The sequence below is a fragment of the Paenibacillus rigui genome, from assembly GCF_002234615.1.
Taxonomy (GTDB): Bacteria; Bacillota; Bacilli; order Paenibacillales; family NBRC-103111; genus Paenibacillus_S; species Paenibacillus_S rigui.
On record NZ_NMQW01000020.1, the window covers coordinates 57,672 to 151,887 of the forward strand.

The 94,216-nt window shown below is 47.3% G+C and carries 86 protein-coding genes and 4 pseudogenes (1 of these 90 running past the window's edge); 63 read left to right on the forward strand and 27 right to left on the reverse strand.

The genetic code is table 11. The annotated features are described in order from the left end of the window. Positions 1-82: the final stretch of an ABC transporter ATP-binding protein gene (locus CF651_RS14455; RefSeq protein ID WP_094015575.1), read on the forward strand. It extends 950 nt beyond the left edge of the window; only the last 82 of its 1,032 coding nucleotides appear in the window; the start codon falls outside the window, past its left edge; its stop codon occupies positions 80-82. Next, positions 79-879: an ABC transporter ATP-binding protein gene (locus CF651_RS14460; protein ID WP_094015576.1), complete on the forward strand. Its 801-nt coding sequence runs from the start codon at positions 79-81 to the stop codon at positions 877-879. Before CF651_RS14455 ends, CF651_RS14460 begins: the two co-directional genes overlap by 4 nt. Here CF651_RS14460 and CF651_RS14465 read toward each other — a convergent pair. From CF651_RS14465 to CF651_RS14480, 4 genes are all read right to left on the reverse strand, one after another. Further along, entirely contained in the window at positions 876-1,520 is a 645-nt protein-coding gene (locus CF651_RS14465; protein WP_094015577.1) for an SIMPL domain-containing protein, read from the reverse strand. The genes CF651_RS14460 and CF651_RS14465 overlap by 4 nt on opposite strands. A gap of 146 nt (positions 1,521-1,666) precedes the next feature. Beyond that, positions 1,667-2,083 carry a hypothetical protein gene (locus tag CF651_RS14470; RefSeq protein ID WP_094015578.1) on the reverse strand — a complete coding sequence of 139 codons (417 nt, stop codon included), beginning with the start codon at positions 2,081-2,083 and terminating at the stop codon, positions 1,667-1,669. Between the two features lie 546 nt (positions 2,084-2,629). Further along, positions 2,630-3,385, reverse strand: a complete 756-nt coding sequence (locus CF651_RS14475) for an SDR family NAD(P)-dependent oxidoreductase (RefSeq protein WP_094015579.1) — start codon at positions 3,383-3,385, stop codon at positions 2,630-2,632. 61 nt (positions 3,386-3,446) lie between these two features. Next, positions 3,447-4,190 (reverse strand): SDR family NAD(P)-dependent oxidoreductase, encoded by a 744-nt coding sequence (locus CF651_RS14480; protein ID WP_094015580.1) that lies wholly within the window; start codon positions 4,188-4,190, stop codon positions 3,447-3,449. Positions 4,191-4,317: 127 nt separating this feature from the next. Here CF651_RS14480 and CF651_RS33150 point away from each other — a divergent pair, with 127 nt between their 5' ends. From CF651_RS33150 to CF651_RS14510, 7 genes are all read left to right on the forward strand, one after another. Continuing rightward, positions 4,318-4,446 carry a hypothetical protein gene (locus CF651_RS33150; RefSeq protein ID WP_281254473.1) on the forward strand — a complete coding sequence of 43 codons (129 nt, stop codon included), beginning with the start codon at positions 4,318-4,320 and terminating at the stop codon, positions 4,444-4,446. A 298-nt stretch (positions 4,447-4,744) separates the two neighbouring features. After that, the gene (locus CF651_RS14485; protein WP_094015581.1) at positions 4,745-5,269 is read left to right on the forward strand and encodes a DUF4241 domain-containing protein; all 525 of its coding nucleotides are present in this window, start codon (positions 4,745-4,747) and stop codon (positions 5,267-5,269) included. A gap of 43 nt (positions 5,270-5,312) precedes the next feature. Further along, positions 5,313-5,930, forward strand: a complete 618-nt coding sequence (locus CF651_RS14490; RefSeq protein ID WP_094015582.1) for a nucleotidyltransferase family protein — start codon at positions 5,313-5,315, stop codon at positions 5,928-5,930. Positions 5,931-5,993: 63 nt separating this feature from the next. After that, positions 5,994-6,800, forward strand: coding sequence for a VanW family protein (locus tag CF651_RS14495; protein ID WP_094015583.1), 807 nt, complete (start codon positions 5,994-5,996; stop codon positions 6,798-6,800). 167 nt (positions 6,801-6,967) lie between these two features. Continuing rightward, entirely contained in the window at positions 6,968-7,273 is a 306-nt protein-coding gene (locus tag CF651_RS32845; protein WP_245855910.1) for a class I SAM-dependent methyltransferase, read from the forward strand. Positions 7,274-7,519: 246 nt separating this feature from the next. Continuing rightward, on the forward strand, positions 7,520-7,975 hold the full coding sequence (locus tag CF651_RS14505; RefSeq protein ID WP_094015584.1) for a RidA family protein: 456 nt from the start codon (positions 7,520-7,522) through the stop codon (positions 7,973-7,975). Positions 7,976-7,986: 11 nt separating this feature from the next. After that, positions 7,987-8,487, forward strand: a complete 501-nt coding sequence (locus CF651_RS14510) for an NUDIX domain-containing protein (RefSeq protein ID WP_245855911.1) — start codon at positions 7,987-7,989, stop codon at positions 8,485-8,487. Between the two features lie 353 nt (positions 8,488-8,840). Here CF651_RS14510 and CF651_RS14515 read toward each other — a convergent pair whose 3' ends face one another. Then, positions 8,841-9,866, reverse strand: a complete 1,026-nt coding sequence (locus CF651_RS14515; protein WP_094015585.1) for a cytochrome d ubiquinol oxidase subunit II — start codon at positions 9,864-9,866, stop codon at positions 8,841-8,843. Then, positions 9,859-11,220 carry a cytochrome ubiquinol oxidase subunit I gene (locus CF651_RS14520; RefSeq protein WP_094015586.1) on the reverse strand — a complete coding sequence of 454 codons (1,362 nt, stop codon included), beginning with the start codon at positions 11,218-11,220 and terminating at the stop codon, positions 9,859-9,861. Before CF651_RS14520 ends, CF651_RS14515 begins: the two co-directional genes overlap by 8 nt. Positions 11,221-11,410: 190 nt before the next feature. Between CF651_RS14520 and CF651_RS14525 the strand changes: the two genes are divergently transcribed. Beyond that, a complete protein-coding gene (locus tag CF651_RS14525) occupies positions 11,411-11,992 on the forward strand; it encodes a histidine phosphatase family protein (RefSeq protein WP_094015587.1) in 582 nt (193 codons plus the stop codon). Here the strand turns inward: CF651_RS14525 and CF651_RS14530 are convergent. Next, positions 11,989-12,489: a CBO0543 family protein gene (locus CF651_RS14530; protein WP_094015588.1), complete on the reverse strand. Its 501-nt coding sequence runs from the start codon at positions 12,487-12,489 to the stop codon at positions 11,989-11,991. The two genes, CF651_RS14525 and CF651_RS14530, sit on opposite strands and share 4 nt — an antisense overlap. 171 nt (positions 12,490-12,660) lie before the next feature. Here CF651_RS14530 and CF651_RS32275 point away from each other — a divergent pair, with 171 nt between their 5' ends. The 9 genes from CF651_RS32275 (at position 12,661) to CF651_RS14565 (ending at position 19,825) form a co-directional block, all read left to right on the forward strand. Beyond that, positions 12,661-12,819 carry a hypothetical protein gene (locus CF651_RS32275; RefSeq protein WP_179232816.1) on the forward strand — a complete coding sequence of 53 codons (159 nt, stop codon included), beginning with the start codon at positions 12,661-12,663 and terminating at the stop codon, positions 12,817-12,819. Between the two features lie 146 nt (positions 12,820-12,965). Continuing rightward, entirely contained in the window at positions 12,966-14,393 is a 1,428-nt protein-coding gene (locus CF651_RS14535; protein WP_094015589.1) for an SGNH/GDSL hydrolase family protein, read from the forward strand. Between the two features lie 169 nt (positions 14,394-14,562). Continuing rightward, positions 14,563-15,171, forward strand: coding sequence for a DUF1349 domain-containing protein (locus CF651_RS14540; protein WP_094015590.1), 609 nt, complete (start codon positions 14,563-14,565; stop codon positions 15,169-15,171). A gap of 44 nt (positions 15,172-15,215) precedes the next feature. Next, entirely contained in the window at positions 15,216-15,953 is a 738-nt protein-coding gene (locus CF651_RS14545; RefSeq protein WP_094015591.1) for a WecB/TagA/CpsF family glycosyltransferase, read from the forward strand. 155 nt (positions 15,954-16,108) lie between these two features. Beyond that, the gene (locus CF651_RS32280) at positions 16,109-16,276 is read left to right on the forward strand and encodes a hypothetical protein (protein WP_179232817.1); all 168 of its coding nucleotides are present in this window, start codon (positions 16,109-16,111) and stop codon (positions 16,274-16,276) included. A gap of 118 nt (positions 16,277-16,394) precedes the next feature. Next, entirely contained in the window at positions 16,395-17,966 is a 1,572-nt protein-coding gene (locus tag CF651_RS14550) for an FAD-dependent oxidoreductase (protein WP_094015592.1), read from the forward strand. A gap of 261 nt (positions 17,967-18,227) precedes the next feature. Further along, on the forward strand, positions 18,228-18,563 hold the full coding sequence (locus CF651_RS14555; RefSeq protein WP_094015593.1) for an ArsR/SmtB family transcription factor: 336 nt from the start codon (positions 18,228-18,230) through the stop codon (positions 18,561-18,563). A 21-nt stretch (positions 18,564-18,584) separates the two neighbouring features. Next, entirely contained in the window at positions 18,585-19,094 is a 510-nt protein-coding gene (locus tag CF651_RS14560; RefSeq protein ID WP_094015594.1) for an SRPBCC domain-containing protein, read from the forward strand. 206 nt (positions 19,095-19,300) lie between these two features. Next, the gene (locus CF651_RS14565) at positions 19,301-19,825 is read left to right on the forward strand and encodes a hypothetical protein (RefSeq protein WP_094015595.1); all 525 of its coding nucleotides are present in this window, start codon (positions 19,301-19,303) and stop codon (positions 19,823-19,825) included. 75 nt (positions 19,826-19,900) lie between these two features. Here the strand turns inward: CF651_RS14565 and CF651_RS14570 are convergent, their stop codons facing one another. Next, on the reverse strand, positions 19,901-20,815 hold the full coding sequence (locus CF651_RS14570; RefSeq protein WP_245855912.1) for an FAD:protein FMN transferase: 915 nt from the start codon (positions 20,813-20,815) through the stop codon (positions 19,901-19,903). Between the two features lie 93 nt (positions 20,816-20,908). On the opposite strand from CF651_RS14570, the gene CF651_RS14575 reads away from it, so the two are divergent. The 4 genes from CF651_RS14575 to CF651_RS14590 all read left to right on the forward strand — a co-directional run bounded on the left by CF651_RS14575 (position 20,909) and on the right by CF651_RS14590 (position 24,723). Beyond that, positions 20,909-21,601, forward strand: coding sequence for a response regulator transcription factor (locus CF651_RS14575; RefSeq protein ID WP_094015596.1), 693 nt, complete (start codon positions 20,909-20,911; stop codon positions 21,599-21,601). Next, entirely contained in the window at positions 21,594-22,901 is a 1,308-nt protein-coding gene (locus CF651_RS14580; protein ID WP_094015597.1) for a sensor histidine kinase, read from the forward strand. Before CF651_RS14575 ends, CF651_RS14580 begins: the two co-directional genes overlap by 8 nt. Positions 22,902-22,975: 74 nt before the next feature. After that, positions 22,976-23,857 carry an FMN-binding protein gene (locus CF651_RS14585; RefSeq protein ID WP_094015598.1) on the forward strand — a complete coding sequence of 294 codons (882 nt, stop codon included), beginning with the start codon at positions 22,976-22,978 and terminating at the stop codon, positions 23,855-23,857. A 17-nt stretch (positions 23,858-23,874) separates the two neighbouring features. Then, positions 23,875-24,723: an RnfABCDGE type electron transport complex subunit D gene (locus CF651_RS14590; protein WP_094015599.1), complete on the forward strand. Its 849-nt coding sequence runs from the start codon at positions 23,875-23,877 to the stop codon at positions 24,721-24,723. Positions 24,724-24,796: 73 nt separating this feature from the next. On the opposite strand, the gene CF651_RS14595 is transcribed toward CF651_RS14590, so the two are convergent. Next, on the reverse strand, positions 24,797-25,270 hold the full coding sequence (locus CF651_RS14595; protein ID WP_094015600.1) for a ferritin-like domain-containing protein: 474 nt from the start codon (positions 25,268-25,270) through the stop codon (positions 24,797-24,799). A 175-nt stretch (positions 25,271-25,445) separates the two neighbouring features. Here CF651_RS14595 and CF651_RS14600 point away from each other — a divergent pair, with 175 nt between their 5' ends. Together CF651_RS14600 and CF651_RS14605 are read left to right on the forward strand one after the other, a co-directional pair. Then, on the forward strand, positions 25,446-25,829 hold the full coding sequence (locus tag CF651_RS14600) for a DoxX family protein (RefSeq protein ID WP_094015601.1): 384 nt from the start codon (positions 25,446-25,448) through the stop codon (positions 25,827-25,829). A 199-nt stretch (positions 25,830-26,028) separates the two neighbouring features. After that, positions 26,029-26,346 (forward strand): NIPSNAP family protein, encoded by a 318-nt coding sequence (locus CF651_RS14605; protein ID WP_245855913.1) that lies wholly within the window; start codon positions 26,029-26,031, stop codon positions 26,344-26,346. A gap of 5 nt (positions 26,347-26,351) precedes the next feature. Here the strand turns inward: CF651_RS14605 and CF651_RS14610 are convergent, their stop codons facing one another. Continuing rightward, entirely contained in the window at positions 26,352-27,020 is a 669-nt protein-coding gene (locus CF651_RS14610; protein ID WP_094015603.1) for a Crp/Fnr family transcriptional regulator, read from the reverse strand. A 167-nt stretch (positions 27,021-27,187) separates the two neighbouring features. Here CF651_RS14610 and CF651_RS14615 point away from each other — a divergent pair, with 167 nt between their 5' ends. Further along, positions 27,188-27,907, forward strand: a complete 720-nt coding sequence (locus CF651_RS14615; protein WP_094015604.1) for a hypothetical protein — start codon at positions 27,188-27,190, stop codon at positions 27,905-27,907. Between the two features lie 152 nt (positions 27,908-28,059). Further along, positions 28,060-29,805 (forward strand): AAA family ATPase, encoded by a 1,746-nt coding sequence (locus CF651_RS14620; RefSeq protein WP_094015605.1) that lies wholly within the window; start codon positions 28,060-28,062, stop codon positions 29,803-29,805. Between the two features lie 122 nt (positions 29,806-29,927). Here CF651_RS14620 and CF651_RS14625 read toward each other — a convergent pair whose 3' ends face one another. Next, a complete protein-coding gene (locus CF651_RS14625; protein WP_094015606.1) occupies positions 29,928-30,311 on the reverse strand; it encodes an SET domain-containing protein in 384 nt (127 codons plus the stop codon). 175 nt (positions 30,312-30,486) lie between these two features. Between CF651_RS14625 and CF651_RS14630 the strand changes: the two genes are divergently transcribed. The 4 genes from CF651_RS14630 to CF651_RS14645 all read left to right on the forward strand — a co-directional run bounded on the left by CF651_RS14630 (position 30,487) and on the right by CF651_RS14645 (position 36,066). Next, on the forward strand, positions 30,487-32,424 hold the full coding sequence (locus CF651_RS14630; protein WP_094015607.1) for a PAS domain S-box protein: 1,938 nt from the start codon (positions 30,487-30,489) through the stop codon (positions 32,422-32,424). Positions 32,425-32,446: 22 nt separating this feature from the next. Next, positions 32,447-34,138, forward strand: a complete 1,692-nt coding sequence (locus tag CF651_RS14635; RefSeq protein WP_094015608.1) for a M3 family oligoendopeptidase — start codon at positions 32,447-32,449, stop codon at positions 34,136-34,138. A gap of 175 nt (positions 34,139-34,313) precedes the next feature. Beyond that, complete coding sequence (locus CF651_RS14640) at positions 34,314-34,859, forward strand: DUF1697 domain-containing protein (protein WP_094015609.1); 546 nt, start codon at positions 34,314-34,316, stop codon at positions 34,857-34,859. Between the two features lie 214 nt (positions 34,860-35,073). Beyond that, positions 35,074-36,066: a phosphotransferase family protein gene (locus CF651_RS14645; protein ID WP_094015610.1), complete on the forward strand. Its 993-nt coding sequence runs from the start codon at positions 35,074-35,076 to the stop codon at positions 36,064-36,066. 144 nt (positions 36,067-36,210) lie between these two features. Here CF651_RS14645 and CF651_RS14650 read toward each other — a convergent pair whose 3' ends face one another. Next, on the reverse strand, positions 36,211-37,029 hold the full coding sequence (locus tag CF651_RS14650) for a cupin domain-containing protein (protein ID WP_094015611.1): 819 nt from the start codon (positions 37,027-37,029) through the stop codon (positions 36,211-36,213). A 213-nt stretch (positions 37,030-37,242) separates the two neighbouring features. Between CF651_RS14650 and CF651_RS14655 the strand changes: the two genes are divergently transcribed. The 4 genes from CF651_RS14655 (at position 37,243) to CF651_RS14670 (ending at position 40,832) form a co-directional block, all read left to right on the forward strand. Then, positions 37,243-37,869 carry a GntR family transcriptional regulator gene (locus CF651_RS14655; protein ID WP_179232818.1) on the forward strand — a complete coding sequence of 209 codons (627 nt, stop codon included), beginning with the start codon at positions 37,243-37,245 and terminating at the stop codon, positions 37,867-37,869. 247 nt (positions 37,870-38,116) lie between these two features. Next, the gene (locus tag CF651_RS14660; RefSeq protein ID WP_094015613.1) at positions 38,117-39,241 is read left to right on the forward strand and encodes an ABC transporter ATP-binding protein; all 1,125 of its coding nucleotides are present in this window, start codon (positions 38,117-38,119) and stop codon (positions 39,239-39,241) included. A 4-nt stretch (positions 39,242-39,245) separates the two neighbouring features. Then, positions 39,246-39,899: an ABC transporter permease gene (locus tag CF651_RS14665; RefSeq protein ID WP_094015614.1), complete on the forward strand. Its 654-nt coding sequence runs from the start codon at positions 39,246-39,248 to the stop codon at positions 39,897-39,899. A 33-nt stretch (positions 39,900-39,932) separates the two neighbouring features. After that, complete coding sequence (locus tag CF651_RS14670) at positions 39,933-40,832, forward strand: glycine betaine ABC transporter substrate-binding protein (protein WP_094015615.1); 900 nt, start codon at positions 39,933-39,935, stop codon at positions 40,830-40,832. Between the two features lie 65 nt (positions 40,833-40,897). Here the strand turns inward: CF651_RS14670 and CF651_RS14675 are convergent, their stop codons facing one another. Beyond that, positions 40,898-41,485, reverse strand: coding sequence for a P-loop nucleotide/nucleoside kinase family protein (locus CF651_RS14675; protein ID WP_094015616.1), 588 nt, complete (start codon positions 41,483-41,485; stop codon positions 40,898-40,900). Positions 41,486-41,590: 105 nt separating this feature from the next. Further along, positions 41,591-42,478 carry a TetR/AcrR family transcriptional regulator gene (locus CF651_RS14680; RefSeq protein WP_094015617.1) on the reverse strand — a complete coding sequence of 296 codons (888 nt, stop codon included), beginning with the start codon at positions 42,476-42,478 and terminating at the stop codon, positions 41,591-41,593. Positions 42,479-42,604: 126 nt separating this feature from the next. On the opposite strand from CF651_RS14680, the gene CF651_RS14685 reads away from it, so the two are divergent. The 3 genes from CF651_RS14685 (at position 42,605) to CF651_RS14695 (ending at position 46,152) form a co-directional block, all read left to right on the forward strand. Beyond that, on the forward strand, positions 42,605-43,177 hold the full coding sequence (locus tag CF651_RS14685; RefSeq protein WP_094015618.1) for a hydrolase: 573 nt from the start codon (positions 42,605-42,607) through the stop codon (positions 43,175-43,177). Between the two features lie 316 nt (positions 43,178-43,493). Then, positions 43,494-44,930, forward strand: a complete 1,437-nt coding sequence (locus tag CF651_RS14690; protein WP_094015619.1) for an MFS transporter — start codon at positions 43,494-43,496, stop codon at positions 44,928-44,930. A gap of 574 nt (positions 44,931-45,504) precedes the next feature. Continuing rightward, entirely contained in the window at positions 45,505-46,152 is a 648-nt protein-coding gene (locus tag CF651_RS14695) for a peroxiredoxin-like family protein (protein WP_094015620.1), read from the forward strand. A 392-nt stretch (positions 46,153-46,544) separates the two neighbouring features. On the opposite strand, the gene CF651_RS14700 is transcribed toward CF651_RS14695, so the two are convergent. Then, complete coding sequence (locus CF651_RS14700) at positions 46,545-46,973, reverse strand: DUF2935 domain-containing protein (RefSeq protein ID WP_094015621.1); 429 nt, start codon at positions 46,971-46,973, stop codon at positions 46,545-46,547. 219 nt (positions 46,974-47,192) lie between these two features. Here CF651_RS14700 and CF651_RS14705 point away from each other — a divergent pair, with 219 nt between their 5' ends. Next, the gene (locus CF651_RS14705; protein ID WP_094015622.1) at positions 47,193-47,420 is read left to right on the forward strand and encodes a hypothetical protein; all 228 of its coding nucleotides are present in this window, start codon (positions 47,193-47,195) and stop codon (positions 47,418-47,420) included. A gap of 19 nt (positions 47,421-47,439) precedes the next feature. Then, positions 47,440-47,643: a hypothetical protein gene (locus CF651_RS14710; RefSeq protein ID WP_094015623.1), complete on the forward strand. Its 204-nt coding sequence runs from the start codon at positions 47,440-47,442 to the stop codon at positions 47,641-47,643. A gap of 19 nt (positions 47,644-47,662) precedes the next feature. Here CF651_RS14710 and CF651_RS14715 read toward each other — a convergent pair whose 3' ends face one another. Beyond that, on the reverse strand, positions 47,663-49,009 hold the full coding sequence (locus tag CF651_RS14715) for a glycosyltransferase family 2 protein (RefSeq protein ID WP_094015624.1): 1,347 nt from the start codon (positions 49,007-49,009) through the stop codon (positions 47,663-47,665). A gap of 141 nt (positions 49,010-49,150) precedes the next feature. Between CF651_RS14715 and CF651_RS14720 the strand changes: the two genes are divergently transcribed. Next, complete coding sequence (locus tag CF651_RS14720) at positions 49,151-50,212, forward strand: glycosyltransferase (RefSeq protein WP_094015625.1); 1,062 nt, start codon at positions 49,151-49,153, stop codon at positions 50,210-50,212. 94 nt (positions 50,213-50,306) lie between these two features. Here the strand turns inward: CF651_RS14720 and CF651_RS14725 are convergent, their stop codons facing one another. Continuing rightward, positions 50,307-51,323, reverse strand: coding sequence for a polysaccharide pyruvyl transferase family protein (locus CF651_RS14725; protein WP_094015626.1), 1,017 nt, complete (start codon positions 51,321-51,323; stop codon positions 50,307-50,309). A 6-nt stretch (positions 51,324-51,329) separates the two neighbouring features. Beyond that, positions 51,330-52,904: a glycosyltransferase gene (locus CF651_RS14730; protein ID WP_094015627.1), complete on the reverse strand. Its 1,575-nt coding sequence runs from the start codon at positions 52,902-52,904 to the stop codon at positions 51,330-51,332. Positions 52,905-53,058: 154 nt separating this feature from the next. Here CF651_RS14730 and CF651_RS14735 point away from each other — a divergent pair, with 154 nt between their 5' ends. Continuing rightward, positions 53,059-55,035 carry an ATP-dependent DNA helicase gene (locus CF651_RS14735; RefSeq protein ID WP_094015657.1) on the forward strand — a complete coding sequence of 659 codons (1,977 nt, stop codon included), beginning with the start codon at positions 53,059-53,061 and terminating at the stop codon, positions 55,033-55,035. An 80-nt stretch (positions 55,036-55,115) separates the two neighbouring features. On the opposite strand, the gene CF651_RS14740 is transcribed toward CF651_RS14735, so the two are convergent. Further along, the gene (locus CF651_RS14740; protein ID WP_094015628.1) at positions 55,116-55,409 is read right to left on the reverse strand and encodes a DUF3817 domain-containing protein; all 294 of its coding nucleotides are present in this window, start codon (positions 55,407-55,409) and stop codon (positions 55,116-55,118) included. A 218-nt stretch (positions 55,410-55,627) separates the two neighbouring features. Here CF651_RS14740 and CF651_RS14745 point away from each other — a divergent pair, with 218 nt between their 5' ends. The 21 genes and pseudogenes from CF651_RS14745 (at position 55,628) to CF651_RS14850 (ending at position 82,277) form a co-directional block, all read left to right on the forward strand. Continuing rightward, the gene (locus tag CF651_RS14745) at positions 55,628-56,575 is read left to right on the forward strand and encodes a tyrosine-type recombinase/integrase (protein WP_245855914.1); all 948 of its coding nucleotides are present in this window, start codon (positions 55,628-55,630) and stop codon (positions 56,573-56,575) included. A gap of 231 nt (positions 56,576-56,806) precedes the next feature. Further along, a complete protein-coding gene (locus CF651_RS14755) occupies positions 56,807-57,727 on the forward strand; it encodes an N-acetylmuramoyl-L-alanine amidase family protein (RefSeq protein ID WP_094015630.1) in 921 nt (306 codons plus the stop codon). Between the two features lie 255 nt (positions 57,728-57,982). Continuing rightward, entirely contained in the window at positions 57,983-58,609 is a 627-nt protein-coding gene (gene mobA / locus CF651_RS14760) for a molybdenum cofactor guanylyltransferase (RefSeq protein ID WP_094015631.1), read from the forward strand. Positions 58,610-58,705: 96 nt separating this feature from the next. Next, the gene (gene pflB / locus CF651_RS14765) at positions 58,706-60,976 is read left to right on the forward strand and encodes a formate C-acetyltransferase (protein WP_094015632.1); all 2,271 of its coding nucleotides are present in this window, start codon (positions 58,706-58,708) and stop codon (positions 60,974-60,976) included. A gap of 30 nt (positions 60,977-61,006) precedes the next feature. Beyond that, positions 61,007-61,768 carry a pyruvate formate-lyase-activating protein gene (gene pflA / locus CF651_RS14770; protein ID WP_094015633.1) on the forward strand — a complete coding sequence of 254 codons (762 nt, stop codon included), beginning with the start codon at positions 61,007-61,009 and terminating at the stop codon, positions 61,766-61,768. Positions 61,769-61,793: 25 nt separating this feature from the next. Beyond that, positions 61,794-62,324 (forward strand): hemerythrin domain-containing protein, encoded by a 531-nt coding sequence (locus tag CF651_RS14775; protein WP_094015634.1) that lies wholly within the window; start codon positions 61,794-61,796, stop codon positions 62,322-62,324. Positions 62,325-62,541: 217 nt separating this feature from the next. After that, positions 62,542-63,252 (forward strand): Crp/Fnr family transcriptional regulator, encoded by a 711-nt coding sequence (locus CF651_RS14780; RefSeq protein WP_094015635.1) that lies wholly within the window; start codon positions 62,542-62,544, stop codon positions 63,250-63,252. Between the two features lie 47 nt (positions 63,253-63,299). Further along, the gene (locus CF651_RS14785) at positions 63,300-64,571 is read left to right on the forward strand and encodes a methyl-accepting chemotaxis protein (RefSeq protein ID WP_094015636.1); all 1,272 of its coding nucleotides are present in this window, start codon (positions 63,300-63,302) and stop codon (positions 64,569-64,571) included. 49 nt (positions 64,572-64,620) lie between these two features. Further along, positions 64,621-65,898 (forward strand): class II aldolase/adducin family protein, encoded by a 1,278-nt coding sequence (locus tag CF651_RS14790; RefSeq protein ID WP_094015637.1) that lies wholly within the window; start codon positions 64,621-64,623, stop codon positions 65,896-65,898. A gap of 152 nt (positions 65,899-66,050) precedes the next feature. After that, complete coding sequence (locus tag CF651_RS14795; protein ID WP_245855915.1) at positions 66,051-66,569, forward strand: hemerythrin domain-containing protein; 519 nt, start codon at positions 66,051-66,053, stop codon at positions 66,567-66,569. A gap of 57 nt (positions 66,570-66,626) precedes the next feature. Further along, positions 66,627-67,400, forward strand: a complete 774-nt coding sequence (locus CF651_RS14800; RefSeq protein WP_094015638.1) for a formate/nitrite transporter family protein — start codon at positions 66,627-66,629, stop codon at positions 67,398-67,400. A gap of 157 nt (positions 67,401-67,557) precedes the next feature. Further along, entirely contained in the window at positions 67,558-70,173 is a 2,616-nt protein-coding gene (gene adhE, locus CF651_RS14805; protein ID WP_094015639.1) for a bifunctional acetaldehyde-CoA/alcohol dehydrogenase, read from the forward strand. A 478-nt stretch (positions 70,174-70,651) separates the two neighbouring features. Continuing rightward, complete coding sequence (locus CF651_RS14810) at positions 70,652-72,277, forward strand: sensor histidine kinase (RefSeq protein WP_094015640.1); 1,626 nt, start codon at positions 70,652-70,654, stop codon at positions 72,275-72,277. Next, the gene (locus tag CF651_RS14815) at positions 72,270-73,028 is read left to right on the forward strand and encodes a response regulator transcription factor (RefSeq protein WP_094015641.1); all 759 of its coding nucleotides are present in this window, start codon (positions 72,270-72,272) and stop codon (positions 73,026-73,028) included. The genes CF651_RS14810 and CF651_RS14815 overlap by 8 nt, the downstream gene beginning before the upstream one ends. A 175-nt stretch (positions 73,029-73,203) precedes the next feature. Beyond that, positions 73,204-74,061 (forward strand): annotated as a pseudogene (locus CF651_RS14820) (ABC transporter permease). Positions 74,062-74,078: 17 nt separating this feature from the next. Beyond that, entirely contained in the window at positions 74,079-74,936 is an 858-nt protein-coding gene (locus CF651_RS14825) for a carbohydrate ABC transporter permease (RefSeq protein WP_094015642.1), read from the forward strand. A 48-nt stretch (positions 74,937-74,984) separates the two neighbouring features. Further along, a complete protein-coding gene (locus CF651_RS14830) occupies positions 74,985-76,505 on the forward strand; it encodes a type 2 periplasmic-binding domain-containing protein (protein WP_094015643.1) in 1,521 nt (506 codons plus the stop codon). Positions 76,506-76,531: 26 nt separating this feature from the next. Beyond that, positions 76,532-78,916 (forward strand): glycoside hydrolase family 2 TIM barrel-domain containing protein, encoded by a 2,385-nt coding sequence (locus tag CF651_RS14835; RefSeq protein ID WP_245855917.1) that lies wholly within the window; start codon positions 76,532-76,534, stop codon positions 78,914-78,916. A 137-nt stretch (positions 78,917-79,053) separates the two neighbouring features. Further along, a complete protein-coding gene (locus CF651_RS14840) occupies positions 79,054-79,431 on the forward strand; it encodes a MerR family transcriptional regulator (RefSeq protein ID WP_094015644.1) in 378 nt (125 codons plus the stop codon). After that, positions 79,428-79,763, forward strand: a complete 336-nt coding sequence (locus tag CF651_RS14845) for a thioredoxin family protein (protein ID WP_094015645.1) — start codon at positions 79,428-79,430, stop codon at positions 79,761-79,763. Before CF651_RS14840 ends, CF651_RS14845 begins: the two co-directional genes overlap by 4 nt. Positions 79,764-79,905: 142 nt before the next feature. Continuing rightward, positions 79,906-82,277 (forward strand): annotated as a pseudogene (locus tag CF651_RS14850) (polyprenyl synthetase family protein). A 106-nt stretch (positions 82,278-82,383) separates the two neighbouring features. On the opposite strand, the gene hcp reads toward CF651_RS14850, so the two are convergent. The 8 genes and pseudogenes from hcp to CF651_RS33390 form a co-directional block, all read right to left on the reverse strand. After that, complete coding sequence (gene hcp / locus CF651_RS14855; RefSeq protein WP_094015646.1) at positions 82,384-83,673, reverse strand: hydroxylamine reductase; 1,290 nt, start codon at positions 83,671-83,673, stop codon at positions 82,384-82,386. An 888-nt stretch (positions 83,674-84,561) separates the two neighbouring features. Further along, the gene (locus CF651_RS14860) at positions 84,562-86,013 is read right to left on the reverse strand and encodes a hypothetical protein (protein ID WP_094015647.1); all 1,452 of its coding nucleotides are present in this window, start codon (positions 86,011-86,013) and stop codon (positions 84,562-84,564) included. Beyond that, a complete protein-coding gene (locus CF651_RS14865; RefSeq protein WP_094015648.1) occupies positions 86,006-90,388 on the reverse strand; it encodes a P-loop domain-containing protein in 4,383 nt (1,460 codons plus the stop codon). The genes CF651_RS14860 and CF651_RS14865 overlap by 8 nt, the downstream gene beginning before the upstream one ends. 397 nt (positions 90,389-90,785) lie before the next feature. Continuing rightward, positions 90,786-91,970: a hypothetical protein gene (locus CF651_RS14870; protein ID WP_094015649.1), complete on the reverse strand. Its 1,185-nt coding sequence runs from the start codon at positions 91,968-91,970 to the stop codon at positions 90,786-90,788. A gap of 330 nt (positions 91,971-92,300) precedes the next feature. Beyond that, positions 92,301-92,465, reverse strand: coding sequence for a hypothetical protein (locus CF651_RS32655; RefSeq protein ID WP_218827849.1), 165 nt, complete (start codon positions 92,463-92,465; stop codon positions 92,301-92,303). 66 nt (positions 92,466-92,531) lie between these two features. Next, positions 92,532-92,597, reverse strand: a pseudogene (locus tag CF651_RS33380) (ATP-binding protein); the annotation flags it as partial. Positions 92,598-92,643: 46 nt separating this feature from the next. Then, positions 92,644-92,772, reverse strand: a pseudogene (locus CF651_RS33385) (hypothetical protein); the annotation flags it as partial. A 22-nt stretch (positions 92,773-92,794) separates the two neighbouring features. Next, on the reverse strand, positions 92,795-93,001 hold the full coding sequence (locus CF651_RS33390) for an ATP-binding protein (RefSeq protein WP_425436272.1): 207 nt from the start codon (positions 92,999-93,001) through the stop codon (positions 92,795-92,797). Between the last annotated feature and the right edge of the window lie 1,215 nt (positions 93,002-94,216).

Below are 94,216 nucleotides of genomic sequence, written 5' to 3' on the forward strand. Positions count from 1 at the left end.
GTACCGGTGTATATTCGATACGCAAACCTTGAGGGAATGGTATCGCAAAGAGCAGGGGGACGGAGGGGTGGTCGCACAATGAATCGAGGTAAGGTGCTTATTAGCGGCAGACAGTTAACCAAGGTGTTCGGCTATGGGCTCAACAAAACGACGGCTGTGAATGAAGTGAGCTTTCAATTTCATGAGGGTGAAATTATTTCCATTGTCGGCGAAAGCGGCAGCGGCAAAACGACGTTGGCCAAAATCATCATGGGCCTGCTGAATGAAACCGGCGGTGCAATAGAATATAAAGGAAAGCCTCGGAAGCTGAGGAGCCATAAGGATAGAAAAGAATATTGGAAGGATATTCAGGCGATCTTCCAGGATCCCTTTTCATCCTTCAATATATTCCATAAAGTGGATAAGCTGCTGACCGATTGCATCAAGCTGCAGGGACTGAAGCTAACAAAGGAGCAGCAGCTTCAAAAAATGAAGGATGCTTGCTCCTTCGTGAATTTAAAATTCGAGGAGCTGTATAACAAGTACCCGTTTGAGCTGTCCGGCGGACAAATGCAGCGGTTGATGATCGCCCGTATTTTCATGCTGCATCCCAAAGTGCTTATTGCCGATGAGCCAACCTCGATGGTGGATGCATGCTCCCGGTCTACGATTCTTGATATGCTGCTCAAATTAAGGGAAGAGAACAACATGACAATTATTTTCATTACCCACGATGTCGGGCTGGCTTATTACGTTAGCGACACGATTTATATTATGGAGAAAGGCTGCATCGTTGAACATGGGCAGGCGGAGGAGGTCATCCTGCGACCGAAGCACCCTTATACCCGCCAGCTCATCTCGGATGTGCCCAAAATTCATGAGGCGTGGAATTTGGCTTAGGCGAATCCGTCTAATTTCCCGGTTGGTGAAGAATAGGCGAATTTCGCTTTAATGGCAGCTGTGATTTGTAAAGCTCCAGTCTGGATCGGAGCTGTCTTGCTTTCCGCAAACTGAGCAGCCGAATAGGGGATAGGGGTTTGGGAGCGAGTCTCCTCTTGAACGTTGAATGGATAAGGGCTTAGCTTTACTTGCAGGGTATTTGCTATAGTTGAAGCTTTCGTTTGAGCATTATGAATGGCTAAGGTAAGGGCATGATTATAATAAATTTCAGGGTGTGTATTCATAAATCGAATGGTTGAGATCGAGTTCGCTCCATGATTCACAGCCGTATCCACGACAAGTCCCGTCTTCTCGATGGGTTCAATCGTAACCTGCAGCAGATGGGTAACTTGATACCCTTTGAAATGCTGCTTGCCTTCATCGAAGGTATACTGCATATCAATCCTGTAATCGACGGTTTGAATATGGTCCTTGGGGATATTGAGCCTGGTAAGGGAGTCAATAATGCTAGTAACAATCGTATTATTTTCCAACTGGGCCGTGGTTAAAGTCGGATTTTCTGTAATCGCGCCAAGCGTTACCATCGATTGATTGGGAGACGCGGAGACGGTGCCCTCGCCTGTAACTTCGATCTGATTCATTCCTTTACACCCCTTGCCTGAAAGTATTTACACTTAATTGTATGGCTGTGCTTTGGGTTCAATGTCTGATCGAAAAGCAACGGCAGTAAAAAGGGAGGCTGCCGCGTGACAGCCTCCACCGTATTCAAGCATTACTGGGTTCTATATTAATTCGTTGTCTCGATATACGCGTCTCCCTGGCATCTTCCGCTTGTGCAGGTAAGAACCAGTCTCGCATCATTCTGATTGGAGCCATCCAACGGAAAATCAAGACTAATATTATGGTCGCCTGAGTTAGGATAGCCAAACACTGTCAAAGGATTGGTTACCGTACCGCTTGCAATTGTTTGGGAATAGCCGTCAATCAGCTCCCAGTTAATATCACCCCAATTTCCGGTAGGAGCGGAGTTGTTGACAGTTATATACACATGATTTCCATGATGATGGTACGATTCTACCGTGCTTGGACCATTCTCATACATCTCAAGATATTGGGAGGAGGCGGCTTGAACGGGAAGCGCGGTCAAAAAAACCGAAGCTGCAATTAGAAGTGTGGAAAACCATTTTTTGTTTTTCATTTTCATTTTTAAAATCATCCCTTCAACAATGGTTTGGTTTTAAATAAGAAAGACGGGTGTCGTTCCTCCTTTCTTCCCTGTGAAACGCAACTAAATGGTATCATGGCGTCACATGGAAAAATATAGGGGGAACAAACCGATGTATTAGACCGCATCTCATATTAAACCAATGTCTTATGGATAACATAGGGCTCCCTTACGAAATTCGGATAAGGCAAGTGCGCAGCGATTGGATATAGGAATTGGAGGCGTGTCATGGGTGGCGTTCCGCTACACATTGGGCCGTGTGAGGAAAAAGGGGAAAAAACGATTGCGAACAGCAAGGGAAGAATCCCTGTGCCGTTTGTTTTTTCGTGCAGACAAGGAAATTTGTACAAAAAAGAGCGGGCTATCTTTTCGATAACCTGCTCTTTTCGTAATTCTTGCCCAACGCCTAAACTTAATGACATTGCTGCGAATAGGTGTCTTTTGCGGTCATGATTCTTTAATCCAAATCGCCATTGTAATCAGTTTTTTGCAGTCTCCAGCCAAATGAGGAACACCCGGCACGCCTTATCTTGCCGTAGCGCCGCCGTCAATGACAAACTCCGCGCCAGTCGAGAAGGAGGCTTCGTCGGACGCGAGATACACCACCAAGCCGGCGACTTCCTCGACCGTGCCAAAGCGTCCGATCGGCGCTACAATCTTGGCGAGTTCGGCTTCCGGTATTTGGGCCGTGTCGACCGCATAGCTTCCCATCGCCGTATTGATGTAAGCCGGATGGATTGAGTTGACGCGGACATTATAATCCGCATATTCGACCGCAGCATCCTTAGTCATCGTGCGTACCGCGCCCTTGCTGGCGCCGTAAGCGAGATGCCCCGCCGCCCCTTTGATTCCCGCGATGGACGAAGCGTTGATGACCGACCCGCCCTTATTCCGGGCCATCAGCGGCATCACATGCTTCATCCCGAGGAAGACTCCCGTGACGTTGATGCTCATCAGGCGGTTCCATTCCTCAACGGAAATTTCCGCGAGAGGTTTAATGAAGTAAATCCCCGCATTGTTGAATAGAACGTCAATCCGTCCGTACGCAGATACGGACTCGCTTACAACCTGCTTCCAGTTATCCTCATTGCTTACATCGTGACGGAACGCAACGGCTTCGCCGCCGGCATGCTTGATCTCGGCAGCGGTCTGATTGGCATTGTCCAAGTTGATATCCGTCACGACGACCTTTGCCCCTTCCTTCGCGAACCGAAGAGAAGTCGTTTTCCCAATCCCTGCGCCTGCGCCCGTAATGAGCGCCATTTTGCCTTCAAGTCTCATGGTTTAAGCTCCCTGCCTGTTGTTGTATAGGTAACCCGACACGCCTCACCTGAACGTTCAATCAGACGGCCGTGTATCCGCCATCCACAAGCAGGCTCGCTCCCGTTACGAAGGAAGCGTCGTCGCTGGCCAGGAACAGCACGGCTTTGGCGACTTCCTCCGGCTTGCCCAGACGGCCCATCGGGTGCAGTCCGATAAGGTGCTGATTCAATTCCTCCGTCCTTCCTTCGATAAGCGGCGTGTCGATATATCCTGGACATACGGCGTTGACCCGAATCCCTCTGGCGGCATAATCCGCCGAGACCGATTGGGTCAGGAGCTTCACGCCACCTTTGGCCGAAGCGTATGCGGTGACTTGCGCTTTGCCAACATGGCTGTGAATGGAGCCGCAGTTTACGATAGAGCCACCGGTTCCTTGCTCCAGCATCTGTTTGATCGCATACTTATCGCAGAGAAATACGCCCGTCAAATTGATATCGATCGTTCTTTGCCAGGCATCCGAGCTTAGAACGTCCGCAGGCGCGTCTTTGGCGATTCCGGCGTTGGCGAAGAGGATATCCAGCTTGCCATACTTCTTCACGGTCTCCGTAACCATACGAATGACTTGATCCTCTTGGGTCACATCCGTCTTCACAAATAAAGTATCGAACCCCGCCTTGTTCAACTGATCCGAAACCTCTTGCCCCCGATCCGAAAAATCCGCAATAACCACCCTGGCCCCTTCTTCCGCAAACAAGCGAACGGTCGCTTCCCCGATTCCGCTGGCACCGCCTGTGACAATCGCAACTTTCGATTCGAATCTCATAGCTGAATGCTCCCTTACTCCGATTGTGTAATACTTTACAGAACTTTTGACATCCCAACTTTGCTAGGGTTCGCAAATTGCCTTGATTTCATTCTAGCACTGGTTTAAATAAGAGGCGGAATGGAATGTGGTTATTTTCAAACGCTCCCAGTCGGGTGCGGCTCCGACGGACGAAGGCATCGTCAAGAAAGCTTACGAGCTGCACGAAGAACTGAAGGAAGCGGCCCAAGGCTACTCCAACTCCATTTGCCGGTGAATGAATAGTTGAGGTCGATGGTACGGCTAATTGATCTGGAAGAGCTCGGGCGATGGAATCTCGGTTAGTGGTGTAAACAAAATATCGACGCTTCCGAATACTACTTGTCAAGTCTTTGTGCTCTTTTTTTGCACGAAAAAAGAGCGGGCTATCTTTTCGATAACCTGCTCTTTTCGAAATTCTGGCCCAACGCCTTAACTTAATGACATTGAGAGGCCGGATGGGCCTCATTTTCGTATTCCAATACTACCATTTGTTGGTATAATGGGAGGGAACATAAGTAGAGGAGATTTCATTCATGGTTATTAAATTAGGGCATTTTGAAGTAACTTCCGGCAGATTCGTTGTAGCGGATCCTTGTTACGAGCTTAATACGGAGACCATTATTATGGGCGTTCTAGATCATGTACTGAACGGTTCATGGATTGCGAATGTAGAGAGGCTTGAAGTAAATGACTGGGGCGAAGCATGCTCCAAGCTATATGCTTACCATCAATTATATGAAGATCAGGTGGAGGAACTGCACTGGGTGAAGTGCAGCTTTATAGTAGGAGTGGACAGCGGACAAGCAGGGATTTTTGACATGAATATGTTTAGAATTGCTGACTCGGTTGCAGAGGGGGATTCCGATCCTACAGATAGTGATTGGTATTTGACTTGCTGTGATATTACAGAGAGTGCAAATGAAGCAGGGGTTTTAGACGGGGGAGCTGTTTCACGAACAGGGTTTGGCGACGGTGCATATGGGGCTTACATGGCCATGAACGAGCAGAATCAAATTATAGCGGTGAAAATTGTTTTTATTAAAGGATCTGAGATTTGAGACGGGATTTTTGAGCTGTGAACATGGAAGGAAGGTGGACACGTTGAGCCACTGGAAGGAAGCGTTAAGCACATTTTGTAATCTATATTTCAATTCCGGTAAGCAAATAGATTGGATTCTTGTTGGATCCGCTGGATCTGCTTTGCAAGGGGCCGGCATGAGTCCTAATGATATTGATATTTATACTAAAAAGCTTGAGGGAGTGGGGGAGATTAGCGAACTCCTGAAATCTTTTCAGTTAGAAGAAAAGAGTCCATTTCCTTACCACGATTCAAACTGGCTTTCATCCAAGGAAGAACCCTATTTTACCCAATCATTCCCATCGGGTTTTACTTGGACCAAGGGCAGATGGAAAATGCACTCCTTCCCTCTCGAAGTCGTACATATCTCAGATTCTGCTGGAATTCCGGATTCTGAAGACGGTGAAGGGATCTGGGAAGGTGGCAAGTACATCTGGGACAAAAAGCAATATGTTGATTTTCAAAGCTTCGACATTCCATTGGTCCCCCTTGAAATTCAATTGGAGTCTAATTTGAGACGACAAAGACAGGATCGAATTCAAGAAATCATAAACGTACTTAAGGCAAGGGGTTATAATGAGAAGTTGTTAAGGACAGCCGTTTCAAGTTCGAACCATGAATATCTTAAGGGGTTGTTATAGATGGAAGCGGTTGCCATCTGAGTGAATTACCTGGTGCAGGCGTCTTAGTGGGGGGATTAAAGAATGAAAAAATTGGTATTGAGATGCTTCCCTTTTTTGTACAAATGGAGAGTCCAGCAGCTTATTCTCAAAAGGCACATAATCAATTTCAATCCCAAAATTGTTTATGCACGCGAAAGACAAACGAATCTTATCGGTAATATTTGTAAACGGCATAAATCGGTACTAAGAAGAGTCCTTCAAAATTCAGACCCTATCCTGCAAGAGAATAAAATAAAAAATCTTAACCTTGCGCTAGGCCACTTGGATGGAATCGTTATAAATCCGGGAGAAACCTTTTCATTCTGGCGCTTGGTTGGAAAAACAACAAGGGCTAAAGGATATATCGACGGATTAATGTTATCGAATGGTGAAGTCCGGACAGGTCCGGGGGGAGGCTTATGCCAATTAGCCAATATGCTTTTTTGGTTAGCTCTTCATACCCCTCTTGAAATTAAAGAACGACATCATCATAGCTTCGATCTATTTCCTGATGACAGAAGAGTAATCCCCTTCGGGACCGGGACGAGCATATTTTATAATTACATCGATTTACAATTTTATAATCCGACAAGCTGCAAGTTTCAATTTCATCTTTTTTTGTCAGACGATTTTTTGGAAGGCTCGATACAATGCAGTGATGATTTGGAGTTTATTTACAAAATCGAAGAGAGAAACCATCAGTTTTATGAAAAAGAAGGTCGTTGGTATCGAACCAATGAAATATGGCGATTGGAACTAAGCAAGGAAGATCATACCGTTGTTCATGAGAGGTTAATCATGGTAAATAATTCAGAAGTTAAGTATATGAAACCAGGAGTGTCGATGTAGAGAGTGGACCAAAATGTGATTAAAGTTTGGCAGAATACAGAAAGGAGAGGAAAGGTATAAACCAGATGAATCGGCTCCCCCTCATAAGACAATATGAGAAAGATTACCATGATGTATGCTATGAAACCCATGAGCTTTTCGAACCTGGCTCCTGGTTGCACAAGCCTGTGAAGACCATTATGGAGCTTATGAGTGCTTTTGAATCTAAATCTGAGGTGAATGTTTTGGATTTAGGCTGCGGGGTAGGCAGGAATAGTATTCCCGTCGCTCAACAAATTCTCAAAAAAGAGGGTAAAGTGGTCTGCATTGATTTATTAGAGTCCGCTATTTCCAAGTTGGAAGAGTATAGCAAACAATATCATATGATGAGTAAGATCGAAGGTGTGCTCTCCGATATTGCGGGTTACCGAATGGCTCCCAAAGGGAACCAAGGACCAAGGCGTCAATTGCATCATCATTGGTACTGGGATTAAAGAAACTTTCATGGATACCGGCGAATCACTTGAACCCATGTTTGAGCTGTTATTTGAGACGCCGTATTTGATTTCTAAATTCGAAGCCTTTTATCAAGATTGGACCTGGATTAAACAAACAATAAAACCGTATCGTGTAGAAATTACTAGAAACGGCAGGAGAGTTCTCCTTGAAAGCGATGTTGTAACTTGGGCGGTCCAGAAAAAATGATCAATGAGTAATTCATCGAAGGGTAGGGAATTTGTATGGAACATTCCATTGAGAATCGTTTGCACCAAAGGGGTATCATTTTACCGAAGGCCAGTCATCCTGCCGCAAGTTATACGAATTGTGTTATTGTCAATGGACTGATGTTTGTGTCTGGCAAAGGTCCGACAAGCAGCTGCAAGGGGAAGCTGGGAAGCGATTATACGACAGATGAGGGTTATCAATTTGCAAGAGAGGCAGGGATCGAGGTTCTCGCAGTTGTCAAGGATGCGCTGGGCACTTTGGATAAAGTGAAAAGAGTGGTGAAAGTTCAAGGGTTTGTGAACGCCGAGCCATCTTTTGAAGAGCATCATAAGGTTCTTAACGGTTTCTCCGATTTGATGGCTGAGGTATTTCAGGAAAAAGGGGTGCACGCGAGATCGGTATTCGGTGCGGTCTCGGTTCGGGATAATCTGCCGATTATTGTAGAATCCATTTTTGAAGTCAATGTATAGAGGTGGTATATATGGAAATAAGGCAAATGGCAACTGCATTTTTAACAAACCAAGATGACGTATTGATGATGAAAAAAGCTGGAAGCAAGCTGTTTCAATTTGAGTTTTGGGGTGGTATTGGAGGCCATCTGGAATATGAAGAACTGAATAATCCAATGCTGGCCAGCTATAGAGAGATTGAAGAGGAGACTGGTTTTAAGAGAAAGGAAATAAATAATTTCAAATTGAAATACATACTAATCGAAAATAACGATGGAGAAATTCGCCAGCAATACGTCTATTTTGGGGAAACGAAACATAGGAACTTTGCACCTTCTGATGAAGGGGAGCTATATTGGATACCCCGAAATGAAATTACAAGCCTACATACGTCTAAAATAATTAATTATACTTGGATACATTATTTGGAACATCCGTTTATTAAAGATATTGTAGTCGGAACTACGACACGAAATAAAGAACAATATTCACAAATTCAATGGAGCATAATGAAAGAGACGGTTGCCTTCTAGTTGACAAGATGAATGTCGTCAATGTGGGGCCCAAACAGGGCTCCGGAATTCTTTTATAAACTGTGGAAGAATTTGTTCTAACTCAAAATGGAAACGCATACAAATCCATGATTTTGTTCTATGGATTACTGGTTTTCGTTCCTTGTTGATCTATATGGCTAGCGGTATGATGGGAAACGGAAGGAGGACATTTGATGAATATGTGACATGAATAAAGGAGGCTGCGGTATTTAAGAAAAGCGTTCGCATAACTATAAATTAGGCCCACAAAAGTTATAAGCAGCCTAAGTCTTCTGATGGATGAAGATAGCTTAGGCTGTTCTTTTTTTCACAGCATGGGTGGCTTGTAGAGGCTAGTCCTGACGCAAATACCGTCTGTCCTTAAGAAAAAGCTTCCAGAACAAGTAGAAGGCTGGCCCCAGAATTAAAATGCCAATGGCATAGGCAACCAGCAGCGCGTGGAAGGTGACTGAATTGGTAAAGCCCTGCTCCACCGTGAGATGCGGCTGGATCATGTAGGGCAAATGGGCAAGCCCATAGCCGATGCTGGCAAAAACATATTGCAGGATAATGGCCGTAAAGGCTACGCGAGGCACGAGTGACGGCCCGCTCCCACGGAAGGACAGTAAGGCGCAATAACCGATGACAAAGGCGAGAATGGACAAGATGAACCAGATGATGTTCTGTTCGATCCCTGTTTTCAACCAGGCGGCTTCCGGATGCAGCGTATAGATAGTGATAATGGCAAAGCATAGCGTAAAAGGTCCCAGCCCGATCGCCGCTTTGCGGTAAAGAAGATAAGCCGATTCATCATTCGATTCCTTGGCGTAATCCGACAAAAACAAGGCCGACAGGAACAATTCCGTCGTTAGGCCAAAGCCAAGATGGGCCCACAATGTGGGGCTGAGCATCAGGCTGCCAAAATGCAGTGTAGGTACGCCGTTGGGAAAGTCAATAAATCCCCCAAGCGATATGGGAAGAATGGAGACGAGCAGGCCGGGGATTAACAGCCCGGTGATCCCGGAAACAACACGCAGCTGCTTGTCATATTTATCGGAGGAGTATGCATACACCATAAAGCTGCTGCGGATCAGCAGGAGGAACAGCACGAGACTGACAGGCAAAATTAAGGCTGTGCCCAGAATCGCAACCGCTTTGGGAAAAAAACCAACCAGGGCTACAACCAACAGCACCAGAAATGTGTTCGTAACCTCCCAAGTCGGAGATAAATACCGGTTGGCCAAATGACCCGCATTGGTTTGGCGGCCCCGGCCCAGCAGCATCCCCCAGAAGCCCGAGCCGAAATCAATGGATCCCAGAATGGAATAGATAAACACCAGAAACCACACCAGCACGATGGCAATTGTCGATTCAAGCATAATTAGGAACACGCTCCTCGTCTGTGGAAGAGAAAGTATCGGTCAGATCCTTTGCCACAGGATGACGCTTGAAGTAAAAACGCAGCACGAACATCGTTACAAACAGCAGCACCACATAGATGCTGACAAAGGTGACGAACAGGAAACCGAGATTTTCATTCTGCGTCGCTGCGTCCTTGGTCAGCTGAATATGATAAATCGTCCAAGGCTGACGTCCGGTGCAGCTGAAGATCCACCCTGTCTCTACGCCGATGATAGAAAGGGCTCCAGATGCGCTCAGCGCGAACAGCATCCAGCGGCTCAGACTGCGTTTGAACAAATAGCGCCAAAGCAGTGTTCCCGCGGAGAACACAATAAGCAGCATTCCGATGACGACCATCAGATTGAAGAGCGTATGGATGTATAAGGGAGGACGCAGCTCCTCGGGATATTCGTTCAAGCCCTTGACAACGGTATCGAAGCGGTTTCCCGCCAAAAAACTGAGCAGCCAAGGGATTTCAATTCCTCCTCGTACTTCCTGTGCTACAGGGTCGGCCACACCGAAGACCGCAAGCGGTGCGTGATCCATTGTCTTGAATAGCCCTTCTGCAGCGGCAAGCTTCTCCGGCTGATAGTTGTGCAGCATTTGTGCCGTAGCATGTCCATTCAGTGCGGTAAGCAGCGAAAGTCCGCCGCCGATCACCAGACCGAGCACCAGGCTGCGGGTGTGATAATTCCGCTCCTCCTGCGAAAGACTTCGTCTAAGCAATTTGGCAGCTGCTAAAGACACGATGATGAACGCGCCCGTCATGTAGGCGGAGAACAACACGTGAAGCGAAGTCGTTAGCAGACTCGGGCTGAATATAGCGGCGATCGGATCTACATTCGTCACCTCGCCGTTCACGAGATCAAAGCCCTTAGGCGTGTTCATCCAGGCATGGGCATCGGTAATGAGCACAGCCGAGGCACTGGCTCCGAGGGCTACGAAAAACACACTAACCATGCGCAAAAGTGGAGAGAGACGGTCTGCCGCATACACATAGATCGACATAAACAAGGCTTCTAGAAGGAACGCCCAGATTTCTACCTGAAAGGGCACGGCAATCACCTGTCCTACAATGGCCATAAATCCCGGGAACAGCAGGGAGAGCATGACACCGACGATGGTGCCCGATGGTATGGCTACCCCTAGAATGATAGCAAAGCCCTTCGTCCAGCGCTTGGCCATGATGGCGTAATGCTTTTCTTTCCTAAGATGATAGAGCAGCTCGGCAAATACGACCATAAACGGCAGTCCGACACCAAGGGTGGCGAAAATAATGTGAAAGGCCATCGAGGTTCCGAATAAGGCACGAGCTAATTCAACAGTCGTCATGATAAACGCATCCTTTCCTGTCCCTCCGGTTTGAGCGGAGGGCTGGAACTATTTTCATGCGTTAGTATAAACGGATCGTGCAGGAATTATTTGCAAATTTGTAGAAATTAGATTTCCGAATGCTGTGGGGCTTCTTCAGGAGCCGGTCGTTTATAAGGATTTAGGTTGAATCGATTGGAGGAGGCTTTTTATGAAAACGACGTTATATATGGTGAGGCACGCAGAATCGCCATTTGTTTTTGGCGAAGAGAGGACGAGAGGGTTATCTGAAGAAGGTACTGCCGACGCGGTAAAGGTTGCGGATGTACTCGAAGGGGTTGACATCAGTTACATTGCTTCAAGCCATTATGAAAGGGCTGTGCAAACGGTTCAATCTATTGCAGAGCGTAAAGGCTTACCTATAAACCGATTCGAAGCACTGAGGGAAAGAGCAATAAAAGGGTTAGATTATAAGGCGCCATGGGAGGATTTGTTAAAGGCGATAGAAGTGTCCTTCGTGGACCTGGACTATGCGCTCGAAGGGGGAGAATCGACGAGGGAGGCGCAGCAAAGGGCTATTCCGCTCATTGAACAATTGCTTCAGGACTATGCCGGAAAGCATGTTGTTATCGGAACCCATGGGAATATCATGACGATCATCATGCATTACTATAATAAAAGCTACGGCTTTGACTTCTGGAACCGTACCTCCAAGCCGGATATTTATAAAATGACATTTCACCATTCCCAATTGGAGCGGGTAGAAAGAATGTGGAAAGGGAAACCGTTCTAATCCCAAAGCGGGATTTTGAAAACAAGGATCAAGAATATAACAGACCCGAGTGAGAGGAGCAAAGCTTTCTTGAGATTCGTCTGATGGAGCTTGATGACATAGAACATGACTAAATAAAATCCGAAGGACCAAAGGATGCTCCATCCCCGATCGTAAGTGATACGGCCATACATAAACCAGATAGATTCCAGAAGGGTTAATCCGATGACCCAGCCGAAGTAATAGAAGAACTTCGTGAGCTTTCGGGACGGGTAATAATATAAGTATAGGATCGTTATAGAGGGAAGCAGTACGAAGGTATTGAGCAGGTCGGCTATTTTGTGATTTATCAATAGCTCCGGATGAAACGACCAGGTCAAGTGATTTTGACAGAGCAGGTTATATAGAAGGTTGCAAAGAGAGACAAATGTGTACGTTACATAATAGGTTTTCCATTGCCTGCCTGCTCCCGTTAGTAGAACAGCAGCTAAGAATGCAAAGTTCGTAAATAATATCATCCCATGCGCTCTCTCCCTGTATGTCGTTATGCAGTTCAGTGTAACCATTTGTTATTATTCTAAATGAGGCTGCGCCTGTGACAAGAATCACATATTTTCTGCCATCTCTTCCTCTATACTTGAGCTAACGCAAAAGAAACATGCAAATGAAAAAGTAAAGGGGAAGATCACATGGAAATGAAAATGGAAATCGCAACGAAACGGGCTAACCAAGCAAACAGCGGGCTGGGCTGGGTCATCGGTATTTTTAGTTTTATTATTTTGTGTCCTCTAGCGTACTTCTTGGTGAATTACTTGCTCGGCAATGAAAATCCGTATTACGGTTATTGAGAGACCCATCATATCATAAGCATTAAATGGGCAGGTGCCCTCGTGGCAACCTGTTTTTTTTGCTGCTAAAATGAAATCGGGAGGGTAGTTTTGGGTAATATGATGAAGTGAAGTCAAGTTCATGAGGAAGCGAGTGAATTCGTCAGATGAAGATGTGGTTCAGGAACATCCTTTGCTTTTCCGTTGCCGCTGCTATGGCGGCAGGGTTTCCATTCGCAAGTACAGCTGCTAGTATGACGACGAACACCGCTGCGGCGCCGCCTGTGAGTGCTTTCTATAAAGGAGCTAAGTCAGGTAAGGTTATTGATTTCGTGGGGGACAGTACAACGGAGGCAGCTGCAGCGATGTATGACCGGTTGCGCCAAGATTACGCAGGAAAAGGCGGGCCGCTGGAGGGAGCTGTTATGCAGAACCGTGGAGCGAGTGGGAACACGCTGCATCATTTTGTAAATAACATAGCTCCTAACGGAAATACACTGAATCAAGTCATTCAGGACCAGGCTGATTTATATATTGTTTCTTATGGAATTAATGATATTAGAGGGAGCGAGGCTGCCGGGGGAAGCCGCCCGGATCAGATCAAAGCCGATCTTAAGCTCACGGTGGATCGACTGTTGAAGGAAACGAACGGAGCTGTTCTACTGCGGATACCGAATCCTTTTCTTTCTAGAAATGACTCCAAGTCCATTGTCATGACTCCGATTGAAAACGCTCAGCTGTATTCGGATCAACTGTGGGAGGTGTACCAAAACTTTGAGGGTTACAGTGAACGCGTTGATCTACTGGATATTCCGAACCTGGTATTTGGGCGCAAGGCAATGCCGGTTCACCCGCTGATGAATGATATATTACACCCGAATGCCGATGGATACAGGGCTATTGCGGATGCTATTGCTGATCGAATAACCGGGTTAACGGTGTCCAATCATGAAGTACAAATACAATCATACACGCGGGAAAGCCGGGTGAATAAAACGATTGCCATTTTGCAGGAGGAAAAGCTGTTCGACGCCGTTCCTTCAAGCACGGACACGTACCGACCGGCGGCAATAGCGACCCTTTCCCCGCAAATGCTTCAGGTTGTTGCTCAGCAGGGTGGAATGTACCGGGTGAACACCTGGCTGGGTGAGAAATGGATCAACCCGATAGGCGGGGCGCTGGAAGTACAACCGAGCTCTCCGGGTGACAGCCTTCAACTAGAGACGCCTACATACGCATTTAACGATCCGTATTCCGCAAATACAGGCAAAGATCAGGGCTATATGCTTTCTCCGCAAAAAGTCAAAGTATTGGCACGCTGGCACGGTTATCCCTATTGGAAAAATGAGTGGTACTATCAAATTGAGACCGTAGTGGGACCCAAATGGGTACAGACGAGCTATGCTCTGCCTTCGGACCTGCATTCTGTGAGCGAATGGGTGGAAGTAAAGAAAGTGACTGACCTAAACAAATACCCCTGGAATGAAGCGTATAAGCTAGGTCAAATCACCCCACAAAAAGTAGCGGTATTCGAAAAAGGAAACGGATGGTTTCACATTCATTCCTGGGCGGGAGATGCTTGGATAAAAGTGTAACCTTCCGGTCATCTCCTGCGTCTAGTTCATGAAGCGGGAGAGGAGGGTAATAGTTGATCGTTATCTCCTCCTTCAACACAAGAGCAGAGCGCATCAACCTCCTAAATATGGTAAAGTAAGGTTGGGACTCTTACAGATGAAAAATATCCATGATATGGGAGTGAATGCAATGAATTTATTTGACCGATGTTCCGGAAATTCCTTAAGCGCTGAATTAAGCTGGATTCATGAACCGAATCGCTGGACATTCGATGAGGATAAGGGGCTGCTCGTCTCGGCACCGGAGAACGCGGATTATTTCATTGATCCGGCAGGAACGCAGGTGAAAGCTTCAGCGCCGTTCCTTTTTACAAAGGTACAAGGGGACTTTAATATATCGACAAGGGTCCATGTGGAGATGAAGCACCAGTATGATTCCGGGTGCTTAATGATCATGTCTGATTCTCAGAACTGGGCTAAATTGTGCTACGAGTTTTTTGAGGGAAGAAAATCAATTCTTAGCGTGGTCACGAAAAATACTTCGGATGATTGCATCGGCGGGGATTTGGACATCGTCAATCCGTTCTTGAGAATCGCAAGGTCCGGCAACAGCTTCGCATTTCATTATTCGTTGGACGGGCTGAGGTGGCACTTAATAAGGTACTTTGGCATGGAATGCGGCGCGGAGCTTAAGGTGGGTGTCGTTGCTCAATCCCCGATAGGCGAAGGGTGCCAGGTAAGCTTCGAGCATCTTAGGCTTAGCAACCATAATGAGGGAGATATCCGCAGCGTAAAATAATGCGGATTGTATAAGAACCAATTGGGCAAAGGCGGCTGCTGCTAATGGACAATTATTCGAGCATTATGGGAATTCCGGTTCCCAAAATAACGATGGATGCTACAGTAGATCGGATCAGCAGGATCATAGAAGAGAAGAGACCTGCCTTGTTCCACGTTGTGACACTCAACCCGGAAATCACGATGGCCAGCCAGCAGGACCCGCAGCTGCGTTCTATAATCGATGAGGCGGATCTCCTTACGGCTGATGGGATTGGAATCGTGATGGTATCCCGCTTAAAGGGAAACCCGCTTCCGGAGCGCGTGACAGGATGCGACCTGCTATTAAAGCTATTAGAGACAGGTCATCGTGAGCATTGGTCGTTCTATTTGCTCGGCGCAGATGAATTTACAAATAACAAGGCGGACGAAGTGATACGGAGTAAATATCCGAACGCCAGGATCGTTGGGAGGCATCATGGTTTTTTCAAACCGTCTGAAGAACCGGCAATTGTAGAGCATATTCAGGCATTAAATCCGGATGTTGTCGTCGTGGCTCTAGGGGCTCCCAAAGCAGAGCGTTTGATTTACAAATATAAACATCAGCTCAACGCCAGAGTCGCAGTAGGCGTGGGCGGAAGTCTGGATGTGATCGCGGGAAAAGTAAAAAGAGCACCGGCCGCTATCCGAAAATTAAATTTGGAGTGGCTTTTCCGGCTAATGAAACAACCCTCCAGATGGCGCAGACAGTTGATATTGCCTCGTTTTGCAATACGTGCGCTGTTATTCAAGGGGAAAAGCTAGCCCTCTAACCCAGATCTGTATTGATAATGCTCGCATCAAGCATACACGCGTATTTGTCTGTATGATTCGTGCGATTGACAAAAAGTAGTAATATCTCTGCAGTCTTTGGTCGATATACTATGTATACTATCAAATCAAAGGGCTGATTTTACATAATGATGAAATGTCCCAGATGCTACAAACTGATTGAGATTCATCAAAAAGAATGCGCCTACTGCGGAGCGGTCATAAAGCATACGATCGCCCAGAAGTTCGATATGCTCGCCGAATCCGTTGAGAACGCGCTGAAGCGGGAATTGGAAGCGAGAAGAAGAAGGCATTAATGTGAGTCATGGACATGTCCATGACTCTTTTTGTTGAATCTGCAACTTCATGATGAACGTTTACGTCTTGGGTATATGGGGTAATAACCATATATTGGATAAAGAGGTGACTGGTCACATGCATAAGGAGCTGAAAGCGGATATTGCCATTATCGGTGGCGGGATAGGCGGCTGTGCAGCAGCGATAGCTGCATGCAGCCTAGGGAAACAAGTCGTGATGAGTGACGAGTACGATTGGATCGGCGGTCAGCTCACGAGTCAGGCGGTGCCGCCGGATGAACATAAGTGGATTGAACAGTTCGGCTGCACGCGCAGCTACCGTGAGTTCCGGAATGAAGTCAGAAGCTATTATCGTCAAAATTATGCTCTATCTGACTATGGCAGGTCCGCATATTATTTCAACCCGGGCAACGGAGGCGTAAGCAGGCTTTGTGCGGAGCCGCGGGTCATGCATGCAGTGCTGCAGCAAATGTTGGCCCCCTATGTTAACAGTGGGAAGCTAACCATCCTTACACGCAGTAAAGCAATCTACGCTGAAAGGGAGCGGGATGAGATTCGCGCGGTTACGTTGAAACGAGAGCATGGGATGAAGCTGACGATACACGCAGACTATTTTCTTGATGCTACGGAATGCGGTGATCTGCTGCCATTGGCGGATGTGGCTTATGTGACCGGGGCGGAATCAAAGCTGGATACGGGTGAACCCCATGCCTTGGACGGGCCAGCCGATCCGCAGGATATTCAGGCATTTACGTATTGCTTTGCCATGGATTACTTCGAGAGAGAGAAGCATGTGATCGACAAGCCGAAGGATTATGATTTCTGGAGAGCCTTTCAAGCGCCTTTCTGGCCGAATCCTCAATTGAATTGGGTATCGCCTGATCCCAAAACGTTGGAGCCGACGGAAGAAACCCTTTTCCCGGGTACAGATAAATATCCCTTGTTTATTTACCGGAGGATCGTGGATAAAGCTAATTTTAGAGCTGGAACGTATCCGTCCGATATCTCGCTCGTGAACTGGGCGCAGAATGATTACTTTCTAGGTAATATATATGATGTACCCAATTCCACAGCAGAGAAACATCGCAGCCAAGCCAAGCAGCTGAGTTTTTCGCTGCTGTATTGGCTGCAAACGGAAGCGCCCAGGCCGGATGGGGGAACAGGCTACCCGGGATTGAGGTTGCGGCCGGATGTAGTGGGGACAGAGGATGGCATGGCCCAAGCGCCTTATATTCGGGAGTCGCGCCGAATCAAGGCTGTGTTCACTGTTCTTGAACAGCATGTAAGCGCGGCTGTGCGGGGAGAACAGGGATCGGAGGTGTTTCCGGATAGCGTTGGGATCGGATGCTACCGGATTGATCTGCATCCGAGCATGAGCGGGCGCAATTTTTTGGATATTTCTTCAGTTCCATTTCAAATTCCGCTCGGCAGTCTGATTCCAGAGCGGGTTACCAACCTGTTGGCGGCATGCAAAAACATTGGAACGACCCATATTACGAACGGATGCTACAGACTTCACCCGGTTGAATGGAATATCGGTGAATCAGCCGGTTACACCGCTGCATTTTGTCTGGATAAAGGAAGGAAGCCAATCGAGGTTCGCGAAGATGCAAACCTGCTCAAAGAGCTGCAGTCGGTGCTCACGACTCATGGTATTGAGCTGGCTTGGCCTCATATTGGACCTGTGTAAAATTATTGATGTCATTTCGGAAGCACCATAAAAAAATAGCCAATTCGCAAGGGGCAGATGCTGTGGCAGTTAGTCTGTCCTTGCGAATTGCAAATTATTTTTCAATATTCCTTGACAGGAATATTCCGTTAAGGGTATATTATGGATGTGGCTGCGGTAAGTCGAAAACGAAACGGAGGTGGCCTGATTTGAGCGGAATTGAAAGAAGCGCTTTTACCGTAACCTATGTAATCTTTCAATTCAATAACAATCATCTGAGATATGGACATAAATACATTTAGTGCGCTTTCTGAACCTAATCGGTTGCGAATCGTAGAATTGCTGCTTCACGGTCCGTTGACCGTCGGAGATATCGCTGACCGGCTGCAGCTTCGCCAGCCTCAAGCCTCGAAGCATTTGCGTGTCCTGCTGGAAGCCGGACTGGTAGAGGTTCAGGCAGATGCCAACCGCCGGCATTACAAGCTTCGCTTAGAGCCGTTTCAAGCTATGGATACTTGGCTGGACAGCTACCGCAGAATATGGAATGAACGCTTTGACGCACTGGAGCTTTACTTACAGAAGCTTCAAGCGAAAGATCATAATAAACCATCTGATTAATTTATGGGAGGAATAAGAACTATGGCGAATCCAATGCTGACAAGGGTAGAAGGAAATGAACTTATTTTGGAGCGTGTTTTTGATGCACCTCGCGAGCTTGTATTCCAAGCGTTCTCGGAGGCTGAGCATCTGAAACATTGGTGGGGACCCCGCGGTTGGACTCTAACGGTATGCAATGTTGATTTCCGCCCAGGTGGAATATGGCATTACTGTATGAAGTGCATCGACGAGAACCAAGGGAGCTTTTTTGGATTCGAGTCGTGGGGCAAAGCGGTTTATGAGGAAATTATTGAGGGAGAGAAGATCGTCTACGTTGACTTCTTCTCCGATGCCGAAGGCAACCAAGTCGAAGGCATGCCGTCATCTCACATAACCATGACTTTCATAGAGCAGGATGGGAAAACGAAGCTTGTTAGCCGGGCGCAATACGCATCAGCTGAAGCACTCAAATCCGTCATGGAAATGGGCATGGAGCAAGGCATTAAGGAAACTTGGGATCGTCTTGCCGAGCATCTGCAATCCATTCGTTAATCCAGAAAAACCATCTCAATTGGCCGTGGGTGCAACAAAGCCTGCGGCCTTGTTTTTGTGCCAAGAAACGTAATTGTATGAGGAAAACAAGCAGGCGGTCCTTCTGCTAAACTCATTTTTTCATTTAATTTTCAGAAAAAAAGGTTATATTATAACGTATCTAATGGAAAGGGGAAGTAGACATGCATTCACGGGAAGCTAGTCCAATGAAACAGACATGGATTCCTCCTAAAGAACGTATAGGGGTTGTCATTGCAATTATCATATCCGTGCTGCTCGTGGTGTGGGAATTATGGAGCTTATTCCATCTACCGTCTGAAACCGTGCACAACCGCCGTTTCGAGCATACGTTCAAGGACTTTGGCTCCAATGCAAGAATCGCTTTATTTTTCGTACTGGCGAACTATGTACTTGCTTATGTGCTTAAACGGCGTTTGGCTGATCGATTCGGCGGTCTGAAAAAATGGCTTGCTCAACTGCTCCGGTTCGTCCGCAGATGGCATACCCCGATTGCTCTTATCGCCATTGCCTTTATTGTCCTACATGCGGTCGCAGTCTTTATGTATGGCTTTAAATTGGATTTCAGCAATATTACCGGGCTGCTAGCTTTGTTGGTCTTGCTTCCTGTCCCTGTATCGGGATTATTCAGATACAAAAAACTGGACCGGAAATGGCACCTGCGTTCCGGACTTGCCTTCACGGTCTTGTTTTTGATCCATGCGTTCTTATGAGAGTAAAAAATGCAGGCTTGCTGATCGTACGGCAAGCTTGCATTTTTTACTTTCCCCATGATTTCATTATGCCACTCATGCTAAATGAAACTGAGGTGTCGACTGCAGCTGCAGGCCGGGAAGTATGAACAAGCCTTCCAGCCCGTTGTCGTGAAGAAGTCGATATCCCGCTTTGGGCCCAAGGATGAAAGCGGCGGTAGAGAAGGCATCCGCCAGCATCGCATGAGGAGCGATAGCCGTGCAGCTTAATAATTCATTGGGACTGTGCCCGGTTTGCGGTACAATTAAATGGTGCTGATCCGCAAGCTTGGCGTGGCGCCTCTCATAGCCACCGGAGGTGCAGATTGCCGCATGCGATAGCCTCACGGTTCCGATGATTTGATCGGAATATTGAGGGTGCTGGATGCCGACCTGCCAAGGCTCGTCTTCTTCATTGGACCCACCGGCATACAAATCTCCTCCCGCCTCGACAAGATAGCCCTCAAAGCCTTGAAGCTCCTTGGCAGCGAGGTCAATGGCGAAGCCTTTGGCGATCGCTCCCAGATCGAGAAGAAGCGGTTTAGTCAATTCAATCGATCTTGTGCGCTCATCAAGCAGAATGTTTTGATAGGTTGCATTTTGATCATATGCAAGTTCATTAGTCATTGTGGCCCCGGTCAGATAGTGAGATTTGAACCCCAGCGATGCCATCCGGCTGCCGACGGTCGGATCGAACATGCCATTCGTTAATGAGGAAAGCTCTAATGCAAATCGAACGAGCTCAAATAAAATGTCGCTTACCTGCACCGGAACTCCCGTTTGCCGGCATAATCGGCTTAATTCGCTATCCTCGTCAAAACGGCTGCATACGGCTTCCATATGATGAAATAAAGCGAGCACACGATCTATTTTTTGCGAAGCCAGTATTTCGGACTGTGCCGTAACGATTTGGATGGTAACGGAAGTTCCCATGGCAAGGGCTTGTCTTGATATGAGTTTCCTAACCGTCATGGATAAAACCTCCTTGAAAAGATTGTTGGCACTTTCCATGGTACGCAAATAATCTGAAAATAAAATGAAATAAAATGGCGAGGTGTGAGAAAGTTGCATATTTTACTTGTGGAAGATGACCAAAAGCTCGGTGAGCTGATCCAATATAAATTAAAAAAGCAGCTTTACCAGGTTGAGTGGGCATTGGAAGCGGACACGGCAATGGAATTTATGGCTAGATCCCCCTTCGACGTATATATTCTGGACTGGATGATTCCGCATAAGTCGGGGATTGAATTGTGCAAGGAGCTTCGTATGAAGAAGGACCAGACGCCGATTCTGATGCTAACCGCCCGTGACACCATAACGGACAGGGTTCAGGGACTGAATGCGGGAGCAGACGATTATTTGGTCAAGCCGTTTGATTTCGAGGAAATGATCGCACGATTGAATGCGTTGTACCGCAGGAAAGCGATGAATTGGGAGGGCGAGACGAAGTCGTTCGGGGAAACCCTGGTCATTAATCACACGACGTATGAGGTGTTCCGAAATGGGGTGCCCGTGTCGCTTTCCCGCCGCGAGTTCCAGGTGCTTGCTTTTCTGTCCAATCATCCCAAGCAAGTCATGAGCAGAGAGCAGTTGCTGGACCGGGTATGGGGATTGGATGCCGATATTACTCTGAATGCGGTGGATGCGACGATCAAATTGCTTCGGAAAAAGCTGGATGATCCGTTCCACGATAAAATCATCCAAAATGTACGCGGGCTTGGCTACCGGCTGGATGTAAAGGAGGAACAGCGTGTTTGAAAAAACAAGAAAACGGCTGACCTTCTTCTTTGGAACCATTCTTGCTGTCATCCTTATTCTCGTGACCGTGACGTATTATCTTATTCTTCAGCATTCGCTGCAAAAAAACGAAGTTCAAGAATTAGAGAACATGCAGGAAAAAATGAACCGTCAATGGGAGCATAGGCTGGAGGAAGTAAAGCGGGAGCGCAGGGAGCAGGACTCGGATCGTGATCAAAAGAACCTGGAGTGGACCTTTTTAGAATCCGATGAATTGGTCGTCTTGGTTAACTCTGCAGAGAGGATTTACGCATCTCCTTCACCTTATACACTCATGTCTAATCAATTAATGCAATGGGCGCAAAGCAAGGAAATGAAAATTTCCCCTAGCACCTATGAAATCAATATGGAGGGGAAACGAGAGACGTTCCTGGTAGGGACAGGTACATTGAGCCGCTCTGGCGGGACTTATTGGATGGCAGCCGATATTACAGAGGACATCAAATTGCTAAGAGAAATCAAGGTTGCCTTGTTTGCACTTACCGCCGTACTTATATCCATTGCCAGCGGATTAGGGTACTATTTTGCAGGGAAAGCCATGATTCCTGTCAAGAAGTCATATCAACAGCAGGTTGATTTTACAACGAATGCCTCCCACGAGCTTAGAACGCCATTAAGTGTGATTCATTCCTCGGTGGAACTGCTGGAAGAGTGCAAAGAGCTGCTGCCAAAGTTTGAACAGCATATTTTGGAAGGATTAAAGGATGAAGTGAAACGGATGGTTCGGCTGGTGGAGTCATTGTTAACTTTGGCTCGCGGCGATGCCAAGAAGCGGGGTGGCCACATGGAGCAGGTGGATTTAAGCGCACTTGCTTATCAGGTTGTCGGTTCCATGCAGCCATTGGCGGCCCAAAACGGAATTCAGCTTCTGTTGAATCGGCAAAGTAATGAGGCTTTGCCTCTTATACAAGGCAATTCAGACCAGTTACATCAACTGCTTACCATCTTGTTGGATAATGCGCTGAAATATACGCCGGCGGGGGGAGAAGTAACGGTGGTGTGCAAAGCAGTGAAGCCTTCGGGGGTTTCACTCCAGGTCATAGATACCGGAATCGGAATTCCAATGGAGGAGCTGCCGAATATTTTCGACCGGTTTTATCGGGTGGACAAGGCGCGCTCACGCGAGCTGGGGGGAGCAGGCCTGGGATTATCGATTGCCGCGGATATTGTTAAACAGCTGCAGGCCCATATTCATGTGACGAGTGAGGAAGGGAAGGGAAGCTGCTTCGAGGTGGTTTTTCATGCGGATTCAAAATCATAAGCGTATTTCAGTTTGTTTTCATGTACCTGCTGTATTGTAGGAATGGCCAAGACAAGATAGAGGAGTGTTGAGAGATGGCCCGCATGGGAAACAAATGGATTGCTTTATGTACAACGGCGATTAGCATTGTGTATGGAGCAGGATATGCCGTGAACAATCAGCCTGCATTGCTGCAGGAGGCTTCGGCTCATGAAAATTATTCTGCCCCTGCGCCGACAGGGGAAGCATCAACGTCGATGAAGATTACGCCACTGGAGTCGCAAGAAACGAAATCTGCCCTTGCACCAACGGATGGAGCATCTGCCCCATTGGCAAGCTTGCCGCAAGAAACGAAAGCTGCTCCTGTGCCGACGCAGGAAACGTCAACGTCATTAAAAAATGGGCAGCAAAAGCCGCAAGAAACCAAGTCTGCTCCTGTGCTTTCGCAGGAAGCATCAACGCAAACCGGGACGACAACGCAAAAGTCGCAAGAAACGAAATCTGCACCTGAACCGGCGCAGCAACCGTCAACGACCATCGACAATTCGCAGCAAACACAGCAAGCTCCGAAACCTGCTGCAGCGCCGGTGCAGGAGACTGCAACGCCAACGAAGAGCACGGCACCAGCTGTAAAAGATCCAGCTCCGGCAGCTTCTCCCGCTCCTTCCACGAATAGTACTCGCACCAATACTGTTGTTCCGAAGCCTGCATCAAAGTATAAAGACGGCACCTTTACCGGCTCAGGAACGAATAGCTTCGGTACGGTGGAGGTCAGTGTGTCCATTATGCAGGATAAAATTACGAATGTCCTGATTACGGCCAGCCATACGCGTTATCCGCAGCATTATATTGATTCGCTGCCTGCCCAAGTTGTCGAGAAACAAAGTGCTCGAATCAGCACGGTTAGCGGTGCTACCCGAAGCTCAGAAGATTTTATTGAGGCGGTCCGACAAGCCCTTCAGAAGGCACAAGCCTAAGAGAGGGGGAGACAAGCATGATCCAAACGGAGCGTCAAGCTAAACCAAAAACGACAGTCAAAAAGGTGAATGTATGGAAAACACCTAAAATGACCGTCATCCTTTTTCTAGTATTGCTTATGGGCATTGCTGCAGCTTATTCCGGGACGTACCGAGGCCTGCTGAGTACCACTGTATCCGTCGCTGCCGCTGTAATTGTTGACTTAGCTGCGGGACGGATACAGAGGATCAAATCAAGATTTCCCGACGGAGCCATCATTACCGGCCTGATCGTTGCGCTGGTGTTAAGCTATTCGGAGCCGTGGTACATTGAAGCAATCACTTCGGTATTCGCTATCGCTTCCAAGCATCTGCTGCGGGTAAGCCGCAAGCCTTTCTTTAATCCGGCAGCCTTCGGACTGCTGCTCACGATCCTCATATTCGGCAGCGGGGAAGACTGGTGGGGGAGTCTGGCAGACATGCCTCTGTGGTGTCTGGCTATCGTTGGTATCGGGGGATATTGGATCGCGCGCAAGACGAACAAATTTCCGCAGGTCTTTTCCTTCCTGGGCACTTATTTCGCGATATTGCTTGTGCTCGGTTTATTGCACACAGGCCAAATCATAGAGTTGTATCAAGCGCCGTTCGTCAATGCCATTCTCTTCCTGAGCTTTATTATGGTTACTGATCCGCCGACCTCTCCTCCCAAAGTGTCCGGCCAAATTTGGTTCGGTATGCTTGCGGCCCTCTTCAGTATTGCTTGGAATTTTTACTATGGAGGCACCTCCTTTCTTCTGGTTGGTCTGCTATGCACCAATTTGCTTCATATTCTGCTCTACGCAGCCGACAGAAATAAGAAGCCGAGCTCGAGCCGAATAACGGTCTGATGTTGGATGAAAAAAAACCTAGTCAGCTTTGCTTTTTAAAATAAAGCATGCTGCTTGGCTTTTTTTTGTCGAATTAAGATGAAGTACGATTCAGGGTAAACAAATAATTGTATTTGCTTGCATGCTTCAATTCATCCAAAATGATGCCGTATACAGTGTCACGATAAATGCCTGCTGGTAGCCCGAACCAGATCAAACGATATTTTTCGACCGCACCCAGTTCACCTAGCAGCGCGCGCTGCAGTCCCTCAGTATAAGAGGTTACCCGTTGGTATTGCTCGCTGCTGATTCCTGTTATTTCTTGACCGGTCAGCTCCCGGTACATGGCGCGATACATTTGATTGTGGCCGCGCTCATCATCACGAATCGAAGCAATCATTGAGGCTTGCTCTTGGTTCGGTGCAAGCTTGATCAATTCGTCATAAAATAATTCGTCGTTTCGTTCTCCCTGAACCGCTTCCTTCATTAAATTCAGCGCTTGCTGAGGCGATGTGGACCAGACGGGCTTGAACATGGCCCGGCTCCAATATGGATTTACCCAGTACATGAATGAATAACCTCCCAGTGACAGAAGATGGAATACACACAGTATATGTGCGGATGCCCAGGCGGGTTCCAGCGGTTTCCAATCAAGAAGCAGAATTAGCAATTCATAAGAAATGCGGCACCGCTGCTTATGCTATGATCGTATATATCATCCATTTGCGAAAGGTGTGTTCATTATGAGTTCAACTATTTCTAAGGGCAGGCTCTGGACAGCGAGAATCATGAGTGGACTAGTCACTCTGTTTATGCTGGTTGATAGCGTATCCAAGCTGTTCAAACCTGCAGCCGTTGTCGAAGGAACCGTCTCACTGGGGTATGCCGAGCACCACGTTATTGTCATCGGAATTCTGGGGCTGATTGCTACCGTTCTTTATGCTGTTCCACGAACTTCTGCTTTGGGCGCGGTGCTGCTGACGGGTTATTTTGGCGGTGTCATCGCTACCCATGTTCGCATGGATGCCCCGTTATTTACTCATATTTTATTTCCGGTATACATTGCGATTCTGGCCTGGGGCGGCATTTGGCTGCGAGACGCAAGAGTACGGCTGCTTTTCTCCTGAACTTGAGAGCATGTACAATGGACGGTCCGACAATTGCGGACGGTCTTTTTTTTCATGCAGCAGGCAATCGATGCAGAATAATAGGCATCCATTGACAAGCAGTAACCGTAGGAATACATTGGAAGTAATATAGGAAGAGAGCCGTTAGACTACCGGAACGGTTCACTTGCGACCAAGAGAAAGGGAGAAGGAAATGGATATGATATTCGAACTGCGTATTTATACGATACATGAAGGGAAAATGGAAGCGATACAGAAGCGATTTGAGCAGCACACACTTGGTATTTTTGAACGGCTGGGGATGCAAGTGTACGATTTCTGGGTGGATGAGACAGGTCTTCCGAAGCTGTATTACGTGATGCAATATAAGAACAGGGAAGAACGCGATCGCCAGTGGGATGCTTTCCGGCAAGACCCGGAATGGATCGAAGTCAAGCGCAAGTCGGAGCAAAGCGGCCCGATCGTGGCTAAGATCGAAGAAATGATGATGAAGCGGGCTCCTTTTTTTAGGTCATAGAGCCCTCATTCATTCTGTGTGATAAGCAGCAGCGGATCCTTATGAATAACCGTGATTTGGCCTCTCGATAAACGGATCCAGCCTTCCTGCTCCAGAGATTTCAATGTGCGGCTTATGACCTCACGAGCGGAACCGAGTTCAACGGCTAGCTGCTCATGGGTAATGACCACGCTATTGTGATGTACTGCTGTTTGGACAAGCAGGTATTCCGCGATTCTGGCCCGAATAGACTTAAAATGAATGCTGTCCAGCAGGTTGGACATGACGAGAAGTCGGCGGGCAAACACTTTGAATATGTATTGTCTGAAGCTTTTGTCTTTGTCAATCCAATCCCGGAAAACGGCGATAGGCAGTATTAAGACTGATGAAGGAACCTCGATACAGGCCGATGCTTCGTACTCTGTTTCTCCCAAAATACTGGAAATCATCAGCGGGCAGCATTCTCCGCCGCTTATCCGATACAAGGTGACTTCTCTGCCGGTTCCGCTTACTTTATATACCCGAACGGTGCCATCTAAAATGAGAGCGGCATGCTCGAGCAAATGTCCCTCATGCAGCACCTCATTGGGCGGCAGAGACAATACAGCTATGCCGTTTCCTTCCCAGTCCTCCCGCGATATCGAAGATAGGCTGGGAAATTTGGAGACAATATGTTCGATCTGTTGAGAGCGCAACGTCTTTACACCATCCGATCTTGGCAATGAGTTCAATTGGTAACCACATTATCAACGAAGATCCTTTTTCCATAGTATACCATGCACATCATCTTCAGTCTCCATTACCTAGAGCGCGAACACATCCTGTTAAAAATAAACCTAGGGACGGGGGGAGCAGATCCGATTTGAAACGAAGCAACGAGACCATAGCATTGTTCACATTAGCCGGCATTGCAACGGCTCCGGGATTTCTGGACACGATCCGAGATGAATTGTCCTTCCTGCTGCGAGCCCGGGGCTATACCGTAGAGGCGGATTCGCTCTATCCTTACGGGGATTGGTCCCGGCGGCTTGTTCCGCAGCTGTACGAAATATTCCGCGATCTGATTGATGTGCACGAACGGTTCTTGAATTCAATCGGCGTACGAGCAACCCGTGAGCGAATTTTCCATGCTGCGGCACAGTCAGATCATGTGCTGCTTGTCGGGCATAGCGGGGGAGGGCTTACAGCTGTGCAGCTAGCAGGACAAATGATCAAGGCGGGCTTTGCTCCGCCGCTGGTCATACAGATCGGTTCGCCAAGATGTCCTATTCGCAGAGAGCTGCAGGATCGGGTGTTGTTCCTGTCTGCAGAGGGGTTGGAAACCAAAAGGAAGGATCCTGTGGCCCGTTTGGGGCATTGGCGCGGCTGGAGGCGCGGTCCCTGGAAATTCCCTCAGTGGAAACGGAACGCGAATGCTCCGGGTACTCAAGTGGTGATTCCGCTTATTGGTGGACATCCTGACTATTTCCGGTCTTATGCTCCCTATGTCGATGAGGAAGGCGACTCGAATCTGCATCGAACGCTTCAACCTCTTGACTCTTGGTTGACGGACAAATTGCCGGAGCAGCAGGAGACTCCGTAAAAAATGTAACGCTGTTGCGAGGTGATGCCGAAACGTTGAATGTTTATCTGCCGGCAGGAATACTTATTAAAATAATAGGAGCATTGGAATAGCCTATGTTTCCCGCGTTACAACAAATCCACATTAAAAATCGAACCTAAGGGAGTGAATCCATGAGAAAATATCGATGGATCAAATGGCGTAAATTCCTCCTATGGTTCGCAGCTCTCGTCATCATCGGCGTGTTGTTGTGGGCAGGAGGCCCGGATGCATGGGCGGTTGCGTTAGGGATCGGCGGGCTTGTGCTTCAGCTGCTTTTCGGGATCCTGTTCGTCATCATTCAATTCGTAGCCCTGTTCTGGTTTCTGGCCCGGGGGCGCACCTACTGGATTTTGCCCGGTGAGACGGGGGCGACCTGGGAGGATTACCGGGGAAACCCCGAAATCGTAGAGAATGCGAAGCGAATCGTTACGCTGTTAAAAGGTGTCAAGGAGTTTAAAGAGATGGGCGGGGAAGCGATTCGGGGATTTCTGCTCTGCGGCCCGCCGGGCACCGGCAAATCGTATTTGGCCCAAGTCATTGCCAATGAAGCTGAGGTTCCCTTCGCTTATGCTTCGGCTCCGAGCTTTCAGAATATGTTTTTCGGTGTAGGCAATCTGAAGGTTATGAGCCTGTATAAGAAGGCCAGGAAGCTGGCCAAGGTTTATGGCGCTTGTATTATATTCATCGACGAGGTGGATGCGATAGGGATGAATCGGCAGGCAGGCGGCGGCGGTGCAGCCGGTATGTTCGGTATGGGCGGAGGCTCGGGCTTGCTTAATGAGCTGCTGCTGCAGATGGACCCGCCGAACCTTGACAATTCCCGGATCGGCAAGCTGCTTCGTTCACTAGGTCTTCGCCGCAAGAAGGCGGAAAGACCGGTCGTCCTTACGGTTGCTGCAACCAACCTGCCCGATGTTCTGGATCCGGCCCTCTTGCGTCCCGGACGCTTCGACCGGCAGCTGTGGGTCGATGTGCCTGACTATGATGGACGAGTCGACATATTTGAATATTATTTGCAAAAGGTGAAGCGAGATTCCACATTGACCCCTCATCGGGCATCGCTCGATACGATCGGCTACAGTCCAGCCCAGATTAAGCATATTGTGAACGAGTCCGTCATTATCGCCCATCAGCGTGACGCTCAATTGGCGAGCTACGAGGACTTCCGCGCAGCTATGGAGACGTACGAATGGGGACTTAAGCAGCCGCTTCGTTCCATGAGCGAGGACGAGAAACGCAATGTCGCTTACCATGAAGCCGGCCATGCGGTGGCACAATACCTGCTTAAGCCTCATGAGCGGGTATGGAAGGTAACGATCATCCGTCGGGGCGGTGCCCTTGGCCTTGCAGCCACCAAACCGACGCAGGAACGCTATAATCGCAGTGATAGTGAGATTCTGGGGGAAATTCAGGTTTGTCTGGCTGCGAGAGCCGTAGAAGAGGAGTTTCTGAACAAAAAATTAAACGGGGTGACCTCCGATTTTCAGCAAGCGACACAATTGGCTGGATTCTACCTCGGTATGGTAGGGATGGGCAATGAGTTGTTCAGTTGGCTGGCTACAGGCAACCGGACAGATGCACTCAAGGCGCTCCGGCCCCAAATTAACGAGCTGCTCCTGGATCAGATGGAGCAAGTGAAGAAGCTGGTCAACGAGCATGCAGACTTCGTCCATGCTATCGCTGAGGAATTGTTGAAGCGTGGGGATTTAACAGGTGAGGAAATCGAAGAAATTTATGTGCAATTATACGGTCATACCCGTCCTGAGCCGCCGGAGGTCAAATCGAGAGCTGCTTTTACCGTTTCCAAACGGGAAGCTGCCATCAGGGAAGATTTGATGTCGGATACGTCCACCCATTCTCCGTCTGAGGATGAATAAGCTCTTGCAAACTATAAAAGAACCGTGGTGTCCGGCTGATCCGGAGGCACCACGGTTCTTTATTTGCAGGCACTGCTGCAGGAATGTGAGTCCATCCGTACCTGGCTGGATGAAGCCAAAGTTTATTGGTTTTCCTCATAAAACCATAACGGATCGTCGCAATCGACTTCTCCATTATAATTGATAAGAATTTCTTCTCCGGCTGTGATGTCCTTATAAGCATAAAAGTCTACGGTAAGCTGCTCGAAATTGAGGTCATAAGTGGCATTGGGTTCATAGGAATGGTTAAATAAGCTCCCGAATCCCAAGAGGATGGCCGAATGGTTGGCGCCGAAATTGAAAACATAATCTGCAAGAATTGTTTTTTCGATGTGATCATGCTCTTCATTTGGGTAAGTAATGACAGGGGCCTCGTGGATCAGCTCACCTTTTGCTATATCACGTGTTGCGAATACGCCCCTGTTGAACTCTCCGTTGCTAAGGGGGGAAGTCTTAATTTCGATCATAGTTGTCTCCTACGCGGTTTTTAGTCTTCTACAGAATCTCTGCCTGTGCTTTGCCATTAAAATGTTAATTATAGCTTACTCCGCTGTATAAGGCAATTCAGGGGGGCGTGATTGAAAAGAATAGGTTCATCCTTGCTGCTGATGTATAATTAATAACAGAAGAGGAGGGCTAAGTATGCAGAAGCTTGATGTACACGATCACCAAGTATTATTCGAGCATGTTTATAAAAGTGCTCCGATCGGGATAGCCTTGGTCACCATGGAACGAAAATGGTTGCATGTAAACCCGGCGTTATGCAAAATTTTTGGTTACAATGAAGATGAGCTCATGCGGCTCAGGCCAGCGGAGCTGATACATGAGGATGATCTATACAATAGTGAGGCTTTCGTTCAGGATTTGTTGAATGGTGTCATTACATTTTACGAAGTGGAGAAAAGGTATACGCATAAAAACGGTACGATCATATGGGCCTCGCTGCATGTTTCACTGGTACGGGATGAGACAGCCGATACACCGCGTTACTTCGTTTGTCAAATCATTGACAATACGAAAAGCAAGCTAGTGGAGCAGAAGCTGCAAGAAAGTATTGAACGGTATACCTCGTTAAAAAAATATAACCACGACGCGATCATTTCTTTTAGCTTGGAAGGTCGTATTATGAACGGGAATCAAATGGCCGAGCAGCTGACAGGCTATAAAATTTCTGAGTTGGTGGATGTAAGCATTTCCAAATTGATCGGTACCCCCAATCTTAGAGATATTCTTACGGCTTCGCGTGATCGTTCCACGATCGAAAAAAATATTAATTATATTCATCATAAGGACGGAAAATGGATTGAAGTCCTGGCCACATTGGCCCCAATTATCATACATAACAAGAATACCGGGTTTTATCTCATTGCCAAAGATATGACGGAGTATAATAGACTCGTGATCGAGAAGGAAGCCGCGGAGAAGACAAGCCATGCCAAAAGCGAGTTTTTAGCCATGATGAGTCATGAGATTCGCACCCCGATGAATGGTGTCATTGGTATGACGGATCTGCTTATGGAAACGAATCTCGATTCCGAGCAGCGTGAATATATTCATATTATTAAAAAAAGCGGTACGACCCTTCTAAGTATTATTAACGATATATTGGACTTTTCCAAGATTGAATCGGGCATGACCGAGATGCTGGAAGAGCCGTTCAATGTAAGCTCTACTGTTGCGGAAACATTAAGTATTATAATGCCGAATGCGCTGGAGAAGAGTCTGGAGATTTCCACTGCGATCTGCCCTCAAGTGCCTGGAACCGTGATAGGCGATGATACGAAGTTACGGCAGGTGCTGCTCAATTTACTCAGCAATGCCGTGAAATTTACCCCGGAAGGAACGATTTCCGTTTCGGTCGACTGCATCGCGAAGGAGCAGGATCAGGTCCGGCTGCAATTTACAATCCGGGATACAGGCATCGGTGTCCCTCAGGAGAAAATATTCCGTCTGTTTGAACCGTTTTATCAGGTCGATCACTATATGACACGCAAGACGGAAGGAACCGGTCTGGGGCTGGCCATTTGTAAAAAGCTCGTACAGCTATTGGACGGCGAAATCTGGTACGAACCCCGCCAAGACCGGAGAGGCTCCGCCTTTATTTTCACGGCAAGCTTCGGAATCCAGCCTGAACGAAAAGCGATTCATGCCGATAGTACTGTGCCTGAGGACAACTCGAACGCCAATTCATTGAGAATATTGATTGCCGAGGATAATACCGTAAATCAAATCGTTTTAAAAAAGATGCTCGACAAGCTCGGTTATGCCTCGGCAATCGTTGAAAACGGCTTGGAAGTCTTGGAAACCGTTCAGCATCAGGCCTATGACATTATTTTCATGGATATTCAAATGCCTTTGATGGATGGGGTAGAAGCAACCAGACGGATCAAAAGCGATACATTATTGACGAAAAAGCCATTTATCGTGGCAGTTACCGCACATGCGATAAAGGGCGACCGCGAGAAATATTTGGCCTCCGGCATGGATGAATATGTAAGCAAGCCCGTCAGTATTCATATCATATCTCGGATTATCGAAAAATATCATGTACTTAAGGACGCTGCCCGGTCCGTTACATAAACCAATGGAGAGAAGGCTGCCGATGAAATTTCAAGATTATATATACAAGCGACCGGACATGGAATTATTCCGCAACGAATTTACAGCCCTGCTGAAGCGGTTTACTGCCGCCGGAACCGCGGAAGAGCAGGATGCCGTGATGGAAGCCATGAATGCGGCCCGGATCCAAGTCTCATCGATGTTTGCCATCGCACGAATCCGTTACTCTATCAACACGGGCAATGCCGCCTATAAGGAGGAGCAGGATTATATTGATGAGCAATCCCCTGTCTATCAGGGGCTCATTACTGACTTTTACAAGGCGCTTGCCGCCTCCCCATTCCGTCAACAGCTGGAAGCCAAATGGGGACGGCAATTATTTGCTGCAGCGGAGCTATCGGTCAAAACATTCTCACAAGAGATTGTTAATGACCTTAAGGAAGAGAATAAAAAAACAAGCGAATACATCAAGCTTGTCGCTTCCGCTAAAATTGAGTTCGATGGACAGGAAAGGACGTTGTCCCAGCTGGCCCCGTATATGCAATCGACAGACAGGGACGTACGAAAGCGGGCGGCGGATGCCAGATATTCTTTTTTTGAAGCGAATGAACAGGCTATAGACGAAATATACGACCAACTTGTGCAGCTTCGGACCCGTATCGCCCGCAAGCTGGGGTACCGTAGCTTCGTAGAGCTGGCGTATGACCGGATGGATCGGACCGATTACGGCCCAGAACAGGTTGCCGAATTCCGAAGACAGGTCATCGAGTATATTGTTCCGGCAGCCACGGAGCTGAGCGAACGCCGTCGTGTACGTCTTGGGCTGGACTCTCTGAGGTATTATGACGGCATCTCCTATCTGACTGGCAACCCGACACCGAAGGGGGATGCCGACTGGATTGTGGAGAAGGCGAAGAAAATGTATGCCGAAATGTCACCCGAGACGGATGAATTTTTCCGGTTTATGCTCGATAACGGCCTGATGGACTTGGAGAGTAAGCCGGGCAAACGGGTAGGAGGGTACTGCTCGTATATTTCAGCTTACAAAGCCCCCTTCATATTCTCGAACTTCAATGGGACGTCGCATGATGTCGACGTTCTCACTCACGAGGCGGGACACGCCTTTCAGGCCTATATGAGCCGTGGTTTTGCGATACCGGAGTACATTCATCCGACATTGGATGCTTGCGAGATTCATTCGATGAGTATGGAATTTCTCGCTTGGCCGTGGATGGAGTCCTTCTTCGAGGAGGATACGGACAAATATAAGTTCTCCCACCTTAGCGGGGCGATCACGTTCATTCCTTATGGTGCGGCGGTTGATGAATTTCAGCACCGGATGTACGAAGAGCCTGATCTGTCTCCGGCTGAACGAAAGCAAGTATGGCGCGACATCGAACGTAAATATTTACCGGCGCGTCACTATGAGGATATGCCTTTTTTGGAACGCGGAGGCTTTTGGCATCAGCAGCAGCACATTTTCAAAAGCCCGTTTTATTACATCGATTACACCCTTGCGCAAATTTGTGCGCTTCAATATTGGAAGCTTGCCAAGGACAGCCAGGCTGCGGCATGGTCGAGCTATTTGAACTTATGCCGTGCAGGTGGAAGCCAATCCTTCACCGAGCTTGTTGAGCTCGCAGGCTTACGTTCCCCCTTCGAGGATGGCTGTGTGTCCGCGATTATCGGAGATATTCAGGGCTGGTTGAATCAAATCGACGATAAACAGCTATAAACAGCTATAAACCCGAATAGACAGGACTTCTTCTTGCGGTATGGCAGAAGGAGTCCTTTTTCTTTTGCGGATAGTGCATAAGTATGTTGAAAAAATTTCCATCCGGAGTTAGAATGGAACATATGTACGCACCTTGTTATATTGCTTCTGATATTCGTAAAAGGGGGTTGCCTGATTGACGGTTTATATTGGCCTGCTGCGCGGTATTAACGTCGGGGGAAATAATAAAATCAAAATGGCAGAATTGAAACAAACGCTGGAAGCGATCGGATTAGGCCGTGTTCAGACCTATTTACAAAGCGGAAACGTTGTGTTCGTTTCTGAGGAGCTACCCGATGTGCTCCGCGGTCGAATTGAAGAGGAAATCAAGCGCGGCTTCGGCATTTCACTAACCGTTGTGCTGAGAACAGCAGAGGAATGGGAGCAGCTTCTGGCTGCTTGTCCTTACGATTCAGAGGCCTTGAAGCCAGGTGAGAGCATACAAATTTCTGTGCTGATTGAACAACCTCCCCAGGAAATCGGTGGGATCTTGGAAAACGGCTCTGGAAGCACCGATGAATTCCAGATCCGCGGCCGCGAGATCTACTACTTGTTCCGTCAAAGTGTCCTGGATTCCAAGCTGGCCAGTAATATCCAGAAGCTAGGAGACAAGATAACGACGCGGAATTGGAATACCATGAGCAAGCTGGGCGCATTAGCTCAAGCGTTACATGTGGAGTAGGGTGGCGAGGACGCATCAAGCTTCGGCTCCATGTATCAAAAATCAACAAAAACATATCGCAAATGTCTGCTCATAGCTTAATATGACGCTATTTGCGCTTACCCAGGAAATATTGCAGCTGTGCCTCATTATTTCCTCAAGCATAGCCTAAGAAGAAGCGGCTTTTTCAGTGGCCTCGATCCGCAGGTATTTTTTGAAGGAAAGGAGAATCAGCATGAAGGAGGACTGGGAACGGGCGGAGCCACCCGCTTCACTAAGCGTGGAGGAGGTCAATGCGCTGGTACGTCCCGTATTCGGGGGGAGGAACGTGACGGCCGCTTACCGTATCGGCACAGGATTAAGTAATTCCAACTACAAGCTGGAAGTTGAAGGGTATCAGGAGCCGTATGTACTCCGTTTGTACCGTGAGGAGGAAGGGATCGCAGAGAAGGAGCAGGCTATATCTCTTCAGCTTAGCGGGAGCCTGCCAGTTCCGAGAATGTTGCATATGGATTGGAGTCGTGCTTCCTATGTGAGCCCATGGGCTGTGATGGAGTGGAAAGAGGGGGTTCTTCTTAGAGATGTGTTGCAGAGCAGGAAACAGCCTCTTATCGCTTCAGCAGCCGATTCGGTTGGCCGTGTTTTGGCCCAAATCCATGAGCATACGTTTGCAGCTGCAGGATTTCTCGGGAAATCGCTTGAGGTGACGCAGCCCTTTATCATGGATAATACTCGCTTTCTTGCTTTCATAGAGGATTGCTTGCTAGTGAGGGGAGCCAGTGTATGGCTGGGGGAAGAGCTTGCCTCATCCGTATGGGCATTTTGTCAAACCTATGCACCGATTTTATCCGCACAAGAGGATGTGCCGGTGCTCGTGCATTCCGATTTCAACGGTTTGAACATCCTGGTTACGGAGACGCCGGAATGCAAGGTTTCAGCGGTGCTGGATTGGGAATTTGCCTTTGCCGGGAGCCGGCTTGTCGACATAGGCAATATGCTCAGGTACGAGGAGGAAGGCTCCTTTGTCGAGACAAGGTTGATCCGCGCTTACGAGCAGCAGTACGGTCAGCCTCTGCCGCCGCACTGGAGGCTTCGTATGAAGCTGGAAGATCTCGTTGCCCTTTGTGATATGTTGAGTCGATCTACAAAGTCAATGCCGAACCGGATACAAGATTTAAAGCGATTGATTGCAAAGACTTTGGAGAGGTTTTCAGGATATGCTTTCTGATCAAAAAAATGGGATAATACCCCAAGTGAATCAAAGGATACATAACAATAATTATGTAAACATTTTGTTGCTGTGAAAAAATACCGACCCGTCCCTGATATCCGTAAGTTGGGGGAACGGGTCTTTTTATATCGACCCCATGCTTCATGAATTATGTATCATCGATCCAATCCGAACCTGAAGACCAGGAACGGCAGGCCGCCAAACTGCAGGCTCCGGGGCGGCAGCAGTTGGGGATGAGGAAGAGCTGTTTCGGATGCTCGTTGCTTTTTTGGGAGGCACAGCCTGCCTTTTACCTGCGGTGGCTTGAGCAGCAGACGCGTAGGAGGATGCGGGCTGCCTTTGTTGCATGGCTTCCGTCGGGATAACGGACGGGCGCTCTGATCGACGATGTTCGTTCAATGCAAATACACGATCTGCGGCGGGAACCGGAGCATTCGTTTCAGTTATCGACTGCCCACTCTCAGCCCATTCATTGCGGTTCCGGTTCATCCGATATGCTTGCTGCAGCACATCGGACGGGGTCAAGCGAAGTGCATCGGTACTCTGCGCGGAAATGGGGGAGTCATGGTTATAGATCATGAGAAGATGCGCTTCCTCGGAGGAACAGGTGATCCAATGCCACCAGCCTGTCGGTAGGAAGACCCCCTGATCCGGCTTCACTTGATATGTAAGCCGTCTGGACGTAAGCGGATCGAGCACAGAAATCGTTACTTCTCCTGAGATGACATAGGCTAATTCTCCTGCATTCGGATGCCAATGAGGGCTCTGAACGTACGCCCTTGTCATGTGCAGACGGGTCAAGGACACCCCTTGAAGTATCGGTAATTGAGCGGCGGTAACCTGTTGAGATCGAGGAGACGGAGGGTCACCAGACTGAACATCATTTTGTTTCAAATCATAAAACAGATTTGGCGCTTCCATCGACTGCTTTCCCGTTGGATTCATTGTATTCGACATCATTGTGCAACCTGCCTTTCAGAGGAGCTTTGGGTGTTGCGTATGCTTAGGATAGAAATTCAGCCTATTGTATGCCCTCGATGTACAGATCATGACTATCTTCGCCAAACCGGACAAGAAGTTGCGTTTGAACAAATCGCTTTTGTGGTATGATGTAGGGGAAATCAATACTTTAGCTAAGCGCAACCTGACGTAGGAGGAATCAAAGTGCAAGAAATGTCGGTCTATCAATCGATAGCGCTGGATATTGCTCAAAGAATCGTGAGCGGAGAGTTTCCGGTGAACAGTAAATTTTCCGGGAGAACGCTGCTGGCGAGCCAATATCACGTATCTCCCGAAACGATTCGGAAAGCCATCGGGTTATTAAAGGATGAGGGGATTGTTTCCGTCTCACAAGGCAAAGAAATTATTGTTCTATCGGATCGTCCGGCATACGATTATATTACGAAGCATAAGTACATGAAATCGGTTTATTCGTTAAAGCAGGATCTGGAAATTTTACTCCACGAGAAGAAAAAAATTGATGATAAGTTCGAACTCATCCTGCGTGATATTATAAATTTCTCAGACCGGCTGCAAAATTTGAAGCCATATAATCCCGTAGAGATTCAAGTGGACAAACGCTCGCATGCGGTCGGGAAGACGATAGCGGCGCTTGAATTTTGGCAGAAAACCGGTGCTACGGTGATTGCACTTAGACGGGGGACGAATGTGACGATTTCTCCAGGTCCCCATGTCGTCATTATTGAAGATGACATCCTCGTTTTGGTAGGGGACGGACAAGTATACCAGCGTACGAATCATTTTATTAATGGGCTTGATCATGACCAATTAAATCCATAAAGACGGATCGTAAAACACAGCCGCGGCAGGCTGTGTTTTTTGTTTGTTCTACGCGGCTAAACGCCATCCGTCCGTAAAAACTAAGAGAGCCTGTTATCCTTGCTGCGGGCATCCAAATGCCATTTAACTAACAACCCTAAATAACAATAAGGGTTGTCAGTTACAGTGATCTTTGGTATAGTTACTACTCAAAAGCACTGGCAGTACACTACTGAACACAGTGCCAGCATGCCGAAGGAGGTCAACCATGCTTAAATTTGAACATGTGGGAAAGACGTATCCGAACGGATATCAAGCTGTAAAGTCGATGAATTTCGAGATTGCTGCAGGGGAAATGATCGCTTTAATCGGTCCGAGCGGCTGTGGGAAAACAACAACGATGAAAATGATCAATCGGCTTGTTCCTCACACCGAAGGGACCATTACGATTCACGGCAAAGACATCATGAAGGAAGATCCCGTTGAGCTGAGAAGAAGCATTGGGTATGTCATCCAGCAGGTGGGGTTATTCCCTCATTACACCATTGAGGACAACATTGCTCTTATCCCTCACTTGAAAGGCTGGACCGAAGCAAGGAAAAAGCAGCGCGTGCACGAGATGCTCCACCTGATTGGGCTTGAGCCTGGTCAATTTGCCAAACGTTATCCGCGGGAGCTGTCCGGCGGACAGCAGCAAAGGGTTGGCGTTGCCCGGGCGCTGGCGGCTGATCCTGAAATTGTGCTGATGGATGAACCCTTCGGGGCATTGGATCCCATCACTCGAGAACAGCTTCAGGATGAACTGATCCGGCTGCAAAAGTCAGTACAGAAAACAATCGTATTCGTTACTCATGATATGGATGAAGCATTGAAGCTGGGGGATCGTATCGCTGTTATCAAGGAGGGTGAGCTGCTTCAGCTGGATACGCCGGAGAAGCTGCTGAAGGCGCCTGCGCATGGCTTCGTAGAGACCTTTATCGGGAAAAACAGGATTTACCAAAATCCCGAATTTATTTCGGTTCAAGAGATTATGCGCGATAACCCGGCCACGGTCCTTCCATCCCGCTCTCCTGCACGGGCGCTGTCTTATATGCGGCAGCGGCGTACAGACACTTTGCTGGTTGGAGACGATAACGGAAGATTGCTGGGCATCGTGTCAGCCTATGATCTGCAAACCAAGCTCGAAGCTATCGAGACTGTGGAGGAAATCATGCAGCCGGCCGAGCCGTTCCTCGAAGAGAATGCAACGGCCCAAGACGCGCTCATTGCCATATCCGACGCTAAATTCGGGATTATCCCGGTTGTGAATCACAATCATAAAATAACGGGCGTGATTACCAGAGCCAGCCTACTGACGGCCTTCGCCGATCATTGGGCAGGAAGAAAGGAGTAGACATATGAAATCATCATTATGGGAGCAGCTAGGTCAGCAATTCAGTATGCGTTGGGAAGATTTGCTGAAAGCAAGCCTGCAGCATATGGAGCTGGTTGTGCTATCCATGCTGTTGGCCATTCTGATCGGTGTTCCTCTGGGGATTCTTATTACCCGGATGCCATCGATCAAAGGCTGGGTGCTCGGCACCGCAAGTATTTTACAAACAATTCCTAGTCTCGCACTGCTTGGCTTTATGATTCCTTTGTTCGGAATTGGGATCAACACGGCGATCGCGGCCTTATTCTTATATTCTTTGCTGCCGATTATTCGCAATACATTTACGGGCATACAGGATGTGGACAAATCAACCTTGGAAGCGGCAAAGGGGATGGGCATGAAGGACGGCCAAATCCTGTTTAAAATTCAGCTGCCGCTCGCTTTGAACGTAATCATGGCGGGGATTCGCACGGCGACCGTCATCAATGTAGGCACCGCGACTTTGGCTGCTTTTATCGGAGCCGGAGGGCTGGGGGACTTTATTTTTATCGGGATTCAGCGGAATATTGACGCTCTGATCCTTATCGGTGCGCTGCCTGCCGCCATCCTTGCTTTGCTGCTGGACTTTTTGCTTGGCGTGATGGAACGGGTAACGACACCGAGAGGGTTGAAAATATAATTTTATTTGTATAGGAAAGGGGATTGTGAACCTATGAGATTGAAAAAAGGACTTATGATAGGCATGGCATCAACGGTGTTGGCCGCGGCCTTGGCCGGATGCAGTTCGGCTCAAGGGAGCAAGGGGACCCTCACGATCGGCTCCAAAAATTTTACAGAAAATATATTGCTGGCCCATATGATGGCGGATGTGATTGAGGATCAGACTGATTTGAAGGTCGAGCGCAAAGTAAACCTGGGCGGCTCCAATGTGGCTTGGAAGGCACTGCTGAATAACGATATCCAGCTATACCCGGACTACACGGGAACTATAGTGGCTAACTACTATCAGGAGAAAACGGGAACAGCGGACGAAACGCTCAAAAAAACGCGGGAGCTAGTCAAAAAGGACAATGTCGTATTTACCGAGCCGTTCGGCTTCAACAATACGTACACGTTGGCTGTTACGCAGGACACCGCTGCAAAATATAAGCTCAAAACGTTCAGCGATCTCGTGAAAGTATCCCCGAATCTTATTCTTGGCTGCGAGTTCGAGTTCAAGGATCGGCCGGACGGTTATCCGGGGTTGAACAAGACCTATGGCATGACCTTTAAAGAAGTCAAAGGGATGGATCACGGAATCATGTATCGTTCATTAACCGACAAAAATGTCGATGTCGTCGATGCTTTTTCGACCGATGGTCAGATCAAAATTAACAACCTGGTCATCCTTCAGGATGACAAATCATTCTTCCCCCCATATCATGCCGGACCCCTGGTACGCCAAGACACTTTGACCAAGTACCCCGAGGTCGAGAAAGCACTCCATACGCTCGAAGGAAAGCTGACGGAGCAGGTGATGCAGGAGCTGAATGCGAAGGTTGATTCCGAAGGATTGAAGGAAGAGACAGTAGCGATGGATTTCTTGAAGTCTCAAGGTTTGATCAAGAAATAAGCATACAATGAGCAAGAGAATGAAGAAAAGCCTGAGCTATCAGGCTTTTTTTGTTACGGCATCTGCTATTGGCTATAAATGAACCGATCGATAATATCAAGCTGCTCCTCGGAATAGGGCTTTGAATTATCGAAGTAAAGAATGGATGAAGCAGGGAGGTCCCAATGAATATGACGGCGCAGTAACGATGGTTTGAATTGATCCCAGTTGTCCAATTTCCAAGCATCGGAAGCCAACGTTCTCTGTTGAATCCGCTCACGATATTGCTCCGGATCAGGCAGAAACACATAAGCTACCCGAACATCAATCTCTTTCGAGGACAGTCCTTTTGACGAGAGCTCGGATTCAACCCAATGGGGGTTGTTAATTTCTTGAGTGAACGGTCCAACGACATAAGCATCGACCCCGAGCTCCACATTTTCCAAGGCTGCATCCATGCTGAGGCGATAGCCTAAATCTCTGCACCTGGTTTTGTATAATGGGGAATCGCGATCATTCGGATCCAATCCTGAAATTGTCATGATCACCTCTGCGGCGGGGCGGAGCAGCGTGTCCATATCAATAAAAGCCGCGCGGCGTTTTTTTGCTAAGGCTTTGGCGAGGGTAGTTTTTCCGGCGCCTGCCGGACCTAGGAAAAATACTAATTTGGGCATAGGGCCTCCTTTGTGCAAAATATGGATAAAATTACAGGAATACCGTCGCTCTGAACCTGTGCCGATTATTTCGTGAAGGTACCTCGGTTTGGACTCCGAATCGTTCTAAATACCCGAATAAATAATATTCCTAAGCTGGATGACAAGACTTTTAAGCTCCTTCTCTCTTTCCAAATAGTATAGCGAAGCTTGCAGTAACGGAAAATTTGGTTTCGCTTTTCTAACCTCCGACTGGATAAAATGGTAAACCTCTTTAAGCTCCGAACGATGTTCGGCGCCGGACGGAAGAGCGTTAAGGGCTGAATCCATCTCCCGGAATAGCTCGGTAAGGAATTGCTCCCTCTCCCCTTGGCGGTCCTCCAGCCCCCAGCTTAAATACCTTTCGAACGAAGCTTGTTTCAGCAGAGGCTTCAGACCGGAGGCTATCATATGCTTAATGAGCACATTGAGCTTATCCAAAATGAACTTTGCCGTTTCCTCGAGCGATAACGACTTTTCCTCATAAACGATCCAAAATAGATACTCCTTCAGAATCGCTCGATAGATGGAAACCAAATCCCACAAGTATGGTTGGATATCTTCACCGTACATATGCAGCAAGCACTCGCTATGCCATCGGATGAGCCGCCCCCTAATCTTGTGTCTAAGCGGTCGGAACTTGGGATCCTGTTGGATGGGGAGCTCCGAAAATTCGACCAGAATATGCTTGTACTCCATAAAAAAACGGAATCGCAGAATGATCTGCTGTAGAAACTGCTCTTCCGACGAGAGTCCGGGGGAGCGCGTCAGCTCATCGACTTGATCGAAATAGGCGTTATGGCATTGATCAAACACCTCGCTGAAGAGGTCTTCCTTGGAAGGGAAATATTTATAGACGGATCCTTTGGCAATACCACAATCCTCGGCAATATCCTGTATCGTCGTCGAAAGAAACCCCCGTTCTTTAAAAAGCTTCGTCGCCGATTTTAAAACCTCTTCCCTTGTCACACTCATAAACAAAATCCCCTCGACTTGACTATTTATGAATTATGGTACAAAATAATAAACATCAAGTCAAATGACCCTATGTTTATTATTTAAAACATACGGTCAAATTTAAACGGTGGGGAGAACATTCGAATGGAAAAATTATTAGATCCACAAAAAACAGCATTGGTTGTAATTGATTTGCAAAAATGGTTAGGCAATCAATACGCCCCTTATTCCGCTGAGCAGGTGGTAACTAACGCCGCCGCCTTAGCAGATGCTTTCCGTGAGCAAGGCTCTATGGTTGCACTGGTCCGGGTATCTAGCAAAGATCTGAAGGATATCCCGAGACCGAAGTTGGATTCGCCCGCACCACCACTGAATCTACCTGAGGGATGGGATCAAATCGTCCCGGAAATGCGGGTCGCCGAGACAGACCATATCATCACTAAGAAGCAATGGGGAGCTTTTTACGGAACGGAGCTCGACCTTCAGTTGCGCCGCCGGGGAATCGACACCATCGTCTTATGCGGCATCGCTACCGGGCTTGGCGTGGATACGACCGCGCGGGAAGCGTTTATGCACGGGTATCAGCTGATTTTGGCGACCGATGCCATGACCGGATTTTCCCAAACCGAGCACGATCACGTGACCAATTTCATTTTTCCACGCATCGGGCGTTCTCGGACAACGCAGGAAATCATCTCCGAATTTGCTGAAGCTTGAATCTAAATGAGATGTGCCCTTGGATTTATCAGCTAAGCTGACATCCAAGGGCACCAAAACGCCCTGGCCATTGGAAGACGGAGGGAGATGAAACGCGGTGTGGGAATCAAGCGGTCAGAATCGCTCTGTGCAGCTGCAGCGGTTTCCATCGGATTCACAGAAGGATGCGTTGCGGCCAGAGTGGGGCTAAAAACGCTCCTCGCCAGTTCATGACAAAGTTGAAATCATGAGGATAGCCAGAAAGCCGGTGAAAACATTACTTCATAGTGAGGGGTTGATCTCTATTTCCCAAAGGAGAAGTCCCAAGTCCAATAAGATGTACCCCTGGTTTGTTTTATCTGTAACCAGTCTCGGCGCGTTCCTGGTTCTGATCAATATCGGAACGCTAAATGTCGCATTGCCAGAATTAAGTCAGCATTTTCATGCCAATGCCTCAGCTTCCAGCTGGATTTTGCTTTCTTATATGCTGGTAAATACTATCCTGATTTTAATCTTTGGGCAAATTTCGGATATTTTCGGAAGAGTCCGGATGTATTTACTAGGAATGGCCGTCTTTACCGTATCCAGTCTACTACTTGGTTATGCGCCTAATGTAGAGATACTAATTCTTCTTCGGATCGTACAGGCTGCCGGAGGTGCACTCGTGGTGACAAACACTACACCGCTGATCACCGATGCATTTCCCCAATCGCAGCTCGGTACCGGACTCGGTCTGAATATATTGTCCGCTTCCGTCGCGCAGGTGCTTGGCCCGGTCGTCGGCGGCATGGTCACGACCGCTTGGGGCTGGAGGTGGGTGTTCTGGTTTAATGTCCCCTTTGGAATCATTGCTCTCATCTGGGGGCTCTGGATTCTAAAGGAGAAGCCCCTAACTCAGCGCCATACAAAAGTGGACGGATATGGAGGCATCATGATATTTGTCGCTCTAGCGGGTCTAATCATTGCTTTATCCGAAGGGGGAGAGCAGGGCTGGGGAGACAAGCAGGTGATCGGAGGTTTTGCCGTATTCGCCATATTTACTCCTTTATTTTTATGGCATGAGCATCGTTCAACATCACCTTTACTGGATTTAAGCCTTTTTGAAAGCTGGACGTTCAGTATGGGGAACATCGCTACATTCTTTAATTCCTTTGCACGAACGGCGGTTGCTCTGCTCTTCGCTCTCTACTACCAATTTGCCTTCCATCAAAATGCGCTTGATGCCGGTCTCAGGATCCTTCCAATTACGATAGGGATGTTGGTCATTTCTCCGATCGCCGGCATGTTGACTAAGAAGGCAGCCATTCGAGTTCTGGCCTCACTTGGAATTCTCATTTCTATAGCCGGACTGCTATTACTCCTATTCGTAGTCGGGGGCCATTTCCCTTACGGGGTGACCGCTTGCGGCATGCTGTTAATCGGGATCGGGACCGGTTTATTTCTTACCCCCAATACGACGGAGATCATGTCATGCGTTCCAGAGCAAAGCCGTGGGATGGCGAATGGACTGCGATCCATGCTATATAACTTGGGCCAGGTACTGAGTACGGCCCTTTCTTTAACCATCGTCGGCGCAGCGCTGCCAGTCCACCTGAAGAACGTGCTGTATTCCGGAAAGAACAATGTGATTTCGGCCGTTGATTTTGCATTTATCATTCACGGTTACCGCTGGGTCATCATCGTATTAATAGGGACTTCTCTACTGGCTCTTGCATCCTCATGGTTCCGTCCACAACAGAAACAAGCTTGCAAAAGCTCTTCAGCGGCCACTTGATTTTGACGCATTGATGCCACGTCAATTCCGGATGGGAGCACATCAACCTGACTGGCGATTGCACATGGCAACAGAGCAATCAGGTGGCACCTAGCAAGTACAGCCGTTACGCCCAGAGTAACTCTTAGTGTAATGATTTTTACCGTTTCGTGAGGTGAACCCTTATCGTCGAACCTAATTCGAATTCAAATGGAAGTTAAGATAGTTACATAATATTTAATATGTAAACTAATTCGATAAATAGTGTCGAGTTATCTAAGCCGATTGTGTCATGTGCTAATTTTTTATTGTTATGTATTGGAACGAAAAGCAAGTAAACATTAAGGATGATGATGTTTACATCCTATTCCATATTACTCGTACTGATCAATTTGTTTGTGGGATCAATGGTTGGATTAGAAAGAACCGTCCTTCCTTTACTAGGGGAAAAAGTAAGTTCATCATTCGAATTTTTACGATTGTACTCTTGCCATTCACTGGATATATGTTACAATGAACAAAAGATACCGAATGGTATCTTTTGTTGCTGAAATGAGTTACTCCCAAAAATGTTATTGAAAAGGAGTGTTGTCCCATGACGGTTCACGAGCTATTGGAACAAGCAAAAGAAGGCTTTATCGCTAAAGTGCCTGCAGAGGCACAGGAGAGTATTTTTCTCCATATCCAGGAGCAGCAGCAATCCGGTACAGCATTTGGCTTGAAAGAAGGGGACAAAGCCCCGAATTTTACGCTAACCAACCCGCTGGGGGAGCAAGTCACGCTGTATGACGAGCTTGCCAAAAGCTCGGTTGTCCTGACCTTTTACCGCGGCAGCTGGTGTCCGTTTTGCAATATCCAGCTTAGGGGCTACCAGCAAATTTTGTCAGATATACAAAGGCTGGGTGCCCAGCTGATTGCCGTTTCCCCGCAAAGCCCCGACAACACGCTGACCCAAAAGGAGAAAGAGCAGCTGACCTTCCAGGTGCTAAGCGATCCGGACGGTCGTGCCGCCGAAAGCTACAACATTTTGTTTCAATTACCCGATTACCTTCAAAATACGTTTAAAAATACGCTTAAGCGGGATCTCAGCGAGTTCAATCAAACCGACCGCTGGATTTTGCCGATTCCGGCCACGTATATTATCAATAAAGATGGAATCATCCGCTACGCCTATGTTAATCCCGATTTCATGAAGCGAATGGAGCCTTTAGAAATCATCGATCAATTGAAGAACGATAAGTGAGCTATACGATGAGCACATCTTAAACAATATTATGTTAACATAATATTTATTATGTAAATATAATGAGAGGGCGCTAACGCCGCCTTAATGAGGGGAGTATGAAGCACGTGGATTTTTCGGCCACCAGTACGATCTCGATGTTTCTTTTGCAGAGGCTGGGTTCAGATGAAGAGGGAACAGGAAAAAGGCTGCCTTGCAGCCTTTTTTAAACAGAAGGAGTATGGAGTAGAAGGGAAGGGAGGAGAGAAAACGTCCAGCTGGAAGCTCGTATTCTAGACCACTGTAAAAGTCTTCATCCCTTTTCTCCCCCCCCACACAAACCTATAGGTATAGGGCTCACCCAATGGCGCCGCGAGGTGTTTTTTTGTTAATATTAATAAATGTTAATAGCATTAACTACTTGATTGATACAGGAGTGCTTGTGCGATACCAACGAAATACTCCGATTCCCGTCGGATATGATTCAGTACCGTGATGGCTGTAGGATTGCTTTTCAGCGCAGGACTGGACGCAGCCAGGTGATCGAGCAACTTTATGAATTGTTCGCTCTGCTTTAAAGCATACTGAACCAGATTCATGATTTGCTGATAAACCTCCGGGCTAACATGGTCCATCCGGGATACCGTTTCAATATATCGAACAAATAGCGCCTGCGTTTGCGACAATACTTGTTCCCATTCTTTCAACGATTGAACGAAAGGCTCCTCCAGATTCGGAACCAGTGCCCGGATCACATCGGTATGCTCCGCTTCTTGATGCTTCCAAAATTCCCCTTCATCCAATATGCGCAGCGGCATTTTATCTCCGTAAAAATATTGCAAGTCAAATCACCTCCATCTCCCACAATTCCGGTCCATGTAGTTTATGTGCGGCCCGTTGTTTTATGACGATTGCATAGTTTGAATAATTTAATGTATACATAACAATTATTATGTCTACAAATAAAACTCTGGTGTTGGATGCATATTTTCTCTTAACTCTATCACCCTTGTGTGTAAACTATCATAAATTATAAAGATTGCAAAAAGGAGGTGGATGAGATGATAGATTCAACGTCACGTTACTTGCATAAGCTTCAAAGCCGTTGCAAGAGATGGTCAATAAAGTGGCTGCTGCACCGTTATTTGATGGAGATCATAACCGTGGTCACTAGTGGCGGTATGGTCGTCGGCACCTTAGTTGCCATTGGTTCCGATTATATTGAATTGCTCGAACCGAACGGGGATCGGGTCCTGGTGCCGCTGGACAGTCTGGAATCATTTTCATAGAGGGAAGGAGGCTATTCGTATGAGATTCGCAAAAAAATGCGCCCAATTCATAGGAGACCATGTCGAAATATTCAGTGGCAATCATTTTATTGAAGGGCAGCTGGTCGGGGCGAACAGCAGTGTGTTATTCGTTAAAACCGAATCGACAGGCTATGCTCCAGAACCGCAAATCGCTCATGTCGTGAGCACCAAGATAGGCTATATTCGAATATTGTCCGAATAAATCCGAGGTGTTGTAAGGGTTAGCTGCGTTGAAGCCGAAAAAGCAGCCATTCCCTCCATGATCGGTAGTTCTCTTTGTTTCGTTGCGATGTGCTTTGGACTCGGTACCGGCGGTGGTATAAAGAGGCACCGGCGTGCACAGCGGCGGAGTGAGGATTATCATGGATCAGACGTGCGAGCATTTGAATATCTTCATAGAATCGCCCTTCCAGCGGATCGTCCGTCCACCATCCACCGATATGCCGTAAAGCTTCGGTACGATAACAACGGGGGGCGACAGGCAGCCCTTTCACCACGAATTCCGGCCAGTCGGACAAGGTGTGAGCAGCATGCACCGTTCCTTTGTAGTGCAAATCTTGTACTCTTGACCTGGAAGGCGAAGTCCACAGCTCATAATCTCCATAGAGGATGGATGCATCGGGATGGAGTGCGATTTGCTGCCGCAACAGCTCCAAGCAATTCGAAGGCAGCCAATCGTCGGCATCCAGCTCGACCAGCCATGCTCCGCGGGCAAGGGTTAAAGCCTGGTTCAGCCGCACTGCCTTGCCTTTATTTCCGCTGCCGGGGATGAGCTGGATGCGGGGATCCTTTGCGAAAGGGTACAATTGAGACGCGCGCAGGGGAGGAGTTGAGCCGTCATCAAGAAGGAGAAGCTCCCAGTTAAGCTCTGTTTGCGACAGCAGACTTCGTAATGCCCAAGGGATATATTCGGCATCATTATAACAGCACATGACGATGGAGAAGAGTGGCTCAGTTGAAGCAGGTAGAGCTGGTGCCTGCAAGGGGAGAGCTGCTGCCTTTACTAACGGTTGAATGTGTCTATATACAGATGCCGGCCCACGAGCAGCATGAACAAGCTCTGGAGAACTGGCTTCGCTTGTATCCGAATAACTAAACCTGCGCCCGGACTGTCTCAGTAATGCCCAACGGGTAGGGGAAAAAGCAGACAGCTGCTCATATTTATCCTCCAGCACATAGCTTTCAAATGGCAGCAGGCCTGTATCGGCAAATCCAGCCGTCCATCCGCTGCGGAGTACAGCTTCGCGGTTCCATAGGAGCGGGATTCGGAGTAGAGGCTTATAGCTCGGTGGAGAGGGATGAATGAGCTCGAACAGAACGCCTGTTCTGTCGCTAAGGAGCATGGCCGCTATTCGGTCCAGCTGTTCCAGTAAAGCAGCGGACGGTTGGATTCTATTACGGGATAGGGTGGCCGGTGGAAATACACAAAAATACGTATCCTGCAGACCGTCCAAATAAGCATTTATTTGTTTTGCATAATCGTTCGTGATTTCAATCACGTGCCAGCCTTCCTGCTTAAGACGGAGTGAGGCTGTTGGTTGATGCGATCCTAATATAAATGCGTGCATCAGGCTTCATGCCCCCTTGCGCAATCATTAAGTTGCTGTATTACAGCTTATGTCTCATTTACAGGAAGAGGAAGCAAAAGGGGCTGGTTCAGGTCAGCTAGATACGAAGCTCCTTAATCAGTGGACGAAAGGATGAGACGCTTGATTATCATTTACCCTCCCACGATTGATTGGGGATGGATGAAGCAGCGTCCCCAACAATTGATGACCCGTTTGGCGAGAAACGGCCATACGGTTTTTTTCTGCAATCCGACGCGGGCGGACCGGCCGATCGAGCGGATCGAGCCCAATTTATATGTAGTTCATCAATACGAGCAGTGGCTGGCCGGCCCTTGGCCGGAGTACCGCAGGAACGCAGGAAGCCATACCAAGGTTGTGGTGTGGTGCTCCTTCCCGAAGCTGGCAGCAAGTCTGCAGGCCTGCAAGCCTGATTTTATCGTATACGATTGTGTCGATGAATTTGCGCAGTGGCAGCTTTATGAGCCCATGATGTTGCGGCTGGCAGATGCTGTTGTTTGTGCGTCCGAACGTTTGTTCTATCGCATGAAAAGAAGCTGCCCGGATCAGAAAATCCACCTCATTCGGAACGCCTATGATACCGATATGGGACTTCATGTAGAGGCGGCTGTGAAAAATAAGTATGGCTTGCCAGGCATGGCTCCGCTGCCTCCCGACTTGCCGGAAAACGGTCTGAAGCGTATCGGCTATATAGGTGCGTGGGCACCATGGGTCGATGATGCGCTGCTCCGAAAACTAGCTGATGCCATCCCCGAGGCGGAGCTTATTATCATTGGCCCCTCCTTCGGGAAGCCTTATCCTCGCCATGTCAATAACGGACGCCTCCGCTTTCTCGGACTGAAGTATCATGGGGAATTGCCTTCCTATCTCGAGCATTTGTCCGTGCTGCTGCTGCCGTTCCGGATCGAGCCGATCACTTTAAGCACGAATCCGGTAAAGCTGTACGAATATCTTGCGACAGGCAAGCCGGTCGTGTCGACGGCGCTTCCCGAAGCTATGCAGCTCGTTCCGGAAGTCGATGTTGCACTAACCCATCAGGCTTTCATCACGAAAGTACTTCACAGATTACGGGATCCGGGCAGCCGTTCTTCCCGAAGAGCGCTCGCACTCCAGCATACTTGGGAGCACCGGGCTTCTCAGGTGGAAATCGTGCTCGAACAACTGCAATTGTCTGATAGAAGCTAAGAATTGACAGGAAAATTGTGAAAATCCTAGGAACAACAAATAAGGCAGTTCATCAACACTGAAAAACGTTGAGGGACTGCCTTCGTTATGCTCTTCATATACGATGCCGAAGCTTGCGTTCAATGTCTTCTTTTAATTGATGGAGAGAATGGCGGCTTGCGTGTTCCATCGCTTTGACTCGGTGGGCAACACTGCGCATCTCCGCCGGACCTTGCTTGATGAAACGAGCCAGTCCTTGCCGGATGATGTCTTCGGAAGAGCCCGCATCACAGTAATTGGCTTCAAGTCCGAATTGAGCGAGCAAATGGTACACCTTGCTCATCTTGCTGATGCAAAAGACCGGAACACCCCCGCGAATTGCCGCGATAGCCGGATGCAGCTTGAAGGTTATTAAATAATCTACGGACTGAATGAAGCTGTACACAAGCTCCAGCTCATATTCCGGATGCGGCGCGTCCACATGGGCTTGGGGCTGCAGCTCAATAATCCGGGCTTGAAGCTTCTTGCAAGCACTCATATCGGAATAAGGATTGTTCGAATGATTCAATACGGGAATCAGCAGGATACGGTACCCTTGCGAGGCGTAATCGGCTAGAATCGAAGCCATGATGTCGAAAGGAAAATCTTTATAGGTGTGAATACATACGCCCAGGGTCTTTTTCCCGGAAACGCGCTGGATCGGATATTTCGGCTCCTCATAAGCAAATACCATATCGGGAACGGTTGCGATCTTGGAGTGGAGCTGGAGTCTCCGGCAAATTTCAGTGGAGTTCTCATCCCGGGAATACAGCATTTGGGCGTGAGCCATCCAACTGCGGTGTTTGGCGATTTCGGCCTCCGGCCAAGTAGCTTCCGGATAATTATCAACAACGCCTACACCGTAAATCCATGCAGGATGCTGAAGCAGTCGTGGGGGGAAATAGTTCGAATTATAGTGATATGGAATGATAAGGTCGCCTCCGCCAACAATGACGGCATCGATTTGACTGGCATCCACACGTGACGAATGGGGAAATACTTGATGTTTATGAAATACCTGCTGCAATGTCTTGAGGAATAACTCATCTCCAAAATTGCCCATGCCATAATACCCGCATACACCAATGTTCATCCTATGTCATCCTTTCCGTTTCCTAATCTCTGATGTCGTGATCACAGTCAGCTTGGGGTTCGTTAAACGTACCAAACCGTTGGAGCCGCTCAAATGAATGGACATATTTCCTTCGCTCTTTCGGCCAAAAGCGGGAATCAGCTCCGTAATATCTAACGATACGGTCTCATTGATTTGCTGCCGGTCCAGACGAAACGTGTGAACTATTTGACTTGGCGGTTGGTTTGCAAACGTTAACCGGTTTAACGCCCATGTCTCCTTCACGATAGATAAGGTGACCTCCGCATGCGGCAGACTGCTGCTATATCCGTCGAACTCCAGATACATTCGCCCGATATCCTCCGGAAGCGCCTCAGCCGGAGGCTTCAGCATGCACTGATATTGCCCGGCTTCCAGCTTGCCGACCAATACAGGGTCATTTTTTAAATTCAGCTCAGGGTAATAAGAGTTCATCGTACAATGTTGAAGCTCGAAGGAGGTGCTGTAAGGTATGGATACAGGCAGCGACTGGATTTCCGGGGCTTGGGGGGAAGCGGGGGAAAAGCTCTTGATGTGCGCATTCAGCGTCCTTGCTATCACTTCATATCGGGCCTGCCAGCTGAATTGCCGGGCAAACGAGCTGCGGCTTGCTTTGTATGCATGCAGACGATCCTTGGCGTTCTCCGTTAATGCTTCCCGAATGGACGCAACGAACGCTTCCGGCGTACCGGTGGTTTTGACGTGAGGCAGCAGCTTTTGCAGCTCCGGCAGCAGGGTGGACACGACAGGCTTGCCAGCCGCTAGAAATTCGTACACTTTAATCGGGTTCGTACTGACAGTAATACGGTTCAGCCGGAATGGGATGATACACACATCGAAGTACGACAAAATGTAGGGCAGCTCCTCATAGTCCTTATAGCCCAGCAGGTGTACGTTCGGGCCGAGCGGTCCCGTATCCTCCCGAAGAAGGGGGCCTACAATAACGATTTGCGCGTCAGGCATATGCTTGGCCGTATAACGGATCCATTCCTCATCCACCCAAGGGGCCCAGGCGCCAATATAGCCAAGCTTCGGTCCTTTGGTTGGAGGCAAATCGTACAATCGTTGAGCTCGACAGTAGGTGGAGAGTGCAACAGGGGCGAAATGCTCCCAATCACATCCATTCGGCACTGATACGACCGGCTTATCCTTAACAAGCTGCCGCATTTTCGTAAATAAATGATCCGCGGTGCAAAAAATAACGTCTGCTTTACCTGCCAAGCTCTGCTCTTCCTGTTCCCATTCCGGGAAATCATCTACACAATCATATACGATATAATCCGCCTGTACTTGCGCGGCAAAGGCAATTTTACGACTCCACGTAGACCATAACAGTTTTTTGTGCCCGGCGCTAACTTGAGGGTATAACTGATGCTGGAAATAGGCCGCATGGCGAATGACAAATACATGGGGTGCGGTTTCTTCCAGGACCGGCCCCTCCGTGTTATGCTTATCATAATAGTAGACCGTATGACCGTGCTTACCGAATTGCTCCATCAGCTGCTGCGGTCTTTGCTTCATATAATTCCAGTTAATTGTTGGAGGGTAGATAACAATACACATAGCGATTTCTCCTTCCTTTCTATTATTATTAAATAGGATTAACAATTTAATATATTAATATTTAGATAGATTGGTGAGGGTGATAATGGTATAATTATGTTTTGGCGTGAAAACGATAGTATAGAGATGTTCAATTACAGGAGGCAGGATGGGCGTGCAGCGTTATCCCTTTGCATATGAACCGAAGCAATCCTTTGTTCAGCAGGTAAGCGATTGGGTTGCAGATGTATTTTATGAGATTTTACCCGAGTCGGGGTTCGAGGTTCGTGATGAACAGATTTATATGGCTTTTCAGCTGGAGCGGGCTTATGCCGACAAGCAGACCATTTTTGCCGAGGCCGGTGTCGGTACGGGGAAAACCTTGGTCTATCTGCTGTATGCGATTTGCTATGCGAGGTATACCCGTAAACCAGCCATTATTGCCTGTGCGGATGAGTCTTTAATCGAGCAGCTGGTCAAGCCGGAGGGCGATGTAGCGAAGCTTGCGCGGCATTTGGGACTTACCATTGACGCCAGACTAGGCAAATCTCCGGACCAATATTTGTGCTTGAACAAGCTGGAGGCGTCCCGTATTCAAGAGGATGATTCGGATTTATTTCAGGACATCTATGCCGAGCTGCCCGGGTTCGTGAATTTACCGGAAGCACTACAGTCATTCTATCCTTACGGGGACCGGCGCCAATATGCGCATCTGAACGATGAGCAGTGGAGCAAGGTGAGCTGGGATTCATTCCAGGATTGCCTGGTATGCGACAAGCGGCATCGCTGCGGACAGACCTTGTCGAGAGATCATTACCGCAAATCAGCGGATCTCATCATTTGCTCCCATGACTTTTATATGGAGCATGTATGGACCTATGAGGCGCGAAAGCGTGAAGGACAGCTGCCTTTGCTGCCGGAGCACAGCTCCGTTGTTTTTGACGAAGGGCACTTGCTGGAAGCTGCCGCGCAGAAGGCTTTGACCTACAAGCTGAAGCATGACGTGTTCGAATCTATTATGACGCGATTACTCCAAGGCGAAATTCGTGAAAAGCTGGCTGTCCTGATCGAGGAAGTGATAGAGCAGAGTGACCTGCTATTCCTGCTGCTGGAACGGCACAGCCGCTCGGTTCCAGGCTCGAATCGGAAAGAGATCCATCATCATGAGGAGCTGCTTCATGCCGTCCTCCGGTTTAAGGCTATCTTAGCTTCGATTGAAGAGGAGCTCGTATTCGAGAGCGGGCTGCACACACTGGATGAGTACCAGCTGCGTATTGTTGAAGAGCATATCGAGATGATTCAGCTCGCGTTAGGTATTTTTATGCAATCGAGCCAGGTTGTGTCGTGGGTGCTGGAGGAAGCGGATGGGATCATGCTGGTCATTATGCCGCGTAAAGTGAAAGAATTGCTTTCCGAACGTGTGTTCTCTCAGCGGATGCCTATCGTATTCTCCTCAGCTACGTTAGCGGTTCATGGCTCATTTGATTATATTGCAGATAATTTAGGCATCCTGTCGTATTTATCGTTCTCCGTTGCTTCCCCCTATGACTATGCGAATCAGATGCAGGTTGTGGTTCCCCATCAGGCTTCAGCAGACCATGATTTCGCGGGAAAAATGGATGCGGCTCTGCGCTTATTGCGTGCGACGGAGGGGAGCGCACTCTTATTGTTCCCTTCCCGGGAAGAGATGCTTCGTTTCCGGCAAGCGGCCGCTATCCATCCGGCCTATGCAGGTATGCGGATGGAATATGAAGGGGATCGGGAAATCAGTCATCTGATCTCCTCGTTTCAGAACGATGTACAGAGCATTCTGTGTGCTTATACCTTATGGGAAGGGTTGGATGTACCAGGCCCTGCTTTGATGAACGTGATTATCTGGTCGCTGCCTTTCCCGCCGAACGACCCTGTGTTCTCAGCCATGCGCCAGGATGCGGAGCATCCATTCGAGCAGGTGGATTTACCGTATATGCTGCTGCGGCTGCGGCAGGGGATGGGGCGGCTTATTCGGTCTAAGGATGACAGCGGGATTGTTGCCATTCTGGACTCGCGTGTGCATACTCATGACACGATTCGCAGTAAAGTGAAAGAGGTACTTCCGGCCGATGTCGTCTGGAAGCAGTCGATCGAGGAGCTTGATCCGATTGTGACTTAACTGAACGTACAAAAAAAGGACTTGAAGGGTTTGGCCAATAAGGGGCCGAGCCATTCGAAGTCCTTTTTTTCTCATCGTCGTTATCTCTGCTCGCGGCGCAGTCTGGAGTCGAGAACGAATGTGCCGAACGGGAGCAGCGAAGCCACAACAGCCGCGAGCACCCGGAGAATGGACCAACGATGTACGATTGTCACATGCGCTACGGCGAGCAGGTACAGGACGAACAAAAATCCATGCAGCGATCCGACCCATTTGACCATCTGGGGGAGGTCGGCATAATATTTGAGCGGCATGGCGATGAGAAGAAGCACGAGGAAGGAAATCCCTTCATAAATACCGATAGCACGCAAGCGGCCTATAGGCGTTCTGAACATGGTGAGGAACACATCCTTTTTATAATGGCAATCTCTACTATATTATATAGGAAAATAAAGCTTCGAACAGGCTCTGTCGAAATCGTTCAGAAACTATTCAAACTTCGCCAAAAAAATTGCACTAAATCAATATTTAATGCAATTTGTGTTATAATCGTCAAATGAACAAGGATACAATCAGTTGGACGTCTAGGAAAGACACAGGAGGACGAGCAAGCATGTCTAAACATACGATGCAGGGTACAGAGATGAAGCATCTGGTTCAGGATACATACGAGAAGGAACTGGACTTGTTTATGATTTCCATGAAGACCAGTGGGATGACTGCTTCTACACAGCAGGCTTACCGGGACGATGTACAAAGCTTTTTGGCAACCGTCCATCCGAAAAAGGTGGAAATGATCGCTAGGCCGGATATTTTAAAGCATATCGCCGAAATGATGCAGAGAGGCGTCGGCGACCGGGCGCGCAACAGGTCCTTGGCTGCGATCCGGGCTTTTTACCGTGCGCTGATCGACATGCAGCTGCTGGATCGCAATCCCGCTTCCGAGGTTAAGAAATCCAAGGAAGAAAAAAACCGGATTCCCGTGTATTTGGAGGAATCGGAGCTGGAGCAATATATTCATGAAACGGATGGCAAGTACTATCATCGCAACCTGGCTATCCTGATGCTGATGGGCTATGCCGGGCTGAGGGTCGGCGAAGTGCATAGGTTGAATGTGGAGGATATTCATATGAACGGCCATTTGAATGTGCTGGGGAAGGGGCGCAAGTGGAGGGTCATCCCGCTTCAGGAGGAATTGCTGGAAGTGGTAAAGCAGGTAATGGAGCAGCGTATTTCTCCAAAGTCGAATAAAGAGAAGGCTCTATTCGTATCCCAATTCGGTCGAAGGCTATCCCGCCGCATGATTCAGCATATTGCCAATCGGACCTTTGATAAAATGAAGCGAAACGCCCCGGACATGGCAATCCGCAAATTTTCCAGCCATAAGCTTCGCCATTCGTTCGGCACGAACCAGATCCGGAACGGGACGGATTTACGCACGCTCCAGGAGCTGCTTGGGCATAAAAGCATTGAAACGACGCAGATTTATACGCATGTTTCGAATAAACAGCTCATTGAAGCGATGGGTCGCGTGAAGATTCCGATTCAAAGGCAAGTATAGAGACCGTAAATTCTATTAATGTGGATAATAATTAATAAGATTAATTATAAAATCCTGATTTCGGGACGATACGGGTGCGCGAAATGCCATTCGTGTCGTTTTTTGTCTCGGACAAATGACCTGTTTTCGACATGATAGATTAAGAGAATATGCCCTGTTTTCGTTAGAGGATTCCTGATATATTGATTGGGAGCCATTCCCATCCAGTAGATCGAAACAAGAGGTGACTCCATGAAAGCAAGCATGATGCTTCTCTTCCTTCTTATTCTCGTGGTATCCGGCCTTCCGGGGCTCCCATCCCTGCAAGCTCACGCGGCAGAAACGAGACAGGCCCGGGTTTTGGCATCTTCATTGACAATTCGCTCCGATGCCAATCTGAATTCCCCCGTACTGGGCTCCTTGAAAAGGAACACCATTGTATCGGCTTCCGAAGAATCGTATGGGTGGGTCAAAATTGCATCTGGCCGCACGACGGGTTGGGTGGCCGGTCATTATTTAGAAACATTAGGTACAGACACTGATACTCAGGACCGTCAGGCGCCCCTTCAGACAGACAAGAAGTCTGCGGACAAGCCAGCCAAGTCAGCCGCCTCCAAATCCGAAAGGCCTCTCGCAGGAAAAGTGATCGTCATTGATCCGGGGCACGGAGGATCGGACACCGGGGGGATCGGCAAAAAATATGGAACTTACGAGAAAACCGTCAATTTAGCCACTTCGCGTTATGTCATGGATAAACTAAAGGAGGAGGGAGCTCAAGTGATCTTAACCCGAATCGATGATCGTACCAATCTTGAGCTATCTACCCGGGTAAGGATAAGCGAATCCCAAAAGGCTGATGCCTTTGTAAGTATTCACTACAATGCTTCTCCAAAGCCTGTGAGCGGGACGTTGACCTTTTTTTATTCCAAGAGCAAGGATATGGGGCTAGCTTATAAAATTGAAGCGCAGCTTCGGAAAAATCTGGACTTAAAAAGCAACGGAATCTCGTACGGGGATTACCATGTGCTTCGCGAGAATAATAGACCTTCCGTCTTGGTAGAATTGGGGTTTTTGACGAATGCGAGAGACGAATCATTGATTCGTACCGCAAATTATCAGATGAAAGCTGCCGCGGCTATCGTGGATGGACTCAAAGATTATTTTAAAGATTAAGCCGGTGTACATAGCGTCAACAAAAATCCTTCTTCTGTTCTCCTAAGGGAACCGGAGGAAGGATTTTTTGCCATTTTAGACAAAGGTCGCTTATGGATTGGCTTCCGCCGGTTAACGATGGGTTTCTTCCTTATGTCGATAGTGACACATATCACTGTCTGCGCTTACGGATTATGGTGAAATGAATACATAACCACAAGCTTGATTTATAAGGGACACAGCTGAACGACAGAAACCAGAAAGGAAGGGATTTATATGATGTCCGGTCTGATTTTGGCAGGGGGACGAAACCGGGGGATGAATGGGGTTCATAAAGCCTTTCTTGTTCTTGACCATGTCACGTTCATCGAACGGCAAATCAGTGAGATGAGAAAATGCTGCAGCGATATAACTATCGTTACGAATGACCCGATGCCTTTTTTGAAAGCGGTAGATCGCGCAGTACGGGTCATTACGGACTATTTCCCCGGAGGCGGAGCGCTTAGCGGTATGCATGCAGGTCTGACATTAGCAAAGCAAACAAATGTGTGGGTTGCTGATTGCGGCATGCCCTTTATATCAGCCAAAGCCGCGAAGCTGCTGTTGGATAGCAAGAAGGAAGGCTTGGATGCGGTCATTCCTTGGATAGAGGAGAGGGCTCATCCGCTACACGGTGTATACGATCGGAGCTGCGCGGCGGTCATTGGAAGCATGGTGGAGCAGGGTAAAGCCAGCTTCCCGGCCTTGTTGGAGCAATTGTCGTGGGTGAAGCTCCCGGAATCGGTCTTTGAGGAAAAAGGCATCGATAGCCGGTTTGTCAAGGCAATCAAAACAAAGGAGGACTATGAGGCGCTGCTCGCCTGGCATGAATCGTTGAAAATGAATTATATGAACGGCATGTAGTGTGATGTGGATCATAGCAGCTGGCTTGTGAAAAAGGTAACATGTGCTTGTGGAACCAATATATGCTTATCAACCACTTTCTGGAGGTGCTTACCTATGGTTATGAAAGAATCGGATATTCGGAACAAGCCGGAGGTCACAGATGCCTGGCGTACATTTAAACCGGGTGCCTGGCAGAAACGAATCGACTTGAACTCATTTATTGAGCGTAATATTTCTCCGTATGAAGGGAATGAAGCTTTCCTGGCGGGACCAACGGAAGCGACGAAGGAGCTTTGGCAGCAGGTGAGCGCATTGCTTCGCGAAGAGAGAGAGAAAGGCGGCGTTCTAGATGTTGATGTAAACTCGGTGTCCACTATTAATTCTCATGGTCCCGGATACATCGATGCATCGAAGGAAGCCATTTTCGGATTGCAGACGGATGCGCCTTTGAAACGCTCCATTCAACCGTTCGGCGGAATCCGAATGGCCGTTGATGCTTGCGAGGCTTACGGCTACAAGCTGCCACCCGACATGGAGCGGCTGTTTACGGAAATCCGCAAAACACATAACCAAGGTGTGTTTGACGCTTACACCACTGAAATGCGGTTAGCCCGTAAGGCCGGTATTATTACCGGACTTCCCGATGCTTATGGCCGCGGGCGGATTATCGGGGACTACCGGCGGGTTGCTCTTTACGGAGTTAACCGTTTAATAGCGGATAAAAAGCGGGATCTTCTTCAGCTTGAAGTGGATTCCATGACCGAAGAGGTGATTCGCGCACGCGAGGAAGCCTCGGAGCAAATCCGCAGTCTCGAGGAATTGAAACGGATGGCGTTATCGTACGGCTTTGATCTATCCGAACCGGCCGTCAATGCAAAGCAGGCGGTTCAATGGCTGTACTTCGCTTACCTCGCGGCGATCAAAGAGCAGAACGGCGCGGCGATGAGCTTGGGACGCGTTTCAAGCTTCCTAGATATTTATATTGAGCGTGACTTGGCTGAAGGAACCTTAACGGAGTCTGAAGCACAGGAAATTATTGACCACTTTGTGATGAAGCTGCGGATCGTGAAGTTTTTGCGGACACCGGATTACAACGAGCTGTTCAGCGGAGATCCGACATGGGTGACGGAATCGGTCGGCGGTATGGGATTGAATGGACAAACACGCGTTACGCGCAGCTCCATGCGGTTCCTGCATACGCTATACAACCTCGGTCCGGCACCGGAGCCGAATTTAACGATTCTTTGGTCTACGGCGCTGCCGGAGCCGTTCAAGAAATATTGTGCAAAGGTGTCCATTGAAACCAGCTCGATTCAATACGAGAACGACGATTTGATGCGTCCTTACTTCGGTGATGATTACGGCATTGCCTGCTGCGTATCCGCGATGCGGATCGGAAAGCAGATGCAATTTTTCGGTGCCCGGGCCAACCTGGCCAAGGCCTTGTTATATGCGATTAACGGAGGCGTGGATGAGAAGCTGGGCATTCAGGTGGGGCCTCAGCTATCTCCGATCACTTCAGAGGTGCTGGATTATGCCGAGGTGAAGGGGAAATTCGAGCAAGTCCAGGATTGGCTCGCGCGTCTCTACATGAACACCCTCAACGTCATTCATTATATGCATGATAAATACAGCTACGAGCGTATCGAGATGGCATTGCATGACCGCGACATTTTGCGTACGATGGCTTGCGGTATCGCCGGTTTGTCCGTCGTTGCCGATAGCTTGAGCGCCATTAAATACGCGAAAGTACGCCCGATCCGCAATGCGAAAGGGATTGCCGTCGACTTCGAGATCGAAGGAGAATACCCGCAGTACGGCAACAACGATGACCTTGTCGATAGCTTGGCAGTGGAGCTTGCGGAATCGTTCATGAACAAGCTGCGCAAGCACAAAGCCTACCGGGGAGCGCTGCCGACGATGTCGGTTCTGACCATCACGTCCAATGTGGTCTACGGCAAAAAAACCGGCAGTACGCCGGACGGCCGTAAAGCCGGGGAGCCCTTCGCACCGGGAGCCAATCCGATGCACGGCAGAGACCGCAAAGGCGCACTTGCATCGCTCGCATCGGTAGCGAAAATTCCATACGAGCACAGTCTGGATGGGATCTCCAACACCTTTACGATGGTTCCGAAGGCGCTGGGCAAAGAACAGCAGGTAAGAATCAACAACCTCGTTTCCTTGCTGGACGGCTACTCGGTGAGCGGAGGACATCATCTGAACGTCAATGTGTTCGAGCGGGAGCAGTTGCTGGATGCAATGGAGCATCCGGAAAACTATCCTCAGCTGACGATTCGTGTATCGGGTTACGCTGTCAACTTTATCAAATTGACCCGGGAACAGCAGCTTGATGTGATCAACCGCACGTTCCACGGAGCCATCTAGACCGACACACAAGAGAGGGGCGTGGCCCGCATGAAAGGCCGGATTCATTCATTAGAAACGTTCGGAACGGTGGACGGACCGGGCATCCGCTTCGTTCTGTTTATGCAGGGCTGCGCGCTGCAATGCCAATTTTGCCATAACCCCGATACATGGGATACAGCTGGAGGAAAGCAGGTCACAGTAGACGAGATCGTCAAGGAGCTGGAGCCTTATCTCGAATATTACCGCAGATCCGGAGGCGGGATCACGGTCACAGGCGGGGAGCCCACCCTTCAAGCAGGCTTCGTAGCCCAGCTGTTCCAGGAATGCAAGCGGCGCTATGGGCTGCATACGACGCTGGACACCTCCGGGTTTTGCGACCCGGAGCATGTGGCTGAGCTCATCGACGCCACCGATCTTGTATTGCTGGACTTGAAGCAGATGAACAATGCAAAGCATGAAGCATTAACCAGCCAGCCTAACGAGCGGATTCACCGCTTTGCGAACGAATTGTCTGAGCTTGGAAAGCCGGTCTGGATACGCCATGTGCTGATTCCTGGCCTGACGGACAGCTTTGAAGATTTATATGCGCTGGGAGCCTTCATAGGCAAGCTGCAGAATGTGCAAAAGGTAGAGCTGCTGCCATATCACCGCATGGGGGTTTACAAATGGCAGCAGCTGAATAAAAAGTACCCGTTGGAGGGAGTGCCTGTACCGTCCGAGCACGAGGTGGAACGAGCCTGGACCATCGTGCAAACGGGTATAGCCGCTTCTTCCCGCGGCCGTGATATCCGCATAAATCAATCGAATTAACGTGAGTCAGGAGTTGAAGAGATCAATGGACGACATAAACTCAAAACAAGCTCAAGCTGCGAATCTCATCCGTGCCTTCCATCGTTTAAAGAGTGAGCACCACTGTTTATATGACGCAATCCATCAAGTCGAGGCCAGGGCTAAGAGCTTGAATAAGATGACGCAGTTAACGGAATATCTCGGTCAGCTGTCCGAGCTCCGCACAGAAGCGTTAAGCCTGACACGGAAGCTCGAGCATCATGCCCATTGGGAAGATAACGAGCTGTTCCCTCAGCTATCCGTTTATTTCCAGCTGCCGGATCGGCCGGATGTCACCACTTCACTCTGGATGCTGGAGCATGAGCATGAACTGGCTGACCTGTTCTTCGGGTATTTCCTGAACGAAGCGGACGCCTGCCTCACCCAGCAAAAACGCGCTTCCTGCTCAAGCTTGACCGACCAGCTGCTGCAGGCTTGCCGCTTGGTGAAAGAGCATCTTCAGACCGAGGAAGAGACCGTGCTCCCTTTGGAGGCCGAGCTCTTGACGAGGACAGACCAGGGTGTGGCATTACAATGATCGGTGTCATCTGATTGGAAAAGGCTTGGTATCCGGTTGCTGCTTTCATCCATGGATACTGGGCTTTTTTCGTACGTTGATCAGGCTATTTGCGGTTTCGATCACACCGGCGTAGGGAGTTTCCCCCTCCAAAGATCAGTGTAACTCCCGATAGTAAAAAAAACCAATTCATCCTATGATGAATATAACGAAATTGATTTTGAAGGGGGACGCGGACATGGCGGCTGCGGTTCAAGTATCAGGCGGGATATTGAATATTATTTCTATGGAAAGCTTCGAAAAGCTGCAAAGCATCATGTATATAAAGCATGCGGAAAAAGGATCTTATTTATTTTGGGAGGGGGATGCGGCTGACAAACTGTACTACATCATGAGCGGAAGAGTTCGGACGACCAAATCCTCGGACAGCGGAAGAAGTCTGACGATGTATCTCCATCAAAAGGGGGATTTGATCGGGCAGATGGATCCGTTTCAGGATTCTGTCCATACGTTCAGTGCGGAAGTTTCGGAGGACTGTAAAATCGGCATCATCCAACGCAAAGATCTGGAAGCCCTGCTCTGGCAGCATGGCGACCTGGCCGTTGAATTTATGAAGTGGATGGGGCTTATGCACCGTCTGACGCAAACCAAATTTCGGGATTTAATGATGTACGGCAAACCGGGAGCGCTCTGCTCGCTGATTATTCGCCTTTGCAATTCGTACGGTCAGGTTAAAGAGGGGCATACGTATGTCGATCTCAAAATAAACAATTCCGAAATGGCGGATATGATCGGAGCCACAAGGGAAAGTGTCAACCGGATGCTTAGCGACTTAAGGAAGGATGACATTATCGACTATCAGGACGGCCATATTGTCGTGAAGGATTTGAATTATTTGCGGGATATTTGCCATTGTGAAAATTGTCCGAAGGAAATTTGCCGGATGTAGCTGTCCGGCTTCGCTTTAATGTACATTGTCAGCGTGGGGGTTATGAAATGTCGTTAGGTTTAATTAAGAAAATGGTCATCGGCGTAACGGGTGTATCGGCAATAACTTATGGCACCAGTGCCTTTTTCATTTTTGTCCTCAAGGATACCTTCGCGGGCTTCCTGCCGGACTGGTTGTTTATTACGGTTACGCTGGGTATGGGGATCTTCTGGACGGGATTGCTTGGTTGGCTTATGGCACGCTGGATCGTGAAGCCGCTGCTGCTGATTACGGCGGTTGCGAATGAAGCTGCCGCCGGCAATTTGAAGCTGGCGATTTCCGAGCACCGTTCCAAGGATGAACTCGGCATTTTGAACAAATCGTTTCGATTTATGGTGGAGCAGCTGAAGAAAATCATACAGGACATTACCCAGAATGCAGCCGCGGCGAGCCAAAGCTCTGCCGCTCTAAGCGATGCGATCTTTCAGGCAACGAATCAAGCGGAGCGGATTTCTATGCTGGCAGGACAGATAGCCTCGGGCGCGGAACGTCAGAAGGCCGAGTCGCTGGAAGCCTTCCAGGCGATGGAGCAAGTCACACAGGCCGCGACGGAGGTAAGCGAACAGGCGGAACAAACCCGTTCGAGCTCCTCGCAAATGGTCAGAACCATTGAGGAAAGCAGTCAAATTGTCCGCTCCTTGGTACATAACATGCTCAAATTATCCGAGTCGGGCGGGGAGACCATCGAGGTCGCAGCCCAGCTGGAGGCTTTTGCAAAGGAAATTGGGACGGTTACCCAGTTGGTAGGTGAAATTGCCGCTCAAACGCATCTGCTTGCGTTGAATGCCAGCATCGAAGCGGCCAGAGCAGGTGAAGAGGGGCGCGGGTTCTCTGTTGTCGCCCTGGAAATCCGAAAGCTGGCCGAGCAAAGCTCGAGATCCGTACAGGACATCGATCAGCTCATTGGGCAGGTTCAAGGAAAAGTGGCTGATGTGGTAGAACGGCTGATGCAGCAAGGAGAGGTCATGCACCGCGAGGCGTCCAAGGGGGAGCAGACGGAACAAGCTCTTCAAGCGATAAGCAGCAGCGCTCGTGAGACGGAAGGGGCGGTCTGGCGAATCGTTCAAACCATTGAGCAGCAAACAGAGATTATTCAGCAGGCCGAACAGAAGCAGCGGATTATTGATAACATTTCGCACGATATTTTACAATCTGCACGTCAGGCAGCTGATTCAACGCAGGAGCAAAGTGCTGTCATGCAGGAGATCGCATCCTCCTCCGAAATGCTGCAGCATCAGTCCGATGTATTGATGGAGAAGACGACCGTATTTCGTACGTAATGGAATTTATAGTGAATAGCGAAGGCTAACCAAATCAGGAGGTGTCGTTATGCAATTTGAGCTTGTACATCCTGCCGATCAAATCTTGATGATCATGGAACGAATTTATGGGTATGGCATGACCACGACTTCCGGAGGGAATCTCTCTATTTTGGACGAGAACGGAGATATTTGGATCACGCCTGCCGGAGTCGATAAGGGGTCGCTAAACCGGAACGATATGGTTTGCGTCAAGCCGGACGGGCAAATTATAGGCAATCACAAGCCATCGAGCGAATACCCTTTCCACGAGCTGATTTATCGAAAACGACCGGACATCAAGGCTGTAGTTCATGCCCATCCGCCTGCGCTTGTAGCCTTCAGCATTGTAAGAAAAATACCGAATCTGCACTTGCTTCCAAATGATCATCTCATCTGCGGCGAAGTGGGAATGGCGGAATATGCGCTCCCTGGCAGTACACAGCTGGGTGAAAATATTGCGTCCGTATTCGAGCAGGGCGCGACAACGGTCATGCTGGAAAACCATGGGGTAGTTATCGGGGGAACCGATTTATTCGAAGCCTTCAAAGCATTCGAAACGCTTGAGTTTTGTGCGAGGCTGGAAATCAAAGCGAAGCGAATCGGCCATCCGGTATCGCTCACTCCGGAGAGGCTCACCGCGAAGCCCAATGCCCTGATGGACGAGTTCATTCCAGAAGGGTACAGCACGAAGGAGAGAGGCATCCGGGCGGAGATGTGCAAATTCATCCAGCGGGCTTATGACCAGAAGCTGTTTACGAGCACCCAAGGCACGTTCTCCCAAAGAATCGATAAGGACTCTTTCGTAATTACCCCATTTGATAAGGACCGGAAATATATATCGCCGGAGGATCTGGTCCGGATCGAGCATGGTCGTAAGGAAGCGGGCAAGACACCGAGCCGTTCTGTCCGCTTGCACGAATTCATCTATGCCAAGCAGCCGCATGTCGAATCCATTATTATTGCCCACCCACCCAACATTATGGCGTTTGCGGTGACCGAATGCTCGTTTGATTCCAAAACGATTCCGGAAAGCTATATTTTATTAAGAAATATACCGAAGCTGCCTTATGGTGCAGCCGTTCTGACACCGGAAACAACAGCCGAAGGATTTACCAAAGAGACACCTATCGCCATTGTGGAGAACGATTGTGTGATTGCTACAGGCAACAGCCTGCTAAACGCCTTTGACCGGCTGGAGGTAGCGGAATATAGCGCCAAGGCCGTAATTTCCACCAGATCGCTGGGGGATATTGTTTCGATGGATGCAACGAAGATTAAGGAAATTGATGTCGCCTTTAAGCTGTAGCAGAAGGGAATAGTGAAGAGCGGGACGACTCTGGAAGGAGCGTCTCGTTTTTTTTCTTCGATTGTGATTAATTTCACATGAAAGTGGTGCATGATCCTTTATACTTGCATCATAGAGAGGCAGCAAGCCTTATCCAACTGGAGGGATCCCCTATGAACCAACACATTCCTATGAACACACTGTTTAAATCGATCGGTCACCCTTTGTATGAATTGAATGAAGCGGTTCAAAAGCTTGAAGACGAACACACTTTGCTGCAGGAGGGCTTGACCGAATTATACGAGGCCGCGGAAGCCATCGGCCGGGATGAGGATATTGTGAATTGGGTGGAGGCGCTTCGGGAAGTAAAACGGAAGGCGGCATCGTTTCAAAAAGAGCTGGAAGCCCATTCGACATGGGAGGAGGAGATCATGTTTCCGATGATTGCCTGGTACTTCAATGAGGAGCTGGAGCAATTTACCTTGATGGAGCAAGAGCATGAGCTGGCCGAGCAATTTATTCATGCCTTCCTCGAAGCGGTTGACGGGATCGTGAAGCCTGTATTTCGTGAGGAAGCCCGGCTGATGGCATCCTATTTGCTTCAAGCCTATCCTATTCTGAACCATCATTTCCGCAAGGAGCAGGAAATTATTACTGCGATGGCAGATCGCTCAAATGCCTATGGTTATTAAGCTGCTTTGCAGATTAAGGGAGAAGCTGACAAGTTGAGAAAAAAGGGGGGAGGCCCCATGGGCTTTGCCAAACCGAACGAAATTGCCCGCCGTACTCTGCAAGCAGGACTGAAAAAAGCCGGCATGCCGCTTGCTACCCAGCTTCCGCTAGGGTTTGCTGCCGGAGCGTTTATCGCTTTAGGCTTTCTATTATCCATCCGCATCAGCGGTGGATTGCCTCCCGAATGGGCGGGCTTTAGAGGATTTATGGGCGCAGCCGTGTTTCCTTTAGGCTTAATCCTCTGCCTCGTTGCAGGGGGAGAGCTGCTAACCGGCAACATGATGGCCGTACCTTTCGCTTGCTTTGCCGGCAGGGCGCCTTATTGGCGAATCGCATTAAACTGGATTGTCATCACGATAAGCAATTTTGCCGGGGCGCTGTTTGTCGCTTACGTGTTCGGCCACTTGGGCGGTATGACGGAGCATGAGCCTTATTTGACCCAGATGCTTGCTTTAACCCATGCGAAGCTGGGAGAAGATTTTGTGGAAGCCTTCATCTCGGGGATAGGCTGCAATTGGCTTGTATCGTTGGCAGTGTGGATGGCATACGGCTCGGAGGATGGCGGCGGGCTAGTCCTGGCTGTCTGGTTTCCCACGATGGCGTTTGTGGCCCTCGGCTTTCAGCACGTGGTGGCCAACATGTTTCTGATCCCTGCAGCGATTTTTGCGGGACAAGCGACTTGGGCACAATACGCAACCAATTTTATCCCCGTTTTTCTGGGCAATGCCGTTGGCGGCAGTATGTTTGTCGCAGGCATCTACCGGCTTGCTTACCGTAAGGAGCTTCACTAAGCCCTGCTCTGGAGAAAAATGACATCAAGGTGTGATAAACCGCACTTACACCCGGCAGTGGAAAGTGTAATCTGAACTCATAAAGGAATGCTTCTTATTCCAAATAAAGAATTGTTTACCAGTAACAAAAAGAATCGGAGATATGGAGGCGGACAATATGGCTGTCAAAGAAGTGAAATTGGAAACTGCGGGTGGGACGCCCGCACAGGAAGAAGTTAACCGGTTGGTGGATAAGGCAAAAAAGGCATTGCAGGCATTCATGCAGCTGAACCAGGAACAGGTGGACGCTATTGTTCAGCAGATGGCATTGGCGGGATTAGACCGGCATATGCCTCTTGCCAAGCTGGCCGTCGAGGAGACGGGACGCGGAGTATATGAGGATAAAATTACGAAAAATTTGTTCGCTTCCGAATACATTTACCACAGCATTAAATACGACAAGACGGTTGGCGTCATTGAAAATAACGTGTATGAAAATTATCAGAAGGTAGCGGAGCCTGTAGGGATCGTTGCCGGTGTGACGCCGGTCACAAATCCGACCTCTACGACGATGTTCAAGGCCTTGATCGCCATGAAGACCCGGAATCCGATTATTTTCGCTTTCCACCCCTCCGCTCAGCGATGCAGCGAAGCCGCCGCGCGTACAGTCATGGAGGCAGCTGTAAAGGCAGGTGCGCCCGAAGGCTGCATTCAATGGATTGAGCATCCATCTCTGGAAGCAACCGCTTTGCTGATGAACCACCCGGACGTAGCCTTAGTTCTTGCAACCGGCGGCTCTTCGATGGTAAAGGCTGCGTACAGCACCGGCAAGCCAGCTTTGGGTGTGGGACCGGGCAATGTTCCTTGCTTTATCGAGAAAACAGCGGACCTGCAGCAAGCTGTCACGGATTTGATCTTATCCAAAACCTTCGATAACGGCATGATTTGCGCTTCCGAACAGGCGGTTATCATCGAAGAGCCGGTCTATGCTCAGACCAAGCAGCTGATGAGTGAAATGGGCTGCTATTTCCTTAATAAAGAAGAAACCGAAGCGGTGTCCAAATTGGTCATTAACCCTGAGAAGTGTGCGGTCAATGCTGTGATCGTGGGTCAGCCCGCTTCGAAGATTGCCGAGATGGCCGGCCTTCAGGTACCGAAGGATACGAAGATTCTCGTAGCAGAGCTAGCAGGCGTAGGTGAGGCCTACCCGCTGTCAGCCGAGAAGCTGAGTCCGGTGCTGGCCTGCTATAAAGTGAAAAATGCGGCACAAGGTATCAGCCGCGCTGCGGAAGTGACAGCTTATGGCGGGATGGGGCATTCCTCGGTCATTCATTCCAAGGACGATCAAGTCATTGCGGAGTTTGCGGCTGCGCTTCAAACCGGTCGGGTCATCGTCAATGCCCCTTCGACGCATGGAGCGATTGGAGATATTTATAATACGAATTTGCCTTCATTGACATTGGGCTGCGGCTCCTACGGACATAATTCCACCACATCCAATGTAACGGCGGTGAACCTGCTGAACATCAAACGCGTCGCTTACCGCACTGTGAATATGCAGTGGTTCAAGATTCCGCCGAAAGTATATTTCGAGAAAGGCTCAACGCAATATCTTGAGAAAATGCCGGATATTTCCCGCGTGCTGATTATTACGGACCCCATGATGGTGAAGCTTGGCTATGTCGAGCGCATTGAATATTACTTGCGTAAACGTCAAACGCCTGTTTATATCGAGGTGTTCTCGGATGTAGAGCCCGATCCGTCCGTCGATACGGTGGAACGCGGCACGCAGCTCATGGATAGCTTTCAGCCGGACTGCATCATTGCTTTGGGTGGCGGTTCCCCAATGGACGCGGCCAAGGCGATGTGGTTGTTCTACGAATATCCGGAGACGAGCTTCCAGTCCTTGAAGCAGAAGTTTATGGATATCCGGAAGCGGGTTTACAAATATCCGCGTCTAGGACGTAAAGCGAAATTTGTTGCGATTCCGACAACTTCCGGTACCGGCTCGGAGGTGACCTCCTTTGCCGTCATTACAGATAAGAGGGAGGGCAATACGAAGTATCCGCTTGCGGATTATGAGCTGACTCCGGATGTCGCAATCATCGACCCGGATTATGTATACAGCTTACCGAAAACAGCGGTAGCCGATACCGGGATGGATGTATTGACCCATGCGATCGAAGCTTACGTGTCCGTCATGGCGAACGATTACACGGATGGCTTAGCCATCAAAGCGATTCAGCTGGTGTTTCAATATCTCGAAAAATCATGGGCTACGGGCGACCCGTTAGCTAGGGAAAAAATTCACAATGCATCGACCATCGCAGGCATGGCCTTCGCCAATGCATTTCTGGGCATTAACCACAGCCTGGCACATAAGTGGGGAGGCGAATATCACACCGCGCACGGTCGGACGAATGCGATTCTGATGCCGCACGTTATCCGTTATAACGCACAGAAGCCGACCAAGTTCGCTTCATTTCCGAAATACGGCCACTTTGTGGCGGACCAGCGTTACGCTGAGATCGCCCGCATCCTGGGACTCCCTGCGAGGACGACGGAGGAAGGCGTGAACAGCTTGATTGAGGCGATTCGCAAGCTGAATCAAGCCCTTCAGATTCCCGCATCGTTCTCGGAGCTCGGAATCGATCCGAAGCAGTTTGAGAGCCGTGTCGACGAGCTGGCCGACCGGGCCTTTGAAGACCAATGTACGACAGCCAATCCAAGAATGCCGCTGGTAACGGAGCTTGCGGAGTTGTACCGCAAAGCATTTTATGGCAAGTTCGAGTAAAGGCGGCAGCAGCGGGCTGATCCTTTGATCCGCGCCACGCACAAAACGAAGCATTTCTTTACACAAGCCTGTGGGACTTTGAGTTCCACAGGTTTTTTTGTATGCTGCTCCCAAGCTGCATTTGGATCTTAAGAATGGTCACATGACAGCTTACATATGATCCGTATCGAAAAAAAGAAAGCGGTTTTATAATGAAGGCATGACAGCAAGAAAGCGCTCACTTCTAGCGGGACGATCCATGAAACCGAATACAAAGGACGTGATATAATGAGAGCAAACTATACTTGCAGGTGAAGGGGTTTGCCATGGGAAAAATAGGAAACCGTCTCGTACTCCGGCTCCGCAGCATGCGGATCGTACCCAAATTAATTGTCGGCTATGTCCTCTTAATTTGTGTTCCGTTTGCGCTGCTAGGCTCTATATTTATAAATCAGCTTTTACCAACGTCCTGGAACAATACCGGGTAGGCACCAACCAAATGATGGAGCGATCGTACCGTAATTTGGAAATTGAGCTGACCAAGATGGAATCGCTTTACGCGCTGTTTCAGAACAATGTGAAGCTGACGGAGTATTTGAGCGGGTTATACGCTAACGATTTGGAGATGGCGTACAACTACAAGAAAGAAATCAGTCCTACCTTCACGTATGCCTATATTGGAAACCAGCTTCTGGACAAGATTACTGTGTATAAGAATAACCCCGAGGTGCCTATTGTATCCGCCGAAATAGAGGATATCGATCATTATGCAGATCCGGGGCACGAGGATGATGTCAAAAAGCTGCCGCCCAGTAAGGGAATGTGGACCTTTGAGCCCGGCACTGCCGTAACCAAGCTTCCAACGATCCGTTATATCCACAAAATGTATAACGACAGCTTTACTAGAGAATTGGGTCTGTTTCAATTAACGTTAAATGACGGGTTAATAAAACAGTTTTTTCAAACGCTGCAAAGCAAGGGCGACGTATGGCATATTGTGCTCGACGATAATAAACGGGTTATATTTCAAGATACCGAGCCGATTCTGAATGATACGGATTTGGAACTGATTTTTGCGGCCGTCCCGGATTCGGGCGTCAAGACCTTTTATATGAAGAAGCACTCGTATCTTGTCAACGCTGCAAAGATTAAGCATTGGAATTTGGTCATGCTGGAGATCAGTCCAACGGATGAGGCACTTAATATTCGAAAAGAAATCGGATGGTCCGTCGCAGTCGGGTTATTGCTGCTGCTTCTTCTGTCAGCTCTTTATTTCATGATGGCGTCCTCTTTTGCCATGCGGATTATCCGCTTTTCCAGACATATGAAGCGGGTGGTCGATCCCAGGCATGCCTATTATCCGGACACGAGCGAGTCTGATGAAATCGGGTTTCTCATCACGAATTACAATGCCATGATGCATCGTGTAGAAGAGCTAACCCATGCGGTGACTCAAACAGAGCAGCTGAAACAGGAAGCGGAGATCAAAATGCTGCAGGCTCAAATTAAGCCTCACTTTTTATATAATACGCTTGAAACCATGCGCATGCTGGCCTTAATGAAGGGTGACGATGAGGTCGCGGATATCGGGCTTAAACTAGGGAAGCTGTTAAGGTACAGCTTGTCGAAAACGAAGGATGAAACGACGCTGTTTGAAGAGCTGGAGCATGTCCAGGACTACGTGGATATTCATCTTTCCAGAATGGGAGAGCGTCTTGAGATGGTCATGAACGTTCACGGTGCCCATGCGATGGAGCTGCGCTGTCCACGGTTTATTTTGCAGCCGCTCGTGGAGAATAGCCTATTGCACGGCATCGAGAAAATAAGGGGCAAGGGCAAGATCAGCCTGGATTTGTGGGACCATGCTCATGAGGTCGTCATCCGGTTGTCTGATAATGGAGCCGGTATGGATGAACAACGGCTTACCATTATCCAAGACGTACTTGCCGGCAAGCTTCCACAGGAGCAAATTCCGTTCTCCGGAGGCATCGGACTGTACAATGTGAATGAACGTATCAAGGCTTTTTTCGGCGGACATTCCGGTATGATGATTACAAGCCATGAAGGACAAGGTACAGTCATTGAGATCAAGCTGGTAAAGAGAAGGGGGGAGCAGAGTGCTTAAGCTGATGATTGTTGACGATGAAGCTGTCATCTTAAAAGGAATTGAGCATCTGGTCCGTAGGGAGGATACTCTGTTTACTGAAATCATCGGGGTATCCGATTCGATAGAAGCACTCTCTCTGATGGATACGTTTCGGCCTGACCTGCTGATCACTGACATCCAAATGCCTGGAATGAACGGGCTTGAGCTCATTCGCGAGGCGCAGCTGAAGCAGGTGCGGCGGTTTGCGATTCTGACTGGCTACGATTTGTTCGAGTATGCCCGGCAAGCGCTGCGATTGAATGTGGCGGAATATTTATTAAAGCCGATTGATCCGCAGGAGCTGTCTGCATTATTATCCAAGCTGACACTCGAAATCATCGAAGAGCACCAGGGAAACCAGGTGCTTCCTGCAAGGGCTTCCAAAGCCGATGTACCTGAGGATATCAATGAGAATATTAAAAAATTCAAAAATTTTGTCCAAAACAATTTTATGCGTGACGTGTCCCTTGAAGAGGTCGCTGCCCACCTGGAGCTCCATCCCAATTATGTTTGCAGCCTGCTGAAGCGGGAAACGGGCATGACCTTTATTCATTTCTTACAAACGATCCGGATTGAGAAAGCCAAGTCGCTGCTCATTCATATGCCTTTCATGCCGATGGAGCAAATATCCAAGACTGTAGGTTTTGACAGTCCGCGTCATTTTTATAAAATGTTTAAAAAATACGTTGGCCAAACGCCAGGGAGCTATCGAACCTCCCAATCCTTATAGAGATTCGATGGTGTCCCCCTTTTTTTAAACACAAAGTTCAAATATTAAACTAAGTTGCGTGAGGAGGTTACGCCTGATGAGCTCCGTCAATGTTTATACCAGCAGCACCTCTGCTAAGGTGGAAACCTGCCGCAGGATCAAAGGCTTGTGGAAATATCGCTGGCTGTATGCTTTCATGCTGCCGGGCTTGCTCTATTTCATCCTGTTCAAATATGTCCCACTGTGGGGACTGATGATGGCTTTCAAAAATTATCAGCCCTATTTGGGACTGATGAAGAGTCCATGGGTCTGATTAGAGCATTTCGAGCGCTTCTTCGGAATGCCCGAGTTTTGGCAGCTGTTCCGCAACACCCTGCTGATTGGATTGTACAATACCGTTATTTTTTTCCCGATTACAATCGTGCTCGCGCTGGTGTTGAATGAAATTCGAAGTGAGGCGTATAAGCGACTCGTGCAGACGCTCGTATATGTACCGCATTTTTTGTCCTGGGTCGTTATTGCGGGGATCAGCTACGTGCTTTTGACAACCGAAGGCGGGCTCATGAATGAGCTTATCACCCGGGTAACGGGCGGGGAGCCGATCGAATTTCTAACCAGTGTGGAGTGGCTGCGGCCATTGCTGGTGCTACAGTTAATCTGGAAGGACGCTGGCTGGGGAACGATTATTTTTCTGGCTGCATTAGCCGGGGTTAATGTACAGCTGTATGAGGCGGCACGCATGGACGGAGCTAATCGGTTCCAGCAGCTTTGGCATATTACGCTCCCCTCAATCCGTAGTGTCATCGTCATCTTGTTTATTTTACGGATCGGCAGCTTCTTGGATCTTGGCTTTGAGCAAATCTTTCTTATGCTGAACGCTGTGAACCGGGAAGCAGGTGAAGTCTTCGATACGTACGTATATCGCGTCGGTTTGCAGCAAGGACAGTTCAGCTACAGTACTGCAGTGGGATTGTTCAAATCAATTGTGGGCCTCATCCTCGTTATGCTGGCCAATAAGCTGGCAAAGCTGTTTGGTGAAGAAGGAATTTATTAAGAAAGGAGAAGGTCTCGATGCCTACCCATACGACACCGTTAAACCGGTTATTCGACGTCTTGAATGGAATAGTTCTGGGACTTGTGGGTCTGTCCATGTTTTTACCGTTCGTGTATGTGGTTGTAACTTCATTCTCTGCGCAAAATACCGTGTGGCCGACACAATTTACTTTGGATACCTATAAGTATATTTTCTCAACTAGCACATTGATCCGCAGCATCGGGGTTTCGGTCTATATCACCCTGATCGGTACCGCGCTCAGCCTGCTGGCAACGGCTTTAATGGCCTATTCCTTATCCTATAAATACTTGCCGGGGCGCAGCGGCGTTCTGCTCATGGTCCTGTTTACGATGCTGTTTCAGGGGGGCTTGATCCCGACTTACTTTGTAGTAAAGGCTCTGAACATGCTGGATACGACCTGGTCGCTTATCATTCCCGGATTAATCAGCGCTTTCTATCTCATTGTGCTGCGGGACTTTTTTACAAGTGTACCACATGAACTTATCGAATCCGCCAAAATGGATGGAGCACACGATATGATCGTCCTGATTCGCATTGTACTCCCGTTATCACTCCCGGCACTGGCTGCCTTCGGGTTATTTTACGCCGTAGGCATCTGGAATCAATATTTCAGTGCCATTCTGTATGTGAACAAGCCGGAATTATGGCCGGTACAGGTGATCTTGAGGCAAATTGTCGTATTGGCTTCAGGAGGACTGGGCGATTCCGGGAATGCGGGGGAAAGTGTTGCGTATTACGGCCAAGGTGTCAAAATGGCGGTCATCGTCGTCTCTACGATTCCTATTATGATCGTATATCCGTTCCTGCAGAAGCATTTTGCCAAAGGTGCGCTTCTCGGCTCGGTTAAAGGCTAGAATTGTTACGTGATCAATGACTAACTCATTTCATTAGGAGGCTATGCTATGGATATCAAAACAATGAAAACCGTCGGAGCCAGTATTGCAATCGTTACCCTCGCCGGCTCTCTGCTTGCTGCATGCAATTCCAAACCAAACGAGGTTCCAGCCGAGTCCAAAGATGCCGGGCAACCGCTGAACATCAAGATGATGCTGAACTTTGACGGGAAAGAAGTACCGAAGAAGGATAACGAAGTCGAGAAGGCGATTGAGAAGTATACGAACACGAATCTGGATTTGACTCTGATTTCCAGTAACGATTTTTGCAGCAAGCTGCCTGTGATGATTGCCTCCGGCGAAATGCCTCAGGTTGTTGCCAGCTGCGGGACGCCAAATCAATCGTATCTGATTGGTGCTGCACAGGGAGGCGCCTTCTGGGATATTACATCGTTGGTCAAGGAATATAAAAATCTGTCCTCGATGCCTTCCTTAGTATATGAAAATGTATCGATTGACGGAAAATTGTATGGGATCCCGAGATTCCGCCCGGTTTCCCGCTACACCTTCGTCTACCGGCACGATTGGCTGCAAAATTTGAATCTGAAGGAACCGAAGACTGCCGATGATTTATACAACGTGCTTAAAGCTTTCGCTGAGAAGGATCCGGACCAGAACGGTCAGAAGGATACGATCGGGTTTACGTCTATGATTAACAACGGCTCGCTCAGTCCCGATTTCGGACTGATGTTCGGTGCGCCGAACAACTGGGGGGAACAGAACGGGAAGTTTGTGAAGGCGGAGGAAACGCCGCAATATCTGGAGAGCTTGAAGTTTCTACGAAAGTTATATAGCGAAGGCTTAATCAATAAGGACTTTGCCTCGGTTGACCGGGGAAAATATGAAGGCGATTTCAATAGTGGAAAAGCGGGCATGATGAGTGCTACCACCAATAATGTGCTTGCGTTCCAGACTCGCCTGCAGGCAGCGAATCCCAAGGCAAGACTCGATTTCTTCAGTGCGGTGGAAGGTCCCGTCGGTAAAAGGGTGCAAGCGGATCGCGGCTCGAACGGGATCTTAATGTTTCCTAAATCCGCTGTGAAGACGGAGGCAGAGTTAAAAAGATTGCTCTCGTTTTTTGACAAGCTGGCACAAAAGGATATGGTGGACTTACTTGAATGGGGGATTCAAGGTAAACATTATGAGATAAAAGACGGTAAGGCGGTTCGCAGCAACCAAGAGCTGTATGATAACGAAGTTGGTTTTCCTTACAACAAGCCGTTAGTCACGGCCCCGCTGTCGGGGATTCGAACTCAAGGGGATTTAGACCCTCTTTCAAAAAAAGCGCTTGATGTTGAGAAGGAAAATGAAGCTTTTGCTGTAAAGGATCCGACGATGGTGCTGATCTCTAACACGTGGGCGACAAAAGGGGCGGAGCTGCAGCAAATTTTGATCGATGCCAAGGTCAAATTTATTATGGGAAAAATCGATGAAAACGGTTGGATGCAGGAAATCGAGAAGTATAAAAAAGCCGGAGGCGACAAGGTTGCGGAAGAGTATGCAGCCGCTGCTGCGAAGGTGAAAAAGTAAAATCATACATGGGAGGCTGACACGCTATGTTCATGCAGGAAGCAATGAAAAGCAGCTTGAATCACGGTTTGAAAGGCAGAAAAACGGAGCTTTTTAACGCAAACTGGTTATTTATTAAAGGGAACTATGCCGGGGCTCATGAATCTAGCTTTAATGAGGATGGATGGAGCTCAGTCAATCTGCCTCATGACTGGACGATAGAGGAATCGTTTGATCCCCAGATGGTATACGGGGGCACTCAAGCGTATTTGCCAAGATGGACGGTAGGCTGGTACCGCAAACGGTTTACTGTAGAGGCGAACGATAAGGAGCAAAAATACTTTATCCAATTTGACGGTATTCATCATAACAGCGAAGTTTGGCTTAACGGTCATTTCCTCGGGAGGCGTCCCTATGGGTATGTGAGCTTTCAATACGATTTGAGCCCATATTTGAACCGGGAAGGTGAGAATGTGCTGGCGGTAAAGGTAGATAATACCGTGATGCCGCCGGATCGCTGGTACTCTGGTTCGGGGATCTATCGTAATGTTTGGCTCATCACAACGGACCCGCTTCATATTGCAGAGTGGGGAACCTATATCACGACACCGGTTATTTCTGCTGAAGCCGCGACTGTCTTCGTAAGAACACAGGTGATCAATCAATATGAAGAGTCGGCAGCGTGTACGATCGTGACTGAAATTATGGATCACGAGGGCAATTTCGTAGGGAAGGTGCAGGTCGACGGACATCTGTCGGGAGGGGAACTTGTCGAGTTCCCGCAGACGGTTGAAGTACCGTCCCCGCGATTCTGGTCACCTGATCAACCGGCGCTTTATTATGCGCACACCTGGATAACTTATGAGGGAAATGCAGTAGACCATTATATAACGCCTTTTGGCATAAGGAAAGTCCTCCTTGATAAAAATAAAGGGTTATTCCTTAACGGGGTTAATTTAAAATTAAAGGGCGTATGCCTTCATCATGATCTGGGCTGCTTGGGCGCCGCCTATAACGACAGGGCTATGGAGAGAAGGCTGGGAATTTTAAAGGACATGGGCTGCAATGCGATCCGGCTCAGCCATAATCCGATGGCAGCGGAGTTATTGGATCTTTGTGACCGAATGGGATTTCTCGTCATTGCGGAAGCTTTTGATAAATGGAAGTCTCTTTATTACGGGCAGCTGTTTGAGGAATGGTGGGAGAAGGACCTGGAATCGATGCTGGTAAGAGACCGCAACCACCCGAGTATTTTCATGTGGAGCGTAGGGAACGAAGTGGAGAACCAGGGGCAGGAAAGCATGCTTGAAATGCTGGAGCTGCTCGTCAATTTTTGTCATGAAAAAGATACGACCCGTCCCGTCACCTGCGCTTTGGAGCCACATAACCGGCCCCTCACCCTGCAGCAAGGCTCAATCAAGGATAAGGTTCGGCATACTATGAAAATGGCGGCAAAAATGGATATCTTGAGCTTGAACTACCAGGAGCAGTGGTATGAGCATTACAGGGAGGCCATGCCGGATATGCTGATCGTGGGATCGGAAACCTTCCCGTTCTTCCGGGGCAAAGGCAACCGGGTGAAAGCGTATGAACCGATGAATCCGTGGTTTGATGTCGTAAACAAGGATTATGTCATTGGCCAATTTGTTTGGGTCGGCATTGACTACCTGGGCGAAGCGGAATATCCGTCCAAAGGCTGGTCCTCCGGGCTAATCGATACGTGCGGATTCCGAAAGCCGGTATCTTACCTTCAGCAAAGTCTATGGTCCGATAAGCCGGTCGTGCACATGGCGGTGTTCGATGATACGGCGAAGCAGGGTCACCATCCGCGCTGGACAATGCATTGGAAATCACCCCAGATGGTTTCCAGCTGGACCTTGCCGCATTTCGAAGGAACGCTTGTTCGCATGGTTGTATTTACGAACTGTGAAAGTGTTGAGCTGGTCTTGAATGACGAAGTCATAGGTGAAAAAAGTATGGCGGATTTCCCAGACAAGATGATGATATGGCATCTCCCTTATATGCCGGGAACCCTTGTAGCTCGGGGCAAAAACAAAGGGAATGTCGTATGTGTCCATGAAATGACGACAGCCGGAGGTCCATCCCAGCTGAGCCTTATGCCTGACCGGACAGTTATTTCGGCTGACGGCGTAGATCTTGTCCATGTAGAAGTGAACATTATGGATGATGATGGAACGCTTGTTCCGTATGCGGTACACGATATTCAATTCGAGCTATCCGGTGAAGGGACTATTGTTGGGGTCGATAACGGAGACTTGACCAGTGACGAGCCGTATAAAGGCAATCGACGCAAAGCCTACGGAGGGAAATGCTTGGTCATTATACAATCCAGCTCGCACAAGGGTTCGATTCAATTAACGGCAGTCTCCGAAGGACTGAGGGAAGCCACGGTGACGATTCAAACGCATTAAATGATTCCAATTTTTTCAATTGGCCAACAGGGGCTGCAGTCTATGTACTGCGCTCCTTTTATTTTTTCGCTTGACACTTACATTAATGTCAGGGTTTAAAATAAGATCATGACGAACCGTAAGGAGGGGATAAGGGGTTGAAAATCGGGGAATTGGCGGACCGGACTGGGGTCAGCATTCGTTCGTTACGTTACTACGAGCAGCAGGGTCTGCTTTCACCATTGCGGCGGGAGAATGGGTACCGCGAATATTCACCTTTTGCAGAGGATCAGGTGAGGGCGATTCAATTATATTTGAATCTCGGGCTTTCGACCGAAGAAATAGCGGGAATCTTGCAATGTGTCTTGATAAACAAGGAGGCATTCTGCGAGGAGGTGCTGCCGATTTATGAACAGAAGCTGAAGGAGATCGATGAACAAATTCATCTGCTGCAGGGCATCCGGCGCAATTTAATCGACCGTATCGAATCCATTCAGATTGAAAAAAATATTGCCAACCAGGAGGAACGAAGATGAGTGTAATTGCGGTGAATGATGGGACTTTTGTTTCAGAGCTTGAGGGGAAAGGGGTCACACTGGTGGAATTCGGAGCCGTGTGGTGCCCGCCATGCAAAGTGCTGCTGCCTATTCTGGAGACGCTGTCGGAGGAGTATGCCGAAGGACTTCGAGTGCTCAAGGTAGATTGTGATGAATCACCTGTGACGGCAAGCCGGTATGGCATTATGTCTATGCCGACTGTGATTGTATTCAAAAATGGGGAACCCCTGGAAAAACTGGTCGGCCTGCGTCCAAAGAGCGCATATACCAACGTGTTGGGCAAAATAAATGCCGAAGCTGCCCGGCTATAACTAATCCTTCCTCATCTAAAAACCGTGCAGAGGCACGGTTTTTTCATTGCAGGCGACCGACATTTCGTAACCCAAAGGATCATTTCACGTATAAAGTGAACATAATCCGTCGTAAAATTTATACAGTGAGGTCATCCAGCCTATGAATGAGGAATGTACAGAACATGCCGATAGATGGTATAGCTTGGCAGAGCAGAAGGCAGCCCGGTATTTTGCATCGCTTTATATGCAGGTCATGGAAAAGTCCTATGTGCCAATCCTGACAAAGGATTTTCAACATTGGAGTAAGAAGCATGTTCATCACTATGCATGGCTATCTTTTTTTTCACGGGGAAAAAGCAAATCGGATTCAATGGGTTATTATCCATATATCCAATGGTTGAATCGCACAAATCAATTGGACGACTACTTGGACCGTAGTGTTTCATATATTTATATGAGGGATCTGGGGAAAGATCTAAATTCCTCTGCAACAAAGAGCAGAATTCAACGTGTCGTATCCGATATCAAGCATTTCTTGATCCGCTCCACAGCAGTAAGCAGCGGAAACCAGCCTGATTATATAAGTATGGCAGGGTTGTATCGGTGGGCCCAGAAGGAAGGCATAGAAAATACTGCGATTTGGGTGATGAACAAACTGAAGTCGGTAGCTTCCCATATTCCGAAGGAAATGAATGCGGAGCATGCCCAGCGCAAGCTGATCAAAATCATGATCGGGGTTATTCTCCACGTGCTGGAAGAGATGGACGAAGAGATATTGCCTACGGAACGTTCACGGAGACTTGATGAAGCTATCAGGCTGGGATACGCTTACGGGTTGACCTATCCTTTTATTGATGATCTACTCGACTCCCACGTGTTGAACGATCAAGAGAAGCAACAATATTCCGACATGATACGTGCTGCGCTGCTTACGGGATATGTGCCGGAACTGGGGGAGTGGAGCGGGAGCAACATGGAGCTGCTTCGCTATATACACTCGGAGCTGCGAGAAGCCTTTGAATATATTGAGAGCCAACAGCAGCCGGAAACACAGAATACATTTTTAGAACAGTCCTATGTATTCTTTCATTCCCAGCATTTGGACCGCGTCAAGGAGCTTGCGAATGCGAATTACACCAACGAAGAGCTTTATCTTCCCATCATTCTAAAATCCGCTTCATCCCGATTAATTGTTCGTTCCGTCATAAGTGCTCCGTTGGATGAAGGGTTTGATCAACGCACATTTTATTATGGCATCTACAACCAGCTGGCAGATGATTTTGCAGATCTGTTCGAGGATATGAGGAATGGGGCGGTAACCCCCTATACCTATTATTTGAAATACCGTAATCAGCGATCGGATTTGATAAATCCTTTTGAATTATACTGGACGGTCATTGCTCATTTGATTCATAATGTGTATCACGCCGATGACAGGACACGTGAGGTGATACTTGATCGCGCCATCAACGGACTAAAACGTTGTAAAGAACGCATCGGAATTGAAAAATATAACGAAATTATGGATGTATTTGCTTCAAGAACACCGGAATTCAATCGTCTTATCCAACGCATGGTTCGAAAAGCGGATCACGTGGATTTCTTCGATAAGCTGCTTCGCGACCAGATGGTCGCTGTCCTGAACAATGACAGGAATGAAAGAGAGCAATTTATCGATACGGTCCAAGCGGTTCGCCATCAGATTAACCATCTGCTGCAGATTCCGAAGCCTAACGGGATTCCACCAATGAAGGATTCGCTTATTGATGCTGCAAATTATAGCCTCGAAGGGGCTGGCAAGCGTTTGAGATCTATACTGACATGGGTTATGGGTGTGAACGAGTATGGACTACAGGCCTCGGCCATCGCACCGCTAGTGAGATCGTTGGAATATATGCATACGGCATCCTTGATCTTCGATGATCTGCCATCTCAGGATAATGCGCCTACCCGAAGAGGGCGTCCAACCCTGCATCAATTGCATAACAGTTCTACTGCGGAATTAACCGGTCTGTTTCTTATTCAGAAGGCGATTGAGGAACAATCGTCCCTTGACGGGTTTGACGCTAAAGCCGTTCTTGTTCGTCCCAAAAGGCAGGCGATATGTGTGTAGGGCAGGCGATGGATTTACATGCCAAAGGGAAAGCATTGACACTGGAGCAATTGAATTCGACTTGTTTTTATAAAACCGGTATTGCATTTGAGGCTTCTCTGGTTATGCCCGCCATTCTGGCTCAGGTTCAAGAGAAGGAAATTGAGATTTTGAAAAAATATGCCTATCATATGGGCATTGCGTTTCAGATAAAGGATGATTTGCTCGATTTGGAAGGAGATCCGCTCGTACTTGGCAAACCCGTGGGCAAGGATGTTGAAAATAACAATTCGACTTTTGTGAAGATCCTCGGCGAGGAAGGCGCCAGAAAAGAAATGTGGGAACATTACTGCCATGCGGTAGAAGCCTTGAGAAAACTACCACGGAATCATGCTTTTTTGAAGCATTTATTGAATTATATTGTTACGCGAGATTGTTAACAGATTTTTGGGAAAACAGCCACTTTACACTTACGGGGGCAGGTTCCGCTCCTATAAAAAATGTACGCATAGCCGGTGTGCTATGCGTACATTTCATAGTTGTTATTTATTGGGCGAGCATTGCGGCCATGTCTTCTTGAGCATTCCCAATCAATTTAAGCCCGAACGTCTCCGTAAGCACATTCATTACACCTGGTGATATGAATTCCGGAGGCTTAGGACCAATGCGAATATCTTTAATTCCGAGACTAAACAAGCCGAGCAGAATGGCAACTGCTTTTTGCTCAAACCAAGAGAGAACAATGCTGACTGGCAAATCGTTCACACTGCAGCCAAACGCATCCGCCAAAGCCAAGGCGATCTTGACGGTAGAACCGGAATTGTTGCACTGCCCAAGATCGATATAACGAGGGATACCTGTGTCAGCTACTGTGCCGTAATCTACATCATTAAAGCGGAACTTACCGCAGGAGGTAGTGAGTATGACCGTATCGTTAGGCAGGGAGGTCGCAAGCTCGCGATAATATTCGCCGCCCGTCCCAGGTGCGTCACAGCCGGCGATGACGAAAAATCGTTTGATTTTCCCTTGCTTCACCGCTTGAATGATTTCAGGAGCAAGCCCGATTACCGTCTCGTGATGGTAGCCGGTCGGCAGAACCTGTTCGGAATCGATGTCAACTGCAGGTAATGACAGAGCCTTATCGATCAGTGGAGTGAAATCATCCCCATTGATTTTGGTAACCCCTTCAAGACCTGCGATGTCGTAGGAGAAGAAGCGGTCGGCATAGGTGCCTTTAATTGGCATGACACAGTTCGTCGTGGCCAGAATGGCTCCCGGGAATTGTTCAAATAGGCGCCGCTGATCGTACCAGGCTTTACCGATATTTCCTTTCAGGTGAGTGTACTGCTTTAGCTTGGGATACCCGTGGGCAGGAAGCATTTCGGAGTGAGTATAGATATTGATACCTTTGCTCTCCGTCTGTTTAAGCAATTCTTCCAAAGCATACAGATTGTGGCCTGTGACAACAATGGCATGACCTTCGATTTTGTTCTGAGAGACCGTAATGGGCTGCGGTACTCCAAAATGTGTCGTGTGCGCACGGTCAAGTACGTCCATAATTCTAACCGCGGCAGAGCCTACTTTCATAGCCATATCTATGTGCTCTTGTATATTGAAGTTGGAGTTCGTCAGCGTCATGTATAAAGCTTCGTGAGTGATTCGATCTACTTCAGAATCACTGTAGCCCAGCTGTCTGGCATGCGTAGCGTAAGCAGCGATCCCTTTTAATGCAAAGATCATGGTATCTTGTAGACTGGCAATATTCTCATCTTTTCCACAGACACCAACAACCTTGCACCCGCCTGTTGGGGTTTGCTCGCATTGATAACAAAACATGTTGAATCCCTCCGTAACAATTCATTATATAAGAACAATATATAAGTTATCAGATCCGTCTTGGCTATAAAATGATCTTTATCACATTTGAAAGGGGATTCATGGAAAAGTTTAAAGGGCATGCCGTGTATGATTGTTGGTATATGTTTGACCCTTGGCGTGTCTCTGGACACATGGAGTGGGTTGGATACAATTTGAACCAGACGCCGATAAACGCAAAAGTTCATGCATGATTATTTTGAAGCAGTCCTCGGAGACACACTTTGAGTATGATTAGAAAATGAGGAACGAAAACATTAGTGTTTTTTGGAAAAAGTAAGATAGTCATAATCGTAACATACAACAAAATCTCCGAAATTTAATGTGCAACGACACAAAACTACTCAATTAAAATCATCGAAAAACTGCTTAATTATTGATTATGCGACACAAGAGCAATAACCGTTCCAAAAGATTATTAAACTCAGACTGCCATACAAAAAGATTGGTGTCACGCCAATGGCCATGTTTCATTCAATAAGAAGCTGAAATAGAAATAAGAAAAAACACAAAATTCTCCAAGCCCTAAAACGGGGGCGAACACGGTGAGGCAGGTTTGCACAAAACGTTAGGAGTCCGTTAGTTATTCCTCAAACATATTCACAAAACACGTATTTTATACATATGTCATTAACTCGACTAAAGCCCTTATAGACTAAGAATCTATATGGATTGTGTCACAATCATGTGCTTTATTATTTGTCGTTGTTTTTCTCACTTCCATTTTTTTCATAAAAAAACCAGCTGCTCCAAGTTGAAGCGTGCTGGTTTTCATTCCATTCAATCTCAATAAGTATCAAATGTGGTTAGCTCTAATTGGTTGGATGTCACAATAGTTTTGGTCGAAATTTAAGGTAGGATAATGTTTGTTCCACCGAATTGATCATAGAAATGAGTTGTTTTGTATTTCTCATAACTATACTCTCTAGAGAAACATGATATTTTACAAAGCCAACTGAAGGTCATTTCCATTTCCTCGCATAAGGACTGTATTATTTCTTTATTTAGATAGAGAACGCTACCGGTATTCGGCGGTAAATTGGCCTCTGTCTTCTCAGTGAAGCCATACATCCAGTCCTTCCACTCGCCAATTACAACACCATATTTTAATATTTGAATTGACTCTTCAGTACACTCATATTCCAATGGTTCCTCAGTGAGAGCTCCATGTGGAAGGTAAATACTGTTCATCCTCCAAAATTGCCAACGAGGAATAGTTGCAGGCCAAATATTTTTAGTTAGAGGCATAATAAGCCAATCACCTGACTGGATACCTTCGATCTCCTCTTTTTTTAACCTTCCATTGAAAACTAGCTTTGATGGTCCGAAGCCAAATCCTCTTTCCAAGTGATCATGGATCTCTTCGATGTCTGGCTCCTCTTTACCAATACATTTTTGTAAAACTCCTATAATTTGAAGATGATAAACTAAATTATCAGATGTATGAACTATTCCACTGGCATGTACTAAATTATTTTTACTTGTTTGTTGCTTTGACCAAAGTTCATTAACTTGATTCCATATCTTACTTGGTGTAGTGTCAATTTCACTTTCAAGTTTCTCTACAAATGGCCAATCATCAGGTTTATTGCCTACCTTCACATTCCAAAGACCTAGATCCACGGGGCAATTTCTTAAAGCCAAAAAAATTGCCTCATGGAGATTGAAGCCGTGTTGGTTCACTGCCCAAGCTAACGACCTTAAAAATGCTGACCGATATATCTCACTGAACATCACATCAAAAACAGAATAATGTTCTGAGTCTTCTCTCCCCCAATAATTAAAGGACTCTCTGGAAAGTTTAAGGTTTAATTCTGAAACAATATTACTCCACTCGTGTAACCAATGTTGGGAAAAATTATTTCCAGTTTTTTGATCTATTCTCTCAACAATGTAGGCACCAGGATAAACTCTCAAATTCCTTGCAAAAAACTTTTCATGGTTCTTAGGCACTTCTTCTCGTTCCATGATAAAAAACGAATGATTTAAATCCTGTGGTAGCATACCTAGTTCAATCAATAATAAATTCGTTAATATAGATGGTTTGAAAATATTAGATGTCACGTCTTCTGGAAAACATAAATCTGGTTTAATAGATCGAGCTTTGTGAAGTATTATCAAACCATATAGGGAAATACTCTCAAGCTTCTGTGCTTTAATCCAATCCTTAAGATATGCGAAAGTTATTTCTGATTCACTTGGATCGCATAAAAGTTCAGCAATTGCCAAGCAAGCCCTTTCCCTTACAAGACCAGAAGGCCACTCCAACCTTGCAAACAATAAATCAAATTCATTAGTCAAGGTCGGACCTCCATTCTACTCTGGGGAAATTTAATGGACTTAAAAAAGACTTTATTGTATCCATAGTTTTATGAGCCACTATCTCTGCAATATCCTGATGTCCTGTAACTACGCAATATTGAGTAAGTCTTACGAATGTATTTCTGGTCCCGACTTTTCTCCAAGGCTCTGAACCACGCTCTTTGAAGGTATCGATGATAAATTCTAACCACCGCTGTGGGTAAAATCTTACAATGTATGCCCACCTTATTTCCTCATTAGATCTGCTACTAACATACCTAAACCATCCATACCCTTCTTTATGCGCCTCTACAAGCCACTGGTAGGCTTCTGCACTTCCAAAATGACTTCGGATTAAGTTAAATAAGGTATCATAGTCAACCAACCTTCTTCCTCTTTCAAACTCCTCTTTAATTATGCTATAGGCATCGTCAGCATTTTTGCTAAGCCAGTAATTAAACCAATGAACAATAGCTCCCTCCTTATAAGAACTGTATTCTCTTACAGTATGTAGGTACATTCCAAAATCAGAGGGAGGGTATTTCTCAGGGTTGGGAAATGATACCGTAGGCTTTTCGACTACAGGTGCTTTTGTATTCACCACTTCTTTTGAATGCCCAGCTATTTTATATTGCTTGTTAAAACTCAAGACTATTTCAGCTCTCACATTACCATCATTGGCTAGTTGATTCAATATTTGCAAACTCTCACTATCTATAGCTGTTTTAGCAATTGCAACATTTATTTTATTATCATATTCCATTATTTTAATGTAGTTTCTAAAGGCCTGCTCTGCTTCGTAATACTTCTCTCGATTGCATAATTCTAAATAATAATCCTTAAGTACTTCAGGCCAAACCTCGGAAAGAACTTCTCCAATTTCTATTGGTAAATGTCGTGTCTCGTCTCCATCCGTAAAATCACTAATCTGAATTATTGGAATGATAAGGCTCTCTAACCACTTTCGAACTTCACCTATATTATGCTTGTGACAAAGCTGAATTAATTCTAATGCCCCAAATAACAACATATCCTTGTGATCGCCATGAGCGTAAAGATTCTCACAGCATAAATCTAATAAGGGAATTGTTTTATCACGAAGCTTATGGAAACTAGCGAGATTGGACAACTTTGCATAGCAGTCTGCCCTCTCAGAGAACGTATCAATTGAAGAATTTAGATTTCCTTGTTCTCTATTAATCAACCATTGAGCGGCTTCTGGGCTAACTATATCTCTATTGTTTTTAAGATACGCAGGAATCCAATTCCACACATAAAAATAACCAGAAGTTATGGCAAAATTAAAGTCATCAATTGATATATACTGCTGTGGTTTTATTGACATAAATATTCTCTGCAAATCCAGACCAATAAAATCTATTGCTTTTTTGGCGTACTTACCAAATTCATAAACATCCCTATCTTCCGGCCAATTCGGTAAATCTAATTCAGAAATCCTTTCATAAAACCAACCAAACGCAGGAGGATCTTTCTTAATTAATTCCACCGCCAAATCCTTTGCAATATCATTGAAAATACTAAGCAGTTGTTTCGGCCAAGTATTTATACTTACATTACTTCTCATCCAAGCAATATTACTTTCACTCTTATTCATCAGATGATTTGCGAGCAAGCAGAAAAATGTTGTTTGAAAAAACCAGACTAATTCGTTTTCATACCGATATAATTCGTATTCCTTTAATTTTAATATTGATGTTTCTGGGAATTTTATCGTATAATCATTAATCCCATCTTTGAGGACAGAATATATTGCAATGTATGCGTTTTGATTAAAATCCTGTTGAATATGCCCTATATTTATTTCATCCTCGATTGCCAATAGAGACAAGCATCGTAAAACTTGATCAATCTCTTTTATAGATGAATGATCTTTTATTTTCACCACCAGTTCTCGGAGAGGACTTAATAGCTTAAAACCACTTAATGCTTCCGCATAATCGGGTATCAACTCTTCAGAATTTGTTTCCACACAAAACTTTAATACTTTTTTTGGTTCTATATCATTTAGCGCCGCCAATTTTAGGCTCACCTTAGCTACTCGATTCCAAGACGAAGAATCCTGCTTTTTAGCAAGGCGATTGTTTAACTCGTTAAAACATATTTCAACTGCATTAATATTACCTTTGATGTACTCAACCTCAGCTAAAGCCTCAATTTCTGTTTCGCTTAAGCCGGAGATATTTTGTATTAGCAGCGGACTTATATAGGAATCTTCTTGTAATAACAGTTGCGTTCTTGTGACTGAGTGAAAAGTTTCAGGACGTTCATCTTGAATGGCATGATGATAATCACGTAATAAACCTAATTCTATAAACTTTGATAAATCCCCCTGAAGAATTGCGTACCATGCACTCATTCCTAAAATAGTCGATATTTCTTTGGTCGGGCGTTTCTTTCTTATAGAATCAACAACCCATTTTCTATCGGGACCATTTATTAAGCTTTCCACATTGCCTAAATCTGCTTCTAATCTCCAAGTATAAGCCCAACGCAAGTATTCCGGCGCAGATTCTTGTAGCCAATCAAGTGCCATGCGTTTTAGCCTAATCGAATAATCTTCAAATCCTTCCTGACCTTGGACAAATACTATTAAGCTGCTATGATAAGGCCTCATCCCTAAAGTATCGAATATTAACAGATGCCTGACCATCCTAAGGCCCTCTCTAACCTCAGCAATTCTCTGCATTTGAGGATCAAGACAATCTATAATCCCTTGATCTGGCCATAAAAAGGGACATGCTGCAAAAAGATGGAGTATACTTCGACTCTGTTCACTTAATCTTTGCCACAATGTTCTATAATAACCAATAATCCCTTCATGTGAACACTCAGGTAGAGAACTAATATTTTCTGTGTTGATTTGTTTATTTTGTTCTAACAAGGACTTTAGTGAATATCTCAAATGAAGAGGATTACCTGTTGTTTTCTCATGAAATGCAGCGGCGAGTTGATTTAATCTGTATTCATTTATGCGATCGTCATCGGAATCAAAGAGTTCGTCACTAATCTCTTGTTTTTGAAGCCACTCAATGACTGCTGTTATATCTAACAAAGGGATTTCTAACCATCTATCCCTCGGAACAGTTGTGGTTAGCCTAGTTGGTAGCATAGTTTCATCTACAGGCTGAGTACCCAAAATAATAATAATTCCATGTGGAATCGGAATTAAGTTTTCAAACAGCTTGTTTAATTCATCAGCTGTCCCCTGTTCTCTCCATACATGATCGAGGCCGTCAATGATAACTATTAACGCCTTACTTTTATCTGAATAATATTTAGCGGCGGAATTAATCCACTCAGAAAAGTGCTTCGGATTAGGATTATTAGTTTCAAGTCCTTGTAATGAAAGTGGATATTTAGTTAAAATATCATTCATTAAGGATTCTGCTACTTTGAGTGAATCTAAACGTCCCACAGTTCGATCCGTCGTTGACAAAAAATAATGATGCCTTATAACTGGATAACCGTCTGATTTTAAAGAATCATACAAATAGCTTAAATACGTACTTTTCCCCATACCAGGACTGGCAGTAAGTACATAACACCCCTCAGAAGTCGCAGTAATTTCACTTATAAAATCTGTATGAAATTCTTCCGAAGGCAATACATAATCTTCCGGAATCTCAAATTGTTGTGGCAAGGACTGTAATTGATACCATCTTGCTGCCGCTCGTACTTGAGACAAAGTTATTTCGCCGTTTGGTTCTGGAATATTTTTGTTTCTCACCCAGAAGTACAATTCATCCTTTAGGTTTAACCATCCGTGATCCGAACCACCAATTTTATAAAATCTTCGCTTTAACGCTTCTTCATAATCCTCGAGTCCTGCACAATCAAATCTAAAGAGAAAGGAATCAAAAAATTCCCTTGCAACTGCTTCTTCACCTATTTGTCGAATTATCTCTTCTCGGTACCCATCCGATATCATGTCAAAATTAATATGACCGTTCGGTAATAATGCCACCAATATTTCTTGTGCTGCCTTTCTATTGGTAATTAGACTGGCTTCGTGTAATAAACCTCTTTGCTTTATTTCTAAGACAGACGACGCCCATTTCTTCAGCAATGAGGGAAGCAATTTCCTTTTGCCTTCCCTTTCTTCTAAAAGTTTATCCCAAGTATATTCATCATCATCTTGTTCAGGATGTGTTGAAAATTTAACTTGTTTAACAACATAGCTTCCATCTGTTTTTAGAGCAACCACATCATCTAGGTATCCAGCTTCATCAGCTTCCACTTTAATATAATAAAATCTTTTTGGATGCTCTAGCATTTCAATCATGTTTTCTAAAGCTACCAAGTCCTGTAGGTAATCGCCAGACCTTCTCGCACCAGATCTTGTATATTCCGTCACTTAACTAACCTCCATTTAAACTGTCTAAATATTTTCGAAAGACTTAGAGTAGCCGCTGCATGGGCTCGTCATGCGTTGTGCCATCGATTATTCGCTCTCCCCCAGGGCGAGATTGACTGCCGTTTATGGGGATTTTTCAAGCACTGTTACACGGGATTTTACACTGCCGCTCACACATCAGGTCAAGTTACATCATAACTGCAATTGTGCATTTTTTATATTTGTATCATAGCCGTCTGAGGATCAGTATTGTTCTATCGTAATTATGTGTCATGCCGAATCTCGGTTGCTCTGTTTTAAACTCTTTCATTTCTCAAGTGCTCTCCATCTATTTCGATAAATCAATCGCAGAATTTTAGGTCGTGTTTTCTACGTAAGATAAATAAGATTAAGCACCCTAGGAATCGTTTTCAGCCCCTTTGGCAAGAAACTGGAATTGATAATCTATCCATTCCTTAACCATTGTCTTAGATTTGAAGAAGATATGAGCAATTTCGAGAAGATCAGAGAACATTATGTTGTCCGCTCGAATCAGGTGGGTTCGATAAGTTGCATCTGTGATTCGCTTACCTGATGTTAATGTCGAATTCATTCGCTCTTGAATGCTATTTCCTCGGTAGACATTTATTGCAAGATCCAGATGATTAAGTCGTACTTTCTCGAACGGCATATCATATGAATCAATTGCGTCCAAATGAATCATTCGTCCAATTAAATTGCCGTCTTCAATATCTTCCTCGGATAGTTCCTCTAATGACATGCTGAAGTGTTTCTTGCTGCCCTCATTCTTCATCGTAGCTACTACTTGTAACTTTCGGATACCATACCTACAATACTCAAACCACTGCTGATACTTCCAATCATCTCCCGCAGCCTCCTCAATAGTATAGGACGGCAAAAATAATTCACTCCCCTCATGTTGATTAGGGTAAATCAATAAACGTTCAATCCAATGTGGATTCGGCGGTTGAACAAACTCTTCTTCAACAAGGGGCGGTGGTTCATTATTTGAGATACAGTAAGGATCGAGCCTAATATACAAATGTTCGGTTCCATATTTATGGATCAAAAAGTAGGGAACCATTGCATTAAGATAGCTAGCAGTTAAGAGAAAGGAACCTTTGTACTTACAAGTCCTGTACTTCGGAGAATTTAGTGGAGGATCAAAAGCCACTGCATCCAATCGGAGCAATTCTAGATCAGGATTTCCGCTTGATTTTCTACGTAACTTCCCAAACAAATCTGGATGATGTTGGAAAATTGGTTGGGAGGGATGATACTCATTAAAGGAAAGATACTTATAAAAGATTCTGCTTGCGTCTGAAATCTCCAACGATATTCTAACTAAGGTTGATTGCTCTTCCTCAGTTTGCTGTGGGAAAAATGCTCTTATATAATACTCCAGACCAGTTCCAACCTCTTCCTTAGTTAGAAGTTGTCTTCTAATTGTGATTAACCGCATTATAATATTGGGATCATTCACCAATTGATTTTGAAGATAAGTTGCAGCATTAATTAAATCTAGTCTCTGGCTTTCTGCAATCCTCTGAATACTCTTCTCGTAAAATTCTAAATCATCCAAACCAATTCCTCAATTCCACTACTTAGTAACTATCCAAACGAACATTTTGAATTAGTGATACCCCGTCTGTAAAAATGGTAACATTATCCTCTGATTTTAGCCCAAATTAGAATATGCCTCAACAAATTTCGAACATAGTTCGGGATGTAGGGCAAGTAGGGTGGCTGGGTATAGCAGTCTTGCATGTGGAAATGAATAGATACTCATGAACATAAAAAAAGCCGTGTGGAATATTCGTCCACACGGCAACCGAAAAGTCGACACCATGGCGGTAAAAATGGGCACCCGAGATTGCCGGTAGTGTGAGGCGGTTGCGCCAGTCATATTGTATTAAAAATCAACGGATATCAGCTTATGGTACAGTTCCAGATTTCCCTGTTTCAGTGCATCGCGTTCTGCAAGCAGGCGCTGAATCTCATCGCGCAGACACTCGATGGCCGCTTCCATCTCTGCGATTCCCGTCAGCAATTGCTCTGCTTTCGTTTCGTTATTCACGAAGGTTCTCCTTTCCGACCCTTCCAACGTTTGACGGAATCGATAGGAATCGCCATCAAAGAGGAGGATGTGTGAGTGATGGGTCAGCCGATCTAGCAAGGCTGTGGTCAGTGCAGGATCTCCCAAATACATCTACCCAGCGAGAGAACTCTAGGTTGGAGGTGATGACGAGGCTGCCTTGCTCATAGCGATGTGAGATGAATAGAAAGAGTAGTTTACCGCCTTCACCAAGCGATACATGGCCAAGCTCGTCAAGAATCACAAGAACGTACTTGCTCCAGCTCACCCATTCCGATGGCGGTTGCATTGTGGCTCTAGCCCGTGCCGGGTCAGCCGATGCATATGACGTTCTCACGCCTCGGGATGAACGTTATTTGTGCGAGCTGCTCTACCTTCATCTTGGGGAGCTTTGGGATGTGAGCGAATTCAAACTCCTGCAGCGTCTTTGGTTCGGGAACCTCGCTTGACGCAGGAGATGCAGTTGCTTCTGCTCTTGTTTCTTGCTCACTTCGTGCTCCAGGAAGGATGCCATAAATTAAAGATGGTCAGCAGTCTGCTCCAGTGCATCCCTGGAGAGTTCGGGGTAATCCCGAAGGAGATTCGGCATGAGTAGTTGTCCGCACGATGTCGATACGCGCTTCAATGACGGCGGACGTCATTATACCACCTCCTTCAAGAGTCGATCGTACTGCTCAACATGAGCGGACATTGTGACGAACTGATGCGCGTCGTGGGCGGGAGTGATCCCCAGAATTCAATTGCTTCTGAACTGTCGATGCCGTAATTTCTGCAAGTTGCATTGATTCCAGCGCTGTCGTCATTTCCGAGAGAAAATGTTTACACTGGAGCGGAGCAGCAATACGAGCAGAAAATCCTTGTAGCCGCGGCAATGGGCCTGCGTTATGTGGGTCCGCAGTATACCAAGTATGGGTTGCAGTTGTCTTTCGACAGTCATGTTCGTAACAGCATGAGGCTTACGCTCTAGCGCCGTCAGATAGTGTCCAATCTACATCCGCACCTCGCCTCGCCGGTAGCATCGTGCGTGCGTTGCCACAACCGCGCTGCCGACGATCAAGTCGATCCGATCGACATAGCTTAGAGTTGACGACGATTAATTTGATTCCCTTTGCAGCAATGGGTAGTCTTCTCACCACTTGAACGGAAGGCATGGATTCGCGCTTCCCATTTTTCATTCGTATCTCATTTCTACTCATAGAAAAATCCTCCTCTGATTGGCTTTTGAGGAGGATTATCTCATGGCAGTAGCACGATTCGAAGCACTTTGGAGGTCACATTGTTAACGCGGTAACGCTCCTTATTCTCTTACTTAGTAAGGGATTTGACTTATCATTTAGATACCCGATCTTGGCATGCCTTTCGGAGACAAAATCCTTGATAATCATTGGAACGACTCAAACTGAGTTTTTATCCAAGTCCGATTTTGTTCAGCGATATATTGCTCTGCATTAACAAGTAGCTCGACCAACTCACTTTTGGTTAATTGGTGGTATCTTCTTTTCACCCTTTCAATATCCCGATCCAGTTTAATGTTTTTAAAATCCAGATCTCCAACTCTTATCTTCACCCTGACCGGTTTAGGGGTTATTTTAGAGTATTTTAAGTAATAATCATATAAGTGAATCAATTTCATAAATTGAATGCCTTGAGCAGCTTGAGTTTTTAAGACATGAAAAAAGGCTGTCTTTTATCAACATCTGACGATGCTGACAATAGGAAAGGGTATTGCGTAG

What these genes read in the sequence shown, in the direction of transcription:
- CF651_RS14460 (WP_094015576.1), top strand. Translation starts at nt 79, where the DNA reads ATGAATCGAGGTAAGGTGCTTATTAGCGGCAGACAGTTAACCAAGGTG.
- CF651_RS14465 (WP_094015577.1), bottom strand. Translation starts at nt 1,520, where the DNA reads ATGAATCAGATCGAAGTTACAGGCGAGGGCACCGTCTCCGCGTCTCCC.
- CF651_RS14470 (WP_094015578.1), bottom strand. Translation starts at nt 2,083, where the DNA reads ATGAAAATGAAAAACAAAAAATGGTTTTCCACACTTCTAATTGCAGCT.
- CF651_RS14475 (WP_094015579.1), bottom strand. Translation starts at nt 3,385, where the DNA reads ATGAGACTTGAAGGCAAAATGGCGCTCATTACGGGCGCAGGCGCAGGG.
- CF651_RS14480 (WP_094015580.1), bottom strand. Translation starts at nt 4,190, where the DNA reads ATGAGATTCGAATCGAAAGTTGCGATTGTCACAGGCGGTGCCAGCGGA.
- CF651_RS14485 (WP_094015581.1), top strand. Translation starts at nt 4,745, where the DNA reads ATGGTTATTAAATTAGGGCATTTTGAAGTAACTTCCGGCAGATTCGTT.
- CF651_RS14495 (WP_094015583.1), top strand. Translation starts at nt 5,994, where the DNA reads ATGAAAAAATTGGTATTGAGATGCTTCCCTTTTTTGTACAAATGGAGA.
- CF651_RS14505 (WP_094015584.1), top strand. Translation starts at nt 7,520, where the DNA reads ATGGAACATTCCATTGAGAATCGTTTGCACCAAAGGGGTATCATTTTA.
- CF651_RS14510 (WP_245855911.1), top strand. Translation starts at nt 7,987, where the DNA reads ATGGAAATAAGGCAAATGGCAACTGCATTTTTAACAAACCAAGATGAC.
- CF651_RS14515 (WP_094015585.1), bottom strand. Translation starts at nt 9,866, where the DNA reads ATGCTTGAATCGACAATTGCCATCGTGCTGGTGTGGTTTCTGGTGTTT.
- CF651_RS14520 (WP_094015586.1), bottom strand. Translation starts at nt 11,220, where the DNA reads ATGACGACTGTTGAATTAGCTCGTGCCTTATTCGGAACCTCGATGGCC.
- CF651_RS14525 (WP_094015587.1), top strand. Translation starts at nt 11,411, where the DNA reads ATGAAAACGACGTTATATATGGTGAGGCACGCAGAATCGCCATTTGTT.
- CF651_RS14530 (WP_094015588.1), bottom strand. Translation starts at nt 12,489, where the DNA reads ATGATATTATTTACGAACTTTGCATTCTTAGCTGCTGTTCTACTAACG.
- CF651_RS32275 (WP_179232816.1), top strand. Translation starts at nt 12,661, where the DNA reads ATGGAAATGAAAATGGAAATCGCAACGAAACGGGCTAACCAAGCAAAC.
- CF651_RS14535 (WP_094015589.1), top strand. Translation starts at nt 12,966, where the DNA reads ATGAAGATGTGGTTCAGGAACATCCTTTGCTTTTCCGTTGCCGCTGCT.
- CF651_RS14540 (WP_094015590.1), top strand. Translation starts at nt 14,563, where the DNA reads ATGAATTTATTTGACCGATGTTCCGGAAATTCCTTAAGCGCTGAATTA.
- CF651_RS14545 (WP_094015591.1), top strand. Translation starts at nt 15,216, where the DNA reads ATGGACAATTATTCGAGCATTATGGGAATTCCGGTTCCCAAAATAACG.
- CF651_RS32280 (WP_179232817.1), top strand. Translation starts at nt 16,109, where the DNA reads ATGATGAAATGTCCCAGATGCTACAAACTGATTGAGATTCATCAAAAA.
- CF651_RS14550 (WP_094015592.1), top strand. Translation starts at nt 16,395, where the DNA reads ATGCATAAGGAGCTGAAAGCGGATATTGCCATTATCGGTGGCGGGATA.
- CF651_RS14555 (WP_094015593.1), top strand. Translation starts at nt 18,228, where the DNA reads ATGGACATAAATACATTTAGTGCGCTTTCTGAACCTAATCGGTTGCGA.
- CF651_RS14560 (WP_094015594.1), top strand. Translation starts at nt 18,585, where the DNA reads ATGGCGAATCCAATGCTGACAAGGGTAGAAGGAAATGAACTTATTTTG.
- CF651_RS14565 (WP_094015595.1), top strand. Translation starts at nt 19,301, where the DNA reads ATGAAACAGACATGGATTCCTCCTAAAGAACGTATAGGGGTTGTCATT.
- CF651_RS14570 (WP_245855912.1), bottom strand. Translation starts at nt 20,815, where the DNA reads ATGACGGTTAGGAAACTCATATCAAGACAAGCCCTTGCCATGGGAACT.
- CF651_RS14585 (WP_094015598.1), top strand. Translation starts at nt 22,976, where the DNA reads ATGGCCCGCATGGGAAACAAATGGATTGCTTTATGTACAACGGCGATT.
- CF651_RS14590 (WP_094015599.1), top strand. Translation starts at nt 23,875, where the DNA reads ATGATCCAAACGGAGCGTCAAGCTAAACCAAAAACGACAGTCAAAAAG.
- CF651_RS14595 (WP_094015600.1), bottom strand. Translation starts at nt 25,270, where the DNA reads ATGTACTGGGTAAATCCATATTGGAGCCGGGCCATGTTCAAGCCCGTC.
- CF651_RS14600 (WP_094015601.1), top strand. Translation starts at nt 25,446, where the DNA reads ATGAGTTCAACTATTTCTAAGGGCAGGCTCTGGACAGCGAGAATCATG.
- CF651_RS14605 (WP_245855913.1), top strand. Translation starts at nt 26,029, where the DNA reads ATGATATTCGAACTGCGTATTTATACGATACATGAAGGGAAAATGGAA.
- CF651_RS14620 (WP_094015605.1), top strand. Translation starts at nt 28,060, where the DNA reads ATGAGAAAATATCGATGGATCAAATGGCGTAAATTCCTCCTATGGTTC.
- CF651_RS14625 (WP_094015606.1), bottom strand. Translation starts at nt 30,311, where the DNA reads ATGATCGAAATTAAGACTTCCCCCCTTAGCAACGGAGAGTTCAACAGG.
- CF651_RS14630 (WP_094015607.1), top strand. Translation starts at nt 30,487, where the DNA reads ATGCAGAAGCTTGATGTACACGATCACCAAGTATTATTCGAGCATGTT.
- CF651_RS14635 (WP_094015608.1), top strand. Translation starts at nt 32,447, where the DNA reads ATGAAATTTCAAGATTATATATACAAGCGACCGGACATGGAATTATTC.
- CF651_RS14645 (WP_094015610.1), top strand. Translation starts at nt 35,074, where the DNA reads ATGAAGGAGGACTGGGAACGGGCGGAGCCACCCGCTTCACTAAGCGTG.
- CF651_RS14650 (WP_094015611.1), bottom strand. Translation starts at nt 37,029, where the DNA reads ATGATGTCGAATACAATGAATCCAACGGGAAAGCAGTCGATGGAAGCG.
- CF651_RS14655 (WP_179232818.1), top strand. Translation starts at nt 37,243, where the DNA reads ATGTCGGTCTATCAATCGATAGCGCTGGATATTGCTCAAAGAATCGTG.
- CF651_RS14660 (WP_094015613.1), top strand. Translation starts at nt 38,117, where the DNA reads ATGCTTAAATTTGAACATGTGGGAAAGACGTATCCGAACGGATATCAA.
- CF651_RS14665 (WP_094015614.1), top strand. Translation starts at nt 39,246, where the DNA reads ATGAAATCATCATTATGGGAGCAGCTAGGTCAGCAATTCAGTATGCGT.
- CF651_RS14670 (WP_094015615.1), top strand. Translation starts at nt 39,933, where the DNA reads ATGAGATTGAAAAAAGGACTTATGATAGGCATGGCATCAACGGTGTTG.
- CF651_RS14675 (WP_094015616.1), bottom strand. Translation starts at nt 41,485, where the DNA reads ATGCCCAAATTAGTATTTTTCCTAGGTCCGGCAGGCGCCGGAAAAACT.
- CF651_RS14680 (WP_094015617.1), bottom strand. Translation starts at nt 42,478, where the DNA reads ATGAGTGTGACAAGGGAAGAGGTTTTAAAATCGGCGACGAAGCTTTTT.
- CF651_RS14685 (WP_094015618.1), top strand. Translation starts at nt 42,605, where the DNA reads ATGGAAAAATTATTAGATCCACAAAAAACAGCATTGGTTGTAATTGAT.
- CF651_RS14690 (WP_094015619.1), top strand. Translation starts at nt 43,494, where the DNA reads ATGTACCCCTGGTTTGTTTTATCTGTAACCAGTCTCGGCGCGTTCCTG.
- CF651_RS14695 (WP_094015620.1), top strand. Translation starts at nt 45,505, where the DNA reads ATGACGGTTCACGAGCTATTGGAACAAGCAAAAGAAGGCTTTATCGCT.
- CF651_RS14705 (WP_094015622.1), top strand. Translation starts at nt 47,193, where the DNA reads ATGATAGATTCAACGTCACGTTACTTGCATAAGCTTCAAAGCCGTTGC.
- CF651_RS14710 (WP_094015623.1), top strand. Translation starts at nt 47,440, where the DNA reads ATGAGATTCGCAAAAAAATGCGCCCAATTCATAGGAGACCATGTCGAA.
- CF651_RS14715 (WP_094015624.1), bottom strand. Translation starts at nt 49,009, where the DNA reads ATGCACGCATTTATATTAGGATCGCATCAACCAACAGCCTCACTCCGT.
- CF651_RS14725 (WP_094015626.1), bottom strand. Translation starts at nt 51,323, where the DNA reads ATGAACATTGGTGTATGCGGGTATTATGGCATGGGCAATTTTGGAGAT.
- CF651_RS14730 (WP_094015627.1), bottom strand. Translation starts at nt 52,904, where the DNA reads ATGTGTATTGTTATCTACCCTCCAACAATTAACTGGAATTATATGAAG.
- CF651_RS14740 (WP_094015628.1), bottom strand. Translation starts at nt 55,409, where the DNA reads ATGTTCAGAACGCCTATAGGCCGCTTGCGTGCTATCGGTATTTATGAA.
- CF651_RS14745 (WP_245855914.1), top strand. Translation starts at nt 55,628, where the DNA reads ATGTCTAAACATACGATGCAGGGTACAGAGATGAAGCATCTGGTTCAG.
- CF651_RS14755 (WP_094015630.1), top strand. Translation starts at nt 56,807, where the DNA reads ATGAAAGCAAGCATGATGCTTCTCTTCCTTCTTATTCTCGTGGTATCC.
- mobA (WP_094015631.1), top strand. Translation starts at nt 57,983, where the DNA reads ATGATGTCCGGTCTGATTTTGGCAGGGGGACGAAACCGGGGGATGAAT.
- pflB (WP_094015632.1), top strand. Translation starts at nt 58,706, where the DNA reads ATGGTTATGAAAGAATCGGATATTCGGAACAAGCCGGAGGTCACAGAT.
- pflA (WP_094015633.1), top strand. Translation starts at nt 61,007, where the DNA reads ATGAAAGGCCGGATTCATTCATTAGAAACGTTCGGAACGGTGGACGGA.
- CF651_RS14775 (WP_094015634.1), top strand. Translation starts at nt 61,794, where the DNA reads ATGGACGACATAAACTCAAAACAAGCTCAAGCTGCGAATCTCATCCGT.
- CF651_RS14780 (WP_094015635.1), top strand. Translation starts at nt 62,542, where the DNA reads ATGGCGGCTGCGGTTCAAGTATCAGGCGGGATATTGAATATTATTTCT.
- CF651_RS14785 (WP_094015636.1), top strand. Translation starts at nt 63,300, where the DNA reads ATGTCGTTAGGTTTAATTAAGAAAATGGTCATCGGCGTAACGGGTGTA.
- CF651_RS14790 (WP_094015637.1), top strand. Translation starts at nt 64,621, where the DNA reads ATGCAATTTGAGCTTGTACATCCTGCCGATCAAATCTTGATGATCATG.
- CF651_RS14795 (WP_245855915.1), top strand. Translation starts at nt 66,051, where the DNA reads ATGAACCAACACATTCCTATGAACACACTGTTTAAATCGATCGGTCAC.
- CF651_RS14800 (WP_094015638.1), top strand. Translation starts at nt 66,627, where the DNA reads ATGGGCTTTGCCAAACCGAACGAAATTGCCCGCCGTACTCTGCAAGCA.
- adhE (WP_094015639.1), top strand. Translation starts at nt 67,558, where the DNA reads ATGGCTGTCAAAGAAGTGAAATTGGAAACTGCGGGTGGGACGCCCGCA.
- CF651_RS14810 (WP_094015640.1), top strand. Translation starts at nt 70,652, where the DNA reads ATGATGGAGCGATCGTACCGTAATTTGGAAATTGAGCTGACCAAGATG.
- CF651_RS14825 (WP_094015642.1), top strand. Translation starts at nt 74,079, where the DNA reads ATGCCTACCCATACGACACCGTTAAACCGGTTATTCGACGTCTTGAAT.
- CF651_RS14830 (WP_094015643.1), top strand. Translation starts at nt 74,985, where the DNA reads ATGGATATCAAAACAATGAAAACCGTCGGAGCCAGTATTGCAATCGTT.
- CF651_RS14835 (WP_245855917.1), top strand. Translation starts at nt 76,532, where the DNA reads ATGTTCATGCAGGAAGCAATGAAAAGCAGCTTGAATCACGGTTTGAAA.
- CF651_RS14845 (WP_094015645.1), top strand. Translation starts at nt 79,428, where the DNA reads ATGAGTGTAATTGCGGTGAATGATGGGACTTTTGTTTCAGAGCTTGAG.
- hcp (WP_094015646.1), bottom strand. Translation starts at nt 83,673, where the DNA reads ATGTTTTGTTATCAATGCGAGCAAACCCCAACAGGCGGGTGCAAGGTT.